The sequence below is a fragment of the Streptomyces sp. NPDC001406 genome, assembly GCF_042895285.1.
GTDB lineage: Bacteria > Actinomycetota > Actinomycetes > Streptomycetales > Streptomycetaceae > Streptomyces.
On record NZ_JBIAWG010000018.1, the window covers coordinates 11,217 to 126,559 of the forward strand.

General features: G+C 69.7%; 101 protein-coding genes, 3 tRNA genes, 1 pseudogene and 1 riboswitch (1 of these 106 only partly in view). Of the genes and pseudogenes, 59 read left to right on the forward strand and 46 right to left on the reverse strand.

Translation table 11 applies throughout. The annotated features are described in order from the left end of the window. Positions 1-153: 153 nt before the first annotated feature. Both ACFY1J_RS35790 and ACFY1J_RS35795 read right to left on the reverse strand, forming a co-directional pair. Positions 154-240: transfer RNA gene (locus ACFY1J_RS35790), tRNA-Ser, on the reverse strand. 63 nt (positions 241-303) lie between these two features. Further along, positions 304-1,803 carry a S1C family serine protease gene (locus ACFY1J_RS35795; protein ID WP_390708415.1) on the reverse strand — a complete coding sequence of 500 codons (1,500 nt, stop codon included), beginning with the start codon at positions 1,801-1,803 and terminating at the stop codon, positions 304-306. A gap of 288 nt (positions 1,804-2,091) precedes the next feature. Here ACFY1J_RS35795 and ACFY1J_RS35800 point away from each other — a divergent pair, with 288 nt between their 5' ends. The 3 genes from ACFY1J_RS35800 (at position 2,092) to ACFY1J_RS35810 (ending at position 4,847) form a co-directional block, all read left to right on the forward strand. Beyond that, positions 2,092-2,919 (forward strand): glycerophosphodiester phosphodiesterase, encoded by an 828-nt coding sequence (locus ACFY1J_RS35800; protein ID WP_390708414.1) that lies wholly within the window; start codon positions 2,092-2,094, stop codon positions 2,917-2,919. A gap of 208 nt (positions 2,920-3,127) precedes the next feature. After that, complete coding sequence (locus ACFY1J_RS35805) at positions 3,128-3,766, forward strand: ATP-binding protein (protein WP_390708559.1); 639 nt, start codon at positions 3,128-3,130, stop codon at positions 3,764-3,766. A 115-nt stretch (positions 3,767-3,881) separates the two neighbouring features. Continuing rightward, entirely contained in the window at positions 3,882-4,847 is a 966-nt protein-coding gene (locus ACFY1J_RS35810; protein WP_390708413.1) for a DUF5926 family protein, read from the forward strand. Between the two features lie 244 nt (positions 4,848-5,091). On the opposite strand, the gene ACFY1J_RS35815 is transcribed toward ACFY1J_RS35810, so the two are convergent. Next, the gene (locus ACFY1J_RS35815) at positions 5,092-5,646 is read right to left on the reverse strand and encodes a hypothetical protein (RefSeq protein WP_390708412.1); all 555 of its coding nucleotides are present in this window, start codon (positions 5,644-5,646) and stop codon (positions 5,092-5,094) included. Positions 5,647-5,702: 56 nt separating this feature from the next. After that, entirely contained in the window at positions 5,703-6,368 is a 666-nt protein-coding gene (locus tag ACFY1J_RS35820; RefSeq protein WP_390708411.1) for a bifunctional DNA primase/polymerase, read from the reverse strand. Between the two features lie 612 nt (positions 6,369-6,980). On the opposite strand from ACFY1J_RS35820, the gene ACFY1J_RS35825 reads away from it, so the two are divergent. From ACFY1J_RS35825 to ACFY1J_RS35840, 4 genes are all read left to right on the forward strand, one after another. Next, on the forward strand, positions 6,981-8,390 hold the full coding sequence (locus ACFY1J_RS35825; RefSeq protein WP_390708410.1) for a PP2C family protein-serine/threonine phosphatase: 1,410 nt from the start codon (positions 6,981-6,983) through the stop codon (positions 8,388-8,390). A gap of 773 nt (positions 8,391-9,163) precedes the next feature. Then, a complete protein-coding gene (locus ACFY1J_RS35830) occupies positions 9,164-10,630 on the forward strand; it encodes an aminopeptidase P family protein (RefSeq protein ID WP_390708409.1) in 1,467 nt (488 codons plus the stop codon). 127 nt (positions 10,631-10,757) lie between these two features. Continuing rightward, positions 10,758-12,134 (forward strand): PLP-dependent aminotransferase family protein, encoded by a 1,377-nt coding sequence (locus tag ACFY1J_RS35835; RefSeq protein WP_390708408.1) that lies wholly within the window; start codon positions 10,758-10,760, stop codon positions 12,132-12,134. Between the two features lie 67 nt (positions 12,135-12,201). Then, on the forward strand, positions 12,202-13,419 hold the full coding sequence (locus ACFY1J_RS35840) for an MFS transporter (protein WP_390732657.1): 1,218 nt from the start codon (positions 12,202-12,204) through the stop codon (positions 13,417-13,419). Here ACFY1J_RS35840 and ACFY1J_RS35845 read toward each other — a convergent pair. From ACFY1J_RS35845 to ACFY1J_RS35860, 4 genes are all read right to left on the reverse strand, one after another. Beyond that, positions 13,394-14,227, reverse strand: coding sequence for a triphosphoribosyl-dephospho-CoA synthase (locus ACFY1J_RS35845; protein ID WP_390708406.1), 834 nt, complete (start codon positions 14,225-14,227; stop codon positions 13,394-13,396). The two genes, ACFY1J_RS35840 and ACFY1J_RS35845, sit on opposite strands and share 26 nt — an antisense overlap. A 12-nt stretch (positions 14,228-14,239) precedes the next feature. Next, positions 14,240-15,181 (reverse strand): intradiol ring-cleavage dioxygenase, encoded by a 942-nt coding sequence (locus ACFY1J_RS35850; RefSeq protein WP_390732658.1) that lies wholly within the window; start codon positions 15,179-15,181, stop codon positions 14,240-14,242. Positions 15,182-15,280: 99 nt separating this feature from the next. Further along, positions 15,281-15,844: a GNAT family N-acetyltransferase gene (locus ACFY1J_RS35855; RefSeq protein WP_390708404.1), complete on the reverse strand. Its 564-nt coding sequence runs from the start codon at positions 15,842-15,844 to the stop codon at positions 15,281-15,283. Between the two features lie 38 nt (positions 15,845-15,882). After that, positions 15,883-16,329 (reverse strand): ATP-binding protein, encoded by a 447-nt coding sequence (locus tag ACFY1J_RS35860; protein WP_390708403.1) that lies wholly within the window; start codon positions 16,327-16,329, stop codon positions 15,883-15,885. 222 nt (positions 16,330-16,551) lie between these two features. Between ACFY1J_RS35860 and ACFY1J_RS35865 the strand changes: the two genes are divergently transcribed. The 9 genes from ACFY1J_RS35865 to ACFY1J_RS35905 all read left to right on the forward strand — a co-directional run bounded on the left by ACFY1J_RS35865 (position 16,552) and on the right by ACFY1J_RS35905 (position 26,303). Further along, positions 16,552-17,397 (forward strand): hypothetical protein, encoded by an 846-nt coding sequence (locus ACFY1J_RS35865; RefSeq protein WP_390732659.1) that lies wholly within the window; start codon positions 16,552-16,554, stop codon positions 17,395-17,397. Between the two features lie 133 nt (positions 17,398-17,530). Further along, positions 17,531-18,265, forward strand: a complete 735-nt coding sequence (locus tag ACFY1J_RS35870) for a YcnI family protein (protein ID WP_390708401.1) — start codon at positions 17,531-17,533, stop codon at positions 18,263-18,265. Positions 18,266-18,358: 93 nt separating this feature from the next. After that, on the forward strand, positions 18,359-19,012 hold the full coding sequence (locus tag ACFY1J_RS35875; protein ID WP_390708400.1) for an SCO family protein: 654 nt from the start codon (positions 18,359-18,361) through the stop codon (positions 19,010-19,012). Next, positions 19,009-19,461, forward strand: coding sequence for a copper chaperone PCu(A)C (locus tag ACFY1J_RS35880; RefSeq protein WP_390708399.1), 453 nt, complete (start codon positions 19,009-19,011; stop codon positions 19,459-19,461). The genes ACFY1J_RS35875 and ACFY1J_RS35880 overlap by 4 nt, the downstream gene beginning before the upstream one ends. A 13-nt stretch (positions 19,462-19,474) precedes the next feature. Beyond that, a complete protein-coding gene (locus ACFY1J_RS35885; RefSeq protein WP_390708398.1) occupies positions 19,475-21,376 on the forward strand; it encodes a copper resistance CopC/CopD family protein in 1,902 nt (633 codons plus the stop codon). Between the two features lie 8 nt (positions 21,377-21,384). Then, the gene (gene efeB, locus ACFY1J_RS35890) at positions 21,385-22,674 is read left to right on the forward strand and encodes an iron uptake transporter deferrochelatase/peroxidase subunit (protein WP_390708397.1); all 1,290 of its coding nucleotides are present in this window, start codon (positions 21,385-21,387) and stop codon (positions 22,672-22,674) included. 79 nt (positions 22,675-22,753) lie between these two features. Next, entirely contained in the window at positions 22,754-23,686 is a 933-nt protein-coding gene (pheA, locus tag ACFY1J_RS35895; protein ID WP_390708396.1) for a prephenate dehydratase, read from the forward strand. Positions 23,687-24,216: 530 nt separating this feature from the next. Next, positions 24,217-25,494: a serine--tRNA ligase gene (gene serS, locus ACFY1J_RS35900; protein WP_390708395.1), complete on the forward strand. Its 1,278-nt coding sequence runs from the start codon at positions 24,217-24,219 to the stop codon at positions 25,492-25,494. Further along, complete coding sequence (locus ACFY1J_RS35905; RefSeq protein ID WP_390708394.1) at positions 25,491-26,303, forward strand: HAD family hydrolase; 813 nt, start codon at positions 25,491-25,493, stop codon at positions 26,301-26,303. The genes serS and ACFY1J_RS35905 overlap by 4 nt, the downstream gene beginning before the upstream one ends. Positions 26,304-26,531: 228 nt before the next feature. Here the strand turns inward: ACFY1J_RS35905 and ACFY1J_RS35910 are convergent. The 6 genes from ACFY1J_RS35910 to ACFY1J_RS35935 all read right to left on the reverse strand — a co-directional run bounded on the left by ACFY1J_RS35910 (position 26,532) and on the right by ACFY1J_RS35935 (position 30,695). After that, positions 26,532-26,618 (reverse strand) — tRNA-Ser (locus tag ACFY1J_RS35910). Between the two features lie 261 nt (positions 26,619-26,879). Continuing rightward, complete coding sequence (locus ACFY1J_RS35915; protein WP_363299509.1) at positions 26,880-27,098, reverse strand: hypothetical protein; 219 nt, start codon at positions 27,096-27,098, stop codon at positions 26,880-26,882. 95 nt (positions 27,099-27,193) lie between these two features. Further along, positions 27,194-27,913, reverse strand: a complete 720-nt coding sequence (locus ACFY1J_RS35920) for an ABC transporter permease (RefSeq protein WP_390708393.1) — start codon at positions 27,911-27,913, stop codon at positions 27,194-27,196. A 10-nt stretch (positions 27,914-27,923) separates the two neighbouring features. Further along, positions 27,924-28,835 carry an ABC transporter ATP-binding protein gene (locus ACFY1J_RS35925; RefSeq protein WP_390708392.1) on the reverse strand — a complete coding sequence of 304 codons (912 nt, stop codon included), beginning with the start codon at positions 28,833-28,835 and terminating at the stop codon, positions 27,924-27,926. Continuing rightward, positions 28,832-29,740: an ABC transporter permease subunit gene (locus ACFY1J_RS35930; RefSeq protein WP_390708391.1), complete on the reverse strand. Its 909-nt coding sequence runs from the start codon at positions 29,738-29,740 to the stop codon at positions 28,832-28,834. Before ACFY1J_RS35930 ends, ACFY1J_RS35925 begins: the two co-directional genes overlap by 4 nt. Next, on the reverse strand, positions 29,730-30,695 hold the full coding sequence (locus ACFY1J_RS35935) for an ABC transporter ATP-binding protein (RefSeq protein ID WP_390732713.1): 966 nt from the start codon (positions 30,693-30,695) through the stop codon (positions 29,730-29,732). The genes ACFY1J_RS35930 and ACFY1J_RS35935 overlap by 11 nt, the downstream gene beginning before the upstream one ends. A 216-nt stretch (positions 30,696-30,911) precedes the next feature. Between ACFY1J_RS35935 and ACFY1J_RS35940 the strand changes: the two genes are divergently transcribed. The 6 genes from ACFY1J_RS35940 (at position 30,912) to ACFY1J_RS35965 (ending at position 37,353) form a co-directional block, all read left to right on the forward strand. Then, positions 30,912-31,754, forward strand: a complete 843-nt coding sequence (locus ACFY1J_RS35940) for a M24 family metallopeptidase (RefSeq protein WP_390708390.1) — start codon at positions 30,912-30,914, stop codon at positions 31,752-31,754. After that, positions 31,751-33,508 (forward strand): SDR family oxidoreductase, encoded by a 1,758-nt coding sequence (locus tag ACFY1J_RS35945; protein WP_390732660.1) that lies wholly within the window; start codon positions 31,751-31,753, stop codon positions 33,506-33,508. Before ACFY1J_RS35940 ends, ACFY1J_RS35945 begins: the two co-directional genes overlap by 4 nt. Before the next feature lie 201 nt (positions 33,509-33,709). Then, positions 33,710-34,657 carry a MerR family transcriptional regulator gene (locus ACFY1J_RS35950; protein WP_390732661.1) on the forward strand — a complete coding sequence of 316 codons (948 nt, stop codon included), beginning with the start codon at positions 33,710-33,712 and terminating at the stop codon, positions 34,655-34,657. A gap of 136 nt (positions 34,658-34,793) precedes the next feature. Then, on the forward strand, positions 34,794-35,375 hold the full coding sequence (locus ACFY1J_RS35955) for an RNA 2'-phosphotransferase (protein WP_390708557.1): 582 nt from the start codon (positions 34,794-34,796) through the stop codon (positions 35,373-35,375). 59 nt (positions 35,376-35,434) lie between these two features. Then, entirely contained in the window at positions 35,435-36,337 is a 903-nt protein-coding gene (locus tag ACFY1J_RS35960; protein WP_390708387.1) for an LLM class flavin-dependent oxidoreductase, read from the forward strand. Between the two features lie 89 nt (positions 36,338-36,426). Then, positions 36,427-37,353: an HAD-IIB family hydrolase gene (locus ACFY1J_RS35965; RefSeq protein ID WP_390708386.1), complete on the forward strand. Its 927-nt coding sequence runs from the start codon at positions 36,427-36,429 to the stop codon at positions 37,351-37,353. Between the two features lie 71 nt (positions 37,354-37,424). Here ACFY1J_RS35965 and cydD read toward each other — a convergent pair whose 3' ends face one another. The 3 genes from cydD to ACFY1J_RS35980 form a co-directional block, all read right to left on the reverse strand. Then, the gene (cydD, locus tag ACFY1J_RS35970; RefSeq protein WP_390708385.1) at positions 37,425-40,946 is read right to left on the reverse strand and encodes a thiol reductant ABC exporter subunit CydD; all 3,522 of its coding nucleotides are present in this window, start codon (positions 40,944-40,946) and stop codon (positions 37,425-37,427) included. 61 nt (positions 40,947-41,007) lie between these two features. Continuing rightward, positions 41,008-42,012 carry a cytochrome d ubiquinol oxidase subunit II gene (gene cydB / locus ACFY1J_RS35975; protein WP_390708384.1) on the reverse strand — a complete coding sequence of 335 codons (1,005 nt, stop codon included), beginning with the start codon at positions 42,010-42,012 and terminating at the stop codon, positions 41,008-41,010. Positions 42,013-42,030: 18 nt separating this feature from the next. Next, complete coding sequence (locus ACFY1J_RS35980; protein WP_390732662.1) at positions 42,031-43,539, reverse strand: cytochrome ubiquinol oxidase subunit I; 1,509 nt, start codon at positions 43,537-43,539, stop codon at positions 42,031-42,033. A gap of 237 nt (positions 43,540-43,776) precedes the next feature. Here ACFY1J_RS35980 and ACFY1J_RS35985 point away from each other — a divergent pair. Next, positions 43,777-43,980, forward strand: a pseudogene (locus ACFY1J_RS35985) (cyclophilin-like family protein); the annotation flags it as partial. 7 nt (positions 43,981-43,987) lie between these two features. On the opposite strand, the gene hisC reads toward ACFY1J_RS35985, so the two are convergent. Then, positions 43,988-45,067 (reverse strand): histidinol-phosphate transaminase, encoded by a 1,080-nt coding sequence (gene hisC / locus ACFY1J_RS35990; protein ID WP_390708382.1) that lies wholly within the window; start codon positions 45,065-45,067, stop codon positions 43,988-43,990. Positions 45,068-45,506: 439 nt separating this feature from the next. On the opposite strand from hisC, the gene ACFY1J_RS35995 reads away from it, so the two are divergent. The 3 genes from ACFY1J_RS35995 (at position 45,507) to ACFY1J_RS36005 (ending at position 49,186) form a co-directional block, all read left to right on the forward strand. Continuing rightward, a complete protein-coding gene (locus ACFY1J_RS35995; protein ID WP_390708381.1) occupies positions 45,507-46,619 on the forward strand; it encodes a LacI family DNA-binding transcriptional regulator in 1,113 nt (370 codons plus the stop codon). Between the two features lie 439 nt (positions 46,620-47,058). Then, entirely contained in the window at positions 47,059-48,135 is a 1,077-nt protein-coding gene (locus ACFY1J_RS36000; protein ID WP_363296097.1) for a metallophosphoesterase, read from the forward strand. Between the two features lie 181 nt (positions 48,136-48,316). Continuing rightward, the gene (locus ACFY1J_RS36005) at positions 48,317-49,186 is read left to right on the forward strand and encodes a hypothetical protein (RefSeq protein WP_390708380.1); all 870 of its coding nucleotides are present in this window, start codon (positions 48,317-48,319) and stop codon (positions 49,184-49,186) included. A gap of 61 nt (positions 49,187-49,247) precedes the next feature. On the opposite strand, the gene thiC is transcribed toward ACFY1J_RS36005, so the two are convergent. Then, positions 49,248-51,032 (reverse strand): phosphomethylpyrimidine synthase ThiC, encoded by a 1,785-nt coding sequence (gene thiC / locus ACFY1J_RS36010; protein WP_390708379.1) that lies wholly within the window; start codon positions 51,030-51,032, stop codon positions 49,248-49,250. Next, positions 51,025-51,205, reverse strand: a riboswitch (TPP riboswitch). (Overlaps the previous gene by 8 nt.) 71 nt (positions 51,206-51,276) lie before the next feature. Here thiC and ACFY1J_RS36015 point away from each other — a divergent pair. Continuing rightward, positions 51,277-52,755 (forward strand): YibE/F family protein, encoded by a 1,479-nt coding sequence (locus tag ACFY1J_RS36015; RefSeq protein ID WP_390708378.1) that lies wholly within the window; start codon positions 51,277-51,279, stop codon positions 52,753-52,755. A gap of 113 nt (positions 52,756-52,868) precedes the next feature. Here the strand turns inward: ACFY1J_RS36015 and ACFY1J_RS36020 are convergent, their stop codons facing one another. From ACFY1J_RS36020 to ACFY1J_RS36035, 4 genes are all read right to left on the reverse strand, one after another. Continuing rightward, a complete protein-coding gene (locus ACFY1J_RS36020) occupies positions 52,869-53,306 on the reverse strand; it encodes an SsgA family sporulation/cell division regulator (RefSeq protein WP_390708377.1) in 438 nt (145 codons plus the stop codon). A gap of 98 nt (positions 53,307-53,404) precedes the next feature. Next, positions 53,405-54,265 carry an IclR family transcriptional regulator gene (locus ACFY1J_RS36025; protein ID WP_390708376.1) on the reverse strand — a complete coding sequence of 287 codons (861 nt, stop codon included), beginning with the start codon at positions 54,263-54,265 and terminating at the stop codon, positions 53,405-53,407. A 196-nt stretch (positions 54,266-54,461) separates the two neighbouring features. After that, positions 54,462-54,674, reverse strand: coding sequence for a DUF5326 family protein (locus tag ACFY1J_RS36030; RefSeq protein WP_390708375.1), 213 nt, complete (start codon positions 54,672-54,674; stop codon positions 54,462-54,464). A gap of 134 nt (positions 54,675-54,808) precedes the next feature. Further along, positions 54,809-55,126, reverse strand: coding sequence for a cupin domain-containing protein (locus ACFY1J_RS36035; protein WP_363296105.1), 318 nt, complete (start codon positions 55,124-55,126; stop codon positions 54,809-54,811). Positions 55,127-55,185: 59 nt separating this feature from the next. On the opposite strand from ACFY1J_RS36035, the gene ACFY1J_RS36040 reads away from it, so the two are divergent. The 6 genes from ACFY1J_RS36040 to ACFY1J_RS36065 all read left to right on the forward strand — a co-directional run bounded on the left by ACFY1J_RS36040 (position 55,186) and on the right by ACFY1J_RS36065 (position 59,935). Next, positions 55,186-55,566 (forward strand): phage holin family protein, encoded by a 381-nt coding sequence (locus ACFY1J_RS36040; protein ID WP_390708374.1) that lies wholly within the window; start codon positions 55,186-55,188, stop codon positions 55,564-55,566. Between the two features lie 5 nt (positions 55,567-55,571). Next, positions 55,572-56,063 (forward strand): low molecular weight protein-tyrosine-phosphatase, encoded by a 492-nt coding sequence (locus tag ACFY1J_RS36045; protein ID WP_390708373.1) that lies wholly within the window; start codon positions 55,572-55,574, stop codon positions 56,061-56,063. Further along, entirely contained in the window at positions 56,060-57,208 is a 1,149-nt protein-coding gene (locus ACFY1J_RS36050; RefSeq protein ID WP_390708372.1) for a cystathionine gamma-lyase, read from the forward strand. The genes ACFY1J_RS36045 and ACFY1J_RS36050 overlap by 4 nt, the downstream gene beginning before the upstream one ends. Positions 57,209-57,435: 227 nt before the next feature. Then, positions 57,436-58,341 carry a LysR family transcriptional regulator gene (locus tag ACFY1J_RS36055; RefSeq protein ID WP_390708371.1) on the forward strand — a complete coding sequence of 302 codons (906 nt, stop codon included), beginning with the start codon at positions 57,436-57,438 and terminating at the stop codon, positions 58,339-58,341. A gap of 88 nt (positions 58,342-58,429) precedes the next feature. Beyond that, the gene (locus ACFY1J_RS36060; protein ID WP_363296110.1) at positions 58,430-58,912 is read left to right on the forward strand and encodes an NUDIX hydrolase; all 483 of its coding nucleotides are present in this window, start codon (positions 58,430-58,432) and stop codon (positions 58,910-58,912) included. Between the two features lie 156 nt (positions 58,913-59,068). Next, positions 59,069-59,935 carry a GNAT family N-acetyltransferase gene (locus ACFY1J_RS36065; protein ID WP_390708370.1) on the forward strand — a complete coding sequence of 289 codons (867 nt, stop codon included), beginning with the start codon at positions 59,069-59,071 and terminating at the stop codon, positions 59,933-59,935. 78 nt (positions 59,936-60,013) lie between these two features. Here ACFY1J_RS36065 and ACFY1J_RS36070 read toward each other — a convergent pair whose 3' ends face one another. Next, positions 60,014-60,433, reverse strand: coding sequence for a heme-binding protein (locus ACFY1J_RS36070; protein WP_390708369.1), 420 nt, complete (start codon positions 60,431-60,433; stop codon positions 60,014-60,016). A 96-nt stretch (positions 60,434-60,529) separates the two neighbouring features. Further along, complete coding sequence (locus ACFY1J_RS36075) at positions 60,530-61,738, reverse strand: MFS transporter (RefSeq protein ID WP_390732663.1); 1,209 nt, start codon at positions 61,736-61,738, stop codon at positions 60,530-60,532. Between the two features lie 145 nt (positions 61,739-61,883). On the opposite strand from ACFY1J_RS36075, the gene ACFY1J_RS36080 reads away from it, so the two are divergent. Further along, positions 61,884-62,342 carry a MarR family winged helix-turn-helix transcriptional regulator gene (locus tag ACFY1J_RS36080; protein WP_390732664.1) on the forward strand — a complete coding sequence of 153 codons (459 nt, stop codon included), beginning with the start codon at positions 61,884-61,886 and terminating at the stop codon, positions 62,340-62,342. Between the two features lie 9 nt (positions 62,343-62,351). Then, entirely contained in the window at positions 62,352-62,804 is a 453-nt protein-coding gene (locus ACFY1J_RS36085) for a GNAT family N-acetyltransferase (protein ID WP_390732665.1), read from the forward strand. An 81-nt stretch (positions 62,805-62,885) separates the two neighbouring features. On the opposite strand, the gene ACFY1J_RS36090 is transcribed toward ACFY1J_RS36085, so the two are convergent. Together ACFY1J_RS36090 and dnaB are read right to left on the reverse strand one after the other, a co-directional pair. Continuing rightward, entirely contained in the window at positions 62,886-64,271 is a 1,386-nt protein-coding gene (locus ACFY1J_RS36090) for a serine hydrolase domain-containing protein (RefSeq protein ID WP_390732666.1), read from the reverse strand. A 44-nt stretch (positions 64,272-64,315) separates the two neighbouring features. After that, positions 64,316-65,794, reverse strand: coding sequence for a replicative DNA helicase (dnaB, locus tag ACFY1J_RS36095; protein ID WP_390708364.1), 1,479 nt, complete (start codon positions 65,792-65,794; stop codon positions 64,316-64,318). A 459-nt stretch (positions 65,795-66,253) separates the two neighbouring features. On the opposite strand from dnaB, the gene ACFY1J_RS36100 reads away from it, so the two are divergent. Further along, positions 66,254-67,591, forward strand: a complete 1,338-nt coding sequence (locus ACFY1J_RS36100; protein ID WP_390732667.1) for an MATE family efflux transporter — start codon at positions 66,254-66,256, stop codon at positions 67,589-67,591. Between the two features lie 113 nt (positions 67,592-67,704). Here ACFY1J_RS36100 and rplI read toward each other — a convergent pair whose 3' ends face one another. From rplI to rpsF, 4 genes are all read right to left on the reverse strand, one after another. Beyond that, the gene (gene rplI / locus ACFY1J_RS36105) at positions 67,705-68,151 is read right to left on the reverse strand and encodes a 50S ribosomal protein L9 (RefSeq protein WP_263210579.1); all 447 of its coding nucleotides are present in this window, start codon (positions 68,149-68,151) and stop codon (positions 67,705-67,707) included. 18 nt (positions 68,152-68,169) lie between these two features. After that, positions 68,170-68,406 carry a 30S ribosomal protein S18 gene (gene rpsR, locus ACFY1J_RS36110; protein WP_003949403.1) on the reverse strand — a complete coding sequence of 79 codons (237 nt, stop codon included), beginning with the start codon at positions 68,404-68,406 and terminating at the stop codon, positions 68,170-68,172. Between the two features lie 57 nt (positions 68,407-68,463). Beyond that, complete coding sequence (locus ACFY1J_RS36115) at positions 68,464-69,057, reverse strand: single-stranded DNA-binding protein (protein WP_390732668.1); 594 nt, start codon at positions 69,055-69,057, stop codon at positions 68,464-68,466. 77 nt (positions 69,058-69,134) lie between these two features. Continuing rightward, on the reverse strand, positions 69,135-69,425 hold the full coding sequence (gene rpsF / locus ACFY1J_RS36120; RefSeq protein ID WP_003956532.1) for a 30S ribosomal protein S6: 291 nt from the start codon (positions 69,423-69,425) through the stop codon (positions 69,135-69,137). Between the two features lie 276 nt (positions 69,426-69,701). Between rpsF and ACFY1J_RS36125 the strand changes: the two genes are divergently transcribed. From ACFY1J_RS36125 to ACFY1J_RS36135, 3 genes are all read left to right on the forward strand, one after another. Beyond that, positions 69,702-70,019, forward strand: coding sequence for a hypothetical protein (locus tag ACFY1J_RS36125; protein WP_390708361.1), 318 nt, complete (start codon positions 69,702-69,704; stop codon positions 70,017-70,019). 181 nt (positions 70,020-70,200) lie between these two features. Then, positions 70,201-71,322, forward strand: a complete 1,122-nt coding sequence (gene femX / locus ACFY1J_RS36130) for a peptidoglycan bridge formation glycyltransferase FemX (RefSeq protein WP_390708360.1) — start codon at positions 70,201-70,203, stop codon at positions 71,320-71,322. 65 nt (positions 71,323-71,387) lie between these two features. Beyond that, positions 71,388-72,419 (forward strand): alanine racemase, encoded by a 1,032-nt coding sequence (locus ACFY1J_RS36135; protein WP_390708359.1) that lies wholly within the window; start codon positions 71,388-71,390, stop codon positions 72,417-72,419. A 100-nt stretch (positions 72,420-72,519) separates the two neighbouring features. Here ACFY1J_RS36135 and ACFY1J_RS36140 read toward each other — a convergent pair whose 3' ends face one another. Together ACFY1J_RS36140 and ACFY1J_RS36145 are read right to left on the reverse strand one after the other, a co-directional pair. After that, the gene (locus ACFY1J_RS36140) at positions 72,520-74,028 is read right to left on the reverse strand and encodes a glycosyltransferase family 87 protein (protein WP_390708358.1); all 1,509 of its coding nucleotides are present in this window, start codon (positions 74,026-74,028) and stop codon (positions 72,520-72,522) included. A 129-nt stretch (positions 74,029-74,157) separates the two neighbouring features. After that, positions 74,158-76,782 carry a transglycosylase domain-containing protein gene (locus ACFY1J_RS36145; protein ID WP_390732669.1) on the reverse strand — a complete coding sequence of 875 codons (2,625 nt, stop codon included), beginning with the start codon at positions 76,780-76,782 and terminating at the stop codon, positions 74,158-74,160. Positions 76,783-77,135: 353 nt separating this feature from the next. Here ACFY1J_RS36145 and ACFY1J_RS36150 point away from each other — a divergent pair, with 353 nt between their 5' ends. The 4 genes from ACFY1J_RS36150 (at position 77,136) to ACFY1J_RS36165 (ending at position 80,928) form a co-directional block, all read left to right on the forward strand. Next, positions 77,136-77,819: a helix-turn-helix transcriptional regulator gene (locus ACFY1J_RS36150; protein WP_363296125.1), complete on the forward strand. Its 684-nt coding sequence runs from the start codon at positions 77,136-77,138 to the stop codon at positions 77,817-77,819. A gap of 43 nt (positions 77,820-77,862) precedes the next feature. Then, the gene (locus tag ACFY1J_RS36155) at positions 77,863-78,945 is read left to right on the forward strand and encodes an inositol-3-phosphate synthase (protein WP_390708355.1); all 1,083 of its coding nucleotides are present in this window, start codon (positions 77,863-77,865) and stop codon (positions 78,943-78,945) included. 95 nt (positions 78,946-79,040) lie between these two features. After that, a complete protein-coding gene (locus tag ACFY1J_RS36160; protein ID WP_390708354.1) occupies positions 79,041-80,303 on the forward strand; it encodes an MFS transporter in 1,263 nt (420 codons plus the stop codon). Between the two features lie 325 nt (positions 80,304-80,628). Beyond that, a complete protein-coding gene (locus ACFY1J_RS36165; RefSeq protein ID WP_390708353.1) occupies positions 80,629-80,928 on the forward strand; it encodes a hypothetical protein in 300 nt (99 codons plus the stop codon). Positions 80,929-81,027: 99 nt separating this feature from the next. Here ACFY1J_RS36165 and ACFY1J_RS36170 read toward each other — a convergent pair whose 3' ends face one another. Further along, positions 81,028-82,470, reverse strand: a complete 1,443-nt coding sequence (locus ACFY1J_RS36170; RefSeq protein WP_390708352.1) for a CCA tRNA nucleotidyltransferase — start codon at positions 82,468-82,470, stop codon at positions 81,028-81,030. A 257-nt stretch (positions 82,471-82,727) separates the two neighbouring features. On the opposite strand from ACFY1J_RS36170, the gene ACFY1J_RS36175 reads away from it, so the two are divergent. From ACFY1J_RS36175 to trxA, 7 genes are all read left to right on the forward strand, one after another. Next, entirely contained in the window at positions 82,728-85,091 is a 2,364-nt protein-coding gene (locus tag ACFY1J_RS36175) for a DUF6049 family protein (protein WP_390708351.1), read from the forward strand. Between the two features lie 46 nt (positions 85,092-85,137). Then, the gene (gene murJ, locus ACFY1J_RS36180; protein ID WP_390708350.1) at positions 85,138-87,492 is read left to right on the forward strand and encodes a murein biosynthesis integral membrane protein MurJ; all 2,355 of its coding nucleotides are present in this window, start codon (positions 85,138-85,140) and stop codon (positions 87,490-87,492) included. 118 nt (positions 87,493-87,610) lie between these two features. Then, entirely contained in the window at positions 87,611-89,341 is a 1,731-nt protein-coding gene (locus ACFY1J_RS36185; protein ID WP_390708349.1) for a protein kinase family protein, read from the forward strand. Between the two features lie 26 nt (positions 89,342-89,367). After that, positions 89,368-90,093: an RNA polymerase sigma factor SigM gene (gene sigM, locus ACFY1J_RS36190; RefSeq protein ID WP_390708348.1), complete on the forward strand. Its 726-nt coding sequence runs from the start codon at positions 89,368-89,370 to the stop codon at positions 90,091-90,093. Next, positions 90,090-90,998 (forward strand): anti-sigma factor family protein, encoded by a 909-nt coding sequence (locus tag ACFY1J_RS36195; protein ID WP_390708347.1) that lies wholly within the window; start codon positions 90,090-90,092, stop codon positions 90,996-90,998. The genes sigM and ACFY1J_RS36195 overlap by 4 nt, the downstream gene beginning before the upstream one ends. A gap of 169 nt (positions 90,999-91,167) precedes the next feature. Next, positions 91,168-92,136 (forward strand): thioredoxin-disulfide reductase, encoded by a 969-nt coding sequence (gene trxB / locus ACFY1J_RS36200; RefSeq protein ID WP_390708346.1) that lies wholly within the window; start codon positions 91,168-91,170, stop codon positions 92,134-92,136. Between the two features lie 44 nt (positions 92,137-92,180). After that, positions 92,181-92,513: a thioredoxin gene (gene trxA, locus ACFY1J_RS36205; protein WP_363296136.1), complete on the forward strand. Its 333-nt coding sequence runs from the start codon at positions 92,181-92,183 to the stop codon at positions 92,511-92,513. A gap of 94 nt (positions 92,514-92,607) precedes the next feature. Here the strand turns inward: trxA and ACFY1J_RS36210 are convergent, their stop codons facing one another. From ACFY1J_RS36210 to rpmH, 9 genes are all read right to left on the reverse strand, one after another. Next, positions 92,608-93,225 carry a GNAT family N-acetyltransferase gene (locus ACFY1J_RS36210; RefSeq protein WP_390708345.1) on the reverse strand — a complete coding sequence of 206 codons (618 nt, stop codon included), beginning with the start codon at positions 93,223-93,225 and terminating at the stop codon, positions 92,608-92,610. 332 nt (positions 93,226-93,557) lie between these two features. After that, positions 93,558-94,658: a ParB/RepB/Spo0J family partition protein gene (locus tag ACFY1J_RS36215; protein WP_390708344.1), complete on the reverse strand. Its 1,101-nt coding sequence runs from the start codon at positions 94,656-94,658 to the stop codon at positions 93,558-93,560. Beyond that, the gene (locus ACFY1J_RS36220) at positions 94,655-95,728 is read right to left on the reverse strand and encodes a ParA family protein (RefSeq protein ID WP_390708556.1); all 1,074 of its coding nucleotides are present in this window, start codon (positions 95,726-95,728) and stop codon (positions 94,655-94,657) included. Before ACFY1J_RS36220 ends, ACFY1J_RS36215 begins: the two co-directional genes overlap by 4 nt. A 265-nt stretch (positions 95,729-95,993) precedes the next feature. Continuing rightward, positions 95,994-96,710, reverse strand: a complete 717-nt coding sequence (gene rsmG, locus ACFY1J_RS36225; RefSeq protein WP_390708343.1) for a 16S rRNA (guanine(527)-N(7))-methyltransferase RsmG — start codon at positions 96,708-96,710, stop codon at positions 95,994-95,996. 117 nt (positions 96,711-96,827) lie between these two features. After that, positions 96,828-97,340 (reverse strand): R3H domain-containing nucleic acid-binding protein, encoded by a 513-nt coding sequence (locus ACFY1J_RS36230; protein ID WP_079307551.1) that lies wholly within the window; start codon positions 97,338-97,340, stop codon positions 96,828-96,830. 15 nt (positions 97,341-97,355) lie between these two features. Continuing rightward, a complete protein-coding gene (gene yidC / locus ACFY1J_RS36235; RefSeq protein WP_390708342.1) occupies positions 97,356-98,615 on the reverse strand; it encodes a membrane protein insertase YidC in 1,260 nt (419 codons plus the stop codon). 3 nt (positions 98,616-98,618) lie between these two features. After that, on the reverse strand, positions 98,619-98,984 hold the full coding sequence (yidD, locus tag ACFY1J_RS36240) for a membrane protein insertion efficiency factor YidD (protein ID WP_263210605.1): 366 nt from the start codon (positions 98,982-98,984) through the stop codon (positions 98,619-98,621). Continuing rightward, positions 98,981-99,352, reverse strand: a complete 372-nt coding sequence (gene rnpA / locus ACFY1J_RS36245) for a ribonuclease P protein component (RefSeq protein WP_390708341.1) — start codon at positions 99,350-99,352, stop codon at positions 98,981-98,983. Before rnpA ends, yidD begins: the two co-directional genes overlap by 4 nt. A gap of 21 nt (positions 99,353-99,373) precedes the next feature. Then, on the reverse strand, positions 99,374-99,511 hold the full coding sequence (rpmH, locus tag ACFY1J_RS36250) for a 50S ribosomal protein L34 (RefSeq protein WP_003956500.1): 138 nt from the start codon (positions 99,509-99,511) through the stop codon (positions 99,374-99,376). Between the two features lie 396 nt (positions 99,512-99,907). Between rpmH and dnaA the strand changes: the two genes are divergently transcribed. The 9 genes from dnaA (at position 99,908) to ACFY1J_RS36295 (ending at position 112,716) form a co-directional block, all read left to right on the forward strand. Next, positions 99,908-101,869, forward strand: coding sequence for a chromosomal replication initiator protein DnaA (gene dnaA, locus ACFY1J_RS36255; RefSeq protein ID WP_390708340.1), 1,962 nt, complete (start codon positions 99,908-99,910; stop codon positions 101,867-101,869). A gap of 862 nt (positions 101,870-102,731) precedes the next feature. After that, positions 102,732-103,862, forward strand: coding sequence for a DNA polymerase III subunit beta (dnaN, locus tag ACFY1J_RS36260; RefSeq protein ID WP_390708339.1), 1,131 nt, complete (start codon positions 102,732-102,734; stop codon positions 103,860-103,862). A gap of 163 nt (positions 103,863-104,025) precedes the next feature. Then, complete coding sequence (gene gnd / locus ACFY1J_RS36265) at positions 104,026-104,901, forward strand: phosphogluconate dehydrogenase (NAD(+)-dependent, decarboxylating) (RefSeq protein WP_390708338.1); 876 nt, start codon at positions 104,026-104,028, stop codon at positions 104,899-104,901. A gap of 52 nt (positions 104,902-104,953) precedes the next feature. Beyond that, positions 104,954-106,075, forward strand: a complete 1,122-nt coding sequence (gene recF / locus ACFY1J_RS36270) for a DNA replication/repair protein RecF (RefSeq protein ID WP_390732670.1) — start codon at positions 104,954-104,956, stop codon at positions 106,073-106,075. Beyond that, entirely contained in the window at positions 106,072-106,614 is a 543-nt protein-coding gene (locus tag ACFY1J_RS36275; protein ID WP_390708336.1) for a DUF721 domain-containing protein, read from the forward strand. Before recF ends, ACFY1J_RS36275 begins: the two co-directional genes overlap by 4 nt. A 421-nt stretch (positions 106,615-107,035) precedes the next feature. Then, positions 107,036-109,075 (forward strand): DNA topoisomerase (ATP-hydrolyzing) subunit B, encoded by a 2,040-nt coding sequence (gyrB, locus tag ACFY1J_RS36280; RefSeq protein ID WP_390708335.1) that lies wholly within the window; start codon positions 107,036-107,038, stop codon positions 109,073-109,075. A gap of 42 nt (positions 109,076-109,117) precedes the next feature. Then, a complete protein-coding gene (gyrA, locus tag ACFY1J_RS36285; RefSeq protein WP_390708334.1) occupies positions 109,118-111,712 on the forward strand; it encodes a DNA gyrase subunit A in 2,595 nt (864 codons plus the stop codon). Positions 111,713-111,730: 18 nt separating this feature from the next. Further along, positions 111,731-112,531 carry a DUF3566 domain-containing protein gene (locus ACFY1J_RS36290; protein ID WP_390708333.1) on the forward strand — a complete coding sequence of 267 codons (801 nt, stop codon included), beginning with the start codon at positions 111,731-111,733 and terminating at the stop codon, positions 112,529-112,531. Positions 112,532-112,642: 111 nt separating this feature from the next. After that, positions 112,643-112,716, forward strand: a tRNA-Ile gene (locus ACFY1J_RS36295). 58 nt (positions 112,717-112,774) lie between these two features. On the opposite strand, the gene ACFY1J_RS36300 is transcribed toward ACFY1J_RS36295, so the two are convergent. The 3 genes in view from ACFY1J_RS36300 to repSA are tightly spaced (each overlapping or abutting the next) and all read right to left on the reverse strand, a layout consistent with a single transcriptional unit that may run on beyond the window. After that, positions 112,775-113,932, reverse strand: coding sequence for a tyrosine-type recombinase/integrase (locus ACFY1J_RS36300; RefSeq protein ID WP_390732671.1), 1,158 nt, complete (start codon positions 113,930-113,932; stop codon positions 112,775-112,777). Then, the gene (locus tag ACFY1J_RS36305) at positions 113,932-114,120 is read right to left on the reverse strand and encodes a helix-turn-helix domain-containing protein (protein WP_390732672.1); all 189 of its coding nucleotides are present in this window, start codon (positions 114,118-114,120) and stop codon (positions 113,932-113,934) included. The genes ACFY1J_RS36300 and ACFY1J_RS36305 overlap by 1 nt, the downstream gene beginning before the upstream one ends. Further along, positions 114,117-115,343: the 3' portion of a replication initiator protein RepSA gene (gene repSA / locus ACFY1J_RS36310; protein ID WP_390732673.1), read on the reverse strand. The gene runs 192 nt beyond the window's last position; only the last 1,227 of its 1,419 coding nucleotides appear in the window; the start codon falls outside the window, past its right edge — the gene reads right to left on this strand; it ends in the stop codon at positions 114,117-114,119. The genes ACFY1J_RS36305 and repSA overlap by 4 nt, the downstream gene beginning before the upstream one ends.

Here is a 115,343-nt window from a genome sequence, read left to right on the forward strand (position 1 = left end):
TTTTGTTTTTTTGCCCCCCCCCCGGGGGGGGGCCCCCCCGCCCACTACCCTTTAAATCTTCTTCCGCTCCCCCCCGGGGGGGGGGGGGGGGGCCCGGGGGGGGGGGGGGCCCCGGGCCCCCCCCCCCCGGCTCTCGGAGTCCTACACGTGCTGCGGAGGCGGTGGGATTTGAACCCACGGTGACATCGCTGCCACGACGGTTTTCAAGACCGTTCCCTTCGGCCGCTCGGGCACGCCTCCCCGCGTCGGCCGGGATCGGCGACGCGGGGACAAGAGTAACCGGTTGGCGCGGGCGCGTGCGGGTCAGTTGTCGCCCGCGCGGGAACCCAGGGTGAGTTGGACGGTGTGCTCCTGACCACCCCGCTTGTAGGTGATCGTGACCTTGTCGCCGGGCTCGTGCGTCCAGATCTCGCCGATCAGGGTCGGGCCGGAGTCGATCACCGAGTCGTCGAGCTTGGTGATGACGTCGCCGGGCTTGAGGCCCGCCTTGTCCGCGGGACCGCCCGACTCGACCGCCGCCGCGCCGCTGGCGCCCGTGTCGGTGATCTTCGCGCCCTCCGAGCCCTCCTCCAGGGAGACGGACGCGCCGATCTTGGCGTAGACCGGCTTGCCGGTCTTGATCAGTTGCTGGGCGACGTACTTGGCCTGGTTGATCGGGATGGCGAAGCCGAGGCCGATCGAACCGGACTGGCCGGAGCCGCCCAGACCGCCGCTGCTGCTGGACTGGATCGCGGAGTTGATGCCGATCACCGCGCCGGATGCGTCCAGCAGCGGACCGCCGGAGTTGCCCGGGTTGATCGAGGCGTCTGTCTGCAGGGCGCTCATGTAGGACGCCTTGCTGGTGGCGCTGCCGTCGCTGGAGGCGACCGGGCGGTTCTTGGCGCTGATGATGCCGGTCGTCACCGTGTTGGAGAGGCCGAAGGGCGCTCCGATGGCGATCGTCTCGTCGCCGACGGCCACCTTGTCGGAGTCGCCGAGGGCGAGCGGCTTGAGGTCGGACGGGGCGTTCTTGAGCTTGATGACGGCGACGTCGTAGCCCTGGGCGTGGCCGACGACCTCGGCGTCGTACTTCTTGCCGTTCGGGAACGTCGCGGTCAGCTTGCCACCGTCGACGGCGTCGGCCACCACGTGGTTGTTGGTGACGATGTGGCCCTGGGTGTCGAAGACGAACCCGGTGCCGGTGCCGCCCTCACCGCTGGTGGACTCGGCCTCGATGGTGACCGTGCTCGGCAGGGCCTTGGCGGCTACCGCCGCGATGGTGCCCGGCGAGCGCTTCACCTGCGCGGCACTGCTGTCCGAGGCGGAGACGGTGGTCGAGCCGGTGTCGTCGTTGTTCCTGGCCAGGGTGTACCCGAGGCCGCCGCCCAGGCCGCCCGCGACCAGCGCGGCCACCAGGACCGCGGCGACCATGCCGCCGCGCCCGTTGCGGGGCTTCGGCGCGGGCTGCTGGTACGACGAGCCCCAGCCGCCGGAACCCGCTCCGGCGCCGCCGTCCGCGTAGGACGGCGATGGGGGTCCCCCCTGCTCGAACGAAGCTGAGAGCTTGGGGGACGGGGGCGGGGGCGGCCAGGAGCCGTCCGGGGCGGGGCCGGGGCCCTGCGGCCCGTCGGACGGGCCGGCGGGGGCGTGCGCGGCCGGCGCGACGCCCTGCTCCGGGGCGCCCGGAGGTGTCGTCGGGAGTGGAGTGGTGGGTGCGCCCCCGTCGGCTGCGGCTGCCTGCGGGGAAGCAGCGGGAGATGCCACCGGCACGGGAGGTGCGGACGGGGCCGGGGGTACCGCGGTGCCCTCGTTCTCGGTGCTCACAGCTCTTCTCCTAGGTCCACGGCTGTTGTTCTCGGTCGCACTCGGTCACGCTCGTTCACGCTTGTCGACGGTCCGGCGCGATGCAGCTGTGCATGTGCTTTTGTCTGTCGTCAGCTTTTCCCACGGGCCGTCAGAGCACCATAAGCGGTGGCTGTGGGTATGGCGTCAACCTTTATATAGGACTTTTAGGATAAAAACTCCATTCCGCGGCGAGGTCCATGCGCCTGTTCGTCGCACGTACGCGCCCATGGCACCACGCGTACCCCGCGGTGGTGGCACCATGACGCGGTGACCCACGCACGACAGCACCACATTCAGGTCGTCGCCCACCGAGGAGCCTCCGAGGACGCCCCCGAGCACACCCTCGCCGCCTACCGGAAAGCGATCGAGGACGGTGCCGACGCCCTTGAATGCGACGTCCGGCTGACCGCGGACGGCCACCTCGTCTGCGTCCACGACCGGAGGGTCAACCGGACGTCCGACGGCCGCGGGGCCGTGTCGGCCCTGGAGCTGGCCGAACTCGCCGCCCTGGACTTCGGCTCCTGGAAGAAGCGCGAGACCTGGCGCGGTCGGGACGAGGAGCCCGACTGGGAGTACCGCCCGGAGGACCGCGCGGACACCTCCGTACTCACCCTGGAGCGGCTGCTGGAGCTGGTCGCGGACGCCGGGCGCCGGGTGGAGCTGGCCATCGAGACGAAGCACCCCACGCGCTGGGCGGGACAGGTCGAGGAGCGGCTGCTGCTGCTCCTGAAGCGGTTCGGGCTGGACGCCCCGCCCTCCGCGGCCAAGTCGCCGGTACGGGTCATGAGCTTCTCGGCCCGCTCGCTGCACCGGGTTCGGGCGGCCTCGCCGACCCTTCCGACGGTCTATCTGATGCAGTTCGTCTCGCCCCGGCTGCGCGACGGGCGGCTGCCCGCGGGCGTGCGGATCGCGGGTCCGTCCATCCGGATCGTGCGCAACCAGCCGGCCTACATCGAGCGGCTGAAGCGGGCCGGCCACCAGGTGCACGTGTGGACCGTGGACGAGCCCGAGGACGTCGACCTCTGTGTCGAGCTGGGCATCGACGCCGTCATCACCAACCGCCCGCGCGCGGTGCTGCGCCAGCTCCGCGGCTGATCCGCCGCTGACGCACGAGGCGTGCCCGGGCGGTGCGCGGAAGTAAAAGAGCCCTGGTGGAAGTCAAGAGCCCCGTAAGGACCGTTCCGCGGCTCTTGACCCGGCCGGTCCGCTGAAGCATCCTCCGTTCTCGGCCACACCAACGAAATCAAGCCACACCATTACAGGGAGTGCACCGGCGCGTTCGCTCCGTGTTCGAACGTTGCGAATACGTCACCGGACCTGGATTGGCCGGTTTCCGGTACAGGCCAATGGGGCATCCACACCGTGGCGTGGGGCAAAGGAGGTCTCGGGGGTGGCGTTGGTGGTGGCACAGGAGGTGCCCACGTCGTCGAGCATGGCCGTACCCCATGGCCCTGCGGGCGTGGGGGAAGCAAGACACCGGATGCGTGATCAGTTGCGCATGGGTGGCGTATCGGACTCGGTCATCGACGATGCCGTACTGATCCTTTCGGAACTTTTGAGCAATGCGTGCAAACACGGGCGCCCCTTGGGCGACGCCTCGGCCGGGGACGGCGATGTCCGGGCGGCATGGCGCGTGGACCCGCGCGGCCGGCTCGTCGTCGAGGTGACGGACGGTGGCGGCCCCACGCGTCCGGCTCCGGCCACTCCGTCGGTGACCGCGCACGGCGGCCGGGGGCTGAACATCATCACGGCGCTGGCCGACGACTGGGGCGTCAGGGACGACGCCCGGGGCGAGGTCACGGTGTGGGTCGTGGTCCACGAGGACGTGCACGACCCCGACGCGAGACACCGTCGCGACGATTTCGCTACGCGCGTCACGGCCCCCGTGGTCTCCGCGATGCCCGGCCTGGACTTCACGGACGCGTTCGACGACCTGGACTGAACCCGGCGGCGGTGGTCGCCATTCCGGCGCCTTCCCCAGGTCCCCGTCGGTGATGGCGCAAACGGCTAGGCTCCCGCCCGTACGAGACGAGAGCCGTAACCGGGAGACACCCACGATGGCCAAGAAGCGACCCCAGACCAAGGCCAAGCGCCCTCAGCTCACGGACGGTGAGATCCCGGTCGTCGGCGCCCGCGAGCCGTGCCCCTGCGGCAGCGGCCGGCGCTACAAGGCGTGCCACGGCCGGGCCGCCGCGCACGCCGCGACCGAGTTGGTGCACCGCCCCTTCGAGGGCCTGCCGGGCGAGGGCGACTGGGTGGCGCTGCGCGAGCTGGTCCCCGCCGCCACGGTCGAACTGCACCTGAAGGGCGGCCTCCCCGAGGGCGTCCCCTCGGTCACGCTCGCCACGGTGCTGCCGATGGCCTGGCCGGCGCTGCGCCGCGACGACGGCTCGGTCCTGCTGGGCCTGCAGAACGACACGGCGTCCGGTGACATCAGCCGCGATCTGGCCGACACCCTCCAGCGCGCCCTCACCGCCGAACCGGGCACGCCCGTCCAGGGCCGGCGGGCCCCGGCCGAAGGTCCGCGGCTGCAGGACCTGCTCGACCCCGAAGGCGCGTTCGAGCCAGTTGTGCACAGCGGCTTCGAGTTCTGGGTCCCGGACCCGGAGAACGCCACACCGGAGGTGTCCGCCTCCCTGGAGCGGGCCAACGCCGCGGCCATCCCCACGGCGAAGCTGACCGGTGTGGACGCCGCGTACTGGTGCGAGACCCCGGACAAGAACCACCTGCGCTGGGTCATGCCGCATCCCGAGGAGCAGCTTCTGGACGCTCTTGCCCGGCTGCACGCGGCGGGCCGCTCCGGCCTGGGCGAGGGCACCCGGCTGGTCGGTTCCTTCCGTGCCCACGGGCTCACCGTGCCGGTCTGGGACCTGCCGAGCGGTGTCACGGCCGACGACGTGGAGAAGCCGGCCGCCGAGTTCGCCGAGCGCCTCGCCGCCGCGCTGGCCTCGGAGGCGCCGCTCACCGCCGAAGAGCGCCGGGCACGCGGCGGCCTGACCAACCGGCAGGTCACGCTCAGCTGACATACGGGTCCACCGGGGGCGGCGGCTGACCGACCGGTCAGCCGCTGTCAGCCGGTCACGTCAGGTGACTCCTGTCACAACTCCCCGTCGGGACAGGCCAATCGGTGTCCGAATAGCCGAGATCGAATTTGCTAACCGCCGATCTCTTGTTACCGTTCCAATAGCCCGGTTGCTGGTGCATCCCCCGTCGCCAGCAACCGGGCCTTTCCATGCCCGGCGCCGGTGTACGGAACGCAGCCGTCCGTCAACTGCCGTCGGAGGCGGCGTAGTTGCTCCCCGAGCGCAGCAGCAGCGGCCCGCCCGAGCCGCGCTCCGCGAACTCCGCGACGGCCGTGTACGCGTCCAGGCCGCCCCGGGTGTGCTCCCTGGGGGTCTCACAGGTGGCGGGCTCGTCGTCGGCGCCCGCGGCGCAGCGGATCTGCATGGTGCGGTCGCCGGGCCCCATGAGGCTCAGCAGGGAGTCCAGTGCCTTGCCGGTGGCGTTGCGGTAGTAGGTGCGCGCCCAGGTGTCCTCGCCCTGGGTCAGGACACAGGTCTGCGCCTCGACACCGTCGGGGGAGGAGACTTCCAGGCCGCAGCGGGTGGCGGTGGCCAGGCCCAGGCCGAGCAGCCGCGGGGAACTGCCGGGGGCGGCGGAGGGAATCTTGGCGTCGTCGTCCGGAGAGGTCCGCACGGTGGCCCGAGCCCCGTCGGCCACCGGCCGCGCGGGGTCGCCCACCTGTCCCGCGGACGCCACGGTCAGCGGCAGTACGACCACGCAGGCCACGACGCCCGCGAGAGCGAGCAGACGAACGTTCATGTACCGGAAGATAACGACCGAGGGCGGGCGGCCGGTCCCGCGCGCGCCCGACACCCCTACAACTCGGGTGCGCTCACACCCGTACGAGTGAGGGCGTCGACCGCCACGTCCACCACGGCCTCCACGTCGGGCACCCAGGGCGAGGCCGAGCCGGGCAGCGGAGCACGCTCCCAGCGGATGGCGCCCAGGCCGGTCTCGGACGGGGGCAGCGCGAGATAGCCGCCCTCGCCGTGGAAGCGCAGGGAGCCGGGGACGAAGTCCTTGGCGTACAGCAGCTCGCCCAGTTGTTCCATGGAGTACGGCTTGACGAGCAGCGCCCAGCGCGTGGGCGAGGCGATCACCGGACCGAGGCGCATACCGCGCCGGTCGAGTGCGTCGAGGGCGCGAGAGGCCGCGAGGGCCGGCAGGCTGACCGCGCAGGGGGCCTTGCCGCCGGTGGCGAGGACGATGGGCGCGTTCGGCCGGTTGGTCCACCACCAGCGCACCATGCGCTCGTCGGTGGTGGCCGCGAGGAGGCCGGGGTCGAAGGGGTGCGCGCCCGGCACCGTGCACTCCGGGTCGGGGCACGCGCAGCGCGCCCGCCCCTGCGGGTCCGGAGCCACACCCGGGAGTACGGGCCACTGCCATTCCGTCGCGAAGGTCAGGGCCGACTTGAGCATCTCAGGCCTCCCGTCTTTCCGCTTGGACAGGAGCCTGCGTCGCCTTCCGAGGATCTCGCGCATGAGCGCTCGTTCCTTTCCGTTGCACCGCTGGCAACACCGTGGACCACATCACATCATGTGTCGATCACTTCACTGTGCGTACCTAATGGCGCATCACGCCCCCGCCCAGAGCGAGGGGAACCCCAAGGGGTCGAGCGTTGGCCGCGTTCACGTCCATACTGCGTCTATCAAAAGCACGGCCGCGGCGTGGGGTGGCGAAGTCTGGCGTTTTGCCGTTCCGGGTATTTCTCTCCGCCTCCGCCACGGGAGGATGGGGCACGGTCGTCGGTGGCTAAGACGCCCGGGTCCACCGCCAGGTTCCGGGCGGGTCCCCAACCACCCCTGGCCTTCTCCGAGTACGTACCCATCTCGACCGTCGTGACGCTCTGTGGAGCAAACCCAGTCGACCGCAATGAACCGATACCCGAGGCAGTTTTAAGCCAACTTTGCTTTTCCGCAAGGGGTCCGGAAGAAACCCACAAGAGGCCCACGGACACCAGGAATCCCGGCAGGACAATGCTGGACATCCCCTCACGAGTGCGTGTACATGTGGAGACACCGCCGGCGGCGCAGAATGACATGGGGGTTTGCGATGCTTTTGAGCAATACGCACCGGTCTGAAGGCCGGACACCATGAACGCCCCTCAGCATTCGAAAGTGGCCGGAATCGATTCAACGGTTCCCACGCCCGCACACACTGTCGCGCCCGCACCTCCCGTCCCGGGCACCGCCCCCGTCCCCGCGCCGAACTCCCCCGCGCCGGGCGCCCTTCTCCAGGACCGGCTGGCCGGCTGGGTCTCGGATCTCACGACCCTCCACGAACTCACCGAGCGCCTGGCCCGTACGGACTCACTCGACGGAGCGCTCCAGGAACTGCTGCGCGCCGGAGCCGCCCTCGTGGGCGCCCGGCGCGGTCTCGTCGTACTGGAACCGGCCGACGGCCTCGGCCCCGACACCACCATCGGCCTGGGCCTCGGCCGCGCCGATCTCGGCCACATCGAGACCGTGCCGCGCGGCGCGATGTCGTACGGCGAGCTTCTCGACACGGCCGCCGCACTCCCCGGCGCCGACGGCGAGATCGTCCACCCCGATCTGTTCGCCGAGGACGGCCTCGACCCCCGCCACCGCGAGGTGGCCGCCCGGCTCGGCTACGCCGCCAGCTACGCCCTGCCGCTGTCCACCGAGGCCGCCGGCCGCCTGGGCGCCGCCGTGTGGCTCTACGACGAGCCCGCCGAACCGCACGAGCGCCGGCGCCATCTCGCCGGCCTGTACGTCCGCTACGCCACCGAACACCTGGCCCGGCTGCTGGAGGTCGCGCGCACGCGCGCGTGCCTGGCCACCATCGCCGAGGAACTGCTGCCGTCCCGGCTGCCCCGGGTGGCCGGCGTCCAGCTCGCCGCCCGGCACCGCACCGGCCCGCGCGGCGGCGGCGACTGGTACGACGCGCTGCCGCTGCCCGACGCCGCGCTCGGCCTCGCGGTCGGCTCGGTGACCGGGTCGGGGCCCAGCGCGGTCGCCGCCATGGGCCGGCTGCGGGCGTCCCTGCGGGCGTACGCCGTGATGGAGGGCGAGGACCCGGTCGCGGTCCTGTCCGACCTGGAGCTGCTGCTGCGTCTGACCGAGCCGGCCCGCTCCGCCACCGCCCTGTTCGCCTACTGCGAACCCGCGCTGCGCAAGGTCACCCTGGCCGGCGCCGGCCACAGCCCGCCGCTGCTGATCGGCGAGCGGCGCACCGAGTTCGCGGAGACCTCCGTATCCGCGCCCCTGGGGATGCTCGCCTGCTGGGAGGCGCCCAGCGTGGAGTTCCAGGCCGAAGCAGGAGAGACGGTTCTGCTCTACACCGACGGGCTGCTGCACCGCACCGGAGACCCCACGGACCGCGCCTTCGCCCGGTTGCACGCGGCAGCCACGAGCGTGCCCCGCGCCCTGCGGCGCGACCCCGGTGCCATCGCCGACCACGTACTGCGCACGGTACTGCCGGACGGCCTGGACGCGGCGGACAGCGAGGAGGACATCGTCCTGCTGGCGGCCCGCTTCGACTGAGGGGGCGGAACGGTTCGCTGCGGCTGAGGGGGGCGGAACGGTTCGCTTCGACTGAGGGGGGCGGCACGGCTCGCGGCGGCTGAAGGGGCGGAACGGTTCGCTTCGGCCGGGCGGGGCAGCGCATCGCTTGGGCCGGACGCGGCAGCGCATCGCTTCGGCCGGCAGGGCAGCACGTCACTCGGGCCCGGCGGAGCAGCGCATCGCTTGGACCGAGCGCGGCGGCACAACGCTTCGGCCGGACGCGGCAGCACGTCCCTTCGGCCGACAGGGCAGCACGTCCCTTCAGCCCGGCGGAGCAGCGCATCGCTTGGACCGAGCAGGGCGGCACAACGCTTGAGCCGGACGCGGCAGCACATCGCTTCGGCCGAGCGCGGCAGCACGTCCCTTCGGCCGACAGGGCAGCACGTCACTCGGGCCCGGCGGAGCAGCGCATCGCTTGGACCGAGCGCGGCGGCACAACGCTTGAGCCGGACGCGGCAGCACATCGCTTCGGCCGAGCGGAGCAGCGCATCGCTTCGGCCGACAGGGCAGCACGTCACTCGGGCCCGGCGGAGCAGCACGTCGCTGCGGCCGACAGGGCGGCACGTCCCTTCAGCCCGGCGGAGCAGCACGTCGCTGCGGCCGAGCAGGACCCGCGTGGTTCGCATGCGTGGGCATAACAGCTCTTCCCGCCCAGGGCCACCCCGGTACGACCGTACGATGATGGGGGTCCCCCTGCTCGAGCGGAACCGAGATCGCCGAGGGTTCGGGGGGACCGTGCCGTATCGAGGAGGATGACCGTGGCCGACGAGCTCACTCCGGAGACCCCGGAAACTGAGTCCGAGGAGCCCATCAAGCAGCGGAAGAACGGCCTGTACCCGGGCGTCTCCGACGAGCTCGCCGAGAACATGAAGTCCGGCTGGGCCGACACCGAGCTGCGCGACCTCAAGCCGATCGCGCAGGCCGCGCACACCGCGCGCCGCCGCGCCGACCTGTCCGCCCGCTTCCCGGGTGAGCGCCTGGTGATCCCGGCGGGCAACCTGAAGACCCGCTCGAACGACACCGAGTACCCCTTCCGGTCGTCGGTCGAGTACGCCTACCTCACGGGCAACCAGACCGAGGACGGCGTCCTGGTCCTGGAACCCACCGCGGACGGCCACGAAGAAACGATCTACCTCCTGCCGCGCTCCGACCGTGAGAACGGTGAGTTCTGGCTCTCCGGCCAGGGCGAGCTGTGGGTCGGCCGCCGGCACTCGCTCACCGAGTCCGAGGCGCTCCTCGGCATCCCCGCCGCCGACGTGCGCGAGCTGGCCGGGAAGCTGAAGGAGGCCACCGGCCCGGTCCGCGTGGTGCGCGGCTACGACTCCGCGATCGAGGCGGCCCTCACCGACAAGGTCACCGCCGAGCGCGACGAGGAGCTGCGCGTCTTCCTCTCCGAGGCCCGGCTGACCAAGGACGAGTTCGAGATCGGCGAGCTGCAGAAGGCCGTCGACTCGACCGTGCGCGGCTTCGAGGACGTGGTGAAGGTCCTCGACAAGGCCGAGGCCACCTCCGAGCGCTACATCGAGGGCACCTTCTTCCTCCGCGCGCGGGTGGAGGGCAACGACGTCGGCTACGGCTCCATCTGCGCGTCCGGCCCGCACGCCTGCACCCTGCACTGGGTCCGCAACGACGGCCCGGTCCGCTCCGGCGACCTGCTCCTGCTGGACGCGGGCGTGGAGACGCACACCCTGTACACCGCGGACGTCACGCGGACGCTGCCGGTCAACGGCACGTACAGCGAGATCCAGAAGAAGATCTACGACGCCGTGTACGAGGCGCAGGAGGCCGGTATCGCGGCCGTGAAGCCGGGCGCCAAGTACCGCGACTTCCACGACGCCGCCCAGCGCGTGCTCGCCGAGAAGATCGTCGAGTGGGGCCTGGTCGAGGGCCCGGTCGAGCGCGTCCTGGAGCTCGGTCTGCAGCGCCGCTGGACCCTGCACGGCACCGGGCACATGCTCGGCATGGACGTCCACGACTGCGCGGCCGCGCGGACGGAGACGTACGTCGAGGGCGTGCTCGAACCCGGCATGGTGCTCACGGTCGAGCCCGGCCTGTACTTCCAGGCGGACGACCTGACCGTGCCGGAGGAGTACCGGGGCATCGGCGTCCGCATCGAGGACGACATCCTGGTCACCGAGGACGGCAACCGGAACCTCTCGGACGGCCTGCCGCGCCGGTCCGACGAGGTCGAGGCGTGGATGGCGGCGCTGAAGGGCTGAGCATCGCCGAAGCGCTGACCGCGGGGCTGAGCAAAGCCCTATAGTGCGGATCAACGACTGATACGACACTGATGGCCGGGTACCTGTGCGGTACCCGGCCATTCACGTGCCTAGGGGGAGGGTTCTCGTGGACGACTTCTGGTCCGGTGTCGGGGTGGATCTGCATCTGGAGCCCGATTCGGCGGACGGACGCCGGGTCGGGCTGGAGCGGGCGCTGCGCGACGCCGTGCGCGACGGGCGGCTGGCGCCCGGCACCCGGCTGCCGGCGACCCGGCGGCTCGCGTCCGAGCTGGGAATCTCGCGCGGCACGGCCAAGGCGGCGTACGACCAGCTGGTCGCCGAGGGATATCTGACGGCACGGCAGGGCTCGGGCACCCAGGTGGCCTCGCTGCCCTCCGTCGACGCCGGTACGCCGGAGGCGGCCGCACGCGCGCGTGCGCCCCGTTTCGATCTGCGGCCCGGCAGCCCGGACGTCGGGGCGTTCCCGGCGGCGGCCTGGCTGCGAGCGCTGCGCCGCGCCATCGCGACGGCACCCTCACTGGCGTACGACTACGGCGATCCGCGCGGCCGGATCGAACTGCGCACGGCGCTCTCGGGCTACCTGGGGCGGGCACGTGGGGTGATCGCCCCGCCGGAGCGGATCGTGATCACCTCCGGGTACGTACAGGGCCTCGCGCTCCTCACGCGCGTGCTGGACGGCGCCGCCGTCGCCATGGAGGACCCCGGGCTGCCCTTCCACCGGGAGGTGGTGCGGCGCAACGGCGGCCGGGTGGTGCCCGTACCCGTCGACGAACGCGGGGCCCGCGTGCAGGAGCTGGGCGACGCGGCCGCCGTGGTCGTCACGCCCGCCCACCAGTACCCGACCGGCGTGACCCTGCACCCGGAGCGGCGGCGGGCGCTCAGCGACTGGGCACGCGCGCGTGGGGGCCTGATCGTCGAGGACGACTACGACGGGGAGTTCCGCTACGACCGTCAGCCCGTCGGCGCGCTCCAGGGCATGGCACCGGGCCAGGTGGTGTACCTGGGCACCGCCTCCAAGACCCTGGGCCCCGCGCTGCGGCTGGGCTGGATGGTGCTGCCGCCCCACCTGGCCGACGCGGTCGCGGACGCCAAGCTGCACAGCGACCACCACACCGAGTCCATCGGCCAGTTGGCGCTCGCCGAGCTCATCGACAGCCACGCCTACGACCGCCACGTGCGCGCGTGCCGGCTCAGATACCGGCGCCGCAGGGACCAGCTCCTGGACCGGCTGGGCCCGCGCCGGAAGGTGCGCGGGATCGCGGCCGGGCTGCACGCCCTGGTGGAGGTCACGGACGAGACGGAGGTGCTCTCGCGCGCGGAGGCGGAGGGGCTCGCCCTCGGCCGCCTGGGGGACCACTGGCACACACCCGCCGCACCCGGCGAGGAACGGCAGCAGGGCCTGGTCGTCGGCTACGGCACGCCTCGGGAGCGGGTGTATCCGCAGGCGCTGGAGGTGCTGGCGAAGGTGCTGGTCGGGGCCTGAATTGGACCACCGAAGGGCCTTCACATTGGGCCTGTTGACGGGTCCAACGTGCTTCTAGTGTCGTCGTATGACGAACCGTCCGCAGCGCGTCCTGGCACTGGCCCAGTTGACCAACTCCATCGGCGACGGCGCCTACTACGTGACGTCGGCGCTGTACTTCACCCGTGTCGTGGGGCTCGCCCCCGCGCGCGTGGGGCTCGGGCTGACCGTCGGCTGGGCGGTCGGCTCGCTGGTGGGGGTGCCGCTGGGGCGGCTCGCGGACCGGCGCGGGGCGCGCGGGACGGCGGTGCTGCTGGCGCTGGCGACGGGGCTGGCGGTGGCGTCCTTCCTCGTCGTGCGCGGCTTCGTGCCGTTCGTCCTCGCCGCGTGCGCCTACGCCTCCGCGCAGTCGGGGCTGGCGGCGGCCCGGCAGGCGCTGCTGGCGGGGCTGGTGCCGGCCGGGGAGCGCACCGGGCTGCTGGCACGGCTGCAGTCGACGCTCAACGCCGGTCTGGCGGTGGGCGCGGGCATCGGCGGGCTCGCGCTGCACGCCGGGACGCGGGCGGCGTACCTGGCGGTGTTCGCGCTGGACACCGTGACGTTTCTGCTGTGCGCGGGGCTGCTGCTGCGGCTGCCCTCCGTGGTGCCCGGGGCCCCGCGGAAACGTGACGGCGGCGGCAAACCGGGGGTGCTGCGCGACCGCCCGTACGTCGTCGTCACCCTTCTCAACACGGTCCTGCTGCTGCGGATGCCGCTGCTCAGCCTGGGGCTGCCCCTGTGGATCGCCGAGCGGACGGCTGCGCCCGACTGGCTGGTGTCCGCGCTGTTCGTGCTCAACACGGGGGCCGTCATGGCCTTCCAGGTGCGCATGGCGCGCGGGGTCACGGGCCTCGCGTCGGCCGCGTGGGCGGTGCGGCGCTCGGGCTGGGTGATGCTGGCGGCGTGCGCGGTGTTCGCGCTGACGGCGGGGGCCTCCCCGTGGGTGGCCGCGGTCCTGCTGGTGACCGGGGCGGCGCTCCAGGTGGTGGCCGAGATGGGGCAGTCGGCCGGCTCCTGGCAGTTGTCGTTCGACCTGGCCCCGGCCGACCGCATCGGCGAGTACCAGGGCTTCTTCGGCACCGGCGTCACGGTGGCCCGCACCCTCGGCCCGCTGGTGCTGACCTCCCTGCTGGTGGAGTGGGGCACCCCGGGCTGGCTGCTGCTGGGCGGCGCGACGCTGGCGGCGTCGTACGCGATGGGGCCGGCGACGCGACGGGCCGCCGGCCGTGCCTCCGAGGAGATCACGCGGCCCGTGCTCGTGGGCTGACCGGCAGCGAGTCCAGGAACAGCGCCCCCGCGAGCAGCCCCGCGCTGCCGCGGGGGCTCCACGCGCGCGCGTGCAGGTCGGCGTCGAGAGCGGCCAGCGCCGCCGCGCCCGCCTCCGTCGCCGTACCGCCCGCCTCCAGGATGCCGCGGGCGCCCGCCTGGACCTGGCGCAGTCCGAACGGGCCCGCGGTGTGGAGCAGTTCGGTGTCCTGGAGGGTGGACATCACGGTGAACAGGGCGTCGAGGCGGGCCTGTGCCTCGGTGGCACCGGCCGAGCGGGCCGCCGCCAACGCCTCCAACGCCCGCCGTACGTGCGGGAATCCGGCCCTGGCCTCGCCCCGGGCGCCGGCCGCGCCGTACTTGGCCGAGACGGTGGATCCGCGCGACGGCCGGCGCGGGGCGCCGCGGTCGGTGAACGCGGCGATCCGCCGGGCGTTCGCGGCGACTTCCGAGGCCTTGGCCCCGGGGTCGAGGGCGGCCGCGGCGACCAGCAGGCCGAGCGCCCACAGGGCGCCCCGGTGGCCGCCGCCCGCCAGGGACACCGAGTGTTCGGTGCACCGCCCGATGGCGCCCAGTTCCGCCCGCAGCGCCTGGGTGGGGCGCCCGGCGCGGCGGGCGGAGGCGGCCATCGCCGCGAGGCCGGGCACGAGCGCCCTGGCCGACCAGCGCAGGGAACCGTGGTCCCGGCGGGTCGGACGGGCGTCGAGGTCGCGCGGGTCGGGCAGCCCCGGTTTCGGTGACAGTGCCAGCTCAGAGGTGAGCGCGTCCACGGCGGCCCGCGCCAGCGCGTCGTCCTCGCGGCTACTCATGGCTGCTCATGGCTACGATGACGCGGAGGCCGACGGGGAGGCACTGTCGCTGGGCGGGGCGCCCGTCGGGGCGTCACCGGGCGCACCGCTCGGGGGTGTGCCTCCGCCCCCGCTGCCCGCGCCGGTGTTCTCGGCGTCGGGGTCGATGCCCAGGGTGAGGAAGCCCTTGTAGCCCTTGGCCGTGTCGCTCTTGTGGACGGCCTTGAGGGTCAGCAGACCGCTGGTGACGCCGCCGCCGTCGTAGACCATGTCATTGGCGAGCGTGGTGTAGCTGCCGGAGTGCTTGGAGTAGGGCTCCAGGGCGAAGATCGCCTCGGCGACGTCGTCGTCGAAGAACAGCTGGCCGGTGTGGTTGACCTTGCCGCCCTCGTAGGTGCCGTCCTCCTTCTCGCCACCCGTGTGCACCTTGACGTGGATGTGGCAGGTGCGCGGGGTGTACCAGCCCGGGAAGATCGTTTCGAACTTCACGACCCCGTTGGCGTTGGCGATCTGATAGCCGCGCAGATAGGTGTTGTCGTTCGCGCTGTCGCCCTCCTCGCTCTCGGCCGGGGCCGAGCCACCCGGGTTGGCCGTGGTGTAGCCGGAGTAGTAGCCCCAGGCGTCGCAGTGCCAGATCTCGACGGCGGCGCCGGGGACCGGGGTGCAGCCGTCGGTGGCGTCCACGACGGTCAGGCGCAGCGTCAGCGGTACGCCGCTCTTGCCCTCGGTGATGTCCCTGCGCACCAGGGCACCATCGAGGTAGTAGGGGCCCTCCGTGACGCTCGTCATCAGCTGCGTGCAGGTGCCGCCGGTCGACGTCGCCGAGGCCGTGGCGGTCGTCTCGGCGTCCGTGGCCGTGTCGGCGAAGGCCGATTGGTAACCGGCGGCCGCGAGGCCGCCAGCCGCGACCGTGCCCCCGGTCACCGCGAGGGCGCGGCGCCGGGTGAGGGATGTGTTTCGGTGATTGCCCGTCATGGCCGAGCAAGCTAGGAAGGCCGCTTGTCAAGCACATGGGCAAGAGCTTTCAAAGGGCTGTGAAAGCCCGGGAATCCGGGGTCGGCCGGAACACCTCGGTCAGACGGCCGGATCCGCATCGTGCAGGATCCGCTGGAAGAGATGGCAGTCCCGCCATTCCCCATTGATATGCAAATAACTCGGGGCCATGCCGATCGAATCGAAACCGCATTTCTTCAGGACGCGCTGTGAACCCGTGTTCTCGATAAGCGTGGACGCCTCGATCCGATGCAGTCCGACCGTGTCCCGCGCGATACGGCACACCTGCTCCACGGCACTGCTGGCCAGCCCCCGGTTCTGCTGGTCGGCGGCGACCCAGTAACCCAGATAGGCGCTGCAGAAGGGGCCCATCGAGATGCCGGACAGCGTGATCGCCCCCACGATCCGCCCGCCGCCCGACTCAAGGACCCAGGGCACCAGACCGCCCTCCGCGAACTGCCGCAGCAGCTCCTCCAGACGCTCCGTCTGACCCTCGACCGTGAAGAAGGAGTCCGGTCTGCACGGCTCCCACGGTTCGAGATGTTTGCGGTTCTCGACGTATGCGGAACAAAGCGCCGAAGCATCGTCCTGAGCGAGCAGCCGTAGCCGTACTCCCTCGAATATTTCCTCGGTTTCGATATTCATGCGCGCACCTTAGCGCGGCCGTTATGTCTGCGCAGCAGTCATGCCGTAAGCAGAGAAGGATCTTTCTTCCACTTGAGCATCTTGTCGAAGCTCACCACCGTCCCTCCCCGGCCCGGCTTGTCGCCGATGTGGACGTGATCGGCGAGTTCCCTGATCAAGAACAGTCCGCGGCCGTGCTCGGCGTCCACGCGCGGCGGGCGCGGAGCATGGGCGCGGGCGAACCCCGGCCCGGAGTCGGCCACTTCGATCCGGCACTTCTCGCCGTCCAGGTAGGCGGTCACCCGGTACGCCTCCGACGAGCCGCCGCGCGACGCGTCCCCGCCGTGCTCGACGGCGTTCGCGCAAGCCTCGCCCAGGGCGACGGACAGGTCGTAGGACACATCGGGGTCGACGCCCGCGGTCTCCATCGTGCCGAGCAGCAACCGGCGGGCGAGCGGCACGCTCGCGGCCTCGCGGCGCAGATGGAGTGACCACCAGATGCTCATGCTCCAGCCTCCAGGCCGCGGCTCGACATACCGTTACCTATTGCCGCCAATCCCCGGGTGTAAGCACCCCGTCCGCGTGACCCCGCCCATACGGACGATGCGCGCGGGCAGGAATCGGTGTATGAGGGGACGGCTCACGGCAGAGCGTGACCTTCCGGTCGAACGGAACCTTGTGGACCTGACGTCGGGCAACGGCGAGTCCAGTGCGATGATGAGGCCGCCATGACTGCCCCCCACCAGCGCACGGCGCGCTCCGGAAACCGACTCCGGATCCTGCGGGCCGCGGTGTTCGCCGCGGTCTGTGTCGTGCTGGCCGCGGCCGGGCACACCTTGGCCTCCTGCGCCACCGTTCCGCTGTGGACGCTGGGCGCGGGCTTCCTCGGCGCCCTCGTGCTCGTGGCACCGCTCGCCGGACGCGAGCGCTCACTGCCGGGAATCGTCACGCTGCTCGCCCTCGGCCAGACCGTGCTGCACACGCTGTTCGGGCTGGGCCAGCACGGTACGGCGACCATGTCGTCCGGCGCGATGTCGTCCGGCGCCATGTCGATGGGCTCCATGGCCGGGATGAACGACGCCACGCTGGTCGAGCGGGCCGCGCGGCTCGTGTGCGGCACCGGCGTCGCGGCGATCACCCCGGCCCACGCCTACCGCATCCTCTCCCAGGCGCACCTGCTCACCGGCTCCGGCACGGACATGAGCGCCATGCACCACGCGGCGGACGCCACCGGCTCCTCGGAGTCGCTGCTGCCGTCCCTGCCGATGCTGCTCGGTCACGTGCTCGCCGCGGTGGCCGTCGGCTGGCTGCTGCGCCGCGGCGACCTGGCCGTGCTGCGTCTGCTGGAGCTGTCGGCGCAGGGAGTCGCCGAGGGGGCGCTCGTACGCTCCCTGCGCGGGGCGATCGCCCTGGTGCGTGCCCTGTGCGCCGGGCTTCCGGCCGCTCCCGAGGCGGGCCCGCGACAGCCACGCACCGCCGGGGACGAACCACCCGCACCCCACACCACCGCACTCCAGCACTCGGTGATCCGGCGCGGCCCGCCCGCGGCCGCCGCACTCGTCCTCGCTGCCTGACGCGACGCGACCACACCACTCCACCCGGACCGGGACGGAGGGGCCGGCCGCCGTCGTGCGGCACGCGCGCGTGCACTTCGTGCGCGCCCCCCTTCTTTCACCGGAACTCACACAGAGTGGAGTGCTCCACACCATGAAGGTTTCCCGTCTCGCCACCGCCGCTGCCGTCGCGGGCTCGGCCGTCCTCGCCCTCTCCGCGCCCGCCTTCGCGCATGTCTCCGTGCAGCCCGAGGGCACCGCGGCCAAGGGCGGCTACGCGGTCGTCGACTTCAAGGTCCCCAACGAGCGCGACAACGCCTCGACCACCAAGGTCGAGGTCAACTTCCCGGCGGACCACCCGCTGGCCTCCGTGATGCCGCAGCCGGTCGCCGGCTGGACGGTGGAGGTCACCAAGTCCAAGCTGGACAAGCCGCTGGAGATGCACGGCAAGAAGATCGACGAGGCCGTCACCAAGGTCATCTGGACCGCCGACGGCAAGGGCATCGAACCCGGCTACTTCCAGAAGTTCCCGCTCTCCCTGGGCACGCTGCCCGAGGACACCGACGAACTCGTCTTCAAGGCGGTCCAGACGTACTCCAACAAGGAGGTCGTGCGCTGGATCGAGGTGCAGCAGGACGGCCAGGAGGAGCCCGAGAACCCGGCCCCCGTCCTCACCCTGTCCGCCGCATCCGCCGATGAGCACGGACACGGCTCCATGACCGCCGAGGACGCCTCCGACAAGAAGACCGAGACCGCGGCCGCGACGGACTCCGGCTCCTCCGGCGGCAGCGACACCACCGCACGCGTACTCGGCGTGGCGGGCATCGTCGTCGGCGCGGCGGGAGTCGCGTACGGCGTGCTCGCCGGGCGCCGCCGGTCCGCCGCCTGAGCCCCGCCGCCCGCACCGCGCACAGGGGGTCGTGCGACTCTTGCGTACGACCCCCGGTGCGCTCCGGAGCTCTCATATCTGGGACATTTTTCTATGCGCAAGAAGACGTTCGCCGCGGCCGCGCTGCTCGCCGCCGCCACCCTGACCCTCTCCGCCTGCGGCAGCGGTGACGACGGCAAGTCGCCCATCGCCGTGGTCTCCGAGGAGTCCGGCTCGGCCAAGGCCGCCACCCTCCTCGACAAGCCGTTCGAGAAGCCGGACCTGGTCCTCACCGACACACACGGCAAGAAGTACGACCTCCGCAAGGAGACCGAGGGCCGGCCGACGCTGGTCTACTTCGGCTACACGCACTGCCCCGACATCTGCCCGCTGACCATGAACAACGTCGCGGTCGCCAAGAAGTCGCTGACCAAGGCGGAGCAGGCCGAGCTGCGGGTCGTGTTCGTCACCACCGACCCGGCCCGCGACACGCCGTCCGAGCTCGGCAAGTGGCTCAAGGGCATCGACCCCGAGTTCATCGGCCTGACCGGCGACTTCGCCACCATCCAGGCCGGCGCCCGCTCCCTCGGCATCTCCATCGAGCCGACGAAGAAGGACAAGAACGGCAAGATCGTCTCCGTCCACGGCACCCAGGTCGTCGCCTTCTCGCCGAAGACCGACGGGGGTTACCTCCTCTACGGCGAGGACGCCACCGTCGACGACTACACCAAGGACCTGCCCAAGATCATCAAGGGAGCGAACCCGTGAGGCGTCTCGCCGTACCCGCCGCCGTGCTGGCGGGCGCGCTCGCCCTCGCGGGCTGCGGCGGATCCGACGACACGGCTGCCGAGTTGTCGGTCGGCGCCTCCTACATGCCCCAGCCGGTCTCCGCCGACATGGCCGCCGGCTTTCTGACGATAACGAACAAGGGCGCCGCGAAGGACGAGCTGACCTCCGTCACCAGCGACGTCGCGGGCCGGGTCACCATGCACGACACCGTGGGCGGCAGCATGCAGGAGGTCACCTCCTTCGCCGTCCCGGCACACGGCCGACTCGTGTTCAAGAGCGGTGGCAACCATCTGATGTTCGAGAAGCTGAACCGCAGGCCGAAGCAGGGCGACACGATCACGCTGAAGCTGAAGTTTGCCAAGTCCGGACCCCTCACCGTCGAGATGCCGGTGAAGTCCGCCACGTACAACCCGTCGACCGGACACTGAGGGAGGGACCACCTTGACCCGGACCATCGCCCCCCGCCTGCGGACCCTGGTGCTGCTGTTCCTGGCCGTCACCGGCGCGCTCCTCGCCGGGGCCGGTCCGGCCTCCGCGCACGCCGCGCTGACCGGCAGCGACCCCGCGCAGGGGGTGGTGGTCGACAAGGCCCCCGACCAGGTGTCGCTCACCTTCTCGGAGAAGGTGGCGATGAACGACGACTCGCTGCGCGTCCTCGACCCCAAGGGCAAACGGGTGGACGCCGGCAAGCCGTCCGACGTGAGCGGGACGACCTACGCCGTGCAGCTCAAGAGCGGTCTGGGCAACGGCACGTACACCGTCACCTACCAGGTCGTCTCCGCGGACAGCCACCCCGTCGCCGGTGCCTACACCTTCTCCGTGGGCGCCCCGTCCCTGACCACCGTCTCCGTCTCCGACCAGACGGCGGGCGGCGGAGTCGTGGGCTGGCTGTACGGGTTCGGGCGGTACGTGTCGTATGCCGGCTACATCGTGCTCGTCGGCGGCGGCGCCTTCGTGCTCGCCTGCTGGCAGCGCGGCTCCGGGGTGCGGGCGCTGCAGCGGCTCGTCGTCGGCGGCTGGCTCGCGCTCACCTCGGCCACCCTGTGGCTGCTGCTCCTGCGTGGCTCCTACACCACCTCGGGGAAGTTCGGCGACGTCTTCGACCTGAGCCTGCTCGGCCAGGTGCTGCAGACCAAGACCGGCGCCGCACTGGTCTCCCGGCTGCTGCTGCTCGCCGCGGCCGCGCTGTTCATCGCGGTGCTCTTCGGAACGTATGACAAGCGGGAGGACGAGGAGAAGCGCGACCTGCGGTTCGGGCTCGCCATCGGCGGGACCGTGGTCGCCGCCGGGCTGGCGGCGAGCTGGGCGATGGCCGAGCACGCCTCGACCGGGCTCCAGCCGGGCATCGCCATGCCCGTCGACGTGCTCCATCTGCTGGCGGTCGCCGCCTGGCTGGGCGGACTCGTCGCCCTGCTCGTCGCGCTCCACCGGGCGCCCGCCGACACACCCGTCGAGGCCGCCGCCGTACACCGCTTCTCCCGCCTCGCCTTCGGGTCCGTGGCCGCGCTGGTCGCCACCGGCATCTACCAGTCCTGGCGCCAGCTCGGCTCCTGGTCCGCGTTCACCGACACCCGGTACGGACAACTGCTGCTCGTCAAGATCGGGCTTGTCCTGCTGCTCGTCGGCATCGCGTGGATCTCGCGGCGCTGGACGGCACGGCTCTCGGACACCGCGAACTCCACATTCACCACGGAGCAGGCCGAGGCGGAGCTGCCCGCCAAGGAGCACATCACGGCACCGGCCGCGGCCGGTGACTCCGAGCGGGCCGCCCAGCTCTCCCGGCAGCGGGCCGCCGTGGACGCCACCCGGCAGAAGCGGCTGCGCGAGGCCGACCCCAACCGCTTCGGCCTGCGCCGCTCGGTGTTCGCGGAGGCGGGCGTGGCGGTCGTCCTGCTCGCCGTCACCACCGTGCTGACCCAGACCGAGCCGGGACGCACCGAGCAGGAGGCCAAGGCCGCCACGTCGTCGTCCTCCTCGTCGTCCTCGTCGTCCTCGACCTCCGGGGCGCTGACCCTGGACATGCCGTTCGACACCGGCGGCAAGGACGGCAAGGGCGTCGTACGACTCGACCTCGACCCCGCGCGCGTGGGCGGCAACGAGATGCACGTCTACGTACAGCGGCCCAACGGCCGGGCCTTCGACATCCCCGAGGTGAAGGTCGCCTTCACCCTGGAGGCCAAGAAGATCGGGCCCCTTCCCGTGACCCCCGACCACATCGCCACCGGGCACTGGGCGGCGGACGGGGTGCAGATCCCCATGGCCGGCGAATGGAAGATCGCCGTGACCGTGCGGACCTCCGACATCGACCAGACGTCCGTCTCCAAGAACGCGCAGATCGGCTGAACCGCACCATGACCGACCAGTCCACCTCATCCGAAGCGATCGCCCCCGAAGGGGCCGTCCCGGAGAACGGCGACCCCCAAGAGGGGATATCGCGGCGGAAGCTGCTCGGCACCGCCGGTGCGACCGGGCTTGTGCTCGGTGCGGCGGGCGGGGCCGTGGGGTACGCGGCCGCCCCTGCCCAGGCCACCCCGCTGACCTCGGTGGGCTCCGGCCGGGCGATGTTTCACGGGAAACATCAGCCCGGCATCACCGAGGGCCTCCAGGCCCGGGGCCACCTCGTCGCCTTCGACCTCGCGGCGGGCGCGGGCCGCAAGGAGGCGGCCGCCCTGCTGCGCCGCTGGTCGACGACGGCCGAGCGGCTGATGGCGGGCGAGGCCGCCGCGCACGACGACACGGACGTGGCCCGCGACGCCGGCCCGTCCTCGCTGACGATCACCTTCGGCTTCGGCAACAGCTTCTTCGCCAGCACCGGACTGGACAAGCAGCGCCCGGTCTCCCTCGATCCGCTGCCCGACTTCTCCTCCGACCACCTCGACAGGGCGCGCAGCAATGGCGACCTGTGGGTGCAGATCGGCGCCGACGACGCCCTGGTCGCCTTCCATGCCCTGCGCGCGATCCAGAAGGAGGCGGGCGGCGCGGCCCGCATCCGCTGGCAGATGAACGGCTTCAACCGCACCCCGGGCGCCACCGCCCACCCGATGACGGCCCGCAATCTGATGGGCCAGATCGACGGCACCCGCAATCCGAAGCCGGCGGACGCCGACTTCGACAAGCGGATCTTCGTCCCGGCGTCCGGCTCGAACGACCCGGCCTGGATGGCGAACGGCTCCTATGCCGTCGTACGCCGTATCCGCATGCTCCTCGACGACTGGGAGAAGCTCTCGGTCAAGGCCCAGGAGGGCGTCATCGGGCGCCGCAAGTCCGACGGGGCGCCACTGTCCGGGGGCACCGAGACGACCGCGATGGACCTGGAGAAGGCCGACGCCCACGGCAACTACGTCGTTCCGGGCAATGCGCACGCCCGGATCACGCGGCCCGACCAGAACGGGGGCGCGGCCATGCTGCGGCGCCCGTTCTCGTACCACGACGGCTTCGACGCGGACGGGGTGCCCGACGCGGGGCTGCTCTTCGTGTGCTGGCAGGCGGATCCGCTGCGTGGCTTCGTGCCGGTACAGCGCAAGCTCGACCGGGGCGACGCGCTGTCGAAGTACATCCGCCACGAGTCGAGCGGTCTGTTCGCCGTGCCGGGCGGGGCGGCGCGCGGAGAGTACGTGGGCCAGCGGCTGCTGGAGGGCTGAGCGCGCCCCGGTTCACTCAGGGGAGGGGCTGCCGTGAGACACGTGAGCCCCGTTTCCCCGAGGCCATTAGGGTGAGGACATGCCAGCGAGCTATGCGTATCTCGGCCCCGAGGGCACCTTCACGGAAGTGGCCCTGCGCACACTTCCGGAGGCGGCGACCCGGGAGCTGATCCCCTACGTTTCGGTGCAGTCCGCTCTCGACGCCGTGCGCGCCGGTGAGGCCGAGGCCGCGTTCGTGCCGATCGAGAACTCGGTCGAGGGCGGCATCACGACCACCCTCGACGAGCTGGTCGCGGGCGCGCCGCTGATGATCTACCGCGAGGTGCTGCTGTCGATCACCTTCGCGCTGCTGGTCCGGCCCGACACCAAGCTGTCCGAGATCAAGACGGTCACCGCCCATCCGGCCGCCCAGCCGCAGGTCCGCAACTGGCTCAGAAGCAACCTCCCGGACGCCGTCTGGGAGTCGGCCGCCTCGAACGCCGACGGCGCCCGGCTGGTCCAGGAGGGCCGGTACGACGCCGCCTTCGCCGGTGAGTTCGCGGCCGCCCGGTACGGTCTGGTGCCCCTGGAGACCGGGATCCACGACGCGGAGAACGCGCAGACCAGGTTCGTCCTGGTGGGCCGGCCGGCTCGGCCCGCGGCGCCGAGCGGCGCGGACAAGACCTCCGTCGTGCTGTGGCAGCGCGACGACCACCCCGGTGGGCTGCGCGACCTCCTCGGCGAGTTCGGCACCCGGGGCATCAACTTGATGCTGCTGCAGTCCCGGCCCACCGGCGCCGGTATCGGCAACTACTGCTTCTGCATCGACGCCGAGGGCCATATCTCCGACCGCAGGATGGCCGAGGCCCTGATGGGGCTGAAGCGGATCTGTCTGCAGGTGCGGTTCCTCGGCTCGTACCCGCGCGCCGACATCAAGCCCGACGATGTCCGGCCCACGCTGCCGGGGACCTCGGACGAGGAGTTCGTCACGGCGGCGGACTGGGTGGCGCGGTGCCAGGACGGCCGTTTCTAGCCAGTCCTACCTGCATACCTTCGTTGTCCACAGGAGTTATCCACAGGCGCTCTTCTCGACCTGGGGACAAGTCGACAACGAAGTGCCACTCAGTCGACAAATCGCCCTGCGGCTCCCAGATGGGTCCACCGGCGCACAGGTCACCCTTCGTCCACTCGTTTCCTTTGGTTCATCTTTTGGGGCGACCAATTTCCACCCGAAAGTAGGTGTCAGGGCGGTTTGGGTGGGGAATTCTTCGACCCGTCGAACACTTCCGGAGTGATCCATTCCGAAATCCACAGACCTTCCGCACAGCCTGTGGATAACTCTTCCCGGAGTGTGGACCCCTGTGGACAACCGGGCTTCCAAATCCCGTTCTCCACAAGGGAATCGAGTCAACACGACGCCTGCCGTTTGCCCCGTCCCAGGGAGTGAGACACTTTTCCTTGACACGCTCGGCAATTCGCCCATAACGGAACGTAAGCCGCGAATCGGAACCCGTTGGAATAGTGATTCGTGAGCGGCAACCCGGCACCGGTAGCCTTGAGCCCGTGATTGACCTTCGCCTGCTCCGTGAGGACCCCGACCGTGTGCGCGCGTCCCAGCGCGCCCGTGGAGAGGACGTCGCGCTCGTCGACGCCCTCCTGTCTGCCGACGAGCGGCGCAGGTCGTCCGGCGTCCGCTTCGACGAACTGCGCGCCGAGCAGAAGCAGCTCGGCAAGCTCATCCCCAAGGCCCCCGTGGACGAGAAGGCCGAGCTGCTCAAGCGTGCCGAGCAGCTCAAGGCCGACGTCAAGGCCGCCGACGCCGAGCGCGACGCGGCCGACGCCGAGACCCAGGAGCTCGTGCTCAGGCTCGGCAACCTCGTCCACCCCGACGTGCCCGTCGGCGGCGAGGAGGACTTCGTCACGCGGGAGACGCACGGCACCATCCGCGACTTCGGCGCCGAGGGTTTCGAGCCCAAGGACCACCTGGAGCTCGGCCAGCTGCTCGGCGCGATCGACGTCGAGCGCGGCGCCAAGGTCTCCGGCTCGCGCTTCTACTTCCTCACCGGTGTCGGCGCCCTGCTGGAGCTGGCCCTGGTGAACGCGGCGATCGCCCAGGCGACGGCCGCGGGCTTCACACCGATGCTGACCCCGGCCCTCGTCCGCCCCCAGTCCATGGCGGGCACCGGCTTCCTCGGCCAGGCGGCCCAGGACGTCTACCACCTCGACAAGGACGACCTCTACCTGGTCGGCACGTCCGAGGTGCCGCTGGCGGCCTACCACATGGACGAGATCATCGACGCGGACCGCCTCCCGCTGCGCTACGCCGGCTTCTCGCCGTGCTTCCGCCGCGAGGCCGGCTCGCACGGCAAGGACACCAAGGGCATCTTCCGCGTCCACCAGTTCGACAAGGTCGAGATGTTCTCCTACGTCACTCCCGAGGAGTCGCAGGAGGAGCACAAGCGCCTGCTGGAGTGGGAGAAGCAGTGGCTGACCTCGCTGGAGCTGCCGTTCCGCGTCATCGACGTCGCCACCGGTGACCTGGGCGCCTCGGCCTCCCGCAAGTTCGACTGCGAGGCGTGGATCCCGACGCAGGGCAAGTACCGCGAGCTGACCTCGACCTCGGACTGCACCGAGTTCCAGTCCCGCCGCCTGTCGATCCGCGTCCGCGAGGGCAAGCAGGTCCGCCCGCTGGCGACGCTGAACGGCACGCTGTGCGCCGTACCGCGCACGATCGTGGCGATCCTGGAGAACCACCAGCAGGCCGACGGCTCCGTCCGCGTCCCCGAGGTGCTGCGCCCGTACCTGGGCGGCCGGGAGGTCCTGGAGCCGGTGGCCAAGTGAGCGGCGCCTTCCCGTACGGGCTGGTCGCCACCGATCTCGACGGAACGCTCCTGCGCTCCGACGAATCGATCTCACAGCGCACCCGTGACGCGCTCGCCGCGGCCACCGCGGCGGGCGCGGCGCACATCGTGGTCACGGGCCGCGCGGTCCCCTGGACCCGGCACATCCTCGACGACCTCGGATACCAGGGCCTCGCCGTCTGTGGACAGGGCGCGCAGGTGTACGACGCCGGCGAGCACCGGCTGCTGACCTCCGTCACCCTGGACCGTCGGCTGGCGGGGGTGGCCCTGGCCAAGATCGAGGCCGAGGTGGGTCCGCTGTTCCTGGCGGCGAGCCAGGACGGCCTCGACGGCGAGGTGCTGGCCGGCCCCGGGTACGCGGTCACCGGAAGGCTCCCGGCGACGCCGTTCACGGACGTGTCCGACCTCTGGGCCGCGCCACTGAACAAGATCTACATACAGCACCCCACCCTCTCGGACGACGAGCTGGCCGAGGCGTCCCGCCGGGCCGCGGGCGGCTTCGTCACGGTCGCCCTGGCGGGCGAGGGCATCGTGGAGCTTCTGCCGCTCGGCCTGTCCAAGGCGACGGGCCTCTCCCTGGCGGCCCGCCGCCTGGGCCTGAAGGCCACCGACACGATCGCCTTCGGCGACATGCCCAACGACATCCCGATGTTCACCTGGTCATCCCGCGGCGTGGCCATGGCCAACGCCCACGAGGAACTGAGGGCAGTGGCGAACGAGGTGACGTCCTCCAACGAGGAGGACGGCATCGCGCTGGTACTGGAGAGGCTTCTCGCCGACGGCAGCTGAGTGCAACTGCTGTGGACAGTCATTCCGACCGCCGTGGACGATCGTTCCCGACCGCTGTGGGCAATCGTTCCGCAGGGCGATGGGGGTTCCCCCGCTCAAGCGAAGCCGAGAGTGGGGGAGGGTGGGCACAGCCTGCAGCACCGGGTGCCTTCTTGACGTACCCGGGCCCTGAAATCCTTGACGCACCCGAGCCCTGAATTCCGGCCAAGTCCCAGTGACAACGTCTCGCGGAGGATGCACGGATCGAACGTGCGCGGGCCTCTCGACCCGACCATGGCTTAGCAAGCCAGTGCCTTACCACTCGGCCAATCCTCCGGGTGGGCGGCCCACGCGAGAGCGACATCGCGTGCTCGAAGCGGCCGCCCCGGGCAGTCCGCGGCTCCACGGAGAGGTAATGGCTACTCCGGAGTCCGCTGCGAACTGCCCTGTCGGGAGCTGGGCGTACTGCCGTGCATGGGCATCGCCCGGCTCCTCTCCCAGATCGTGACGCCGGGTCCGTCCCGGCGGGTGGGGCACAACCACTCTGCCCCGCCCCCGAGTTGGGCGCCACTGAATTAACCGGTGCGCACCACCGCCCTACCGGCGGCGCCACCTGCGCCGACGTGACTTGCTGAAGAACCACCCCGCGGGCGGCTCGTCGGAGCGCCACGGCTGCGGCTCCGGCGACTCGGCACGCCAGCGGGCGGCGAGCATCCGGGCACGGGCGGACGGCTCGGACGTCTCCGCGGACCGTATGAAGTCCTCGTCCAGGACGACCCCGTCCCACTCGTCGTACGGCAGCGCCTCGTCAGCCATTCCCGTGCCTCCCAGCAGTGCATCCCCCGGATCCAATGTGCCCGGACGGGGGTGAAGCCCCCGTCAAGGCCGATGTGCCTGCTCCTGGCCGGCGCCTACTCCTCGCCCGCCAGCGTCAGCGAGCGCAGCTTCTGTCCCGCGTACCAGGTGGCCAGCACGGTGACCGAGACCAGCAGCACCGTGCCGGTCGTCAGGCTGACGTCCGAGGTGACCAGGTCACCGCCGGTGACCTTGTGGGCGACCGCCAGCGCCCACTGCTGGACGCTGAGCGTGCGGGCACCCGAGACGAGGGAGCCGAACAGGGCCTCCCAGACGAGGGCGTAGACGAGCCCGAAGATCACCGCGTGCCGCGACACCGTGCCCAGGAGCAGGAACAGGGCCGCGTAGGCGATGGAGGCGACCAGGGCCGCGACCGTGTAGGCGATGGCGATCTGCTGGCCGTTGCCGTTGAGGATGAAGCCCGCGATCAGGGTCGGCACCGCGGAGAACACCATGGTCACGGCGATCGCCACGATCAGCTTGGTGAAGATGATCGTGGGCCGCTTGATCGGCTTGGACAGCAGATACACCACGGAACCGTCGTCGATCTCCGGGCCGATCGCGCCGGTGCCCGCGATGACGCCGATGATCGGCACCATCGTGGCGAGCGCCAGGCCGCCCAGCAGGTCGGCCGCGGTCTGGTCGTCGGCGCCGGCCAGGCCGCGCACCACCACGGAGATCGCGATCAGCAGCATCGGCAGCGCGCCGAGGATGAGAGCCCGGCGACGGCCGAGCAGGGCCCGGTAGGTGAGCCGGGCGACTGTGGGGTCGTACATCTTCGGCCTCCTACGCCGCGACCAGATATGAGAAGACGGACTCGAGGGACTCGTCGGACGGCGAGACCGTGAGCAGCCGGATGCCGTGGTCCCGGGCGACCTTCGGCAGCAGGGTCGTGAAGCGTCCGAAGTCGACGGCCTGGATGCGCAGCGCACCTTCGGTGAGGTCGACCTCGATGCCGGACGTCGACGGGTCGGCGATCAGCGCGGCCGCGAGGGCGCGGTCGTCGCTGGAGCGGACCAGGTAGCGGTGCGGGCGGTCGGTCATCAGGCGGCGGATCCTGCGGAAGTCGCCGCTGGCCGCGTGCCGTCCCGCGACCACGACCTCGATGTGCCAGGCGAGCTGCTCGACCTCTTCGAGGATGTGGGACGAGAACAGCACGGTGCGGCCCTCGTCGCCCATCCGCCGGAGCAGCTCCATGAGCTGCATGCGCTGGCGCGGGTCCATGCCGTTGAACGGCTCGTCGAGCAGCAGCAGCGAGGGGTCGTGGACCAGCGCGGAGGCCATCTTCACGCGCTGCCGCATGCCCTTGGAGTACGTGGCGATCTTCCGGTCCTGCGCGTACTCCATCTCGACCGTGGCCAGGGCCCGTTGGGCGGCCTTGTCGCCCAGGCCGTGCAACTCGGCGTTGGCGACGACGAATTCGCGGCCGGTGAGGAAGTCGTACATCGCCTCGCGCTCGGGGACGATGCCGATGTGCTTGTAGATGGCCTCGTTGCGCCAGGTCGGCTGCCCGTCGAGGGTGACCGTGCCGGTGGAGGGAGCGAGAAAGCCGCCCATCATGTTGATGAGGGTGGACTTCCCGGCGCCGTTGGGGCCGAGGAGGCCCGTGACTCCGGGGCCGATGGTCATGGTGATGTCGTTGACGGCGACCACGTTGCCGAACCAGCGGGAGACGTGGTCGATGGAGAGCGTGGTCACAGTCCCACCTTCTTGTAGCGGCGCAGCAGAAGGCCGTAGCTCGCGGCGATCAGGCCGAGGACGACGAGCAGGTACACCGCGCCCTGGGCGTGGGAGGGTCCGTCACCGCCCGGGAAGGTGTTGGTGCCGCCGAGGAGGGCGGTGCTCAGGCCGCCGATCAGGGTGACCGGCGAGAACAGGCCGATCCACGGGATGGCGCTGGTGCTGCCCTGGGAGTCGGCGATGGCCTGAAGGGTGGAGACCGCGCCGTAGGAGATGGTCAGTACGGCGATCACGGCGGCGATACCGAAGCCGCGGCGCGGGGTGATCGACGCGATGACCAGGCCGATGCCGGCGAACAGCAGGGACAGCAGGGCCACCGAGACCAGTCCCTGGCCGAACCCCTTGGTCTGGTGGGCGAAGTCCATCTTGGACAGCAGGGCGCCCACGTACAGCACGAGCAGCGGGGCGCCGGTGAGGATGAACATCGCCGAGGCCAGGGCCGCGAACTTGGCCTGGACGTAGTCGGCGGTCTCGATGGGCCGCGAGAAGTACAGCGGGATGGTCTTGAAGCGCAGGTCGCGGGAGACGGCCTGGGGTGCCTGCGAGGCGACGTACAGGCTGATGACGGCCTGCATGATGATCGCGTACCGGGTGTAGGGCACCGGCAGGTCGTGCGCCTTGGTGGCGACGGCGACGGCGACCATGATGGCCGCCGGCACGCACATCACCGCGAACAGCAGCATCGGCAGCACCTTGGACTTCACCGAGCGGCCGAGGCCGTAGGAGCCGCGCAGGGTCTGCGAGTAGAGGGACAGGCGGGCGTAGGCGCGGCCCAGGCGCGGGCCGTCGTAGCCGCGGTAGCCGATGTCGTGGATTCGGGACTGGTCACCCGCGGGGGTGGCCAGGGGCTGCTCAACCGCCATGGACGGCCGCCTCCTTCCGCTGCTCGTCGCTGCTGGTGAACACCTCGGAGATGTGGTGTCGGCGCTGCTCCATGCGCACCAGGCCGAGGCCGAGGTCGGCGACGACGTCACGGACGAGGTCGTACGTCTCGTCGCCCTGGGCGGTGAGCAGCAGGATGTGGCCGGCGCCGGGCAGGCCGCCGCCCTCGTTGTCGGTCTCCACCCCGCGCGCGTGGAGCGCGTCGCGCACCGCGCGGGTGCCGTCGGGGTGTTCGTCGCTGTCGGTGACCTCGATCGCGAGGGTGGTCGTGGTCTGGGTGAAGTCCGTGGTGGAGCTGGAGCGCAGCAGCTTGCCGCCGTCGACGACGACCACGTGGTCGCAGGTGCGCTCCAGCTCGCCGAGCAGGTGCGAGGTGACCAGGACCGAGATGCCGAAGTCGGTGTGGATGCGGCGGATCAGGCCGAGCATGTCGTCGCGGCCGACCGGGTCGAGGCCGTTGGTCGGCTCGTCGAGGAAGACCAGCTGCGGGTCGTGCACCAGGGCCTGGGCCAGCTTCACCCGCTGCTTCATGCCGGTCGAGTAGCCGCCGATGGGGCGGTAGCGCTCCTCGTACAGACCGACGTGGCGCAGGGTGTCCGCGGTGCGCTCGCGGGCGGCGGCCGGGGGCAGGCCGGACATGCGGGCCATGTGGACGACGAACTCGGTGGCCGAGACGTCGGGCGGCAGGCAGTCGTGCTCCGGCATGTAGCCGACCCGCTCGCGGATGGCGGCGCCCTTTGTGGCGACGTCGAGGCCGAGCACTTCGGCGCGGCCCTCGGTGGCGGGGGACAGACCCAGCAGGATCTTGATCAGTGTGGACTTGCCGGCTCCATTGGCACCCACGAGCCCCGTCACACCGGGTCCCACGTCCACGGAGAGCCGGTCAAGCGCGGTCACCCGGGGGAACCGCTTGCTCAGGCTTTCGGTCGCGATCACAGTCACGTCGTCGACGGTAGTGATGCGCGCCACGCAAGTCGTCAGACCGCAGAGCCGTCTTGGCGTCAGACTCCAGTCGTACGGGGCCCTAGGGGATGCCCTTCCTGAGAGTTATCCACAGCTCATGATCCCGCCTATTGACGCCGCCTCTAACAACTGTCACATTCACCAGTGTCAAGTTACGGACGCGTACCGCAGTCGACGGGACGGGGCGGCATGACGACGGCAGTGAACAGCGAACTCCCCGTGGAGCTGCGGGGATTCAGACGGGTCCAACGCCTCGCGTACGAGTGCGCCGAGGCGGTGGCGGCACAGCTGGAGCCCGGGGTGACCGAGCGCGAGGCCGCGCGCATGCAGCGCGAGTGGCTGCGCGAGCGGGGCGTGCGGGACTGGTTCCACCTGCCCTTCGCCTGGTTCGGGGACCGGACGGCGTTCGTGAACTTCCGCGTGCCGCTCCAGTTCTTCCCGACCAACCGGCGCCTGGCGCCCGGGATGCCGTTCATCCTGGACATGGCCCCGGTGTACGAGGGATACACGGCGGACATCGGCTACTCGGGCTCGCTCGGCCTCAACCCGGTGCAGGACCGGCTGATGGCCGACCTGAAGGCGCACCGTGAGCTGATCCTGCGCGAGGTGCGCGAGCGGCGCCCGCTGCGCGAGATCTACGAGCACGTGGACCGCCTCATGGTCCGCCAGGGCTACGCGAACCGGCATCGCGCGTACCCCTTCGGGGTGATCGCGCACAAGGTGGACCGGGTGCGGCAGCGCCGCTGGTCGCCGCACCTGTTCGGATTCGGCACCCAGTCCCTGAAGGGCCTGGCGGCCGACGCGCTGCACGGCCACCGCGAGGGCTGGTCGCCCCTGTGGTCGCCGTACCGCTTCTCCGACCACCCGCCGCAGCCGGGCCTGTGGGCGGTCGAACCCCATCTCGGCTTCCGGGGTACGGGCGCGAAGTTCGAGGAGATCCTGGTCGTCACCGACTCCCGGGACCCCGAACAGAGCGCCTTCTGGCTGGACGACGATCTGCCGCACGTGCGGCGCTGGGCGGAGGACGAGTGACGACGCTGAAGGGCGCACGGGAGCGCCGGGTGCGGACGGGCGGGGTCGAGCTGTGCGTGGCGGAGCTCGGGGACCCGGCACAGCCGACGGTGGTCCTGGTGCACGGCTACCCGGACAGCAAGGAGGTCTGGTCGGAGGTCGCCGTCCGCCTCGCCGACCGCTTCCACGTGGTGCTCTACGACGTCCGGGGCCACGGCCGGTCGACGGCACCGAAGCCGCTGCGCGGCGGCTTCACGCTGGCGAAGCTCACCGACGACTTCCTGGCGGTCGTGGACGCGGTCAGCCCGGACCGGCCGGTGCACCTGGTGGGCCACGACTGGGGTTCGGTGCAGTCGTGGGAGTTCGTCACGGTCAAGCGCACCGAGGGGCGCATCGCCTCGTTCACCTCGATGTCCGGCCCGTCCCTCGACCACTTCGGTCACTGGATCAACGCGCGCGTGAAGCGCCCGACACCCCGCCGGGTGGGCCAGCTCCTGGGCCAGGGCGCCAAGTCCTGGTACGTGTACCTCCTGCACACGCCCGCCCTGCCCGAACTGGCCTGGCGCGGCCCCCTCGGCAAGCGCTGGCCGAAGATCCTGGAGCGGATCGAGAAGGTCCCCGGCGGCGACTACCCGACGTCCTCGCTGCCCACGGACGCCGCGAACGGCGCCTGGCTGTACCGGGACAACGTACGCTCCCGCCTGCTCAGGCCACGCCCGGACCCGTACGCGCACGCGCCCGTGCAGCTCATCACGCCCCTGGGGGACGCGTTCCTCTCCGAGAAGCTGTACGACGAACTGGAGCGGTGGGCTCCGCAGTCGACCCGGCGGACGCTGCCGGCCAAGCACTGGGTACCGCGCACCCGCCCCGATCAACTGGCCGCCTGGATCGACGAGTTCGTCACCGGGGTCGAGGGCGGCCGCCCCGAGGCGAAGCCCTCCGGACGCCACTCCGCACGGTTCAGCGGCCGGCTCGTGCTGGTCACCGGCGCCGGCAGCGGGATCGGGCGGGCGACGGCGTTCGCGTTCGCGGAGGCCGGCGCGCGCGTGGTGGCCGTCGACCGGGACGCGGAGTCCGCCGCCCGCACCGCGGAGCTGTCCCGGCTGCTCGGCGCGCCCAAGGCCTGGGCGCAGACCGTCGACGTCTCCGACGAGCAGGCCATGGAGAAGCTCGCCGAGAAGGTCGCCGACGAGTACGGCGTGGTGGACGTGCTGGTCAACAACGCCGGGATCGGGCTGTCGGGCTCCTTCTTCACCACGACGCCGGACGACTGGCGCAAGGTCCTGGACGTCAACCTGTGGGGTGTCATCCACGGCTGCCGTCTCTTCGGCGGACAGATGGCCGAGCGGGGCCAGGGCGGCCACATCGTCAACATCGCGTCGGCCGCCGCGTACCAGCCCTCCAAGGCGCTGCCCGCCTACAGCACCTCCAAGGCGGCCGTCCTGATGCTGTCCGAGTGCCTGCGCGCCGAACTCGCCGGCCAGGACATCGGCGTGACGGCGATCTGCCCCGGCTTCGTCAACACCAACATCACCTCCACCGCACGCTTCACCGGAGTGGACGCGCAGGAGGAACGCCGCCGCCAGAAGCGGACGGCGCGCCTGTACGGGATGCGCAACTACCCACCGGAGAAGGTCGCGGAGGCGATCCTGCGAGCGGTGACCCGCAACGAGGCGGTGGTACCGGTGACTCCGGAGGCCCGCGGCGCACACCTCATGTCCCGTTTCATGCCGGGGGCGTTGAGAGCGATCGCAAGGGTGGAGCCGCGAGTGTGAGACGGCAGCCTGCATAGCTGCGGGCAGTCGTGCCTCCCCCAAGCTCTGCGAGCAGGGGGACCCCCAGGCGGCACGGGTGGGCGGTGGGGGTCCCCCCTGCTCGAACGTAGTTGAGAGCTTGGGGGAGGCACCCCGCAAGCGCGGGCGAGCGAACCCACCCACCCGGGCACCAGCACCGGGCACCCCACCAAGGAACCCCACATGACCGACCCCCCGGCCAGCTCCGCGTACCGCATCGAAGACCTGGCCCACCACACCGGCACCACGGTGCGAACCATCCGCGCCTACCAGGACCGCGGCCTGCTCCCCCGCCCCGAACGCCGGGGCAGGGCCAACGTCTACTCCGACGTCCACGTCACCCGCCTCCGCCAGATCGCCGACCTCCTCGACCGCGGCTACACCCTGGCCTCCATCAAGGAACTCCTGGAGGCCTGGGACACCGGCCGCGGCCTGGGCGGCGTCCTCGGCCTGGTCACCGAGGTCGAGGGCCCGTGGACCGACGAGGAGCCCTCCCGGGTCTCCCGCGCGGAGCTGGACGCCCGCTTCGGCGGCACCCCCGACGACGACGCCGTGGCCGAGGCGGTCGAACTCGGCGTGCTCGAACCCGTACCCGCAGACCCCGAATCGTTCCTCGTGCCGAGTCCTCAAGAGCTGGCCGTCGCGGTCGAGTTGCACACGGCCGGAGTACCGCTGTCCGCGATCACCGGCCACCTGCGGGAGTTGAGGGTCCAGGTCGAGCACATAGCCACCCGTTTCCTGGAGTTCACGACCGAGCACGTCTTCGCCCGCTACCTGGACGACCCGCACCGTCTCACCGACGACCGAGCGGCGGAGGCGGCCTCGCTCGTACGGCGTCTGCGCCCCCTGGCGCAGCAGACCGTGGACGCCGAACTCGCCCGCGCGATGCGCCTGTTCGCCACCCGTCATCTGCGCCGACAGCTGAGCGCGGGAGAGCCACGAAAACCGGTCGAGGAGAGCCGTCCCGTACCGATCCCGGCAGAGACGATCCAGGCTGTGGAGCGGCTGGTTGGTGCCGAACGGGCTGCCGAGTTCATCGCGCTGGCAGCCGAACGAGAGGTGCGCGCCCGGCTCTTGGACGACCTGATGACAAGTCACGTCTCCATGACGGATCTTGACGAAACTCCCTGAATCGCCCACCACTTGTCCACACCTTCGTCAATTACCCTGTGGATAACCGGACTTGGTTGTGGACCAAACCTCCGAGCAAAAATAACCTGCGTGATCCGCGTCTCTCCCGCACGCTGGTGGAGTGAGTGAAAGAGAGATGGACGAGAGGCGCACCGTGAAGGTGTCGAAGTACCTCTCGAAGCACCTGCGGCACCAGCCCGAACGGATCGGCCTGACGCTCGACGAGGGCGGCTGGGTCGAGATCGACACCCTGATCGCCGCGGCAGCCGCGCACGGATTCCGGTTCAGCCGCGCCGAGCTCGACCATGTGGTGGCCGCCAACGACAAGAAGCGGTTCGCCGTCGAGGGCACCCGGATCCGCGCCAGCCAGGGCCACAGCATCGAGGTCGACCTCGGACTGCCCCCGGCGACCCCGCCGCCGTACCTGTACCACGGGACCGTCGCCCGCAACCTGGAGTCGATCCGCGCGGCGGGCCTCAGGCCGATGAACAGGCACGACGTACACCTCTCGGCCGACCGCGAGACCGCGACCCGGGTCGGCGCCCGCCGCGGCCGCCCCGTCGTACTGACCGTCGACGCGGCCGCCATGCACCGCGCCGGCCATGTCTTCCACATCAGCGCGAACGGCGTGTGGCTGACCAAGGCCGTACCACCGGAGTACCTCCGCTTCGCCGAGCCGCACCGACCCCCCTTCCGCTCGGCCTCACCCCGTGGCTGAGCGGCCGCATACGGTGACCGTTTCGGCCCTGGTCGCGGGCTCCCCTTAGGCTCGAACGCATGAGTCTGCGTCTGAGCACCGTGATCCTCCCGTACCGCCGCTGGCACGAAGGCGGCCGTTCGGCCTGGACGCGTGCCGAGCAGCTCGGCTTCCACACCGCCTACACCTACGACCACCTGACCTGGCGCAGCTTCCGCGACGGTCCGTGGTTCGGCGCCATACCGACGCTGACCGCCGCCGCGGCCGCCACCGACCACCTCCGCCTGGGCACGCTGGTGACCTCGCCGAACTTCCGGCACCCGGTGACCCTCGCCAAGGAGCTGATCTCGCTCGACGACATCTCCGGCGGCCGGATCACACTGGGCATCGGCGCGGGCGGCACCGGCTTCGACGCCACGGCGCTCGGCCAGGACCCGTGGAGCCCGCGCGAGCGCGCGGACCGCCTCGCCGAGTTCGTGCCGCTGCTGGACCGGCTGCTCACCGAGGACTCGGTGTCGTACGAGGGCGACTTCTACTCGGCGCTCGAGGCATACAACATCCCGGGCTGTGTGCAGCGCCCCCGGCTGCCCTTCGCGGTGGCCGCCACCGGCCCCCGCGGGCTGAAGCTCGCCGCGCGGTACGGGCAGGCGTGGGTGACCACCGGCGACCCCAAGCTGTACGAGAACGGCACTCCGGAGGAGTCGGTCCGGGCGCTGCGCGGCCAGACCGAGAAGCTGGCCGACGCCTGCGCCGCGCTCGGACGGGACGTGACCGGCCTCGACAAGATCCTGCTCACCGGCTTCACCCCGGACCGCGGCCGCCCGCTGGAGTCCCTGGACGCGTTCGTGGACTTCGCGGGCCGGCATCAGGAACTGGGCTTCACCGAGATCGTGCTCCACTGGCCCATCCCCGACTCGGACTTCGCCGCGGACGAGAAGGTCTTCGAGCAGATCGCCATGGAGGCCCTGGCGCAACTGGACTGACCCGGCCCGGTGCCACCCGGCCACATCGCCGTCGGCCACACGTCATCTGTGTCTCATCTGTGCGGGCTCTCGCACGGCCGTGCTGGCATATGCGCGAGAATGACCCGGTGACCTCAGCCACCGGAACGCCCGAGACCCCGGCCTCCCCCAAGCTCTCGACCGCGCTCGAGCAGGCAGGCAGCCCCGTCGTCCCGCCGCGGTTGATCGCCACCGACCTCGACGGCACCCTGCTGCGTGACGACAAGTCGGTCTCCCCGCGTACGGTCGCCGCGCTGGCCGCCGCCGAGGAAGCGGGCATCGAGGTCTTCTTCGTAACCGGCCGCCCGGCCCGCTGGATGGACGTGGTCAGCGACCACGTCCACGGCCACGGCCTGGCGATCTGCGGCAACGGCGCCGCCGTCGTCGACCTGCACGGCGGCCCCGGCACCCACCGGTTCGTGAAGGTGCGCGAACTGGCCCGGCAGAACGCCCTCGACGCCGTACGCCTGCTGCGCGACGCGGCGCCCGGCACGGTGTACGCGGTCGAGCAGACGTACGGCTTCCACCAGGAACCGGCCTATCCGAAGCTGCACATGGAGATACCGGACAGCCTGGCGCCGGCCGAGGAGCTCCTGGCACCCGACGGCCCGGGTGCCGCCGAGCCGGTGCTCAAGATCCTCGCCTATCACCCGGATCTCGACCCCGACGCGTTCCTCACCCTCGCCCGCCTCGCCGTCGGCGACCGTGCGAACGCCACCCGCTCCAGCCCCAGCGCCCTGCTGGAGCTCAGCGGCTCCGGCGTCTCCAAGGCCAGCACCCTCGCCCTGTGCTGCGCCGAGCGCGGCATCTCGCACGAGGAGGTCGTCGCCTTCGGGGACATGCCCAACGACGTGGAGATGCTGACCTGGGCGGGTCAGTCGTACGCGATGGGCAACGCGCACCCGGACGTGCTGGCCGCGGCGTCGGGCCGGACGGTCGCCAACAACGAGGACGGCGTGGCCGTCGTCATCGAGCAGTTGCTGACGGCCCGGGCGTAGCCTCACCGGACCGCGGGCGGGCTCGCCCGTACGGCGGGACCGCGTCAGCGCACGCCGCCCGGCAGACCTCGTCAGCGCACTCCAACCGGCAGCTCCGCCTCGGCCTCCCGCTCCACCATGGTGCGCAACGGCCCGTCCACGGCGGCCAGTTCGGCGTACGGTCCGTGCTGCACCACACGTCCCTCGTCCAGCACGATCACCTCGTCCACCGCGTCGAGTCCGGCGAGACGGTGGGTGATGAGCAGCGTCGTACGGCCCTCGGTGGCGGCCAGCAGATCGGCGGTGAGCGCGTCGGCGGTGGGCAGATCCAGGTGCTCGGCGGGCTCGTCGAGCACGAGGACCGGGAAGTCGGCGAGCAGCGCGCGGGCGAGCGCCAGCCGCTGCCGCTGTCCGCCGGACAGCCGCGCGCCGTGCTCGCCGACGAGCGTGTCGAGCCCGTCGGGCAGCCCGTCCGCCCAGTCGAGCAGCCGGGCCCGCGCCAGCGCGTCCCGCAGCTCCGCCTCGGTCGCGTCCTTCTTCGCGAGCAGCAGGTTCTCGCGGACGGAGCTGTCGAAGAGGTGCGCGTCCTGGGCGCACAGTCCGACGAGCCGCCGTACGTCGTCGCCGTCCAGCGCGTATGCGTCCACACCGGCCAGCGTGTAGGAGCCCGCGCTCGGGTCGAGGAACCGCAGCAGCACCTGGGCGAGGGTCGTCTTGCCGGACCCGGACGGCCCGACCACGGCGACCCGGCGCCCTTCCTCCAGTGTCAGGTCGAGCCCGGTGAGCGCCTGCCGGTGCTGCCCGGAGTACCGGGCGGCCAGCCCCTTCACCACGACCGGGAACGGTGACGCGGGCGCCTGCCGCGGCCGCTCCGGCTCCCGTACGGGCTCGGGGGCGTCCAGGATCTCGTACACGCGCTCCGCGCTCCGGCGCACCCGCTGCCGGTACCGCACGGCCACCGGCAGTCCGAGCACGGCCTCGAAGGCGGCCAGCGGAATGAGGACGACCACGGCCATCGCCACCCCGTCCAGCCGTCCCCCGGCGACCGCCTGGGCACCCAGCAGGGCGGTGGCCGCCACGGTCAGTCCGGAGATCAGCGCGGTGAGTCCGTCGCCGAGCGCGGTGGCGGTGGCGGCGCGCGAGGCGATCCGGGTGAGGGTGCCGTCGGCCCGCCGGGCCGCGTCGGTACGGGCGGGCAGCGCGCCGGCGACCGTCAGCTCGGCGGTGCCGGTGAGCAGGTCGGTCACTCGCGTCGCGAGGTCTCCCCGGGCGGGCGCCAGCCGTCGCTCGGCGCGCCGCGCCACGGCGCCGGTCAGCAGCGGTACGCCGATCCCGGCCGCGAGCAGTCCCGCCGCGAGCGCGGCTCCGGCCCCGGGCACCAGCCAGGCGGTGAACGCCACGGATCCGGCGGACACGGCCACCGCGACCCCCGCGGGCAGCAGCCAGCGCAGCCAGTAGTCCTGCAGCGCGTCCACGTCGGCGACGAGCCGGGACAGCAGGTCGCCCCTGCGGGCCGTACGGAGCCCGGCGGGCGCCAGCCGCTCCAGCCGCCGGTACACGGCGACCCGGGTGTCGGCCAGCATCCGCAGCACGGCGTCGTGCGACACCAGCCGCTCCGCGTACCGGAACACGGCCCGCCCGATCCCGAAGGCCCGGGTCGCCGTCACGGCCACCATCAGATACAGCACGGGCGGCTGTTGCGAGGCACGCGAGATGAGCCACCCGGAGGTGGCCATCAGCCCGACGGCACAGCCGAGCGCCAGACTCCCGAGCAGCAGCGCGAGGGCGAGGCGTCCGCGCCGGGGGCCGGCGAGAGCGCGGACACGGGCGAGGACCCGCCCCTTGGACTTCGTGGGGGCCGCTTCGGACCCGTCCTCGGCAGGACCGCCAGCCGGCACCTCCTCGACGGAGCGCGCTTCCTGCGCCCCGGCAACGGCGGAAGTGGGGGAGGCGGTGGCCGCGGTGGCGGAGGACTCGGCCGCCTCCAGCCGCACCACGCGGTCGGCGACACCGAGCAACGCCGGTCGGTGCACGACCAGCAGGACGGTCCGCCCCACCGCCAGCCGTCGCACCGCCGTCACGACCTCGGCCTCGGTCGCCCCGTCGAGCGCGGCTGTCGGCTCGTCCAGTAGCAGTACGGGCCGGTCGGCGAGGAACGCCCGGGCCAGCGCGAGCCGTTGCCGCTGCCCGGCGGAGAGCCCGGCCCCGTCCTCGCCGAGCACGGTCCCGGCCCCCTGGGGCAACGCGTCCACGAACTCCAGGGCCCCCGCGTCGCGCAGCGCCCGCCGTACGGCCTCGTCGTCCGCGTCGGGACGCGCCAGCCGTACGTTCTCCGTGATCGTCCCGGCGTACAGGTGCGGCCGCTGCGGCACCCAGGCGATGCGCGAGCGCCACTGCTCCAGGTCGACGTCGGCCAGACCGGCTCCCCCGATCCGCACCCGGCCCTCACTGGGCCGTACGAACCCGAGCAGGACGTTCAGCAGCGTCGACTTGCCCGCACCACTCGGCCCGACCAGGGCGACGGTCTCTCCGGGTTCGACGGCGAAGGAGACATCCGTCACGGCATCCGTGGACCGCCCGGGATACCGGACCGTCACGCCCTCGAAGGCGAGCGCTCCCGAGGGCACCGGCCCGTTCCCGGACTCGGGTACCGGTGTCTCCAGCACGGCGAAGATCTCCTCGGCGGCGGCAAGTCCCTCCGCCGCCGCGTGGTACTGCGCCCCCACCTGGCGCAGCGGCAGATACGCCTCGGGCGCCAGCACCAGGATGAGCAGCCCGGTGTACAGGTCCATGTCGCCGTGGACGAGCCGCATGCCGATCGTCACCGCGACCAGCGCGACCGACAGCGTCGCGAGCAGCTCCAGCGCGAAGGAGGAGAGGAAGGCGATCCGCAGGGTCCGCATGGTCGCCTGGCGGTACTCACCGGTGATACGGCGGATGGAGTCGGCCTGCGCCTTGGCACGCCCGAAGACCTTCAGGGTGGGCAGCCCCGCGACGACGTCCAGGAAGTGCCCCGAGAGCCGGGACAGCAGCCGCCACTGACGGTCCATCCGGGACTGGGTGGCCCAGCCGATCAGCGCCATGAAGAGGGGGATGAGCGGCAGGGTGCCGACGATGATCGCCGCCGACATCCAGTCCTCGGTGACGATCCGTGCCAGCACCGCGGCCGGTACGACCACCGCGAGCCCCAGCTGCGGCAGATAGCGCGAGAAGTAGTCGTCGAGGGCGTCGACACCACGCGTGGCGAGGGTGACCAGGGAACCGGTCCGCTGTCCGCTCAGCCACCCGGGGCCCAGTGCCGCGGCGCGCTCCAGGAGCCGTCCGCGCAGCTCGGACTTGACTGCCGCGCTCGCCCGGTGCGCGGCGAGCTCGGTGAGCCAGGAGACCAGCGCACGGCCGCCGGCGACGACCACCAACAACACCAGGGCGGTGCGCAGTTCACTCGCCGACCGGCCGTGCTGGAAGGCACCGACCACCACTTCGGCGATGAGCATGGCCTGGGCGATGACGAGTCCGGCGCCGAGGGCGCCCAGGGCGACGACTGCCACCAGGAAAAGTCGCGTGGCGCGGGCGTAGCGCAGAAGACGCGGATCGATTGGTTTCACGTGAAACATGCCCTTCGGCCCGAGGAGGGGTGTTTCACGTGAAACGTGATGAACACCCCTCCTGCCAGACTCAGTGTGCGGGTTCGGCGATGTGCTGCGTGCCGATCCGCTTGCGGAACACCCAGTACGTCCAGCCCTGGTAGAGCAGCACGATCGGCGTGGCGATCCCTGCGCACCAGGTCATGATCTTCAGGGTGTACGGGCTCGACGAGGCATTGGTGACCGTGAGGCTCCAGTCACCGTTGAGCGAGGAGGGCATGACGTTCGGGAAGAGCGACAGGAAGAGCATCGCCACGGCGGCCACGATCGTGACGCCGGACAGGGCGAACGACCATCCCTCGCGGCCCGCCTGGTTGGCCACCAGGGCGGCGACCAGTGCGACGACCGCCACGATCATGGCTGCCAGGCTCTTGCCGTCACCGCTGTCGACCTGCGTCCACAGCAGAAAGATCACTGCCAGCACGGCCGTGACGAGGCCGACCCTCAGCGCGAGCTTCCGTGCCCGCTCCCGGATGTCCCCGACCGTCTTGAGCGCGGTGAACACCGCACCGTGGAAGGTGAACAGCGTCAGCGTCACCAGGCCGCCGAGAAGCGCGTACGGGTTCAGCAGATCCCACACGCTGCCGACGTACTCGGCATGCTCGTCGATCTTCACGCCCCGCACGATGTTGCCGAAGGCCACACCCCACAGGAGGGCGGGGATCAGCGAGCTCCAGAAGATCGCGTTCTCCCAGTTGCGCTGCCAGTTCTCCTCGGGCCGCTTCGCCCGGTACTCGAAGGCGACACCCCGGACGATCAGGCTGACCAGGATGACCAGCAGCGGCAGATAGAAGCCGGAGAAGAGCGTGGCGTACCACTCGGGGAAGGCGGCGAAGGTCGCGCCGCCGGCCGTGAGCAGCCACACCTCGTTACCGTCCCAGACAGGGCCGATGGTGTTGATCAGCACCCGCTTCTCGGCCCGGTTCCGGGCAAGAAGCTTGGTGAGGATGCCGACCCCGAAGTCAAAACCCTCCAGGAAGAAGTAGCCGATCCACAGGACGGCGATCAGGACGAACCAGACGTCGTGAAGTTCCATGACTGCAGCTCCCTCGGCCTAGTACGAGAAGGCCATCGGCTTGTCGGCGTCACGGACCTCGCCGCCGATCTTCGTGGGCGGGTTGAGGTCGGCCTCGGTGAGCTCGGGCGGGCCGGACTTGACGTACTTCACCAGCAGCTTGACCTCGATCACGGCGAGGATCGCGTACAGCAGGGTGAAGACGGTCATCGAGGTGAGGACCTCGGCCTGGGAGACGCCGGGGGAGACCGCGTGGCGGGTCTGCAGGACGCCGTAGACGACCCAGGGCTGGCGGCCCATCTCGGTGAAGATCCAGCCCCAGGAGTTGGCGATCAGCGGGAAGGCCAGGGTCCAGATCGCGATGCGCCAGGACCAGGTGGTGAGCTTCGGGCCGAACGCCTTGTTCTTGAACAGGACCAGATGCGGCACTTCGTCATCGCTCACCCGCAGGTGCTGCGGCAGCATGAACCTCTTCCGGGTCAGCCAGAGTCCGGCCAGACCGATGGCGAAGGACGCCATGCCGAAGCCGATCATCCAGCGGAAGGACCAGAAGGTGACGGGGATGTTCGGCCGGTAATCACCGGGCCCGAACTTCTGCTGCTCGGCCTTGTTGACGTCGTTGATGCCGGGCACATAGGAGTTGAAGTCGTCGTTCGCGAGGAAGGACAGCACGCCCGGAACCTCTATCGCGACCGTGTTGTGGCCCTTCTCCACATCTCCGTACGCGAAGATCGAGAACGGTGCGGAGTCCTGGCCGTCCCACAGGGCCTCGGCGGCGGCCATCTTCATCGGCTGCTGCTTGAACATGACCTTGCCGAGGGTGTCGCCGCTGACCGCGGTGAGCAGACCGGCGATGACCACGGTGATCAGACCGAGCCGCAGCGAGGTCTTCATCTCCGTGATGTGCTTCTTGCGGGACAGGTGGTAGGCGGCGATGCCGACCATGAAGGCGCCGCCGGTCAGGAAGGCCGCGGCGAGCGTGTGGAAGGCCTGGGCAAGCGCGGTGTTCTGGGTCAGGACGTGCCAGAAGTCGGTGAGCTCGGCACGCCCCTTCGCCTTGTTGATCCGGTAGCCGACGGGGTGCTGCATCCATGAGTTCGCCGCGAGGATGAAGTACGCCGACAGGAACGTGCCGATCGAGACCATCCAGATGCAGGCCAGATGGATCTTCTTTGGCAGCTTGTCCCAGCCGAAGATCCACAGACCTATGAAGGTGGACTCGAAGAAGAAGGCGATCAGGGCCTCGAAGGCGAGCGGTGCGCCGAAAATGTCGCCGACGAAGCGTGAGTAGTCGGACCAGTTCATGCCGAACTGGAACTCCTGCACGATGCCGGTGACGACGCCCATCGCGATGTTGATCAGGAAAAGCTTGCCCCAGAACTTAGTCGCTCTGAGGTACTTCTCCTTTTCCGTGCGCACCCACGCCGTCTGCAGGCCGGCCGTGAGGGCCGCCAGCGAGATCGTCAAGGGCACGAACAGGAAGTGGTAGACGGTGGTGATGCCGAACTGCCAACGCGCCAGTGTCTCCGGCGCCAAAGCCAAGTCCACGTCGACAATCTCCTTACATGCCGTGGTCAAGCGGCAGTTTGCCCCTTATGTCACACACAACGGCGGAGCAACCGGGACACGCTTGTGAACGCGTTCACATTCACAAGCAATTATGACGCATGACCGTTCGATGTCGGAGGGGCGGGGGGTCCTAAGCGCAATCCGGCGGACCTGGCCGAAAAGGGCCGGTGGGCCCATGGCGCATGGGGGCTTCCCCTGCTCACGGTGACGCTTGATGGCGTCTGCGTTCCACGTGAAACGGACGCCCACCGAATCGTGGCGCCCGGCACGGTCGCGTTCTGGCCGGAGGGCGAGGCTGTCGCCCTCCCCTACGGCCCCACACCGGGCTCGCGAGGCGACGAGTGCCGCCTCGCGAGCCCGTGCAACGTCCCGGGCCGCCTCGACGGCGACCCGGGCAGCGTGGAGCTCATGGACGAGTAAGGCCTCCTCAGAGCTCCTTGCGGAACGCCTCCGCCACCTTCACGAAGATGTCGTTCGCCTCGTGCTCCCCGACCGTCACCCGCACACCCTCGCCGGGGAACGGCCGGACCACGACGCCGTGCTGTTCACAGGCAGCCGCGAAGGCGGCCGTGTCCTCTCCCAGCCGCAGCCAGACGAAGTTGGCCTGGGTCTCGGGCACCGTCCAGCCCTGGGCGCGCAGCGCGTCGAGCACACGCTGACGCTCGCACACCAGCGAACCGACCCGGCCGAGCAGTTCGTCCTCGGCACGCAGCGAGGCGATCGCCGCCTCCTGTGCAAGCTGGCTCACACCGAACGGCACGGCCGTCTTGCGCAGCGCCGCCGCCACCGGCTCATGCGCGATCGCGAACCCGACGCGCAGCCCGGCGAGTCCATAGGCCTTCGAGAAGGTACGCAGAACACAGACGTTCGGCCGGCTGCGGTAGAGCTCCGCGCCGTCCGGCACCTCCGGGTCGCGGATGAACTCCCGGTAGGCCTCGTCCAGCACCACCAGGACATCGCGGGGCACCCGGTCCAGGAACCGCTCCAGCTCGGCCCGCCGTACGACCGTGCCCGTCGGGTTGTTGGGGTTGCAGACGAAAATCAGCCGGGTCCGGTCGGTGATCGCGTCCGCCATCGCGTCCAGGTCGTGCACATCGCCCGGCGTGAGCGGCACCCGCACCGATCGCGCGCCGCTGATCTGCGTGATGATCGGGTACGCCTCGAAGGACCGCCAGGCGTAGATGACCTCGTCGCCGGGGCCGCTGGTGGCCTGGATCAGCTGCTGGGCGACGCCGACCGAGCCGGTGCCGGTGGCCAGATGGGAGAGCGGGACGTCGAAGCGCTCCGACAGCTCGTCCATCAGCCCGCCGCACGCCATGTCCGGGTAGCGGTTGAAGTTCGCGGCGGCCGCGGTCACCGACTCCATGACCCCGGACAGCGGAGGGTAGGGGTTCTCGTTGGAGGACAGCTTGTAGGCGACCGGGCCGTCGGCCGCGGCGGGCTTTCCCGGCTTGTAGGTGGGGATACCCTCCAGCTCGGCGCGCAGCCTCGGGCTCGTCTCGCTCACCGCAGTCCTCCTCGCGACCCCCGGCGGACCGTCCGCGCCGCCGGCTTCCAATACTGCTCACCTTATGAGGATTCGGCGCTCCTGCGTACAGGTGCGGAGCGACGGGAAACAGTGAGGCGCAAACCACATCAGCCCCACCCGCATCAGGGGCATCACCGCATGAAGATGTACGAAACGGGGGGCGCGTCGCACATATATCTACGCGCCGGTGGCTCACGCCGTGGCGCGCATCGCTCGTGAAGGTGAGTTGAGACCTCTTCGAAACATCGGGCCCTTGGCAGGCCCATGCGCGCCGACAAGTCACGTCCTGCCATTGGATCGTTCAACTGACTTTCTTTCTAAGGCAGTTGATCCCTTATGACCATGCAGAAACGTGCCTGTCAACGCGTGCATATGCGTCCGCACTACCCCACCGCCTGAGCCCTACTATCGGCTCGCCATGACAGCAGCAGGGAAGCACCAGGTGAGCCGCGCGGAAACCTCACGTCGAGGCAGTCGGCCGGGTCGAGCAGGCATCAGAGACGTCGCCGCCGCCGCCGGGGTCTCCATCACGACCGTGTCCGACGCCCTCAACGGCAAGGGCCGGCTCCCGGACGCCACCCGGCGCCATGTCCGCGAGGTCGCCGACCGGCTGGGGTACCGCCCCTCGGCCGCCGCCCGCACACTCCGTACCGGCAAGTCGGGGCTCATCGGCCTGACCGTGACGACGTACGGGGATGAACCTTTCACCTTCACCGAGTTCGCGTACTTCGCCGAAATGGCCCGCGCCGCGACCTCGGCCGCACTCGCCCGCGGCTACGCCCTGGTGATCCTGCCCGCGACCTCGCGCCACGACGTGTGGTCGAACGTCGCCCTGGACGGCACGGTCGTCATCGACCCCTCCGACCAGGACCCGGTGGTCAGCGAGCTGGTCCGGCAGGGCCTGCCGGTCGTCTCCGACGGCCGCCCGGCCGGTTCGCTCCCGGTCACGGCATGGGTCGACAACGATCACGAGGCCGCCGTACTCGGCATCCTCGACCATCTCGCCGACGCGGGCGCCCGCCGGATCGGCCTGCTCACGGGGACGACGACGGACACGTACACCCATCTGTCGACCACCGCGTATCTGCACTGGTGCGAACGGGTCGGCCAGGACCCGGTGTACGAGGCCTACCCGGCGCACGACCCGTGTGCCGGCGCCGTCGCCGCCGACCGGCTGCTGGCCCGCCCCGACCGCCCCGACGCCGTCTACGGCCTCTTCGACCCCAACGGCACCGACCTGCTGGCCGCCGCCCGCCGCTACGGCCTGCGCGTCCCGGACGATCTGCTGCTGGTGTGCTGCAGCGAGTCCACGGTGTACGCCAACACCGAGCCGCCCATCACCACGCTCTCCCTGAAGCCCCGGCGCATCGGCACGGCCGTGGTCCAGCTCCTCATCGACGCCATCGAGGGAGTCGAGTCCGAGTACCCGGTCGAGCAGGTGATACCGACCGAACTGATCGTGCGCACATCGTCCCAGCGCCGTTCGCCGCGTACGACGGTCAGCCCGCCGCGGGTGCCGGAGGAGAAATAGCACCACTGGGCCGATGGGCCGGGCTCGTGGAAGCCCGGCCGGACCTTCGGAAGGGGCAGCGGCAACGGGGGCCGACGGTCACGAGTGCATCACACCTTCGGGGCCCGGCTCGACAGCCGCCCGCGGGGACTCATCGGCTCGACGGCAGCCGTCGTCCGCATCACAACAGCGGGTCGCCGGGGTGCGACAGCGGGTCGTCAGCCTGACGCCAGGAGGTCGTCCGCTCGGTGCCAGGGGTTCTTCAGGCGGCCAACGGAAGGTGAAAGCCCTGCCCAAACGGGGCGAAAGCCGCGTTGAACTGGAGTCTTGCTCCGATTCACCACCCCTGGGTCATCACATGGCGCGATCCGCATTCCTATGATGGGCCCACGACACCGCGGGCCGCTGCGACCAGGCAGTCCGAACCGGTGCAGATGCGGCGCGATGGTGGAGGGGTCTGATGACTCAGGGGGCCGGTCAGGGACCCGAAGTGGAGCGGACGGCGACGTTGCGCGACTTCCGGGTACCCGGGTACGTCCATGAGACCGGTCCGTATGCCCACAGCACCCACCCCGGCAACACCGTCGCCCCCGTGGACGAGGGCTACCCGGAGGGGTACACACCGACCCAGCGCGACCTGCCCGTCATCAACCGGGGCGACACGCTCCAGGTGCCCGTCGAACCGGCGGCCGCACCGGCCCCGCGCCAGACCACCGGCACGGGCCCGCTGTATGTCGTCGGGGACGTGCACGGCTATCTAGACGACCTGATCGCCGCCCTCCGGGAGAAGGGCCTGATCGACTCGGCCGGCCAGTGGTGCGCGGGCACCGCCCGGCTGTGGTTCCTCGGTGACTTCACCGACCGCGGCCCGGACGGCATCGGCGTCATCGACCTGGTGATGCGGCTGTCCGCCGAGGCCGCCGCGGCCGGCGGCTACTGCAAGGCGCTCATGGGCAACCACGAACTCCTGCTGCTCGGCGCCAAGCGGTTCGGCGACACCCCCGTCAACTCCGGCGCGGGCACCGCCACCTTCCAGGCGGCCTGGCTGCTCAACGGCGGCCAGAAGACCGACATGGACCGCCTCCAGGACCACCATCTGCAGTGGATGGCCCGCCTCGACGCCGTCGAGGAGGTCGACGGCTATCTGCTCGTCCACTCCGACACCACCGCCTACCTGGACTACGGCGACTCGATCGAGGCGGTCAACGACACCGTCCGCGAGACGCTCACGCGCAACGACGCGGACGAATGCTGGGACCTGTTCCGCAAGTTCACCAAGCGCTTCTCCTTCCGCGACGAGGGCGGCGCCGACGCCGTACGCTCCCTCCTCGATACGTACGGCGGTACGCGCATCGTTCACGGTCACAGCCCCATTCCGTACCTGCTGGGCGAGGTCGGGTCGGAGGACGGCGAGGAGGATGCCGGTCCCGTGGTCGAAGGACCGCACGTCTACGCCGAAGGCCTGGCCATCGCCATGGACGGCGGTGTGACCATGGCCGGAAAGCTGCTGGTCCAGCAACTTCCCCTGGATAACTGAGCGTTCCACGGGCAGGCGTCCCCCGACGGCGTACATGCAGGCCAGCACCCAATTTCTGGCAACCCCCTGTCACCGCGTGCCGTCGCGGCTCTACCATCGGCTTATCCGTAGCAGGCTCCCCTCCGTTTCTGCCCGACGGCTCGCCGGCGTGCGAGCCCCAAGCCCTACGGAGCATCGGGGGATGCACATGAACAGCGTTCCGCAGCACCTGCACAGCGAGGACCGCCAGGAATACGAGCGGATCCTCGATGAGGCGCTGCGCTCCGCACCACACCGCCCGGAACTGGCCGCTGTGGGACAGCGGCTGAACACCGAACAGCTGCGCACCATGGCGCTGAACGCCACCACACTCATCACGGCGGCCGCGGCGACCGAGTACCAGCACTATGTGAAGGTCCGCGAGGAACTGCGCCAACCGGCGCCGTCCACCCCGTCGTCCAGCGGTGAATCCGGCTCCGGTGAGCCGGGCGTCGCGGGCGCGATGGGGCTCGCCACCACCCTCGGCGAGGCCGCCGAGACCACCGGCGCGGGCGCCGTCGCCGTCGTCGCGGTCCTCGCCCCCGTCCTCGCCGGAACCGCCGCGGCGATATTCCTGCTGGTCGGCTACATACTGAAGATGCTGGACCCCGAGCCGGCATTCGCTCAGACCATGCTGACGGCGGGATGGGTGTTCGGCGCCATGACCGCGGCCGCGATCCTCGTCGCCGCGGTCGGGCTGCTGCTCACCGCCCTGCGCAACAGCCCCTCGCTGGACGCCGGAGCCTACGGCGAGGCGAACGGAGAGGTGGCCCGGGCCAGGGAAGCCTGGCGAGAAGCCCTGCTGGAGCGCGGCTTCCTCCCCTTCCTGCAGGAAGCCCTCGCCAACCCCGGCACGACCGCACTGCACCGCACGACCCCGCCGGCGCCGACCAGCCGCATGCCGCGCCTCGGCTACGACCGCCCGGGCTTCAGCAGCCCCGACGACGGCGGCACCCCGGGCCCACGCCCGAGCTTCACCAGCCCGGACTACACGAGCCCGGACTTCGGAGGCCCGGAACACCAGCCGGAATAGCCCCGGCCTGCGCCCCGGGTGGGGCGCAAGCCGGGCAACCGGCAACGGAGTAACCGCCGGATCAGTCGGCGATCGGCAGATACACCCGATTACCCGCGGCCGCGAACTCCTTCGACTTCTGAGCCATGCCCTCCTCGATCTCCACCCGGCTGCCACCGTGTTCACGGCGGATGTCCTGGGAGATCTTCATCGAGCAGAACTTCGGCCCGCACATCGAGCAGAAGTGAGCGGTCTTGGCCGGCTCCGCCGGCAGGGTCTCGTCGTGGAACTCCCGTGCCGTGTCCGGGTCCAGGGCGAGGTTGAACTGGTCCTCCCACCGGAACTCGAAGCGCGCGTCGGACAGCGCGTCGTCCCACTCCTGCGCACCGGGGTGCCCCTTGGCGAGGTCGGCTGCGTGGGCGGCGATCTTGTAGGTGATGACGCCGGTCTTGACGTCGTCACGGTTGGGCAGGCCCAAGTGCTCCTTGGGCGTGACATAGCAGAGCATGGCCGTGCCCCACCAGGCGATCATCGCGGCACCGATGCCGGAGGTGATGTGGTCGTACGCCGGCGCGACGTCCGTCGTCAGCGGGCCGAGCGTATAGAACGGAGCTTCATCGCAGATCTCCTGCTGAAGGTCGATGTTCTCCTTGATCTTGTGCATCGGGACGTGTCCCGGCCCCTCGATCATGGTCTGAACATCAAAACGCTTGGCGATCCGGTTGAGTTCCCCGAGCGTTCGCAGTTCCGCGAACTGCGCCTCGTCGTTGGCGTCGGCGATCGAGCCCGGCCGAAGGCCGTCGCCCAGCGAGTACGTGACGTCGTAGGCGGCGAGGATCTCGCAGAGTTCCTCGAAGTTCTCGTACAGGAACGACTCCTTGTGGTGCGCGAGGCACCAGGCCGCCATGATCGAGCCGCCGCGCGAGACGATGCCGGTCTTGCGGTTCGCGGTGAGCGGGACGTACGGCAGGCGGACGCCCGCGTGGACCGTCATGTAGTCCACGCCCTGCTCGGCCTGCTCGATGACCGTGTCCTTGTAGATCTCCCAGGTCAGCTCCTCGGCCCTGCCGTCGACCTTCTCCAGGGCCTGATAGAGCGGCACCGTGCCGATGGGGACGGGGGAGTTGCGCAGCACCCACTCGCGGGTGGTGTGGATGTTGCGGCCCGTGGACAGGTCCATGACCGTGTCGGCGCCCCAGCGGGTCGCCCAGGTCATCTTCTCGACCTCCTCCTCGATGGAGGATGTCACCGCGGAGTTGCCGATGTTGGCGTTGACCTTCACCAGGAACCGCTTGCCGATGATCATCGGCTCGATCTCCGGGTGGTTGACGTTGGCGGGCAGCACGGCCCGGCCTGCCGCGATCTCCTCACGGACGACCTCGGGAGCAACGTTCTCCCGGACGGCCACGAACTCCATCTCCGGCGTGATCTCGCCCCGGCGCGCATACGCGAGCTGGGTGACCGCCGTGCCGGCACGGCCGCGGCGCGGCAGACGCGGACGTCCGGGGAAGACCGCGTCGAGGTTGCGCAGACCGCCGCGGGGAGAAGTGTGCTTGACCCCGTCGTCCTCGGGACGGACGGGACGGCCCGCGTACTCCTCCGTGTCACCACGAGCGATGATCCAGTTCTCCCGCAGCGGCGGTAGGCCCCTGCGGACGTCTGTCTCGACGAGTGGATCGGTGTACGGGCCGGAGGTGTCGTACAGCGTGACCGACTGCCCGTTGGTGAGGTGCACCTGGCGAACCGGCACACGTACATCGGAGCGTGAGCCCTCGACATACCCCTTGTGCCAGCCGATGGACTTCCCGGCCTCACCCTGGGCAGGGTTCTGCATGGAGGCAGGCGTGCGTGCGTCCTTGTTGGTCATGAGACCTACTCCCTACGCCGGCATTACCCGGTAACAGGTTCAGCGGTCGACGCAGCGGTTTCCGTCTCAGTCGGCGTTTCATGTGAAACATCACTCTGTTCCACGTGAAACATCGCGAATACGGAGGTCAGCGCCCTCTCAGCCCGGTGCTCCGAGCTCCCGCGTGTGCAAAGGTGCCTCCACGCTAGCGTCAATTCGGCCTCGGTGAACAGAGGGCCCCTACCGTTCTTGCGATGATCTGGCGGTGACCACGACACAGCAGTACCCCTACCCGCCGCCCGAGCCGCCGCGCCGACCCGGCCCCGGACAGCGCGGCGGACACGAGCACGAGGGCCACGGTGCCGGTGACGAGAACCACCACGGGCACGGCCATGGACAGACCCCAGGACACGGACACGGCTCCGGAAACGGCGGCGGCCACGGCCACTCGCACAGCCACAGCCATGGCCCCGCCGCGCCCGTCTCCCAGCATCTGCGCAAGGTCATCGCTGCGATCCTGATCCCCTTCACCGCGGCGGTCGTGGTCGGACTCGTCGTGCTCTGGCCCGGTGGAGCCCCGCCGCACCAGCGCACGGGAGTCGGCTTCGACCGGCAGACGCAGCAGGCCACGGTCACCAAGGTCGTCGAGCTGAGCTGCAAGTCGGTGAACGCCTCGGGGCAGACTCCGACGGGCGACACCTCCACCGCCGAGGGCAACTCCGCTCAGCAGGAGGCGAACGGCACCTGCAAGAAGGCGACGATCCAGGTCGACACCGGCAAGGACAAGGGCCGTACCTTCACGGAGATCGTGCAGCCGGACCAGTCACGACAGTTGCACGAGGGCGAGAAGGTCGTGGTCGCCTACGAGCCCTCGGCGCCCAAGGACCTGCAGTACTCGGTCACCGATGTGAACCGGAAGTTCCCGATGGCGCTGCTCGCCGGCATCTTCGCGCTCGCCGTCGTGGTGGTGGGCCGGTTGCGCGGTGTCATGGCGCTGGTCGCGCTGGCCGTCAGCTTCATGGTGCTGACCCTCTTCATCCTGCCCGCGATCCTGCAGGGCTCGAATCCACTGGTCGTGGCGGTGGTCGGGTCGAGCGCCATCATGCTGATCGCGCTCTATATGTGCCACGGCCTGTCGGCCCGCACCTCGGTCGCGGTGCTCGGCACGCTGGTGTCGCTCCTGCTGATCGGCATCCTGGGCTCGGAGTTCATCGACTGGGCCGCGCTGACGGGCAACACCGACGACAACACCGGTCTGATCCATGGCCTGTACCCGTCGATCGACATGAGCGGTCTGCTGCTGGCCGGCGTCATCATCGGTTCGCTCGGCGTCCTGGACGACGTGACCGTGACCCAGACCTCGGCCGTGTGGGAACTGCACGAGGCCAATCCGACGATGGGCTGGCGCGGGCTGTACCGGGCGGGCATCCGCATCGGCCGTGACCACATCGCATCCGTCGTCAACACGCTCGTACTCGCCTACGCCGGTGCCGCGCTGCCGCTGCTGCTGCTCTTCTCGATCGCGCAGAGCAGCGTGACGACCGTAGCCAACAGCGAACTGGTGGCGGAGGAGATAGTGCGCACCCTGGTGGGCTCGATCGGCCTGGTCGCCTCGGTGCCGGTCACCACGGCCCTGGCCGCCCTCGTGGTGTCGGCCGACCGGCCGGGACAGGGGGCGGGGAAGCCGGCCGAGGTCCAGTCGGCCGCGACGCGCGGCGGCCGGGGGCGGCGCCGCAAGAGGTGACGCTCCGGCAGAAACGGTGACCTATGAGGAGAACCGGTTCCCTATGAGGAGAAGCGTTACTGCAGTGCTCCGCACGTCACTGTGGGGCGCCTCGCCCTCCATGCCGTAGCGCGTCAGCCTGCGCTCTGCTCCTCGGCCAGGATACGGTTCAGGGCCTCGTCGAGATGAGCGTCGAAGTCCGCCAGCGCCCCCTCCTGGCCGAGCGGCACCAACTTGTCCGTGCGGTCGAGGAAGGCCACCAGCGGCGGCGCCGAGGACCGGAACACCGCCTGGTCGCCACCGACCTGAAGCCGGATCAGCACCTCTCCCAGCACGTCCGTGTCGGCAGGCGCGATGTGCACATCACCGTCCCCGCACGGCCGGCCCACGCCGTCGATCAGCAGCTCGCGCCCGAAAGCCCAGGTCACCGGGGCATCTCCGGGCAGATGGAAGGTCAGCCGCACGGCATAGGGGTCACAGGTCTCGTAACGCAACTCCACCGGAATGCGAAAGGAGAGCTCCTCGGACACGAGAAAGCTCATCATGACCTCTGCCTGTACGGACTCGCGCATCGCCTACCCCGTCTTATGACACCGACCGGCCGGATTGATTCCTTTGACGCTGGTCAAATCTTGCAGAAAGTACACGTGAGATCACAAGGAGTGAGTTTTCAGATACTGATAGAGATCGCCAGTGTCCCCAGATGCCGTCCGACCTCGGCCTGCAGTTGCCGGGCCGCGGGCAGCAGCCGGTCCGCCTGGTGGGCGGGCAGGGACAGGGCCATCGTGGCCGCCGTGGTGCCGACCGTGATCGGGATCGCCGCGCAGACCGTCCCCAGCGCGTACTCCTGCCGCTCCGTCACCGGCTCCATCCGGCGCATCCGGTCCAGCCGCCGCAGCAGGCTCTGACCGTCGCGCACGGTGTACGGGGTGAGGGGCTGCACCGGGTAGCGGTCCAGGTGGTCGCGGCGCGCGGCCTCGTCCATCTGGGACAGCAGACACTGCCCGATCGCGTGCGCGTGCCCGGTTTCGCGGAAGTCGGCCCACTCCTCGACCGCCGGGGTGCTCGGGGTGTCGGAGACGCACATGACCTCGATCTCGCCGTCCCGGTACATCGCGTAGTACACCGGTACACCGATGGAATCGCGCCATTGCGCGAGCACGGCCGAGACCGCGCTGCGACGTTTCTGCTCTGCCCCGCTGCTGCCCAGCCGCTCGGCCGCCTCACCGAGGAAGAACAGGCCCTTGTCACGGCGGAGATAGCCCTCGTGCACGAGGGTGCGCAACAGGTGGTAGGCCGTCGGGAGCGCCAGGCCGGTCTCGCGGGCCAGTTGCTTGGCGGGAGCGCCGTACTCGTGCTCGGCGACCGTTTCCAGCAGCCGCATCGCCCGTTGCACGGATCCGATGAGGGTCGCGGAGTGCGGCTGCTCGGGGACCGCCGCGGAGGTCGGCCGCTGCACGGGGGGTGTGGAGGAGCGCGGCTGTGCGGGTGGTGCGTGCGGTACTGCGGGTGCGGTGTCAGCCGTGGCCAAGGGTCACTCCCGAAGCGCGAGGGGGCAGCCCGTGCGGAGGAACACGGGTGGGGTGTACGCCGCCCGCGGGGCTGGGCCCCGCGTCGAATTCCGGACTTTAACGGCCCGCCACCGCTGTCAGACGGCCTGCCCGGAAAACTTCGCTCGCCCGAGGGAACAGGCGATTCCTGTTACCGCCACCCGTTTCCCACGGCCCTCACCAGTTGCTGCGCGACGAGGAACCCGAGATGAACTTCCGCACGACGTAGATCAGTCCGCCGACCAGAGCGACGAAGATCAGGACCTTGAAGAGCAGGTAGACCACGAATCCGACCACGCTGGCTATCAGCCCGCCGAACACGACCAGGGCGATGACCGGCACCGCGATCCACTTCACCCACCACGGCAGTCCCGCGAAGATCTCTCGCATTGCCCTCGTCCTTTGCAGTCTTGTGCGTTCTCGATGTCCTGCACTCGATGCTAGAGCCGCCAGGGGGTCCGGCGGGGGCCTCGCACCCCTTGTCCTCCCCTGACCGTTCCCCTAGGGAACCCTGAGGCCCGGGATCAGGCCTCAGGGGGAGAAAAGATCACCAGGACCCTGAGGTCCTCGCTGATGTGATGGAACTTGTGGGCCACCCCGGCCGGCACGTACACCACGCTGCCGCGCGCGACCTGGGTCGTCTCCATGCCCACCGTGATCGACGCACGGCCGCTCACGACGAAGTACACCTCGTCCTGGTTGTGGGGCTTCTGAGGGTCGTGCTCGCCCGCGTTGAGGGCGTAGAGACCGACCGACATGTTGCGCTCCCGCAGAAACTGGAGGTAGGCCCCCTCGTTGGCGGCGCGCTCCGCCTCCAGTTCGTCCAGCCGGAATGCCTTCATCGCACTTGTCCGCCCTTGCTCACTGCTCAGATCCGGTCACGTCTGCCACGATCAGACACATGAAGAATTTCGTAGTCAAGACGATCGCCAACGCCGGGGCCCTGGCGGTCGCCGTGTGGCTGCTCGACAAGATCACTCTGACCGGTGACAGCACGGGCAAGAAGGTCGGCACGCTGATAGTGGTCGCCCTGCTCTTCGGCCTGGTGAACTGGCTCGTCAAGCCCATCGTGAAGATCCTGACCTTCCCCCTGTTCATCCTGACCCTCGGCCTGATCACCCTGGTGGTCAACGCGCTGATGCTGATGCTGACCTCGTGGCTGAGCGGCAAGCTCGACCTGAGCTTCCACGTGGACGGCTTCTGGACCGCCGTCGTCGGCGGCCTGATCATCTCCATCGTCTCCTGGGCGCTGAACGTCGTCCTGCCCGACGGCAAGGACTGACCCCGATGGCGTACCGCGTCTGCTTCGTCTGCACCGGCAACATCTGTCGTTCCCCGATGGCCGAATCCGTCTTCCGCGCGCGCGTGGCGGAGGCGGACCTGGCGGACCTGGTCGAGATCGACAGCGCCGGCACCGGCGACTGGCACGAGGGCGACGGCGCGGACCCGCGCACCGTCTCCGTCCTGGAGGAACACGGCTACGACGCCGACCACACGGCCCGCCAGTTCCGGACCTCGTGGTTCTCGCGCATCGACCTCGTGATCGCCCTCGACGCCGGCCATCTCAAGGCGCTGCGCCGTCTGGCGCCCACGGAGGAGGACGCGCTCAAGGTGCGGCTGCTTCGTTCGTACGACCCCGCCGCAGGCGACGACCTCGATGTACCGGACCCGTACTACGGCGGTCCGGACGGCTTCGAGGAGTGTCTTGAGATGGTGGAGGCGGCGAGCACGGGTCTGCTCGCCGCGGTACGCGAGCAGGTGGAGGGACGGGCGGCATGAGCGATTCGGCGACGGACGACGGCCGTACGGGGGACGGCACGCGCGCGGTGCGGGCCGGGCTGCCCGAACCGGTCAAGCACGAACCGACCCTGCCCGGTCCGGTCTTCGCCGCGCACTTCCATCTGCCGGGTGAGGTGACGGGCCCGTACGCCTACGGCCGTGACGACAACCCGACGTGGACCCTGCTGGAGCGGGCCATCGGCGAGCTGGAGGCGCCCGGGCAGAACGCCGTCGAGACTCTTGTGTTCGCCTCCGGCATGGCCGCCATCTCCGCCGTGCTGTTCTCCCAGCTGCGCGCCGGGGACGCCGTGGTGCTGCCGAGCGACGGCTACCAGGTGCTGCCCATGGTGCGCGCCCAGCTGGAGGCGTACGGCATCGAGGTGCGTACCGCGCCGACCGGTGACGACGCCCAGCTGGAGGTTCTGGACGGGGCGAAGCTGCTGTGGATCGAGTCCCCGTCCAACCCGGGACTCGATGTGTGCGACATCCGGCGGCTCGCCGAGGCGGCACACGCGCGTGGCGCCCTGGTCGCCGTCGACAACACCCTTGCCACGCCGCTCGGGCAGCGGCCGCTGGAGCTGGGCGCCGACTTCTCCGTGGCGAGCGGCACCAAGCAGCTCACCGGGCACGGGGACATCCTCCTGGGGTATGTCGCCGGCCGCGATGCCGAGGCCATGGCCGCCGTGCGCCGCTGGCGCAAGATCGTCGGGGCGATCGCCGGGCCCATGGAGGCCTGGCTGGCGCACCGCTCCATCGCGACGCTCCAACTGCGCGCGGACCGGCAGAACGCCACCGCCCTCGCGCTCGCGCAGGCCCTGCGCGAGCGGCCCGAGGTGACCGGGCTGCGCTATCCCGGGCTGCCCGACGACCCTTCGTACAAGACCGCCTCGCGGCAGATGCGGCGCTATGGGTGCGTGGTGTCCTTCACGCTGCCCACGCGCGCGCGTGCCGAGCGTTTTCTCCAAGCACTGCGGCTCGTGGACGACGCGACGAGCTTCGGAGGGGTGCGGTCCACCGCCGAGCGGCGGCGGCGCTGGGGTGGGGATCCGGTGCCGGAGGGCTTCATCCGGCTGTCCGTCGGTGCCGAGGACGCCGACGATCTGGTGGCGGATGTGCTCCGGGCGCTCGACGCATCGGCCAACTGACCGGATCGCGGACGCCCGCCCGGGGTCCGGCTACGTACAACGGACGGTCCGAGCCTCCCCCCTCGTGGCTCGGACCGTCCCGGTTCTGCGCGCGAAGAACCGCGCGAACAAGGCTAGTTGACTCTGTGTCAGTGTCCAATCACTGTAGCGACAGAGACCTATCGACTTATTTATAGTTGGGCCCTGCCTGGGGGCCGGAGAAGGGCAGGGAAAGGGGAGGGCGTGCCATGGATCTGGCCTTGCTGCGCACTTTCGTGACCGTGCACCGGGCCGGCTCCTTCACCCGCGCCGCCGCCCTGCTCGGCCTCTCGCAGCCGGCCGTCACCTCACAGATCCGCACCCTGGAAAGACAGCTGGGCCGCCCACTGTTCCTGCGGCAGGCCCGCGGAGTGACTCCGACGACCATCGGCGACGAACTCGCCCACAAGGCCGCGCCGCACCTCGACGCCCTGGTGGAGATCACCGAGACGGGACTCGACGACGAGTCCTCGCTGCGCACCCTGCATCTTGCCGGTCCGCCCGAGTTCACCGCGGAGCGCGCACTGCCCGCCCTCACGGAGCTCACCGGCGAGGACGGCCAGGGTTTCGCGCTGCGCGCCTCCTTCGGGAACGCGGAGGAGACCCTGGAGGGGCTGGCCGCCGGACATCATGATCTGGCCATCAGTACGGCCCGTCCGCGCGGCGCGCTGCTCACGGCGACTGCGCTCTGCGACGAGGAGCATGTACTGGTCGCGGCCCCGCGCTGGGCCGAGCAGATCGGCTCCGGAGTGCTGCGCCGCAAGGGCGCGCCCGCCCTGGAGAACCTGCCCGTCGTCGAGGTCCATGAGTCGCTGCCCTTCGTCTCCCGCTACTGGGCCTCCGTCTTCGACTCCCGCCCGGCGGCCTCTGGCACCGTCATCGTCCCCGATCTGCGTGCTGTCCTCGCATGCACGATCGCGGGCGCGGGGCTCGCGGTGCTTCCCCGCTATCTGTGCACCGCCGCTCTCGACCTCGGGGAGGTCGTCGCACTCCACAATCCCGCGGTGCCGCCCCTGCGGACGTACTTCCTGGTGGTACGCACCGGCACACTCGCCATGCCCCATGTCGCGCGGGCGCACGAGTGGCTCCAGCGGGCGGCCACGGACTGGTGCTGAGCGTCCTCGGTGGGTGAATCACGCCATGCGATGGAGCGGTGGCAGTTTGTGATGTTTCACGTGGAACCAGCCGGGCCACATTTCCTCCATGACCGTCCGACCCGTGGTCAAGCGCACCGCCCGTGCCGTCCTCCTGGACGGCGACGACCTGATCCTGATCAAGCGCACCAAGCCCGGTGTCGATCCCTACTGGGTCACTCCCGGTGGCGGGGTCGAACCCGAGGACACGACCGTCGTCGATGCCCTGCACCGCGAGGTGTACGAGGAGCTCGGCGCCAAGATCACCGATGTGGTGCCCTGCTTCGTGGACACCGTGGAGCACATCGGTGAGGACGGCGGCGCGACCGGCGTGAAGGTGCAGCACTTCTTCGTCTGCCACCTGGAGTCCATGGACCCGGCCCTGCGCCATGGCCCCGAAGTGGAGGAGCCCGCCGGCGAGTACGAGATCGTCCGCGTGCCTTTCACCCGGGTCGGCATCGCCTCCGTCCATCTCGTCCCGCTGTCGCTACGGCACTATCTGGACGGCAACATCGAGGGCGTACGCGCCATGCACGCCCCCGACCTCGGCTGACCGTGTGCCCCGCATGCCAATCGGGTCCCCGACGTTTCACGTGAAACAACCCTCCTTGTCCACACGTTGTACGGATGGCCACGACGTGGCCAAAAGCACATGCGTCCCCCCGAATCAGGTGGACGTCAGGGGTGCCGGTCGGACAGCCTGACCTGCGTGCCGACTCCTTCCCTCGCCGCTCTGCCCATCCGTCGACTGACGCCTCGAGATCTCGGCGCCTGCGCCGACCTGTCGGAGAACCGGGGGTGGCCCCGTGAGGAACACAAGTGGGGATTCCTCCTCACGGCCGGGAAGGGCCACGGCATCGACGACCCCGACGGCGGCCTTGTCGCCGCCTACGTCGTCACGGAGTACGGCCCCCGGGAACGGCCGGATCTCGCCGCCATCGGCATGGTGCTCGTCGCCGAGAGACACGCCCGCCAGGGCGTCGGACGCCGGCTGATGCGCCACATCGTCTCGACGATGGGAACCACACCGCTGACGCTCCATGCGACGCCGTACGGCCGACCGCTCTACGAGGAGCTCGGCTTCAAGGTCGCCGGGCGGGCGGAGATGCTCCGGGGGCACTTCACGCCGGGCGGGCCGGAGCCTCGGGTCCTGACGCGCTCGGCCACCGCCGAGGACCTCGGCTCGATCCTCCGGCTCGACGAGGAGGTGTTCGGCGCCGATCGCACGCACATCATCACGCGCCTGCCCGCCTTCGCCGACCAGCTGCGTGTCGCCGAGGAGAACGGCCGGATCGTCGGATACACGGCCGCCTGGCCCAATATGGACACCCATGTCGTCGGTCCGCTGATCGCCCGCGACACGGAGACCGCGAAGGCTCTACTCGCCTCACTCGCCGCCCACACGGAGCGTCCGCTCCGCATCGACATCGATGCACGGCACGAGGAGCTGATGGCCTGGGCGCAGGAGCGCGGGCTGAAGTCCGTGTCGTCCAACGCCGTCATGACGTACGGCATCACGGAACTGCCCGGGGACTGGACCCGGCGCTTCGCTCCGGTGACGGTCGCGGCGGGCTGAGCAGCTCTCGTACGTACGGCGAAGGCCGGCTCCCGCCGTGTGGCGGGAGCCGGCCTTGCAGCTGGGTCATGCACGGGATCAGGCGAGCGTCTCCACGGCGGCGAGAGCGAAGCCGTGGTCCTGCTCCGGCGCACCGCCGCCGACGCCTATCGCACCGATCAGACGGCCGTCGCGGTGGACCGGGATACCGCCCGCGATGAACAGCAGCGGCCGGTCGAGCGCGGTGGGCAGCGTGTGGAACAGGCCGCCGGGCTGGACGGCGTCGACGAGGTCCGCGGTGGGGGCGTTCAGCTGGAGCGCCGTGTACGCCTTGCGGGTGCTGGTCTCCCCGGAGATCAGCACGGCCCGGTCGTCGCGCCGGAAGGCGAGCAGATGACCGCCCGCGTCCAGGACGGTGACGCTGACGGTGACTCCGGCGGCCTCCGCCGCGCGACGGACCTCGGTGATGAGGCTCTCGGCGTCGTGGGTGGTGAGCGGGGCGACGGCGGTGGTGCTCATGGGGTGTTTCTCCTTGGGGGTACTGCAGGGGTCGGGCCTTGGGGTACTGCAGGAGTCCGGGGGGCTGCGGGGGTCGGGCTCGGTGAGGGGTGTGGCTCAGTGGTGGACGGCCGTCCGCTCCGCGGCGGGTGCGCCACCCGCCACCACGGCGGAGGGCCCGCTGTCGCGGCGCTCCAGGGCCGCTGAGAAGACGGCGAGGACCAGGGCGGCTGCGGCAAGCGCGGCGCCGACCCAGTTGGGGGCGGTGTATCCGTAGCCCGCGGCGATCACCATGCCGCCGAGCCAGGCGGAGAGCGCGTTGCCGAGGTTGAAGGCGCCGATGTTCACGGCCGAGGCCAGGGTGGGTGCGCCGTGCGCCTGGTCGAGGACGCGCTTCTGCAGCGGCGGGACGGTCGCGAAGCCCAGCGCGCCGATGAGGGCGATGGTCACGGCTGCCGCGATCTTGTTGTGCGCGGTGAGCGTGAAGAGCGCGAGCACGACGGCCAGGGCGCCCAGGGAGACGTACAGCATGGGCATCAGCGCGCGGTCGGCGAACCTGCCGCCGACGAGATTGCCGCCGACCATGCCGAGGCCGAAGAGGACCAGCAGCCAGGTGACGGAGCCGTCGGCGAAGCCGGCGACATGGGTCATCATCGGCGCGATGTAGGTGATGGCCGCGAAGACTCCGCCGAAGCCGAGGACGGTCATCGCCATGGCGAGCAGGACCTGGGCGTTCTTGAAGGCGGCCAGTTCGTGGCGCAGGTGCACACCGTCCGGCTTGGGCAGCTCCGGGACCAGCCTGGCGATGCCGGCCAAGCCGACGACGCCGAGGGCGGCGACGATCCCGAAGGTCACGCGCCAGCCGACGTGCTGGCCGACGAGCGTGCCCAGCGGGACGCCGACGACGTTGGCGACCGTCAGGCCGGTGAACATCATCGCGATGGCTCCGGCCTTCTTGTCCGGGGCCACCAGTTCGGCCGCGACGACCGAGCCGATGCCGAAGAAGGCTCCGTGGGCGAGCGAGGCGATCACCCGTCCGATCAGCATGACGGCGAAGGCGGGGGCGAGGGCGGACACCAGGTTTCCGGCGATGAACAGGCCCATCAGCAGCATCAGCATCCGCTTGCGCGAGACCTTGGTGCCGAGCGCGGTCATCAGCGGAGCGCCGATCACCACACCGAGCGCATAGCCCGTGACGAGCAGGCCCGCGGTGGGGATGGAGACGCCGAAGTCACCCGCGACCTCGGGCAGCAGGCCCGTGATCACGAACTCGGTCGTTCCGATTCCGAAGGCCCCGATCGCGAGAGCCAGAAGCGCGAGAGGCATGTGGGGGTCCACCCTTCCCAGATGATTGCAGGAGCGCTTTGCGTGCATCCACAATAGTTGCAGACGCGGGCTATAGGCAACCGCGGACTGTCGCGGTGTTGCCCTATCCTGGGTTTCAGCCGCTCCGGGACGGAGGAGAACGCCAATGACAGCGACGGACCCCGCGCTCACCGCCCTCGCCCAGGGCTGGTGTGCCCTCTCCCTGCTGCACGGGAGGATCGAGGCGCACATCGAGCGGGCCCTGCAGGCGAAGCACGACCTGAGCGTGCGCGAGTACTCCCTGCTGGACGTGCTCAGCCGGCAGCACGACCGCGAAGGGGGGCATCTGCAGATGAAGCAGGTCGCCGACGCGGTCGTCCTCAGCCAGAGCGCCACCACTCGGCTCGTCACGCGTCTGGAGGACCGTGGCCTGCTCGAGCGCTATCTGTGCCCCACTGACCGCCGTGGCATCTACACGAACGTCACCGAAGCGGGCCTCAAGCTGCTCGAAGAGGCCCGTCCTACCAACGACGCCGCCCTGCGCGAGGCCCTCGACGAGGCGGCCGGGAACCCCGAACTCGCGCCGCTGGTACGGGTCGTCGAGTCGCTGAACGTGCCCGCATAGGGTGCGGGCATGGGAGACCTCGAAATACGCCCCGTCGTCGCCGCCGACATCCCGGCCGTCGTCGGCATGCTCGCCGACGACCCACTGGGCGCGCGGCGCGAGTCACCGGACGACCTGGCCCCGTATCTGACCGCGCTGGAGCGGCTCTCCGCCGACCCGAACCAGCGGGTGGTCGTGGCCGTGCGCGAGGGCCGCGTCATCGGCACGCTCCAGCTCACCCTCATTCCCGGGCTGTCCCGGCGCGGTGCCACCCGGTCGATCATCGAGGCCGTTCGCATCCACGCGGACGAGCGCGGCACCGGGCTGGGCACCCAGCTGATCCAGTGGGCGATCGACGAATCCCGTCACCAGGGCTGCCAGTTGGTGCAGCTGACCTCCGACGTCAGCCGCACCGACGCCCACCGCTTCTACGAGCGGCTCGGCTTCACGGCCTCACATGTGGGCTTCAAGCTCCAGCTCTGACGGACAGCTTCACGCTCCGGCTCCGAAACACAGGAGGCGGCCCGTTTCACGTGAAACGGGCCGCCTCCTGTACGGGACCGACTAGCCGATCCCGCGCCACCCCTCCGGATCCACGCCACCGGGCACCGGAGCCCCCTCCTCGTACGGCTGCCGCGTGAACACGAACGATCCGAGGTCGAGATGGCTCACCGCCCCGTCCGGGCGCCGTACGGGCCGCAGAAGCTCTCCGGCGTAGTAGCCCTCCAGGCCCGTCCAAGTGCCGTCACCGTTGGGCCGGAAGCGTGACCGGCGGCCGTTGCCCGACAGCGGCCCGAGCGAAATCAGCCCGTCGGCCGTCACCCGCAGGGCGAAGGCCTGTGTGCCCCAGTACCACTGGCCCGCCAGCTCCACCACGAACGGGTCGGCTTCGCGCAGCGGCCGCCACGGCCCCGGGATCCGTGGCTCGGCCTCGGCGACGATGCGGACGAGATCGGCGCCCACCGCGGACAGCACCGGGCCGGAGGTGCAGTTCGCCAGCACCACGGCCGCGACATCGTCCGCCACGCTGATGACAAGGTTCGCCAGGAAGCCCGGCAGCGAACCCGAGTGCCCCACCAACAGCCGCCCGTGGCGGTGCTGGATCTGCAGGCCGAGTCCGTAGGAGGCACCCTCCGCCACGTCCGCGGCCTCGGCCGGCGCGGCCGGCGTGCGCATCTCCCGTACGGATTCTGCGCTCAGCACCCGATCGTCCCCCGTGGCCAGGAAGGCGGCGAACCGCGCCAGGTCGCCGGAGGTGGACCAGAGTTGCCCGGCCGGAGCCATTCTCCCGAGATCCTCGGCGGGCTCTGGAAGCATCACATCGGCCCACGGATGCACGGCCCAGCCGCCCGCATGCGGCGCCTGGGGCTGCGCACTTGTCCGGCAAAGGCCCAGAGGTTCGAGGATCTCGCGGCGCAGGACGTCCTCCCAGGGAGCGCCCCTCAGCTCCTCCACCAGCGCGCCCAGCAGCGTGTAGCCGGGGTTCGAGTAGTGGTGGCGGCGGCCGACGGGGTGCAGGAGGGGTTGCTCGCCGAGTACGTCGGCGAGTTCAGGGCGCAGCGACCCTGGTGTGCGCTCCCACCACGGCCCGGGCGACTCCGCCGCCAGCCCGCCGGTGTGCGCGAGCAGTTCGGCGATGGTGGCCTCCCCCGCGCCGGTGCCCGGCAGATGCTTCTCCAGGGGGTCACCGAGGTCGAGGAGTCCCTCGTCGCGCAGCCGCAGCACGAGGACGGCGGTGAAGGTCTTGGTGATCGAGCCGATCCGGTACTGCACGTTCTCGTCCCGAGCGTGCCCGTCCACCGAGGTCCGCGCACCGTGCCACACGGCCCTGCCGTCCCTCACCACAGCCGCCACCAGTGACGGCGCCCGCCCTTCCGCCTGCGCCACGGCGATCCGGTGCAGCAGCGCTCGTCGCGTACCGGGGAGCAGCTCTTCCTGCGATGTCGTCATGAACCCAGTCCATCGGGTGCGGCGATGTGCGTCGAGTTCATTTCTCAGGTCTGTGCCATGTCCACGAACCGCGAGTAGTGGCCCTGGAAGGCCACCGTGATCGTCGCGGTCGGGCCGTTACGGTGCTTGGCGACGATCAGGTCGGCCTCGCCCGCGCGCGGGGACTCCTTCTCGTACGCGTCCTCGCGGTGCAGCAGGATGACCATGTCGGCGTCCTGCTCGATGGAGCCCGACTCACGCAGGTCGGAGACCATCGGCTTCTTGTCGGTGCGCTGTTCGGGGCCACGGTTCAGCTGGGAGAGCGCGATGACCGGGACCTCCAGCTCCTTGGCGAGCAGCTTGAGGTTACGGGACATGTCCGAGACCTCCTGCTGACGGCTCTCGGCCCGCTTGGAGCCGCCGGACTGCATCAGCTGGAGGTAGTCGATGACGACGAGCTTGAGGTCGTTGCGCTGCTTCAGACGGCGGCACTTGGCGCGGATCTCCATCATCGACAGATTCGGGGAGTCGTCGATGTAGAGGGGGGCCGCGGAGACGTCCGGCATACGGCGGGCCAGTCGCGTCCAGTCCTCGTCGGTCATGGTGCCCGAGCGCATGTGGTGCAGGGCGACCCTGGCCTCGGCGGACAGCAGACGCATCGCGATCTCGTTGCGGCCCATTTCGAGCGAGAAGATGACGCTCGGCAGATTGTGCTTGATCGAGGCGGCCCGGGCGAAGTCCAGCGCCAGCGTCGACTTACCCATGGCGGGACGCGCGGCGATGACGATCATCTGGCCCGGGTGCAGCCCGTTCGTCAAGGAGTCGAAGTCCGTGAAGCCCGTGGGCACACCGGTCATCTCACCGCTGCGGGAGCCGATCGCCTCGATCTCGTCGAGGGCGCCCTCCATGATGTCGCCGAGGGGCAGGTAGTCCTCGCTGGTGCGCTGCTCGGTGACGGCGTAGATCTCGGCCTGGGCGCGGTTGACGATCTCGTCTACGTCGTCGTCGGCCGCGTATCCCATCTGGGTGATGCGGGTGCCGGCCTCGACCAGGCGGCGCAGGACGGCCCGCTCGTGGACGATCTCCGCGTAGTACTCGGCGTTGGCCGCCGTCGGCACGGTCTGGACGAGCGTGTGCAGATACGAGGCGCCGCCGACCTTGTTGATCTCGCCGCGCTTGGTGAGCTCGGCGGCGATCGTGATGGGGTCGGCCGGCTCGCCCTTGGCGTAGACGTCGAGGATCGCGGTGTAGATCGTCTCGTGGGCGGGCTTGTAGAAGTCATGGCCCTTGAGGACCTCCACGACGTCCGCGATGGCGTCCTTGGACAGCAGCATGCCGCCGAGGACGGACTGCTCGGCGTCGAGATCCTGCGGCGGCACCCGCTCGAAGGCCGCGCCGCCGCCGTCCCATTCGCCGTTCTCCCGGCCCCGGTCGTGCTGCTCGTCACGGCTCCGGCCGCCGTCCCCGCGCCGACGGGAGGCGGGCAGACGATCACTGGGACCACTGTCGGCCCACGGGTCGTCCAAGGGCTCGGAAATACTCACCGAGCCACCTCCTCCCGTCCGCCCAGCGGACCTCGCCGTGCCCCTCATTTCTACGGCACGACACTGACAGTTGAGAGGCCCAACTCCGGTTCCGTCGCGTCGGATTTGTGACGTTTCCGAGGTCGGCGGACGGAGCGGGCGCCGGACCACGTTAGGCCCGTCGGCACCGTCAGCCAATCTGGTTATCCACAGGCCATGTGGACGACGGCCCGGATGCTGTGGAGAAACTGGCAAAACCTGTGCACGACCCGGTGGACAGCCCTGTGAACAAGCCCTCGCTCGCCCTAGGGAAATCGCTCTGACCTGCAACGTTGCCGTCCACCGGCTGTGCAGAAGAAAAACTTCCCCAGTCGGATCAAGATCGGTTCGAACGGTGCGCGAGCCTACGCGACGTCAGACGAGAGGTAAGGAGTGCAACTCACTTGCACCTCTTACCTGTGGACGATTAGATTAGTGCCCATGCCACTGGCTTCCGCGACCCCCAGGCCCACCCGACGGCAGCACGACCGCGAGATCGTCGCGCTGGCCGTCCCGGCCTTCGGCGCACTCGTCGCCGAGCCGCTGTTCGTCATGGCCGACAGCGCGATCGTCGGCCATCTCGGCACCGCCCAGCTCGCCGGACTCGGCGTGGCCTCGGCCCTCCTCACGACGGCTGTGAGCGTCTTCGTCTTCCTCGCCTACGCCACCACGGCCGCCGTCGCGCGCCGGGTCGGCGCGGGTGACCTCCAGGCGGCCATACGCCAGGGCATGGACGGCATCTGGCTGGCGCTCCTGCTGGGAGCCGCGGTCATCGCCACCGTCCTGCCCCTGGCCCCCGGTCTCGTGTCCCTCTTCGGCACCTCGCACACCGCCGCTCCCTATGCGACGACCTATCTGCGCATCTCGGCCCTGGGCATCCCGGCGATGCTGGTCGTGCTCGCCGCGACCGGCGTGCTGCGCGGCCTCCAGGACACCCGGACCCCGCTGTATGTCGCCGTCGCGGGCTTCGTCGCCAATGCCGTCCTCAACGTCGGACTCGTCTATGGCGTCGGCCTCGGTATCGCCGGCTCCGCCTGGGGCACCGTCATCGCCCAGTGCGGCATGGCGCTGGTCTATCTCGCCGTGGTGGTCCGGGGTGCCCGTAAGCACGGGGCGTCCCTGCGCCCCGACGCCACGGGCATCAGGGCCTCCGCACAGGCCGGCGCCCCCTTGCTCGTCCGGACGCTGTCGCTGCGGGCGATCCTCATGATCGCCACGGCCGTCGCGGCCCGCCTCGGTGACGCCGACATGGCCGCCCATCAGATCATTCTGTCCCTGTGGAGCCTGCTGGCCTTCGCTCTCGACGCCATAGCCATCGCGGGTCAGGCCATCATCGGGCGCTATCTCGGCGCGGACGACGCCCAGGGCGCCCGCGAGGCCTGCCGCCGCATGGTCCAGTGGGGCATCGCCACCGGTGTCGTACTGGGCCTGCTCGTCGTGGCCGCCCGGCCCCTGTTCCTCCCGCTGTTCACCAGCGACTCCGTGGTGAAGGGCGCGGCGCTGCCCGCACTGCTGATGGTGGCCCTCTCCCAGCCCGTCTGCGGGATCGTCTTCGTCCTGGACGGCGTCCTGATGGGCGCCGGAGACGGGCCCTACCTGGCCTGGGCGATGGTGGTGACCTTGGCGGTGTTCACCCCGGTCGCGCTGCTCGTCCCCACGCTGGGCGGCGGCCTCACCGCACTCTGGGCAGCGATGACGCTCATGATGACGGTCAGGATGCTCACCCTCTGGCTGCGCGCCCGCTCGGGCCGCTGGATCGTGACGGGTGCGACGCGCTGACCGTTTCACGTGAAACACGCAGCGCCCGGCACGCAGCCGTACCGACACCGAACGCGAAGAGGGGCCGCCCCGTAGGAGGCGGCCCCTCTCAGCTGCTCAAGCCGAGCACAGCGTCACGCCGCGACGACCTCGATGCTGACCTTGGCGGCAACCTCGGGGTGCAGACGCACGGACGTCTCGTGGGCGCCCAGGGTCTTGATCGGCGCGCCGAGCTCGATGCGGCGCTTGTCGACCTCGGGGCCACCGGAAGCCTTGATCGCGGAAGCGATGTCGGCCGGGGTGACGGAACCGAAGAGACGACCGGCGTCGCCGGAGCGGACGGCCAGGCGGACCTTGACACCTTCGAGCTGGGCCTTCACAGCGTTGGCCTGCTCGATGGTCTGGATCTCGTGGATCTTGCGGGCGCGGCGGATCTGCGCCACGTCCTGCTCGCCACCCTTGGTCCAGCGGATAGCGAACTTCCGCGGGATCAGGTAGTTGCGAGCGTAACCGTCCTTGACGTCGACGACGTCGCCGGCGGCGCCGAGGCCGGAGACCTCGTGGGTGAGGATGATCTTCATGTGTCGGTCACCCTTCCCTTATCGCGCGGTGGACGTGTAGGGCAGCAGCGCCATCTCACGGCTGTTCTTGACGGCCGTGGCGACGTCACGCTGGTGCTGCGTGCAGTTGCCGGTCACGCGGCGGGCACGGATCTTGCCGCGGTCGGAAATGAACTTCCGCAGCATGTTCGTGTCCTTGTAGTCCACGTACGTGACCTTGTCCTTGCAGAAAGCGCAGACCTTCTTCTTCGGCTTGCGCACAGGCGGCTTCGCCATGGTGTTTCTCCTGTGTGATCAAGAAGTTTGGGTACGACCCGCCCTCGGTCCGAAGACCTAGAAGGGGGGCTCGTCCGAGTAGCCGCCGCCACCGCCGCCGCCGCCGGAGTTTCCACCCCAGCCGCCGCCACCCTGGTTGCCACCGGCGGGAGCGCCGGTCGCCCACGGGTCGTCGGCAGGAGCGCCGCCGCCCTGCTGGCCGCCACCGGGGCCTCCGCCCCAGCCGCCGCCACCCTGGCCGCCACCGCCACCGCCGCCGTAACCGCCCTGGCCACCGCGAGCGCCACCGGCGGTCTTGGTGACCTTGGCCGTGGCGTTGCGCAGGCTGGCGCCGACTTCCTCGACGTCCAGCTCGTAGACCGTGCGCTTGACGCCCTCACGGTCCTCGTAGGACCGCTGCTTCAGCCGGCCCTGCACGATGACGCGCATGCCTCGCTGGAGCGACTCGGCGACGTTCTCCGCCGCCTGACGCCAGACCGAGCAGGTCAGAAAGAGGCTTTCGCCGTCCTTCCACTCGTTGGTCTGACGGTCGAAGGTGCGGGGAGTGGACGCGACGCGGAACTTCGCGACCGCCGCACCGGACGGGGTGAAGCGCAGCTCGGGGTCGTCGACAAGATTGCCGACGACCGTGATGACGGTCTCGCCTGCCATGGGGAACCTCTCGGCGGGTTTGCTCTGGCTGCTTGGTTGCTGCTACTCGAATTCCGAGATCAGCTGAGCGGGGTGGCTCAGTGGGTCTCGGGGCGGAGGACCTTGGTCCGGAGGACCGACTCGTTCAGGTTCATCTGGCGGTCGAGCTCCTTGACGACCGCAGGCTCGGCCTGCAGGTCGATGACCGAGTAGATGCCCTCGGGCTTCTTCTTGATCTCGTACGCGAGACGACGACGGCCCCAGGTGTCGACCTTCTCCACCTTGCCGTTGCCCTCACGGACGACGGAGAGGAAGTTCTCGATCAGGGGGGCGACAGCGCGCTCCTCCAGATCGGGGTCGAGGATGACCATCACCTCGTAGTGACGCATGTGGAACCCACCTCCTTTGGACTCAGCGGCCACGGTCGTTCCGTGGCAGGAGGGTTGTGATGCGTACGCAACAGTGTCTGTCAGTAAAACAGCCGCCACTGACAATCGGAGGCTCCCGCCGGGAGCCTCCGCGGTGGCCTGGGCAGACACCGGTGCAGACGGTACAGAGTACCCGCACACCGGCTTCCGGTTGAAATCCGGCCGGGGGGACCGCCAATCTGTACACGTCGGGTGTGTATGGCGCTACGATGCGCCGCCTTCCGCAGGAGGTGCCCCATGGCACAACAGGCATTGCGACCCAACACCGCCGGATCCTTCCTCGCGACGGACGGCAAACCTCATCCCCTCCAGGACGCGCTGACCTTGGTGACGCTGGTCCTGGGTGTGACGTCCTTCGTCACGGCGATGTTCGACAACCTCCACCTGATCAGCTCCTGGACGGGCCTGGTGGGGATCTTCACCGGCGCATACGGGCAGTGGATCTCGGAGACCACACGCGAGCGCCTCGGTCTGATCCTGGGTCTCGGTGCCTCGGCCGTCGGTTTCTACCTGGGAATGGCGCACGGCGGACTGTTCGGCGGGCTCAGCGGATGACCGTCCGGACACCGTGCCTCGAACATCCGTAGAACACCGCTGACCGCCTCGGCGCGCGACAGGCCGGGGCGAAGGACCCGTACGCCCAGTCGGGGCGCCCGCACGGCGCAGTAGGCTTCGGCGCGAGAGCCGGAGCCCCTGTACCCATGGGGAGACACACCAGCCCGAGGAGCGCCCCGACATGAGCCTGACCCTGAGGACCATCAGCCGCGAACAGCATCTGGCATACATCCAGAGCCTGCCGGCGGCGAGCCACATGCAGGTCCCGGCCTGGGCCGATGTCAAGGCGGAGTGGCGGTCCGAGAGCCTCGGCTGGTTCGACGGCCGCACCGGCGAGATGGTCGGCGCGGGCCTGGTCCTCTACCGGCAGCTGCCCAAGATCAAGCGCTACCTCGCCTACCTTCCCGAGGGCCCGGTCATCAACTGGTTCGCGCCGAATCTGGACGACTGGATCCAGCCGATGCTGGCCCACCTCAAGCAGCAGGGCGCCTTCTCCGTGAAGATGGGCCCGCCGGTGATCATCCGGCGCTGGGAGGCCAACTCCATCAAGCAGGGCATCCAGGACCCGGACGTGAAGCGCCTGCGCGACATCGAGGCCGACTTCATCGAGCCGCGCGCCTTCGAGGTGGCCGACAAGCTGCGCCGTATGGGCTGGCAGCAGGGTGAGGACGGCGGGGCCGGCTTCGGCGACGTCCAGCCGCGTTACGTCTACCAGGTGCCGCTGGCCAACCGCTCCCTGGAAGAGGTCCACAAGAACTTCAACCAGCTGTGGCGCCGCAACATCAAGAAGGCCGAGAAGGCCGGCGTCGAGGTCGTCCAGGGTGGCTACCAGGACCTCGAGGAGTGGCAGCGGCTGTACGAGATCACGGCCGTGCGCGACCACTTCCGGCCCCGCCCGCTGTCGTACTTCCAGCGCATGTGGACGGCCCTCAACAGCGAGGACCCCAACCGCATGCGGCTGTACTTCGCCCGCCACAACGGCGTGAACCTCTCCGCGGCGACCATGCTGATCGTCGGTGGGCACGTCTGGTACTCCTACGGCGCCTCCGACAACATCGGCCGTGAGGTCCGGCCCTCGAACGCGATGCAGTGGCGGATGCTGCGCGACGCCTACGCGCTCGGCGCGACGGTCTACGACCTGCGCGGCATCTCCGACTCGCTGGACGAGACCGACCACCTCTTCGGCCTGATCCAGTTCAAGGTGGGCACCGGCGGGCAGGCCGCCGAGTACCTCGGCGAATGGGACTTCCCGCTGAACAAGCTGCTCCACAAGGCTCTCGACATCTACATGTCGCGTCGCTGACGTCCCGTTCGGTGCTTCCATACCTCTGACACACCGCAGCCACGAGAAAGGTTCCAGGTCCGGCCATGGCGCTCACGCTCTACGTCGACACCGCGCGCTGGCGTGCGCACCACAAGCACGTGCAGGAGCAGTTCCCGGGGCTCGTCCCGGTCTGCAAGGGCAACGGCTACGGCTTCGGGCACGAACGCCTGGCCGAGGAGGCCACGCGCCTGGGCTCGGACATCCTCGCCGTCGGCACGACGTACGAGGCCGCGCGCATGAAGGACTGGTTCGGCGGTGACCTGCTGGTGCTGACGCCGTACCGGCGGGGCGAGGAGCCCGTGCCGCTGCCCGACCGGGTCATCCGCTCGGTGTCGTCCATCGACGGCGTGTACGGCCTCGTGGGCGCCCGTGTGGTCATCGAGGTGATGTCCTCGATGAAGCGCCACGGCATCAGCGAGCAGGAGCTGCCCCAGCTGCACTCCGCCATCGAGAACGTCCGGCTGGAGGGCTTCGCCATCCATCTGCCGCTGGACCGCACCGACGGCTCGGACGCCGTCGAGGAGGTCATCGGCTGGATGGACCGGCTGCGCGCGGCCCGGCTGCCGCTGCACACGATGTTCGTCAGCCACCTCAAGGCCGACGAACTCGCCCGGCTCCAGCAGCAGTTCCCGCAGACCCGCTTCCGCGCCCGGATCGGCACGCGACTGTGGCTGGGGGACCACGAGGCCACCGAGTACCGCGGGGCGGTCCTGGACGTCACGCGCGTCGCCAAGGGGGACCGGTTCGGCTACCGCCAGCAGAAGGTGGCCTCCGACGGCTACCTGGTGGTCGTGGCGGGCGGTACGTCGCACGGGGTGGGCCTGGAGGCCCCGAAGGCGCTGCACGGCGTCATGCCGCGCGCCAAGGGCGTCGCACGGGCCGGCCTGGCGACCGTGAACCGGAACCTTTCTCCGTTCGTCTGGGGCGGCAAGCAGCGCTGGTTCGCCGAGCCGCCGCACATGCAGGTGTCGATCCTGTTCGTGCCGGCGGACGCGCCCGAGCCGAAGGTCGGTGAGGAACTGGTGGCCCATCTGCGGCACACCACCACGCAGTTCGACCGGCTCGTGGACCACTGAGCGGCCCACGAACAGCCGAAGGCCGTACACGGGAGTTCCGTGTACGGCCTTTTCCGTGCCCGCCGACGCCGTGTGACGTGGGCATCCGAGGCCTGTTCGCTCAGAGCGAACGGCTGGTCGGGGGTTCCGTCTCCGGGCTGCCCCACTCCACCTGGGGAGCGTCGAAATGGGCGGCGTGCCGCGGGGGATGGGCCGCCGGGCCGAGCACGAAGACGTCCGCCGCGCCGTCGAGCACGCCGCCCGAGGGGTCGTCGTCACCGGAGCGGCGCACCACGTCCCGCTCCGGCATGAGGATGTCCCGTACGACCACGGCACACAGATACAGCGTGCCCAGCAGGTGCACCGCGATCGCCCACTGGTATCCGTGGGTCGGCAGTCCCTTGTGGGCGTCTCCGCTGGTCGTGTACGCCAGGTACATCCAGATCCCGAGGAAGTACGCCACCTCGCACGCCTGCCAGATCAGGAAGTCCCGCCACTTCGGCCGGGCCAGTGCGGCCAGCGGCACCAGCCACAGCACGTACTGCGGCGAGTAGACCTTGTTGGTCAGGATGAAGGCCGCCACGATCAGGAAGGCGAGCTGGGCGAAGCGCGGGCGGCGCGGAGCGGTGAAGGTGAGCACCGCGATTCCCGCGCAGCACAGCAGCATCAGCAGGGTGGCGAGCGTGTTGACCGTGTCGGTGCTGGGTGGGCTGGTCGAGTTCTGGGCCCAGATCAGCCAGAAGGAGCCGAAGTCCACGCCCCGCTCCTGGCTGAATGTGTAGAACTTCGACCAGCCCTCGAAGGCGAACGCCATCACCGGAAGGTTCACGGCCAGCCAGGCGACCGTCGCACCGCCCAGGGCCGTGCCGAAGTCCCGCCATTTGCCCGCGCGCCAGCACAGCACGAGCAGCGCGCCGAGCAGCAGGACGGGATAGAGCTTGGCGGCCGTGGCGAGCCCCAGCAGGACGCCGAACGCGAGGGAGCGGCCCCGCGCCCACATCAGCATCGCCGCGGCCGTCAGAGCGACCGCCAGTAGGTCCCAGTTGATGGTGGCGGTGAGCGCGAAGGCGGGCGCCAGGGCGACCAGCAGGCCGTCCCAGGGGCGCCGCGCGTGCGTACGGCTCACACAGACGGCGATGACGGCGGCGCACACCATCAGCATCCCGGCGTTGACGAACCAGTACACCTGCTCCTGGTGCTGGAGGCTGCCGCTGCCGGGGGTGAGCCAGGCGGCCACCTCCATGAACACACCGGTCAGGACCGGGTACTCGAGGTACTCCATGTCGCCCTGGAGCTTGTCGAAGTACGGCACGAGCCCGTCGGCGAAGCCGCGCCCCTGGTAGAGGTGCGGGATGTCCGAGTAGCAGGCGTGCGTGTACTGCGAACTGGCGCCGAAGAACCAGGCGCCGTCGTAGCAGGGCGCCTTCTGGACCAGGCCGAGGGCGAACACGCCGATCGCCACCAGCACCACGACCCGCACCGGGGTCCACCAGGTCGTTCCGAGCAGGGCGTACCGCCCGATAGGGCCGCCGATCAGCTCACTGCCGGCCGCGGCGACCTCGTCCTCCCTGGTCGGCCGCACCAGATCGGGCTCGTGCACGCTCGTGGGCGTCGTTTCTGCACTGGGCATGGGGCACATCCTGCCGTACGTGTGTAGGAGTACGCCGAAGGCCGCCGCACCTCGTGAGGTACGGCGGCCCGTGTTTCACGTGAAACACCCACGGCGGGCAAAATGATCACCAACCGGTCGGTGCACCGACTAACCTGTCGATCCTCCGAAGAATCCTCCGTTGCCGTTGCCTCTGGTACTGCCGGTACTCGACGTATCCGTGGGAGTCGGCGATGAGGTCACCCCACCGTCTGTGCCACTGGTGGTCCCGCCATTGGTGTTGCCGCAGTTGAACTTGAACCTGCAGGTCTCGGTGGCGGAGGGAGACGGCAAGGTGGCCGTCTCGCTGGGCGTCTCACTCGGGGTTTCGCTCGGGGTCTCGCTCGGGGTGATGGTGACCGACGGGGTCGGGGAGGGAGCGCCCACCTCGTCCGCGATCTCACCGATCTTGACGGCCTCCGGGAAGCCGGGGTCGGACTTCCCCTTCAGCGCGGCCTTCATGTACTCGGTCCACACCGACGTCGGGATGTCACCACCGTGGATGGACGCGACACCGGCCGTGCCGTTCATGGAGAGCAGCTCGTGGTCCTTCGGGTTCTCGCGGAACATGGCGACCGACGTCGACAGCTGCTGGGTGTAGCCGACGAACCAGGCCGACTTGTTGCTGTCGGTGGTACCGGTCTTGCCCGCCGCCGTACGGCCCAGGGCCTTGGCGTTCTGACCCGTACCGTTCTGGATCACGTTCTCGAGGGTGTCCGTGACATTGTTCGCCACGTCCTCGGGGATCGCCGTCCTGCGCTTCGGCTTCGTGAAGTCGCCGAGCTCCTGCCCGTCCTTCTTGACCTTGGTGACCGAGTACGGGTCCGTGTGCGTCCCAGAGGCCGCGAAGGTCGCGTAGGCGTCGGCCATACGGATCGCGCTGGGAGTGGAGGTACCGAGCGCGAAGGACGGGTTGAGCGTGGCGAAGCTCTGGTCCAGGATGCCGGCCTTGTTGGCCACGTCCCTCACGTGCGACATGCCCACGTCCCAGCCGAGCTGCACGAACGGTGTGTTGATGGACTGCTCCATCGCCTTGCGCAGGGTGATGTAGCCCCAGGCGTGGTTGCTCTCGTTGTTCTGGTAGAAGACCGAGTTGTCCTTGTTCAGGACGAACGAGCCGTCCTCGTTCCTGACCTTGAGATGGTCGTCGCCGTTGTACTTGCTCAGCGGGGAGACCCCTTGCCCGTCCGTCTTGTACGTGCCGTACTGCATGGCCGCGGCGAGCACGAACGGCTTCCACGTCGAACCCACGGGGACACCCGAGGTGTCCGCGTTGTTGGTGAAGTGGTTGTTCTCGTAGCCCGCACCGCCGTACAGCGCGACGATCGCGCCGTCATTGGGCACCACCGAGGCCGCGCCGAACTGGACGTACTTGTCCTTCTCGCGCGTCTTCGGGTTCAGGCGCTGCTTCTCGATCTTCTTCACGGCCGCGCTCAGCGCGTTGACCTTGGTCTTGTCGAAGGTCGTGTAGATCTGGTAGCCGCCCTTGTCGAACTCCTGCTCAGAGATGTGGGAGTGCGCCAGGACGTACTTCTTCGCCGTGTCGGCCAGATAGCTGATCTGGCCGGTCATGCCCTTGGTCGCCTTGCGGCCCTGAGGCGTGGGGTACTCCTTGATCGCATCCTGGTACTGCTGGTCCGTGATGCGCTTGTCCTTGTGCATCTCGCCGAGAATCCAGCTCCAGCGTTCCTTGGAGCGCTTGAGGTTGGACTTGGCGTCCGCCGCGGGGTCGATGTCCGAGTTGCCGGCCGGGTCGTAGTACGTCGGGCCCTTGAGCAGCGCCGCGAGGAAGGCGCACTGACTCGGCTTGAGCTTGACCGCGTCCACGCCGAAGTACGTCTGAGCGGCGGCCTGGATGCCGTAGGCGCCACGGCCGTAGTACGAAGTGTTCAGGTAGCCCTGCAGGATCTGCGGCTTGGTGAGCTTGGTGCCCACCTTGATGGAGATGAACATCTCCTTGAACTTCCGGGACAGCGTCTGGTCCTGGCTCAGGTAGGTGTTCTTGACGAACTGCTGGGTGATCGTCGAGCCACCCTGCGTCTGACCGCCGCTGGCCATGTTGGCCAGGGCGCGGGCGATACCCATGGGGTCGACGCCCGAGTCCTGGTAGAAGCTCTTGTTCTCGGCCGAGATCACCGCCCACTGCATGGCCTCGGGGATCTGGTCGATCGTGACGTTCTGCCGGTTCGCGCCCGTGCCGGTGGCGACCATCTGCGAGCCGTCGGCCCAGTAGTAGACGTTGTTCTGGGACTTGGCCGCGTCGTTCTCACTGGGGATGGAGACCATCGCGTAGCCGACGCCGACCATGGCCACGAGGCTGCCGACGAAGCCGATGAACAGCCCGGTGACGAGCTTCCAGGAAGGCACCCAGCGGTGCCACCCGTCCTTGTCGTAGCGCGGGTAGTTGATGAACCGCTTGTTGTCGGGCGCGGCCGCGCGGCCTCTGCCGCGTCCTGGCCCGCCCGGGCCACCACGTCGGCCACCCGGACCCTCGTCGACCGCTCTGCGGCGGCCTCCCGTACTTCTCTGCGCCGCCCGACGGGCCTCGGCACGGCTGCCGTAGGGGCGCTCCTCGGCTCTGGCCCCATAGGCACCGGACCCATAGGAGTCGGAAGGGGACCCGGTGGCGCCTCGCGGTGCCGCACGGCGGCCGGAGGACGAGCCGGACTGGCCGCGTCGGGCCGCGGCACGTCCGCCTCCCTGCGGCGGCGGCGGTTTGCGACGGTGCTCGCTCATCGAACGACTACTCCTCGGGCAGGCGCACCCTTGCGCGCCTGGAAAAGGCGGCTGGTTTCCGGTCCCCCCGAAGTACGGATGTGGTCGGTTCTGCATTCACCCGTACTGCACCGAGGACATGGACGCTCCCCAGACGTCACTTGGTTCCCGGCGGTGTGCATGCCGCACAGACTACGCACCGCCAAAACCTGCTTTTACGGATGTTCATCACAAATCAGGCAACTTGCCTCCTGCGAATCGGTGATGTGATCCCGTTCACCGCCCCCCCTCTTGTCGCATGCGGAAGGCCGTTCTATCGTCGTGATGTATCGAGTCGATACATCAGCGAGAGATAAGGACGAGAGGAGGCGACGATGAGCCGGCGTTCCGGCATCCTCGAGTTCGCCGTACTCGGCCTGCTCCGCGAGTCTCCGATGCACGGCTACGAGCTGCGCAAACGACTCAACACGTCACTGGGTGTGTTCCGTGCGTTCAGCTACGGGACGCTCTATCCCTGCCTCAAGACGCTGGTCGCCAACGGCTGGTTGATCGAGGAGCCGGGCAGCACCCACGAGGACGCCCTGGCCGCTCCCCTCGCGGGACGCCGCGCCAAGATCGTCTATCGGTTGACGGCGGAAGGTAAGGAGCACTTCGAGGAGCTGCTCTCGCAGACCGGCCCCGACGCGTATGAGGACGAGCACTTCGCCGCCCGGTTCGCCTTCTTCGGGCAGACGTCACGCGACGTGCGCATGCGCGTACTGGAGGGCCGCCGCAGTCGGCTGGAGGAGCGCCTGGAGAAGATGCGCGCCTCGCTGGCCCGTACCCGGGAGCGACTCGACGACTACACGCTTGAGCTCCAGCGCCACGGGATGGAGTCCGTGGAGCGGGAAGTGCGCTGGCTGAACGAGCTCATCGAGAGCGAGCGGGCCGGGCGGGACCTCAGGGGTTCCGCGTCCGGGGGGCCCGCTCAGCAGGACACATCATTTGGAGCGACGGGCGGCCTGCCCCGTCCCGGGGACACCCCCGGGACGGATACGCCCGGCGACACCGCCACGTGAAGCCCACTCAGGGCCTCACTCGTACACACAGGGAGCAACCGGAATGGGTTCGGTCCGCGTAGCCATCGTCGGCGTGGGCAACTGCGCCGCGTCGCTGGTGCAGGGAGTCGAGTACTACAAGGACGCCGACCCGGCGTCGAAGGTCCCCGGCCTGATGCACGTGCAGTTCGGCGACTACCACGTCCGTGACGTGGAGTTCGTCGCCGCCTTCGACGTCGACGCGAAGAAGGTCGGCCTCGACCTCGCGGACGCCATCGGCGCCTCCGAGAACAACACCATCAAGATCTGCGACGTGCCCAACACCGGTGTCACCGTCCAGCGCGGCCACACCCTCGACGGTCTCGGCAAGTACTACCGCCTGACCATCGAGGAGTCCGAGGCCGAGCCGGTCGACGTCGTCCAGATCCTGAAGGACAAGCAGGTCGACGTCCTCGTCTGCTACCTGCCCGTCGGTTCCGAGGACGCGGCGAAGTTCTACGCCCAGTGCGCCATCGACGCCAAGGTCGCCTTCGTCAACGCCCTCCCGGTCTTCATCGCCGGCACCAAGGAGTGGGCGGACAAGTTCACCGAGGCGGGCGTCCCGATCGTCGGTGACGACATCAAGTCGCAGGTCGGCGCCACCATCACGCACCGCGTCATGGCGAAGCTGTTCGAGGACCGGGGTGTCATCCTGGACCGCACGATGCAGCTGAACGTCGGCGGCAACATGGACTTCAAGAACATGCTCGAGCGCGAGCGCCTGGAGTCCAAGAAGATCTCCAAGACGCAGGCCGTCACCTCCCAGATCCCCGACCGGGACCTCGGCGAGAAGAACGTCCACATCGGCCCGTCCGACTACGTCGCCTGGCTCGACGACCGCAAGTGGGCGTACGTCCGCCTCGAGGGTCGTGCCTTCGGTGACGTCCCGCTGAACCTGGAGTACAAGCTCGAGGTCTGGGACTCCCCGAACTCCGCGGGTGTCATCATCGACGCCCTGCGTGCCGCGAAGATCGCCAAGGACCGCGGCATCGGCGGCCCGATCCTCTCCGCGTCCTCGTACTTCATGAAGTCCCCGCCGGTCCAGTACTTCGACGACGAGGCCCGCGAGAACGTCGAGAAGTTCATCCGCGGCGACGTCGAGCGCTGAGACGGGCGCTCGTCCGAGAACGCTCCTGCCAGGGCTGTGAGGGTCCCCGGGTTTCCAGCCCCGGGGACCCTCCCGCATGTGTGAGGCTGTGCCCCATGCCCGTCGTTCGCGACCTGCGCGTCCTGCTCCGCTTCCGGAACTTCCGGCGCCTGCTCGCCGTACGCCTGCTCTCCCAGGGTGCCGACGGCGTCTATCAGGTCGCGCTCGCCACGTACGTCGTCTTCTCCCCGGAGAAACAGACCTCGGCCACCTCGATCGCCTCGGCGATGGCGGTGCTGCTGCTCCCGTACTCGCTCGTCGGCCCCTTCGCGGGCGTCCTGCTGGACCGCTGGCGGCGCCGTCAGGTCTTCGTGTACGGCAACCTGTTGCGCGCCGTGCTGGCGGCGGGCACGGCCGTCCTGATGGTCGTCCAGGTGCCGGACTGGCTGTTCTATGTCTCCGCGCTGTGCGTCACGGCCGTCAACCGCTTCGTTCTCGCCGGACTCTCCGCCTCCCTTCCGCGCGTGGTCGACACCGAGCGCCTGGTGATGGCCAACTCCGTCTCCCCGACCGCCGGAACGCTCGCCGCGACCGCGGGCGGCGGTCTCGCCTTCCTCGTACGGCTGGTGGTGTCGGACTCGGACGCCGCGGTGGTCCTGCTGGGCGCCACGCTGTATCTGTGCGCGTCCCTCGCCTCGCTGACCATGGCTCCCGGACTGCTCGGCCCCGACCGGAACCATGAACTTCCCCACCTGGGCACGGCGCTTGTGGGCACCGCACGGGAACTGCTGGCGGCCGTACGGCATCTGGCCGCGCCGCAGCGCCGGGAGGCGGTCTGGGCACTGCTCACGATGACGCTGATGCGGTTCTGCTACGGCGCCCTGCTGGTCATGGTGCTGATGCTGTGCCGGTACGCCCTCTCCTCCACCCCGGAGGCCGGACTCCGGCTGCTGGGGCTCGCGTTGGGGGTGTCCGGCGCCGGCTTCTTCGCGGCGGCCCTGGTGACGCCCTGGGCGGCCGGACGGCTGGGTCCCGGGCGCTGGATCGCCGTGTGCGCCGCGACGGCCGCCGTCCTGGAACCGGCTCTAGGCCTGCCCTTCGCCACCGGCCCCATGCTGGTCGCGGCCTTCGTCCTGGGCCTGACCACCCAGGGGGCGAAAATCGCCACGGACACGATCGTGCAGTCCTGCGTGGAGGACGGCTTCCGTGGCCGGATCTTCTCCGTTTACGACGTCCTGTTCAACGTCGCCTTCGTCGGCGCCGCCGGCGCAGCAGCCCTGATGCTTCCCCCGGACGGCCGGTCCGCGGTCCTGGTGGTCGCGGTCGCCGTTATCTACGGGGCAGTTGCTGCGGCTATGGCCCGCTTTGAACGCTGGTAAGTGTCACATCAATGACACAGAGGGGCCCTGGGTTACAGGGTTGTCAGTGGGAACCGCTAACTTACGTGGGTCTTACCTCGCGCCATGCGCACCCATGTTCCAGCCATGCGCACCCACGTTCTAGGGGGACCCCTAAGTGACTACTCCGCCGCCCCAGGGCCAGAACCCATTCGCACAGGGCCAGGCTCCGTACCCGCCTCAGGGCGGCCAACCGCAGCAGGGTCAGGCTCCGTACCCGCCTCAGCCCGGTGCCCCGTACGCTCCGGTTCCGCCGCAGCCCAAGCGCAAGATCGGCTTCCGCACGATCAGGACCATCGTCGTCATCGTGCTCGCACTCGGTGGCGCCATCTACGGCTACATATCCAGCCAGGACGACGCGAACACCGCGAAGGTCGGCGACTGCATGCATCGCGGCAGCACCAACGACACCAGCCCGGACCTTGAGGTCGTCGACTGCAAGTCGGCGAAGGCTGAGTACGTGGTGCTGGCCAAGGTCGAGGGCACGTACTCCGGCACCTCGGCTCAGATCACGTGCGAGACCAAGGCCAAGGACTTCAAGTACGTCTACACCGAGACGAAGAGCGGCAGCGACTTCCTGCTCTGCCTGAACGACTACAAGAAGTAAGGCAGACGTGAAGAGGGGCGGTGTTTCACGTGAAACACCGCCCCTTGGCGTATCTCGGTGGCGGCATGTTTCACGTGAAACATGCCGCCGTTTTCACGCTCAGCCCTGCTCGGCCCACCATTCCTTGAGTGCCGTCACCGCCGTGTCGTGCTCCATCGGGCCGTGTTCCAGTCGGAGCTCCAGCATGTGCTTGTAGGCCTTGCCCACCGTCGGGCCCGGTCCGACGCCCAGGATTTCCATGATCTGGTTGCCGTCGAGGTCCGGGCGGATCGCGTCGAGCTCCTCCTGCTCCTGGAGCTGGGCGATGCGCTCCTCCAGGCCGTTGTAGGCCCGGGACAGCGCGGCGGCCTTGCGCTTGTTGCGGGTGGTGCAGTCGGAGCGGGTCAGCTTGTGGAGCCGGTCGAGAAGCGGTCCCGCGTCGCGGACATAACGGCGGACCGCGGAGTCCGTCCACTCGCCGGTGCCATAGCCGTGGAAGCGCAGGTGGAGTTCGACCAGACGCGAAACGTCCTTCACCAGCTCGTTGGAGTACTTCAGCGCCGTCATGCGCTTCTTGGTCATCTTCGCCCCGACCACCTCGTGGTGGTGGAACGAGACCCGGCCGTCCTTCTCGAAGCGGCGCGTGCGCGGCTTGCCGATGTCGTGCAGCAGGGCGGCCAGGCGGAGGGTCAGGTCGGGACCGGCCTCCTCCAGAGCCATCGCCTGCTCCAGGACGATCAGCGTGTGCTCGTAGACGTCCTTGTGCCGATGGTGCTCGTCACGCTCCAGGCGCAGCGCAGGCAGCTCCGGCAGGACGTGGTCGGCCAGACCCGTGTCGACCAGAAGCGTGAGGCCCTTGCGCGGGTACGCGGACAGGACCAGCTTGTTCAGCTCGTCCCGGACCCGCTCCGCCGACACGATCTCAAGGCGGCCGGCCATGTCCTTCATCGCCGTGACGACCTCGGGGGCGACCTCGAAGTCAAGCTGGGCGGCGAAGCGCGCGGCACGCATCATCCGCAGCGGATCGTCCGAGAAGGAGTCCTCGGGCGTGCCCGGAGTGCGCAGCACCCGTGCCGCGAGGTCCTCGCGCCCGCCGTGCGGATCGATGAACTCCTTCTCCGGCAGCGCCACGGCCATCGCGTTGACCGTGAAGTCACGCCGGACGAGATCCTCCTCGATGGAGTCGCCGTACGACACTTCGGGCTTGCGCGAGGTCCGGTCGTACGCCTCCGACCGGTAGGTGGTCACCTCGATCTGGTAGCCATCCTTCTGCGCCCCCACCGTGCCGAAGGCGATCCCGACCTCCCATACGGCGTCCGCCCACGGCCGCACGATCTTCAGTACGTCCTCGGGGCGGGCATCGGTGGTGAAGTCCAGGTCGTTGCCGAGCCGGCCGAGCAGCGCATCGCGGACGGAGCCGCCGACCAGGGCGAGCGAGAACCCGGCCTCCTGGAAACGGCGGGCCAGGTCGTCGGCGACGGGGGCCACCCGCAGCAGCTCGCTCACCGCGCGCTGCTGCACCTGGTTCAGGGCAGTGGGAGTGTCTTCGTTGGCGTTCGGCACAACAAAAGAGGGTACGTGGCCCGGACGGCCGGGAGCGCCCCCATTAAACGCCCGCGAACATCTGCCGTTATAAGGGTCACAGGCCCCGCTCCCGCTACGTACATCCACTCTCCCTTTTATAAGGGGCATACAGGACATGTCACCCGGGTCCTCGATCTTGTGGAGCGGACCGCGGCACGTCGCCTCAGCGCACCTCGTTACCATGCGGGGACGCACATTCCGACGACCACTGACGACGACGAGGGACGGGCGAGCGCGTGGCCGAGGCGGCAGACTTCCAGGGGATGAGTCCCTCACCTGCCCGCCGGTGGCTGAGGCGTACCGGGGCACTGCTCGCCGGGGCGCCTCTGCTGGCCGGCCTGCTCCAGCTGCCCGCCGCGACGCCCGCCCGGGCCGCCTCCTCGGACGCGGTGTCCGTCTCACTGGACTCGCTCAGCCCCAGTGCCCCGACGGACGGGGACACGCTGACCGTCTCCGGCACGGTGACGAACAACGGCAAGCAGTCGGTCACCGGCGCCCACGTGGGCCTGCGCGTGGGGCCGGAGCTGACCATCCGCTCGGCCATCGACAGCGCCGCCGACCGGTCCGACAGCCTCCAGACCTCCGCCGGCTCCGAGATCGGCGGCAAGTACGTCGCGAAGTTCGCCAAGCTCCCCCCGCACGTCGCCCAGCACTTCAGCATCTCCGTACCGGTCGACAAGCTCGGCCTCGGCAAGGACGGTGTCTACGAGCTCGGTGTCTCGCTCTCCGGCCAGACCTCGGCGCAGCCCTGGGAGCAGGTACTCGGCATCCAGCGGACGTTCCTGCCGTGGCAGCCGGACGAGGCCGACACCAAGACGAGGACGACGTTCCTGTGGCCGCTGATCTCCACCGTCCACATGACGGCGAAGACGGGCGCCGGTGAACAGCAGACGCCGGTCTTCCTCAACGACGACCTGGCCAAGGACATCGCGCCGGGCGGCCGCCTGGCCCAGATGCTGGCCCTCGGCAAGGACCTCGACGTCACCTGGGTGATCGACCCCGATCTGCTGGCCTCCGTGGACGCGATGACGCGCAACTACCGGATCCAGGGCGACGACGGCGCCACCACGGCCGGCACGCACCAGGCGGTCGCCAAGCAGTGGCTCGCCGACCTGCAGAAGGCCGTGGCCGACAAGGAGGTCGTCGCGCTGCCCTTCGCGGACCCGGACCTGGCCTCCCTCGCCCACAACGGCACGAGCGTCACCGGCTCGCTCAGCCACCTCAAGGACGCCACGGACGTCGTCACGAACACGGTGGAGCCGATCCTCCATGTGAAGCCGACCACCGACTTCGCCTGGCCCGTGAACGGCGCCGTCGACCCGTCGATCATCAAGGTCGCCACCTCCGCGGGCGCCGACAAGGTGATCGCCCGCAGCGACAGCCTCCAAGAGACCGGCGGCCTGACCTACACGCCGTCCGCGGCCCGCCCGATCGGCGGCGGCACGACGGCGGTGGTCGCGGACTCACGGCTGTCCAGGGCGTTCGAGGGCGATCTGACGAAGGCGGACTCGGCCACGCTCGCCGTCCAGGAGTACCTGGCCCAGAGCCTGGCGCTGAACGTCCAGACGGACCGGCAGCGCAGCATCGTCGTCGCCCCGCAGCGCATGCCGTCCTCCAGCCAGGCGCAGGCGATGGCCCAGGCGATCGGGGCCCTCCAGGAGACGAACTGGGTCCAGACCCAGGACCTCGCCGACGCCGCCAAGGCCAAACCGGACCCGAGCGCCACCACGAGGATCCCGTCGACGTCCGCGTACCCCTCCTCGCTGCGCAAGCAGGAACTGCCGCGGTCGGCCTTCGAGCAGATCGCGCGCACACAGGACAAGCTCGACAACTTCCAGGTGATCCTCACCGACCAGTCCCGGGTCGCGACCCCCTTCGGGCGGGCCATAAACCGTGGGATGTCCACGTCGTGGCGAGGCCGGACCGTCGAGGCGGACCGCTTCCGGGCCGGCGTGGAGGCATGGCTCGACGAGCTCACCGACCAGGTCAAGCTGATCGACAAGTCCCCGACCAAGCTCTCCGGCCGCAGCGCCACCATCCCGGTGACCGTGCAGAACAACCTGGTGCAGGGCGTCGACCACCTGGTCCTGCGGCTGACCTCGACCAATCCCACCCGCCTCAAGATCGGCGGCGAGGCCTACCAGGAGCAGCGCGTCGCGGTGTCCGGCGGACACAGCCAGTCCGTGAAGTTCACCACGTCCGCCAACGCCAACGGCCAGGCGACCGTGATCGCCCAGCTGTACACCGAGGACGGCCAGGAGTACGGCAACGAGGTCAGCTTCGATGTGAAGGTCACCGAGGTCACGCCCACCGTGATGCTGGTCATCGGCGGGGGTGTCCTGCTGCTTGTCCTGGCGGGCTTCCGGATGTACACCCAGCGCAAGCGCGCGGCCGCCAAGGAGGCCGAGGAGGACGGCCCCGAGGACGCGGGGAAGGACACCGACGGTCCCGAGAACCCCGAAGGCCCTGAAGACCGTCTTCAGGAGGAGTCCGACGCCCGCTCCGGGGCAGACGACCCGGAGCAGCCGAGTGACCCGACACCGGACACCGCACCGGAAAGCGCCGACCCGTCCGGGACGGGTGAGAGAGTGGACCGTTGAGCGATGTCGTGGCCGGTGGGCCCGGGGACGATGAGGTGGGGTAACCATGAACGCGCCGTACGAGGGTGACCGTGGCCAGGCCGCGGCCGGCTCGGGCTACCCCGAGCCGCCGCCCGAGCCCGGCCAGGTGCCGCCGCAGCCCGCGGCGGACATGTACCTCCAGGACGCCTACGACCAGGACCCCTACCGGGCACAGGACCTCTCCGCCCAGGACCCGGTCGCCGAGGCGCTCTACGACCGCGCCTCGCACCCTCCGCCGCCCCCGGGCACGTACGAGCCGCAGCAGCCGCTGTACTCCCAGCCGGCCCAGTCCCCGTACGCCCCCGACCCCAACGTGTGGGCCCAGACCCCCGCGCCGGAGCCGGAGCGTCCGGCGCAGTACATGCCGTACGGCGACAACCCCCGCACGACCCAGTTCGTGGGCGTGGACGACCTCGTCACGCACTCCGGCGAGGAGCGCCACGAGCCGGACGCCTTCGCGCATCTCTTCCGGGACCAGCAGCAGGGCGGCGGGCATCCCGCCATGGGGACCCCGGCCGTTCCGGGCCCGGCTGCACCGGGCGTCGGCCCGGGCCCCATGGGGCAGTACGCGGCGACCCCGCAGCCCGCGGTCCCCCAGCACCCCGCCGCGCCGCAGCACCCCGCCGCCCCGTACGCCGCGGCCGCCCACCCCGCCGCGCCTCATGCGGCCGGGGCGCCCGCTCCGGCATCCGCCGGGACCGCCGCTCCCGACGCCGGCTCCGCCTCCGCCGCGCCTGCCGCGAAGAAGGGCGGGCGGGCCTCGGGCCTGCTGAAGTCCAGCGCCGTGATGGCGGCGGGCACGATGGTCTCCCGGCTCACCGGCTTCGTCCGCTCCGCGCTGATCGTCTCCGCCCTGGGCGTCGGCCTGCTCGGCGACACCTTCCAGGTCGCCTACCAGCTGCCGACGATGATCTACATCCTGACCGTCGGCGGCGGCCTCAACTCCGTCTTCGTGCCACAGCTCGTCCGCGCCATGAAGGAGGACGAGGACGGCGGCGAGGCGTACGCCAACCGCCTGCTGACGCTGGTGATGGTGGCGCTGGGCGCCCTCACGGCCCTCGCGATCGTGGCCGCCCCGGTCCTGATCCGGCTGCTGTCCGACTCGGTCGCCAGCGACCCGGCGGCCAACGAGGTCGGCGTCACCTTCGTCCGCTACTTCCTGCCCTCGATCTTCTTCATGGGCATCCACGTGGTGATGGGTCAGATCCTCAACGCCCGTGGGAAGTTCGGCGCGATGATGTGGACCCCGGTCCTCAACAACATCGTCATCATCGTCACGCTCGGCATGTTCATCTGGGTGTACGGCACCGCCGCCAACTCCGGGATGAAGGTCACGAGCATCCCGCCGGAGGGCCAGCGGCTGCTCGGCATCGGCGTGCTGCTCGGCCTCGTCGTCCAGGCCCTGGCGATGATCCCGTACCTGCGGGAGACCGGCTTCCGGCTGCGGCTGCGCTTCGACTGGCGGGGGCACGGCCTCGGCAAGGCGGCCACCCTCGCCAAGTGGACGATCCTGTTCGTCCTCGCCAACCAGGCGGGCGCGCTCGTCGTCTCCCAGCTGTCCACCGCGGCCGGCAAGGCCTCGCCCGTCGACGGCACCGGCTTCGCCGCCTACGCCAACGCACAGCTGATCTGGGGCCTGCCGCAGGCCATCATCACGGTCTCGCTGATGGCCGCCCTGCTGCCGCGCATCTCGCGCTCGGCCTCCGAGGACGACGCGGGCGCGGTCCGCGACGACATCTCGCAGGGTCTGCGGACGACCGCCGTGGCGATCGTGCCCATCGCGTTCGGCTTCCTGGCCCTCGGTATCCCGATGTGCACGCTGATCTTCGGCTCCTCGGGCACCAGCGAGGCCACCAACATGGGCTACATGCTGATGGCCTTCGGCCTCGGCCTGGTCCCGTACTCCGTGCAGTACGTCGTCCTGCGCGCCTTCTACGCCTACGAGGACACCCGCACGCCGTTCTACAACACGGTGATCGTGGCCGCGGTCAACGCGGGAGCCTCGGTGCTCTGTTACTTCCTCCTCCCGGCCCGCTGGGCGGTCATCGGCATGGCCGCCGCCTACGGCCTCGCCTACGCGATCGGCGTAGGGGTTGCCTGGAAGCGGCTGCAGAAGCGGCTGGGCGGCGATCTGGACGGCTCGCGCGTACTGCGGACGTACGCGCGTCTGTGCATCGCCTCGGTGCCGGCGGCGCTGCTCAGCGGCGCGGCCTGCTACGGGATCGGACACACCCTCGGCCAGGGCGTCGTCGGCTCGTTCGCCGCACTCCTGGCGGGCGGTGCCGTACTGCTCGGGATCTTTTTCGTCGCGGCCCGGCGTATGCGCATCGAGGAGCTCAACTCCCTCGTCGGCATGGTGCGCGGGCGTCTGGGGCGCTGAAGAGGGGGTACGCGCACAACCATCGTCCGCCGCCGTGTGTCGTGCATAGCGGCGGACTGTGGGCACAATTGGTTTCGGCGTCGGACAGCGTGCAACGGATGGGGAGGCAGGGACGACGGTGGCGGAACGGAGCACGGCTGCCGTCGACGTGGCAGACAACAGCGGTGACGAGCCGCTGACCGCCAAGGCGGACCAGTCCACGGCCGACGGGGTGGCCCAGAACCCGGAGCTGGACACGAACAGCAACGAGGCACAGGGGAGCGGCGGGACCGGTAGTGGTCCCGGGAAGGCGTCACCTTCCGAACTGCACAGCGGTCACAAACTCGCCAGGCGTTACCGCCTGGAGGAGTGCGTCACCCGTCTGGACGGATTCAGCAGCTGGCGAGCGGTCGACGAGAAACTCCGTCGCGCCGTCGGCGTCCATATCCTGCCCGCGGACCACACACGAGCCCGCTCGGTGCTGGCCGCGGCCCGTTCCTCCGCGCTGCTCGGCGATCCCCGCTTCGTCCAAGTCCTGGACGCGGTCGAGGAGAACGACCTCGTGTATGTCGTGCACGAGTGGCTGCCCGACGCCACGGAGCTGGGCACCCTGCTCTCCGCCGGGCCGTTGGAGCCGCATGACGCCTACCAGATGGCCAGCCAGGTGTCCTCGGCCATGGCGGCCGCCCACCGCGAGGGCCTCGCCCATCTGCGTCTCAACCCGAACGCCGTGCTGCGCGCATCCACCGGCCAGTGGCGCATCCGCGGGCTCGCCGTGAACGCCGCGCTGCGCGGCATCAGCTCCGACACCCCGCAGCGTACGGACACCGAGGCGATCGGTGCCCTGCTGTACGCGGCGCTGACCCAGCGGTGGCCGTACGAGAACGACGCATACGGCCTGTCCGGGCTGCCCAAGGACGTCGGCCTCATCGCACCCGACCAGGTGCGCGCAGGCGTCCACCGGGGCCTGTCCGAGCTTGCCATGCGCGCGCTCGCCAACGACGGTGCCACCGCCTCCCGGCACGAGTCCCCGTGCACCACGCCGGAGGAGCTGGTGAAGGCGATCGGCGAGATGCCCCGCATCCGCCCGCCGGAGCCCGCGTTCACCGCACCGCCCGAGTACCAGCGCACGACGTACCAGCAGGGCACGTACGGCCGTCCGGCCCCGCATCCCGGCGCCGGCCAGCCCCTCACCACGCCGCCGCCCCCGCTCCAGAGCCGCACCGGCAAGGCCCTGAAGTGGGCGGTCTCCGCCCTCCTCATCGCGGCCCTGGGCCTGGGCAGCTGGCAGCTCGCGGACGCCCTGATGGACCAGAGCGGCAAGTCCGAGGACACGCCGAGCTCACAGTCGACGGACGACGGCGACAAGGGCGGGAAGACCACCAAGCCCGCCGCCCCGATAAAGATCCAGGACAGCCGGGAGTTCGTCGCCGACGGCGGCGCCCAGCATCCCAACGACGTCGCCAAGACCTACGACGGCAGCACCTCGACCTTCTGGCGGACGAGGACCTTCACCGGCGGTCCCGAGATCGCGCCCTACAAGCCGGGCGTCGGCATCGTCTACGACCTCGGCTCCGTGAAGGAACTCTCCACGGCCGGCATCGGGCTTCGCTACTCTGGCGATCACACCACGGTCGAGCTGTACGCGGCCGACTCGCTGACGCCGCCGGCGTCGGCACTGGGGTCGATGGACAAGATCGGCAAGGTCACCACGACGGGCAACACCGCTACGGTCAAGTCGGCCAAGGCGGTGAAGACGCGGTACGTACTCGTCTGGCTGACCGCCGTACCGAACTCGGGTCCGGACCCCGAGACGTACGCCGACGCCGGCTTCAAGCAGGCCATCACCGAAGTGAAGTTCACAGGCTGACGTCTCACCGGAGGCGGAGGGGGCAGATGGCGGAAGGCGCCGGATACGACGGAGTGAGCGACCAGGACCTGCTCGCCCGCCATGTGGAAGGCGACCCCGATGCCTTCGGTGAGATCGTGCGGCGGCACCGGGACCGGCTCTGGGCGGTCGCGCTGCGGACGCTGGGGGACCGCGAGGAGGCCGCTGACGCGGTCCAGGACGCCCTGGTGTCCGCCTACCGAGCTGCGCATACCTTCCGGGGCCAGTCGGCCGTCACAACGTGGCTGCACCGGATCACCGTGAACGCCTGCCTGGACCGTGCCCGCAAGGCGGCCTCCCGGAAGACCGCTCCCGTCGACGACACCGAGCGTCTGGAGCAGCTCCTCGAGCCGCACGAATCGGCCTCGGCGCCGGCCGAGCGGAACGACCTGCACCGCCAGCTCCTCGAAGCCCTCGGCACACTTCCCCGCGAGCAGCGTGCGGCCCTCGTCCTGGTGGACATGCAGGGCTACCCCGTGGCGGAGGCGGCCCGCATTCTCGATGTGCCGACCGGAACGGTGAAAAGCCGCTGCGCTCGGGGTAGAGCAAGGCTGCTGCCGCTGCTCTCCCACCTCCGGCCGGAAAACGCCGCCGACGGGACAGAGCCGGACCCGGGACGGAACCGGGCGCCGGGGACATCCGTCCCACCGGCAGCGGGACCTCAGAACAGAGGTCCACACACCACAGGGCCGAGCGATTCAGCCGCAGTGAAGGGCGGAGGTGGGCGAGCGTGACTTCCACGACGGACACAACCGGGCACCCGGACGTCGCCGAGATCTCCGACCTCACCGAAGGCCTGCTCCCGCCCACACGGACCGCGGACGTACGGCGCCATCTGGACGAGTGCGAGCTGTGCACGGACGTCTTCACCTCGCTGGAAGAGATCCGGGGCCTCCTGGGCACGCTGCCGGGCCCGGTGCGGATGCCCGACGACGTCGCCGGGCGTATCGATGCCGCCCTCGCCGCGGAAGCCCTGCTGCAGGCCACCACGCCCGAGTCCGCGGACACACCGGTCCTGGTCTCCGCCTCCCCCGGTCTGTCGGACGAGGACGCCGAGTCGCCTGTTTCACGTGAAACATCGACCCCGGCGGACCGACCCGCCGGACGCCCCCACGCGGCGACCGGCCCGGGCCGCAAGGACCGCGGGCGTGGCCGGCGTCGCCGGACGGTCGTCCTGGGAGCCGTCTTCACCGCTGCCCTACTGGGGGCCGGGTCGCTCTTCCTGGAGTCACTGGGGAATGACCAGCCGACCACCGCGGCGCACGACACGTTCTCCAGCGGAAGCCTCAAGGGCCAGGTGACGGATCTGCTCACCACGAAGAAGGGCCTGCAGCCGGGCAGCCAAAAGCCCCGGCTGGGTATCGAGTCGGAGACCGACACGCCCGGCTCGACCGCCAAGACCCTCATCCAGCCGCAGGTCCCGGTCCCCGGCTGCGTGCGACAGGGCATCAACAACGCCGGCAATGTCCTGGGCGCCCAGAAGGGGACGTACGAGGGGACGGATGCCTACCTCGTCGTCCTGCCCGACGCAGGCGACAACACGCGAGTGACGGCGTACGTCGTCGACGCGACCTGTGTGAGCAAGGAGGCGGCCGCCCCGGGCAAGGTCCTCCTGACGCAGTCCTTCGCGCGTCCCTGAGCGACCGTTCTTCGTCTCGGCCCAGCGTGCTGAATCCCTGCCCGTGTGGCATCCCGTGTGCCCGGACACACCGGGAATGCGGGACCCTTAGGATCCGTTGGGTGGGGTGAGGGTTCCGAAAGGGCTCCCACCGGTCGACTGAGACAGACCAGAGACGAGGAATCAAGCCGTGAGCGACGTCCGTAACGTGATCATCATCGGCTCCGGGCCCGCCGGGTACACGGCGGCGCTCTACACCGCGCGCGCGTCGCTGAAGCCCCTGGTGTTCGAGGGTGCCGTCACCGCGGGCGGTGCGCTGATGAACACCACCGAGGTGGAGAACTTCCCCGGCTTCCGTGACGGGATCATGGGCCCCGACCTCATGGACAACATGCGCGCCCAGGCCGAGCGCTTCGGCGCCGAGCTCGTCCCGGACGACATCGTCTCCGTCGACCTGGCCGGTGAGATCAAGACCGTCACGGACACCGCGGGCACCGTCCACCGGGCCAAGGCCATCATCGTCACCACCGGCTCCCAGCACCGCAAGCTCGGCCTGCCCAACGAGGACGCCCTCTCCGGCCGCGGTGTCTCCTGGTGTGCCACCTGCGACGGGTTCTTCTTCAAGGACCAGGACATCGCAGTGATCGGCGGCGGTGACACCGCGATGGAGGAGGCCACCTTCCTCTCGCGCTTCGCCAAGTCCGTGACGATCGTCCACCGCCGGGACAGCCTGCGCGCCTCCAAGGCGATGCAGGAGCGTGCCTTCGCCGACCCGAAGATCAAGTTCGCCTGGCACAGCGAGGTCGCCGAGATCCAGGGCAACCAGAAGCTCTCCGGCCTCAAGCTCCGCAACGTCAAGACCGGCGAGCTCTCGGACCTGGCGGTGACGGGTCTGTTCATCGCGATCGGCCACGACCCGCGCACCGAGCTGTTCAAGGGCCAGCTGGACTTCGACGAGGAGGGCTACCTGAAGGTCGACTCGCCCTCCACCCGGACGAACCTGACGGGCGTCTTCGCCGCGGGTGACGTGGTCGACCACACCTACCGTCAGGCGATCACCGCGGCCGGCACCGGCTGCTCCGCCGCTCTCGACGCCGAGCGTTTCCTCGCCGCCCTCGCGGACAGCGAGAAGGCCGAGCCCGAGAAGACCTCCGCCTGATTCCCCTTCCCGCCCCACCGCACGATCAAGTTAAGGAGCCCGCCGTGGCCGGCACCCTGAAGAATGTGACCGACGACTCCTTCGAGCAGGACGTCCTCAAGAGCGACAAGCCCGTCCTGGTGGACTTCTGGGCCGCCTGGTGCGGACCGTGCCGCCAGATCGCGCCGTCCCTGGAGGCGATCGCCGCCGAGCACGGCGACAAGATCGAGATCGTCAAGCTCAACATCGACGAGAACCCGGCTACGGCCGCCAAGTACGGCGTCATGTCGATCCCGACCCTGAACGTCTACCAGAACGGCGAGGTCGCCAAGACGATCGTCGGTGCGAAGCCGAAGGCCGCGATCGTCCGCGACCTTGAGGACTTCATCGCCGAGTAGTCGGCAGGGCCGTCGAGGCGACGGCGGATGTTTCACGTGAAACACGAATGGGCCAACCCGGAAGGGCTGGCCCATTCGGCGTTTCCAGCGGCTCTCAGAGCGGCCGCAGCACGGGTTCCTTCTGTACGGCCCCGAGCAGCCGGTCGATGGCCAGCTCCACGTCTTCCTTCCACGAGAGCGTCGACCGCAGTTCCAGCCGCAGCCGCGGATGGGTGGGGTGCTGCCGGACCGTCTTGAAGCCCACGGCCAGAAGGTGGTCGGCGGGCAGGAGACAGGCCGGCTCTTTCCAGCGGGCGTCACCGAACGCCTCGATCGCCTTGAAGCCACGTCGCAGCAGATCCTTGGCAACCGTCTGGACCATCACTCTGCCGAGCCCCTGCCCCTGATAGCCGGGCAGGATGAAGCCGGTCATCAACTGCACCGCGTCCGGTGAGACAGGGCTCGTGGGGAACGCCGTGGAGCGGGGGACATAGGCGGGCGGAGCGTAGAGCACAAAGCCGACCGGTGCGTCGTCGACGTAGACCACGCGGCCGCAGGACCCCCAGTCCAGCAGGACAGCGGAGATCCAGGCCTCCTTCTCCAGAGCCGGAGTACCTGCCCTTACCGCGGCCTCACCGCTGACGGGGTCCAACTCCCAGAAGACACACGCGCGACAGCGCTGGGGAAGGTCCTGAAGGTTGTCCAGCGTGAGCGGTACGAGCCGACGCCCCATGAAGGCTGTTCCTCGCTTCCTTCGCCCGCGGCATCGCGAGCGGCTGTCAGAGCGCTGCGTTCCCTGAGCAGACTGCCGACGAATCCGCCGACCGCGCCCAAGCCCAGGCCCGCGCTCACCAGTCCGGTACGGCTCATCGTTCGCATGGCCCCCGTCTCCCACTCAGAGGTGCTGCCAGGTGGATGCGCCAAACCCGATCGCATCGTATCCACGATGCGATTGCATCGATACCGCCTGAAAGCAAAGAGCGGACCGTGTTCCGGTACACACCGGACACCATCCGCTCAACTGCCTGAATAAGCGAGCCCCGGCCAAGGAGGACCGCCCGGGGCTCAGTCCTCCGCCTCCTCGGACAGATCGTCCTGGCCGCCCCTCTGCAGGACCGGCCCCTCGCCCGGGGCGAGCGTGCCGAGGATCCGCTCAAGGTCTTCCATCGAGGCGAACTCGACGGTGATCTTGCCCTTCTTCTGGCCCAGGTCGACCTTCACCCGCGTCTCGAACCGGTCCGACAGACGCGTGGCGAGCTCGCTCAGTGCCGGGGAGACCAGGGCACCGGCACGCGGTCCCTTGGCACGCTGTGTCGTCTGGGGCCGCGATCCCATGAGGGTCACGATCTCCTCCACGGCCCGCACCGAGAGCCCCTCGGCCACGATCCGGTGGGCCAGGCGGTCCTGCTCCTCCGAGTCCTCGACGGACAGCAGTGCGCGGGCATGTCCGGCGGAGAGGACTCCGGCGGCGACCCGGCGCTGGACCGCGGGAGAAAGCTTCAGCAGACGCAAGGTGTTGGAGACCTGCGGACGAGAACGCCCGATGCGGTCCGCCAACTGGTCGTGCGTGCAGTTGAAGTCCTTCAGCAACTGGTCGTAGGCGGCGGCCTCTTCCAGCGGGTTCAGCTGGGCACGGTGCAGGTTCTCCAGCAGCGCGTCCAGGAGGAGCTTCTCGTCGTCGGTGGCCCGCACGATCGCCGGGATCGCTTCGAGGCCGGCCTCACGGCAGGCCCGCCAGCGCCGCTCACCCATGATGAGTTCATAGCGCGCGGGGCCGAGCTGCCGTACGACGACGGGCTGGAGAAGACCGACCTCCTTGATGGAGGTGACCAGCTCCTGCAGTGCATCCTCGTCGAAGACCTCACGCGGCTGGCGCGGGTTCGGCGTGATGGACTCAAGGGGGATCTCGGCGAAGTGGGCACCCACGGGAGGCGCGGGCGTCTCCGTGAAGCCGTTCATCGACGGCTCCTCGGTTTCATGTGAAACAGGCGGCAGCGTGGCCACCTTCGCCGCAGCCACTCCACGGTCGCTCGCCAGCACCGGAACCGCCGCGGGGGACGCGGGAACCGCACCACCCAACGCGGTCTGGGCCGGTGTCTTCTCCGTCGGGGCAGCGGGGATCAGTGCGCCGAGCCCACGGCCCAAACCCCTCCGTCGCTCGCTCACTGGATCCCCTCCACCATGCTCGGGTTGTTCTGGGCGCCGATGTGGGCCTGCGTCGGGTCATAGCTGACACCGACACCCTTCAGCGCGATTTCTCGGGCGGCCTCCAGATAGGAGAGGGCACCGCTCGATCCTGGATCGTAGGTCAGCACCGTCTGCCCATAACTGGGCGCCTCGGAGATACGGACCGACCGGGGAATGCTAGTGCGCAGCACCTCGTCACCAAAGTGGCTGCGCACCTCGTCGGCGACCTGGGAGGCAAGACGCGTCCGGCCGTCGTACATGGTGAGCAGGATCGTCGATACATGCAGGGCGGGGTTGAGGTGGCCCCGCACCAGGTCGACGTTGCGCAGCAGCTGCCCCAACCCCTCCAGCGCGTAGTACTCGCACTGGATCGGGATGAGGACCTCCTGGCCCGCGACCAGAGCATTGACCGTGAGCAGACCGAGAGAGGGCGGGCAGTCGATCAGGATGTAGTCCAGCGGCTGCTCGTATGCCTGGATCGCACGCTGCAGCCTGCTCTCCCGCGCCACTAGGGACACCAGCTCGATCTCCGCACCGGCGAGATCGATCGTGGCAGGGGCGCAGAAGAGACCCTCGACATCCGGGACCGGCTGTACGACATCCGCGAGAGGCTTGCTCTCGACCAGCACGTCATAGATGGAAGGAACATCGGCGTGATGGTCGATCCCCAGAGCCGTGGACGCATTGCCCTGTGGGTCGAGGTCGATCACCAGGACGCGGGCGCCATGCAGGGCCAGCGAAGCGGCAAGGTTGACGGTCGTCGTTGTCTTGCCCACACCGCCCTTCTGGTTGGCGACGACGACGACCCGGGTCTGCTCCGGTCGTGGCAGTCCTTCGCCGGCGCGGCCCAAAGCCTCCACCGCCAGCTGGGCAGCACGACCGATCGGAGTGTCGTCCATCGGAGGCGGTGTTTCACGTGAAACATCCGCTCCCATCGACTCGGTACGGGGACCGGGGACCGGATCGGTCATCGGTCCCGCGATGTTGGCGTCGGACCGCAAGGATTCACTCTCCTCGACTTCAGGCTCGCAATGAACAGAGCCTCCCATGTCTTCGGGGTCGCGAACCAGTGAGGCCTGTTGTTCTGTGGAGAAATCCACCTCTGTGGACAACTCCGATGCCTCTCCGAGTGAACCGAGAGGCTTGCGGTCGCGGGGTTCGGCCGCAGCGCGGCCGCGACTGATGATGCCGTGCAACAGTGAGCGACGTTTCACGTGAAACACGATGCACAGCGGCCGCGGCCGGGCCGTCACGACACTCCGGCATGCATGGGTCTGGCAGCTTGTGTGGAGTACGTCTCGTCCGCAGGACGGATCAGCGCCGTCGGCGTGCCCGCCCCGTACGGGCGGCCTTCGCCCGCTTCGCCGCGAACCGCACACCGCCGGGGCTCTCCCCGACCTCGACCCGCACGACCGTGGACAGCGGGTCCACGACGCCTTCACCCACGTGGAGCACGGACGTCTCCACGGCCCCGAGCTTGCTCAGCGCGGTGGCCGCGCTCTTGAGCTCCTCCTCGGCGGTGTCCCCCTTCAGGGCGAGCATCTCGCCGTACGGCCGCAGCAGCGGGATGCCCCAGGCGGCCAGCCGGTCCAGCGGAGCCACGGCCCGCGCCGTCACCACATGGACCGGCGGCAGCTTGCCCATGACCTCCTCGGCACGGCCACGCACGACGGTAACGTGATCCAGGCCCAGGAGCTCGACGACCTCGGTGAGGAAGGTCGTACGCCGCAGCAGCGGCTCCAGGAGCGTGATCTTCAGGTCCTCGCGGACGAGCGCCAGGGGAATGCCCGGCAGGCCCGCGCCCGAGCCGACGTCGCACACCGTCACCCCCTCGGGGACGACTTCCGAGAGCACCGCACAGTTCAGCAGGTGGCGCTCCCACAGACGGGGCACTTCCCGCGGGCCGATCAGACCACGCTGCACGCCCGCCTCGGCGAGCAGTTCCGCGTAGCGGACCGCATCGGCGAAGCGATGACCAAACACCTCCCGCGCCTGTTCGGGCGCAGGGGGGAGCTCCGCTGCCTCCGTCACGGGGACCGTCCTTCCGTACAGCGCCGGCGCACCGAGCGCCGACCACCAGAACTACCAGGCTGACAAAGTTCGGCCCCGTCTGCGCAACAGACGGGGCCGGTGGATTGTGGAGACCGATCAGGCGGGCAGCACGACGACGAAGCGCTGCGGCTCCTCGCCCTCCGACTCGCTGCGCAGTCCCGCGGCCTTGACCGCGTCGTGCACGACCTTGCGCTCGAACGGGGTCATCGGCTTGAGCTTCACGGGCTCGCCGGAGCTCTTGACCTCGGCGGCGGCCTTGGCACCCAGCTCGGAGAGCTCGGCCCGCTTCTTGGCTCGGTAGCCCGCGATGTCCAGCATCAGCCGGCTGCGGTCCCCGGTCTCCCGGTGCACGGCCAGTCGGGTCAGCTCCTGCAGAGCCTCCAGCACCTCGCCGTCACGGCCGACCAGCTTCTGCAGGTCGCGGCTGCCCGCGTCGCTGATGATCGACACAGCGGCGCGGTCGGCCTCGACGTCCATGTCGATGTCGCCGTCGAGATCGGCGATGTCCAGCAGACCCTCGAGGTAGTCCGCCGCGATCTCGCCCTCCTGCTCCAGGCGGGTCAGGGTGTCTGCACCCTCGGCAGCGGCGGAGGTGGTGCCTTCCGTCACGGGATGGACTCCTTCTTACTTCTTGGACGGGGACTTGGGCCGCTGCGGACCCTTGCGCTGACCGGACTGGGCCTTGCTGCGGTTCCCGGTGCCGGGCTTCGGGTCCTGCTTGGCGGCGGGCTTGGCGTCCTGCGGCTCGTCGGACTTCTCCAGCGAGGTGCTCGGCGTGGGGTCATCGGCCTGCTTCGCGCCGCCGGACTGCCGCTGAGCCTTCGTCTGGCGCTTGGGCTGCTGGCGCCGGGGAGCGGCGGTCGTGCCGTCCTCGGACACGGCGGCGGCCGGGCTCTCGCTCTTCACCACGGTGCCGTCGACCTCGGCGGCGAGGCCCGCCTTGCTCAAGGCGTTGATGAACTTGCGCTCGAACTCGTTGCGGTCACGGCCCTTGGCGACGATCGCCTTGACGATGGTCTTCTCGCTGCGGCGACGGGTCTTGCCGTGGCTCGTCACGTGCTTGGTCAGACGCTCCAGGTAGGCGGCCTGAGCCTTGGAACCCGGGGTCGGGTTGTTGTGGATGACGTACATCTGCTGGCCCATGGTCCACACGTTGGTGGTCAGCCAGTAGACGAGGACACCGACCGGGAAGTTGATGCCGAAGACGGCGAACATGACCGGGAAGACGTACATCAGCATCTTCTGCTGCTGCATGAACGGCGTCTTCACCGTCGTGTCGACGTTCTTCGTCATCAGCTGACGCTGCGTGTAGAACTGCGACGCCGACATCAGGACGATCATGATCGCGGTGACGACCCGGACGTCGGTGATGGAGGCACCGAGCGACTCCACCTTCGCCGCACCGTCCGTGAACTTCGCGGCCAGCGGAGCACCGAAGATGTGCGCCTTCTGCGCGCTCTCCAGGAGGCTCTGGTTGATGACACCGATGGTCTGGCCCGACGCGATGCCGTTGAGCACGTGGTACAGGGCGAAGAAGAACGGGGACTGCGCCAGGATGGGAAGGCACGAGGAGAGCGGGTTGGTGCCCGACTCCTTGTACAGCTTCATCATCTCTTCGGACTGACGCTGTTTGTCGTTCTTGTAGCGCTCCTGGATCTTCTTCATCTCGGGCTGGAGCGTCTGCATGGCCCGGGTCGCCTTGATCTGCTTCACGAACAGCGGGATCAGGCAGATGCGGATCAGGATCACCAGGGACACGATGGACAGGCCCCAGGCCCAGCCGGTGTCAGGGCCGAAGATGGCGCCGTACACCGTGTGGAACTGGACGATGACCCAGGAGACGGGTGTGGTGATGAAGCTGAAGAGGCTGGCAATCGTGTCCACTAATCATGCTCCTTGGGCATGGGACGAAGTCTCTGCGGCCGGGCTCGAAGGAGGCTCGGAAGGGAGCTTCCCGTCGATGGCCGGTTCGGCGGCGGAGGGCCCGCCCCTGCGTGCGCGCCAGGCGCCGCGCAGCATTTCGTGCCACCGCGGGCGCTTGCGCGGCGGAACATGGTCCACACCACCGAGCGACCACGGATTGCACCGGAGGATGCGCCAGGCGGTGAGTGCCGTCCCCTTGATCGCACCGTGCCGGTCGATGGCCGTGTAGCCGTAGTGAGAGCACGACGGGTAGTACTTGCACACCGGGCCGAGCAGCGGACTGATCGTCCATTGGTACAGCTTGATCAGGGCCAGCAGTGGGTACTTCATCGCGCGCCCCCTCCCAGCAGCCGTTGAAGGGCGGCATCCAGGTCTCGGGCCAGCTGTGCATGGTCTGCGTCACCCGCTCCGGGCAGCGCTCGTACGACTACCAGGCTACCGGGGGGAAACAGGGCGACTCGGTCACGCATCAGATGGCGAAGTCTGCGCTTCACTGTGTTGCGTACGACCGCGCCACCCACTGCCTTGCTCACGACGAAACCCGCACGCGTCGGGGGAGCGCTCTCCCCAGGCGCGTGCGGGTCCGTGGCACCGCTACGAAGGTGGACGACGAGAAGCGGGCGTCCAGCCCGACGACCCCGTCGTACCGCGGTCGCGAAGTCCTCGCGCCGCCTCAGCCGGTTCGCGGTGGGCAGCACGACGTCATGACCTGATCGGGATCAGGCGGACAGGCGGGCGCGACCCTTGCTACGGCGGGACGCGAGAATCGCGCGGCCGGCACGGGTGCGCATACGCAGCCGGAAGCCGTGGGTCTTCGCGCGACGACGGTTGTTCGGCTGGAAGGTGCGCTTGCTCACTCGGGGGCTCCAGTAAAAATCGGGTAGTTGCGGGGTGCCGTCCTGGCTGTCACCGTGCGCCCACGAGTAGCTCGCGTTACGCCCGAGTGCACCGCTTTCCGATCACCTTCAGTGACCTGTGCCCATCGGAGGCAGGCGGCAGCAGCCATCGACAACTCGACCTGGTTACGGTACGCGGGGCTGCGCCATCCGGTCAAACCAGGGGTCACCGAGAGACACTGTCCACAGGCTGGGGACAACAACTTGAACCGCACGGGCCGCGCTGACTACCGTGACTGAACTCCGATTCGTTCCTTTATCCCCGGCCGAGCGGGTTCCTCCCGCCCGCCCACCCGATCTGCATCCCGACCCGTCCTCGAACCACACGTTCGTGGGACCTGTGAGAGAGCGTGCCCTGTGGCTGACGTACCTGCCGATCTTGCCGCAGTGTGGCCACGAGTACTGGAGCAGCTCCTCGGTGAGGGCCGCGGTCAGGGTGTCGAGGCGAAGGACGAGCACTGGATCCGGCGCTGCCAGCCCCTCGCGCTGGTCGCGGACACCGCCCTGCTCGCCGTACCGAACGAATTCGCGAAGGGCGTACTCGAAGGCCGTCTCGCCCCGATCGTCAGCGAGACCCTGAGCCGCGAGTGCGGCCGCCCGATCCGCATCGCGATCACCGTCGACGACTCCGCGGGCGAGCCCCCGGCCCCGCCGGCGCCCCCCGCCCAGCCGCAGTCCCGCTACGAGGAGCCGGAGCTGCCCAGCGGGCACTACGACGGCTACGGCCGCCACCGCGGCGACCAGCGGCAGGCCGGCGACCAGGCGCCGCGCCCGGACCAGCTGCCGACCGCCCGCCCCGCCTATCCGTCCGAGTACCAGCGCCCCGAGCCCGGCGCCTGGCCGCGCCCCGCCCAGGACGAGTACAGCTGGCAGCAGCCGCGGCTCGGCTTCCCGGAGCGGGACCCCTATGCCTCGCCGTCCCAGGACCCCTACGGGCCACCGTCACGCGACTCCTACGGCCCGCCGGCGCAGGACTCCTACGGCTCACAGGACGCGTACGGCCCGGGCCAGGACGCCTACGGCCCGGCCAAGGACGCGTACGGCTCGCCGTCCCAGGACTACCGCCCGCAGTCGATGGAACGTCCTTCGTACGAGCAGCAGCGCTCCGACTACGACCCGTCGCGCGTCGACTACGACCAGCGCGACGCCGCCCGCCGCGACCTGCCCGAGCCGTCCGGCTCCGGTCAGGCGCACCGCGGCGGTCCGGGCGGCTCCGGGCGGCCGGCGACCGGTGCTCCCGGCCCGCTGGCCGCGCAGCCCGCGCCGGCGACCGGTCCGGGCGAGCCGACCGCACGGCTGAACCCGAAGTACCTCTTCGACACGTTCGTCATCGGCGCCTCGAACCGCTTCGCGCACGCGGCCGCGGTCGCCGTCGCCGAGGCGCCCGCGAAGGCGTACAACCCCCTGTTCATCTACGGGGAGTCGGGACTCGGCAAGACGCACCTGCTGCACGCGATCGGGCACTACGCGCGCAGCCTCTACCCGGGCACGCGCGTGCGCTATGTGAGCTCCGAGGAGTTCACCAACGAGTTCATCAACTCCATCCGCGACGGCAAGGGCGACAGTTTCCGCAAGCGCTACCGCGAGATGGACATCCTGCTCGTCGACGACATCCAGTTCCTGGCGGACAAGGAGTCGACGCAGGAGGAGTTCTTCCACACCTTCAACACGCTCCACAACGCGAACAAGCAGATCGTGCTGTCCTCCGACCGGCCGCCCAAGCAGCTGGTCACGCTGGAGGACCGGCTGCGGAACCGGTTCGAGTGGGGTCTGATCACCGACGTCCAGCCACCCGAGCTCGAGACTCGCATCGCGATCCTCCGCAAGAAGGCGGTGCAGGAGCAGCTGAACGCCCCGCCGGAGGTGCTGGAGTTCATCGCCTCCCGCATCTCGCGCAACATCCGCGAGCTGGAGGGCGCGCTGATCCGGGTCACCGCGTTCGCGTCGCTCAACCGGCAGCCGGTGGACCTGGGCCTGACGGAGATCGTCCTCAAGGACCTGATCCCGGGCGGCGAGGACTCGGCGCCGGAGATCACGGCGACGGCCATCATGGCGGCGACGGCCGACTACTTCGGCCTCACGGTCGAGGACCTGTGCGGCACCTCTCGCGGCCGCGCCCTGGTGACCGCGCGCCAGATCGCCATGTATCTGTGCCGTGAGCTCACCGACCTGTCGCTGCCGAAGATCGGCGCCCAGTTCGGCGGCCGCGACCACACGACCGTGATGCACGCCGACCGCAAGATCCGCGCGCTGATGGCCGAGCGGCGCTCCATCTACAACCAGGTCACCGAGCTGACCAACCGCATCAAGAACGGCTGACCGCCACACCCCTCATGCGCTGAAGGCGCCCTCGGGAGGACATCCGGGGGCGCCTTTCGTCGTTCCGCCCCGGCCTCGACCGTCACCCAGCAGCAACCCGATGTTCGATTACCAGCCGGGTTACGGCCGCTCTCCACAGATTCGGTGACTTTCTTCCGTCCACATCCTGGGGACTGTGGAGTTGTCCAGATCGTGTCCACAGCGGACCCTGTTGAAAGACCATCAGACCAGGTCACCTGGCTGTGGATTGGTGGACGAAGGATCTCCACAGACTGTGGACGAAGGAAAGATCCACAGGCTGTGCACGGAGTTGTCCACCGGCAGCCCACAGGCTGGGGCCGGTTGTCCCCAGCGATCCCCAGCTTCTCCACATGGCTGTCCACTGTTCGGCAACGCGGCGCACCCGATCACCGCGTCGAGTGAAAGGCGTCACATCAAGGTGCCGGATTGGGGTGTGGGAAACGTGGGTAAATCTGGGGACGCAGCTGGGGAGAACTGCCCTCGGGCTGTGGGCGGTGTGTGCAGAACTTCCTGTTCTCCACAGAGACGCCTGGTTGTCCACTGCCGTCACCCACAGGACCGGTGGACAAAATTTCCGCGCTGAGCTGGGCAAACGTGGTTATCCACGGTATCCACAGGCCCTACTACTACTCCCGACTAGAGAGAGTGCGGAATCCGTTTCGAAGCGGGGCCTGTGCACAACTCGCCGTTTCGAGCCCGGCTGCCCCTCGGCACGACTTGACCCCGACGGGCACCTACTGTCAGTGCCGTGCGTCAGACTGGTCCCCGGTGTTCTTCCCGTCGCAGTGGGCGGTGACACCGAGTCGTAGGGCTCAGTAGCAACAGCAGGAGGCGGCTTACGGTGAAGATCCGGGTGGAACGCGACGTACTCGCGGAGGCAGTGGCCTGGGCGGCACGCAGCCTTCCGGCCCGTCCGCCGGCGCCTGTCCTCGCCGGCCTTCTCCTGAAGGCCGAGGACGGCCAGCTGAGCCTGTCCAGCTTCGACTACGAGGTCTCCGCCCGGGTGTCCGTCGAGGCCGAGGTCGAGGAGGAGGGCACCGTCCTCGTCTCCGGCCGTCTGCTCGCCGACATCTCCCGCGCCCTCCCCAACCGGCCGGTGGAGATTTCCACAGACGGTGTACGGGCGACGGTGGTCTGCGGCTCCTCGCGCTTCACACTCCACACCCTGCCTGTGGAGGAGTACCCGTCCCTGCCCCAGATGCCGAACGCGACGGGCACGGTCCCCGGCGAGGTCTTCGCCTCCGCCGTCCAGCAGGTCGCCATCGCCGCGGGCCGCGACGACACGCTGCCCGTCCTCACCGGTGTGCGCATCGAGATCGAGGGCGACACGGTCACCCTGGCCTCCACCGACCGCTACCGCTTCGCGGTCCGTGAGTTCCTGTGGAAGCCGGAGAACCCGGACGCCTCGGCGGTCGCCCTGGTGCCCGCCAAGACGCTCCTGGACACCGCCAAGGCGCTCACCAGCGGCGACAGCGTGATCCTGGCGCTGTCCGGCTCGGGCGCGGGCGAGGGTCTGATCGGCTTCGAGGGTGCCGGACGCCGGACCACCACGCGCCTCCTGGAGGGCGACCTCCCGAAGTACCGCACGCTGTTCCCGACCGAGTTCAACAGCATCGCCGTGATCGAGACCGCCCCCTTCGTGGAGGCCGTCAAGCGCGTCGCCCTGGTCGCCGAGCGCAACACCCCGGTGCGGCTCAGCTTCGAGCAGGGCGTGCTCATCCTGGAGGCCGGCTCCAGCGACGACGCACAGGCTGTGGAAAGGGTCGACGCACAGCTGGACGGCGACGACATCTCGATCGCCTTCAACCCGACCTTCCTGCTCGACGGTCTGAGCGCCATCGACTCGCCGGTGGCCCAGCTGTCGTTCACGACGTCCACGAAGCCCGCGCTGCTCAGCGGCAAGCCGGCGGTGGACGCCGAGGCGGACGAGGCCTACAAGTACCTGATCATGCCGGTGCGCCTCAGCGGCTGAGCGGGCCGCGTTCCCACCGGTCACCGCCCCGTCGGACGAAGCCGCAGGTGAGGGCATACGTATGAGCGCGTATGCCCACAGATGTGCGTGAGCGTCCGGGTTTAGGCTCGGACGTGGGTACGAAGGTGCCCCACACGTCACACAGCAACCTAAGGATCAACTGATGGACCTCGGTCTCGTCGGCCTCGGCAAGATGGGCGGCAACATGCGCGAGCGGATCCGCCGCGCGGGCCACACCGTCATCGGATACGACCGCAACGCGGACCTCGCGGATGTCCACAGCCTGGAAGAGCTTGTGGGCAAGCTCCCCGGCCCGCGTGTGGTCTGGGTGATGGTCCCGGCCGGCAAGCCCACCCAGAGCACGATCGACCGGCTCGCCGAGCTCCTGGAGCCCGGCGACGTGGTCGTGGACGGCGGCAACTCCCGCTGGACGGACGACGAGCGGCACGCCGAGGAGCTGGCCGCCAAGGGCATCGGCTTCGTCGACTGCGGTGTCTCCGGCGGCGTCTGGGGCCTGGAGAACGGCTATGCGCTGATGTACGGCGGCGACGCCGAGAACGTCGCCAAGGTGCAGCCGGTCTTCGACGCGCTCCGGCCCGAGGGTGACTTCGGCGCGGTGCACGCGGGCAAGGTCGGCGCGGGCCACTTCGCGAAGATGGTCCACAACGGCATCGAGTACGCGATGATGCAGGCCTACGCCGAGGGCTGGGAGCTCCTGGAGAAGGTCGACTCCGTGACCGACGTCCGTGAGGTCTTCCGCTCCTGGCAGGAGGGCACGGTCATCCGCTCGTGGCTGCTCGACCTCGCGGTCAACGCCCTCGACGAGGACGAGCACCTGGACGAGCTGAAGGGTTATGCACAGGACTCCGGCGAGGGCCGGTGGACTGTGGAGGCCGCCATAGACAACGCGGTGCCGCTTCCCGCGATCACCGCCTCGCTGTTCGCGCGGTTCGCCTCCCGCCAGGAGGACTCGCCGCAGATGAAGATGATCGCCGCGCTGCGCAACCAGTTCGGCGGCCACGCCGTAGAGAAGAAGTAATCCACAGGGTCGCCCCGCGATCCACAACCTTGGGGGAGGTCGGCGAACGACCATGCACGTCACGCATCTGTCGCTGGCCGACTTCCGCTCGTACGCCCGGGTCGAGGTCCCGCTCGACCCGGGCGTCACCGCCTTCGTCGGCCCCAACGGGCAGGGGAAGACGAATCTCGTCGAGGCCATCGGCTATCTCGCCACCCTCGGCAGCCACCGGGTCGCCTCCGACGCCCCCCTGGTCCGCATGGGCGCCGACCGCGCGATCATCCGGGCGCAGGTCCGACAGGGCGAGCGGCAGCAGCTGGTCGAGCTCGAGCTGAACCCGGGCCGGGCCAACCGCGCCCGTATCAACAGGTCCTCGCAGGTCAGGCCGCGCGATGTGCTCGGGATCGTACGGACCGTGCTGTTCGCGCCCGAGGATCTCGCCCTGGTCAAGGGCGACCCCGGTGAGCGGCGGCGTTTCCTCGACGAGCTGATCACCGCCCGCTCCCCGCGCATGGCGGGCGTGCGCTCCGACTACGAGCGGGTCCTCAAGCAGCGCAACACGCTCCTGAAGTCGGCCGCGCTGGCCCGCCGGCACGGCGGCCGGTCCATGGACCTGTCCACGCTCGACGTGTGGGACCAGCATCTGGCGCGCGCGGGCGCCGAGCTGCTCGCCCAGCGCCTCGATCTGATCGCCGCGATCCATCCGCTGACCGACAAGGCGTACGAGCAGCTGGCCCCCGGCGGCGGTCCCGTCGCCCTGGAGTACAAGCCGTCCGCCCCCGGCGAGGCCCACACGCGCGAGGACCTCTGCGCCCAGCTGATGGAAGCCCTGGCCGAAGCCCGCAAGCAGGAGATCGAGCGGGGTGTGACGCTCGTGGGCCCCCACCGTGACGATGTGATTCTCAAACTCGGTCAGCTGCCCGCCAAGGGGTACGCATCCCACGGCGAGTCCTGGTCCTGTGCGCTGGCGCTGCGCCTGGCGTCGTACGACCTTCTGCGTGCGGAGGGCAATGAGCCGGTGCTGATCCTCGACGACGTGTTCGCCGAGCTGGACGCCCGGCGCCGGGAGCGGCTGGCCGAGCTGGTCGCGCCCGGTGAGCAGGTTCTGGTGACCGCCGCGGTCGACGACGACGTGCCGCACGTCCTGGCGGGGGCGCGGTACACCGTGGCCGAGGGGACGGTGGAGCGCGTATGAGCACCGACGAGCCCACCCCCCAGGGCCGCGGGAAGGCGCCCGAGCCCTCCGGAGTCGACCTGGCGCGCGTGGCGTTGCGCGCCGCCAAGGAGCAGGCACGCGCGCGTGGCGCCGCGGCGCAGGAGAGGAAGCAGGCGCGGCGCGGTGGCCTGCGCTCCGGCGCGCGCGCCGACGGCCGCGACCCGATGGCGCTCGGTGCCGCGATCAACCGGCTGATCAACGAGCGCGGCTGGGAGACACCGGCCGCGGTGGGCGGCGTCATGGGCCGCTGGCCGCAGATCGTCGGCGAGGACCTGGCCAAGCACTGCGTACCGCAGCGGTACGACGAGGACGAGCGCGTCCTGAGCGTGCAGTGCGACTCCACGGCGTGGGCGACCCAGCTGCGGCTGCTCGCCCCGACGCTGGTCGCCCGGCTCAACGAGGACCTCGGCCACGGCACGGTGAAGCTGATCAAGGTGAACGGCCCCGGCGGTCCCGTCCGCCGCTACGGCTCCTTGCGTGCCCCGGGGAGCACGGGCCCCGGTGACACCTACGGGTGACATACCTCACGTGGCGGTGCCGTGGTGCGGTCCGGTCGTACACCGGCGCGCCGTCTTGTCGTACAACCGCACGTGGTTGCGAATCCCGACCTGACCCCGGAGTAGCCAAGGGTTGACAGCCGGAAGCGCTGAGTGCCTCCGTGAGCCTCTTGGAGCCCCCTTCCGCATATCGGGACCCGGCCGAGACCGGTTCAGGGCGGCACATGGGGACTCAGGTACCGGCAAACCCCCATCACTGTCGGCGCTACCGGTAGACTGGAAGCCAATCCCGCCCCATTCGTGGGGACGTCCGGGAAAAGCTGAGCAACGCTGATCAAGGCTTACCACCGCAACATGCCGCAGCCGCTCCGGCAACCCTCCCCCAAAGGGGGCGCCCCCAGGAGCCCGGCTCGTGCTGTGCCAGTGCCAGAAAGGGCGCTTCGTGGCCGATTCCGGCAACCCCAACGAGAACATCCCGTCCACCGACGCCGGCGCGAACGGTGAGGTCACCGCCTCGTACGACGCCAGCGCCATCACCGTGCTCGAAGGGCTGGACGCGGTCCGCAAGCGACCCGGTATGTACATCGGCTCCACCGGTGAGCGCGGCCTGCACCACCTGGTGTACGAGGTCGTCGACAACTCGGTCGACGAGGCGCTGGCCGGTCATGCGGACACCATCGACGTGACGATCCTGGCCGACGGCGGTGTGCGGGTCGTCGACAACGGCCGTGGCATCCCGGTGGGCATCGTCCCCTCCGAGGGGAAGCCGGCCCTCGAGGTCGTCCTGACGGTGCTGCACGCGGGCGGCAAGTTCGGTGGCGGCGGCTACGCCGTCTCCGGCGGTCTGCACGGTGTCGGCGTCTCCGTCGTGAACGCCCTGTCCAGCAAGGTGTCGGTGGAGGTCAAGACCGACGGCCACCGCTTCACCCAGGACTACAAGATGGGTGTCCCGACGGCGCCGCTGGCCCAGCACGAGGAGACGGGCGAGCACGGCACGTCGGTCACCTTCTGGGCCGACCCGGACATCTTCGAGACCACCGAGTACTCCTTCGAGACGCTCTCGCGGCGCTTCCAGGAGATGGCGTTCCTCAACAAGGGCCTGACCATCAGGCTCACGGACGAGCGCGAGTCGGCGAAGGCCACGGCCGGCGCGGACGAGGCGGGTGCGGACGAGAAGGACGAGGTCAAGACCGTCACCTACCGCTATGAGGGCGGCATCGTCGACTTCGTGAAGTACCTCAACTCCCGCAAGGGAGACGTGGTGCACGCCACCGTCATCGACCTGGAGGCCGAGGACAGGGACAAGAGCCTGTCCCTCGAGGTCGCGATGCAGTGGAACAGCGGCTACAGCGAGGGTGTGTACTCCTTCGCGAACATCATCCACACCCACGAGGGCGGTACGCACGAAGAGGGTTTCCGTGCCGCGCTGACCTCGCTGATCAACAAGTACGCGCGCGACAAGAAGCTGCTGCGCGAGAAGGACGACAACCTCACCGGTGACGACATCCGTGAGGGTCTGACCGCGATCATCTCGGTGAAGCTGAGCGAGCCCCAGTTCGAGGGCCAGACCAAGACCAAGCTCGGCAACACGGAGGCGAAGACCTTCGTCCAGAAGGCGGTCTACGAGCACCTCAACGACTGGCTGGACCGCAACCCGAACGAGGCCGCGGACATCGTCCGCAAGGGCATCCAGGCGGCCACCGCGCGCGTGGCGGCCCGTAAGGCCCGCGACCTCACGCGGCGCAAGGGCCTGCTGGAGTCGGCGTCCCTGCCGGGCAAGCTCTCCGACTGCCAGTCGAACGACCCCACCAAGTGCGAGATCTTCATCGTCGAGGGCGACTCGGCCGGCGGCTCGGCCAAGTCCGGCCGCAACCCGCAGTACCAGGCGATCCTCCCGATCCGCGGCAAGATCCTCAACGTGGAGAAGGCGCGGATCGACAAGATCCTGCAGAACCAGGAGATCCAGGCGCTGATCTCGGCCTTCGGCACGGGCGTGCACGAGGACTTCGACATCGAGAAGCTCCGCTATCACAAGATCATCCTGATGGCGGACGCCGACGTCGACGGCCAGCACATCAACACCCTGCTGCTGACCTTCCTGTTCCGCTTCATGCGGCCGCTGGTCGAGGCCGGGCACGTGTTCCTGTCCCGTCCCCCGCTCTACAAGATCAAGTGGGGCCGGGACGAGGTCGAGTACGCGTACTCCGACCGTGAGCGCGACGCCCTGCTGGAGCTGGGCCGTCAGCGCGGCAAGCGCGTCCGGGAGGACTCGATCCAGCGCTTCAAGGGTCTCGGCGAGATGAACGCCGAGGAACTGCGCGTGACCACCATGGACATCGAGCACCGTGTCCTCGGCCAGGTCACCCTCGACGACGCCGCTCAGGCCGACGACCTGTTCTCGGTCCTCATGGGCGAGGACGTCGAGGCCCGCCGCGCCTTCATCCAGCGCAACGCCAAGGACGTCCGCTTCCTCGACATCTGAGTCGGTCTCAGCTGACCGCACCAGGAAGGATCTTCACCAGCAATGGCCGACGAGAACACTCCTGTCACCCCTGAAGAGAACGGCGAGGCGGTCGTCCGCGTCGAGCCCGTCGGGCTCGAGACGGAGATGCAGCGTTCGTACCTCGACTACGCGATGTCCGTCATCGTGTCCCGCGCGCTGCCCGACGTCCGTGACGGTCTCAAGCCCGTCCACCGCCGTGTCCTGTACGCCATGTACGACGGCGGCTACCGCCCCGAGCGTGGCTTCTACAAGTGCGCCCGCGTCGTCGGCGACGTCATGGGCAACTACCACCCGCACGGCGACAGCTCCATCTACGACGCGCTGGTCCGCCTCGCCCAGCCGTGGGCGATGCGCATGCCGCTCGTCGACTCCAACGGCAACTTCGGCTCCCCGGGCAACGACCCGGCGGCCGCCATGCGCTACACCGAGTGCAAGATGGCGCCGCTGTCGATGGAGATGGTCCGCGACATCGACGAGGAGACCGTCGACTTCACGGACAACTACGACGGCCGCTCCCAGGAGCCGACCGTCCTGCCCGCCCGCTTCCCGAACCTGCTGATCAACGGCTCGGCCGGGATCGCGGTCGGTATGGCGACCAACATCCCGCCGCACAACCTGCGCGAGGTCGCGGCCGGCGCCCAGTGGTGCCTGGAGAACCCGGAGGCCTCGCACGAGGAGCTCCTGGACGCGCTCGTCGAGCGCATCAAGGGCCCGGACTTCCCGACCGGCGCGCTCGTCGTCGGCCGCAAGGGCATCGAGGAGGCCTACCGCACGGGCCGCGGCTCGATCACCATGCGCGCGGTCGTCGAGGTCGAGGAGATCCAGAACCGCCAGTGCCTGGTGGTGACGGAGCTGCCGTACCAGGTGAACCCGGACAACCTGGCGCAGAAGATCGCCGACCTGGTGAAGGACGGCAAGATCGGCGGCATCGCCGACGTCCGTGACGAGACCTCCTCGCGCACGGGCCAGCGCCTGGTCATCGTCCTGAAGCGGGACGCGGTCGCCAAGGTGGTGCTGAACAACCTCTACAAGCACACCGACCTGCAGACGAACTTCGGCGCCAACATGCTGGCGCTGGTCGACGGCGTGCCGCGCACCCTCTCCCTGGACGCGTTCATCCGCCACTGGGTGACGCACCAGATCGAGGTCATCGTCCGCCGTACGCGCTTCAGGCTGCGCAAGGCCGAGGAGCGGGCGCACATCCTGCGCGGTCTGCTCAAGGCCCTGGACTCCATCGACGAGGTCATCGCCCTGATCCGGGGCAGTGAGACCGTCGAGGTCGCGCGCACGGGCCTGATGGCCCTCCTGGAGATCGACGAGATCCAGGCGAACGCCATCCTCGAGATGCAGCTGCGCCGACTGGCCGCCCTGGAGCGCCAGAAGATCGTCCAGGAGCACGACGAGCTCCAGGCGAAGATCAACGAGTACAACCAGATCCTCGCCTCCCCGGTCCGCCAGCGCGGCATCGTCAGCGAGGAGCTGGCCGCGATCGTCGAGAAGTTCGGCGAGGACCGCAAGACCATGCTGGTGCCCTACGACGGTGACATGTCCATCGAGGACCTGATCGCCGAGGAGGACATCGTCGTCACCGTCTCGCGCGGCGGTTACGTCAAGCGGACCAAGACGGACGACTACCGGGCGCAGAAGCGCGGCGGCAAGGGCGTACGCGGCACGAAGCTGAAGGAAGACGACATCGTCGACCACTTCTTCGTCTCGACCACGCACCACTGGCTGCTGTTCTTCACCAACAAGGGCCGGGTGTACCGGGCGAAGGCGTACGAGCTTCCGGACGCCGGCCGTGACGCGCGCGGGCAGCACGTCGCGAACCTGCTGGCCTTCCAGCCGGACGAGGCGATCGCCGAGATCCTCGCAATCCGTGACTACGAGGCGGCCCCGTACCTGGTGCTGGCCACCAAGGCGGGCCTGGTCAAGAAGACCCCGCTGAAGGACTACGACTCCCCGCGTTCGGGTGGTGTGATCGCCATCAACCTGCGGGAGCGGGAGGACGGATCCGACGACGAACTGATCGGGGCCGAGCTCGTTTCGGCCGATGACGATCTGCTGCTGATCAGCAAGAAGGCGCAGTCGATCAGGTTCACCGCTACGGACGAGTCGCTGCGGCCGATGGGCCGTGCCACCTCGGGTGTCAAGGGCATGAGTTTCCGCGAGGGCGATGAACTCTTGTCGATGAATGTTGTTCGACCCGGTACGTTCGTGTTCACTGCCACGGACGGCGGGTACGCGAAGCGGACCGTCGTCGACGAGTACCGCGTCCAGGGTCGCGGCGGCCTCGGCATCAAGGCCGCCAAGATCGTGGAGGACCGTGGATCGCTCGTCGGCGCGCTGGTGGTCGAGGAGACCGACGAGATCCTCGCCATCACGCTGTCCGGCGGTGTGATTCGTACGCGAGTCAACGAGGTCAGGGAGACGGGCCGTGACACCATGGGCGTCCAACTGATCAACCTGGGCAAGCGCGATGCCGTGGTCGGTATCGCTCGAAACGCCGAGGCGGGGCGCGAGGCGGAGGAGGTCGACGGCGAGGATGTCGTGGACGAGACCGCCGAGGGTGCCGCGGCCACCGGCACGGACGAGGGTGAGGCGCCCTCGGCCGAGTAGCACGAGGAGTGAGTCAGCGTGAGCGGAGCCACGGGCGCCGGTCCGGTCGGTAGCTCGACCGGGACCTCTGCCGGTAAGCACGACGACGGCGGCGGCCGTGGCTCCGCCACGAACGCGGGAACCCCGACGGACCCGCACACGACCAATCTCAAGCCGGTCAAGTCCTCCGGGACCGACTCGCACTCGCCCGACTCTCATGGATCCCAGGGGGGAACTGTGACGGACACCCGAGGCCCGCAGACCCAGCACTACGAGGCTGGAGCGGGCCCGGCCGCTCCGGGCGCCCAGCCCCCGGCCGCCGCCCCCGAGGCGCAGGCCGCTTCGCCGCTGCCCGGCGAGCGCCGGCAGCAGCAGCCCTCCGGGCCCTACCACCCGCCGCAGGCCTACCCGGCACAGGCTCCGGCGGGTGCCGTACGCCGGGCGCGCACCGGCGCGCGCACCACGCCCCGCACCCGCAAGGCGCGGCTGCGCGTGGCCAAGGCCGACCCGTGGTCGGTGATGAAGGTCAGCTTCCTGCTCTCCATCGCGCTGGGCATCTGCACGATCGTCGCGTCCGCCGTGCTGTGGATGGTCATGAACGCGATGGGCGTGTTCTCGACGGTCGGTGGCACCATCTCGGAGGCGACCGGCTCGAACGAGGCCAACGGCTTCGACCTGCAGGCCTTCCTGTCGCTCCCGCACGTCCTGATGTTCGCGACGATCATCGCGGTGATCGATGTCGTCCTCGCGACGGCCCTGGCCACCCTCGGCGCGTTCATCTACAACCTCTCCGCGGGCTTCGTCGGCGGTGTCGAACTGACGCTGGCCGAGGACGAGTGACCGGCGTACGAACGTTCGCTGACGGTCCTCCGACAACCGATTTTGGGACTGCCCCGGTCGTGCGCTAATCTTCAGGAGTCAGCGCGCGGGACACACACCGCAGAGCGCGGCGGGGCTATAGCTCAGTTGGTTAGAGCGCATCCCTGATAAGGATGAGGCCACAGGTTCAAATCCTGTTAGCCCCACATGCGAAAAGACCCCCAACCGATCATGGTTGGGGGTCTTTGACATCAACGGCTGACATCAACCCATGAGTGGATCTTCCAGGAGCTCAGCGAGCATCGCGACGGCTTCCCGCTCGCTGTCCCCCACCACGTGCGTGTAGACGTCCATGGTCATGCTGATCTGGCTGTGCCGAAGGATCGCCTGAGCGACCTTTGGGTGCACCTTCAGGAAGGCCAGCAGCGTGCCGCAGGTGTGCCGGGCGAGCCGGACCGTGATCCGGCGAACGCCAGCCCGTTTGACGAGGCGGTCGAAGGTGCGGGAGAAGCCCATCGGATCGATCATGCCGCCATGTGCGGAGGAGAAGATCAGGTCGTGGTCCGGCTCCTGGGTCCAGTGCTTACCAGCTATCTTCCGCTCCAGCTCCTGGAGCTCCCGGCGTTCCTCCAGGGCACGGGCGCAGAACTCCGGCAGGGGAAGCACGGCCTGTGACGACTCCGTCTTGAGGTCCTTGAGGACCAGGCCGACGGTCTTGACCCGCTGCACTTGCTTGACGGGGGTGAAGTGGCCGGCCTCGAAGTCGATGTCCTGCCAGCGCAAGCCGAGCACTTCGCTTCGCCGCAGACCGAGGACCAGGACGAGGACGCAGGCCGCGTAGAGGCGGTGAGCGCGGGCCGAGCGAAGGAACGCGATCGCTTCCCGAGGGCTCCACGCCGTGCCCTTGTCCTTGGTCACCTTGGGCATGTCGACCAGGAGGGCGACGTTACGCGTGACCAGCTCCTCGCGGACGGCCCGGTTGAGTGCATTGCGGAGGACGCGGAGCACCTCGAAGCGGGCGGAGGCCCCGACCCTCTCCCGCGCCAGCGCGGCCATGAAGGCGCGGATCTGTGCCGGGGTGAGCTTCACCAGCGGCTTCTTCCCAAGGTGAGGCACCAGGTAGAGCCTCACCTTGGACTCGTACTTGGCGTACGTGTTGTGTTCGCGTTCCGGAGCGACGATGTGCTCCAGCCAGTAGGCCAGCCACTCGCCGAGCGTCCAGGACCGCGACGGCCCCGGGATGCCGTTGCGCTCCTGGTCCTGCAGCTTGCCGAGCTTCTCGTTGGCTTCGTCCCAGGTTCGGCCGTAGACGTACTTACGCACCCGGTTGCCGTCCGTGTCGGTCACGTACGCAGCACCGTGATAGCGACCGTCGGACCGCTTGGTGATCGTGCCGCCGCCGTTGGGTCGACGCTTCGCCATCAGGCAGCCTTCCCGATCTGCCCGACGATGAAGTCACGGACCGCGTGATCCGGGATACGTCGGCATCCGTCGACCTTGATGGAGACGAGACGGTTGGTGCGGATCAGGTCGTAGACCTTGGTCCGGCCCACTTTGAGCCGCGTCATGACCTCGGGCACGGTCAACAGCTCAACAGGTGCGGTGGTCATGCTGCGGCTCCTTCCAGGGCCAGTTCGTCTTGCAGTGCTTCGCGTGCGGTCTCGCGGTTGAGTCGGATGTCTCGGGCGATCGTGGCGGCGAGCCAGGACTCCCCAGGGGTGTGGCCCTGTCCGGCGTAGGTCCAGTGGGCGAGCACGAGCGTGGAGCCCTCCGTGTCGTCGAGGTCTTCGGAGAGCCCGCGTTCGCGGCGTTCCTGCCGGGCGCGGTAGTCGGCGCGGACCTGGCGCAGGGCGCCGAGGGTGGTGGAGTAGCGGCGGGACTTGGTGGAGAAGTGGCCGCGGAAGCCGAGCATGTGAGCCCAGCGGGCGAGCAGCCGTTCCGGGTAGGCGTCGTCCAGGTCCCAACAGGCTTCGATCAGGCGCCGGGTGTGGGCGGGCAGCGGCAGCCGATCGAGTTCGGACAGTTCCCCGATGCGGTGGTCGACCGATCCGGTGGTCTCGGCCGCGTTGGTGGCGTACTTGGCCACGTAGGAGGCGACGGCCTGTTCGGTCAGTTCCTCCTGTCCGAGGGCGCCGATGGGCTGCACGTCGACCTGGGAGCCCCAGCGCAGGGTGCGGGCCGGGTGGTCGCCGGAGGCGGGGACCGGGACGGAGACGCGGGCGGCGGCCTTGATGGCGTCGTCCAGGAGGCGGACCGTGGCCCATGCTGGCGGGGCGGTGTCCGGGCCGTCCGGGCCGTCGAGTCGGACCACGGCGTGGAAGTGGACGGAGCCGCGCTTTTGGAACTCGGCGACCTTGCCGAAGGAGACCCGGCACACCTCCTTCAGCTCTGCCTGTGTCAGGCTCGCACGGGCGGCGATCTCCCGGCGCAGGTAGATGGTGAAGCGCCGCCACAGGTCCCCGGCGTAGTTGTTGAACAGCACGGCGCCCGCGTAGTCGTAGCGCTCCGGGTCCAGTGCCGTGCCCAGGGCCGGGTCATCCTCGGCGTGGGAGCTCCCGCAGCGGCAGCGCCGGGAGTCGGGCCGGTTGTGGACCGGGCCGAACGAGGGGGCGGTGAGGGTGGCGAAGACGCGGGGGTGATCCCGCACGGTGGCGGGGACGTCCTTGTGCTCGTCGCCGGTGATCCCGGCCCGGATCAGGTGGTACGTGTCGCCTGCGTAGGTCCAGGCGCAGGCCGGGCAGCGGGACGCACGGCGGTTGCCGCAGGCCAGCCGGAGCATGGCGCCCGGCTCGTTCGCGGTGCTGTACGAGTAGAGGACGTCCCCGGTCGCGCG

Excerpts from the sequence above, each read along its gene's own strand:
- ACFY1J_RS35950 (WP_390732661.1), top strand. The coding sequence starts at position 33,710 with ATGACCGACCCCCCGGCCAGCTCCGCGTACCGCATCGAAGACCTGGCC.
- ACFY1J_RS36040 (WP_390708374.1), top strand. The coding sequence starts at position 55,186 with ATGAAGAATTTCGTAGTCAAGACGATCGCCAACGCCGGGGCCCTGGCG.
- ACFY1J_RS36060 (WP_363296110.1), top strand. The coding sequence starts at position 58,430 with ATGACCGTCCGACCCGTGGTCAAGCGCACCGCCCGTGCCGTCCTCCTG.
- ACFY1J_RS36140 (WP_390708358.1), bottom strand. The coding sequence starts at position 74,028 with ATGCCCAGTGCAGAAACGACGCCCACGAGCGTGCACGAGCCCGATCTG.
- ACFY1J_RS36300 (WP_390732671.1), bottom strand. The coding sequence starts at position 113,932 with ATGGCGAAGCGTCGACCCAACGGCGGCGGCACGATCACCAAGCGGTCC.
- ACFY1J_RS35960 (WP_390708387.1), top strand. The coding sequence starts at position 35,435 with ATGAGTCTGCGTCTGAGCACCGTGATCCTCCCGTACCGCCGCTGGCAC.
- gyrA (WP_390708334.1), top strand. The coding sequence starts at position 109,118 with ATGGCCGACGAGAACACTCCTGTCACCCCTGAAGAGAACGGCGAGGCG.
- ACFY1J_RS35850 (WP_390732658.1), bottom strand. The coding sequence starts at position 15,181 with ATGACGGGCAATCACCGAAACACATCCCTCACCCGGCGCCGCGCCCTC.
- ACFY1J_RS35815 (WP_390708412.1), bottom strand. The coding sequence starts at position 5,646 with ATGAACGTTCGTCTGCTCGCTCTCGCGGGCGTCGTGGCCTGCGTGGTC.
- ACFY1J_RS35810 (WP_390708413.1), top strand. The coding sequence starts at position 3,882 with ATGGCCAAGAAGCGACCCCAGACCAAGGCCAAGCGCCCTCAGCTCACG.
- ACFY1J_RS35840 (WP_390732657.1), top strand. The coding sequence starts at position 12,202 with ATGACGAACCGTCCGCAGCGCGTCCTGGCACTGGCCCAGTTGACCAAC.
- thiC (WP_390708379.1), bottom strand. The coding sequence starts at position 51,032 with ATGACCAACAAGGACGCACGCACGCCTGCCTCCATGCAGAACCCTGCC.
- recF (WP_390732670.1), top strand. The coding sequence starts at position 104,954 with ATGCACGTCACGCATCTGTCGCTGGCCGACTTCCGCTCGTACGCCCGG.
- ACFY1J_RS35920 (WP_390708393.1), bottom strand. The coding sequence starts at position 27,913 with ATGTACGACCCCACAGTCGCCCGGCTCACCTACCGGGCCCTGCTCGGC.
- ACFY1J_RS35940 (WP_390708390.1), top strand. The coding sequence starts at position 30,912 with ATGACGACGGCAGTGAACAGCGAACTCCCCGTGGAGCTGCGGGGATTC.
- ACFY1J_RS36275 (WP_390708336.1), top strand. The coding sequence starts at position 106,072 with ATGAGCACCGACGAGCCCACCCCCCAGGGCCGCGGGAAGGCGCCCGAG.
- rpsR (WP_003949403.1), bottom strand. The coding sequence starts at position 68,406 with ATGGCGAAGCCGCCTGTGCGCAAGCCGAAGAAGAAGGTCTGCGCTTTC.
- ACFY1J_RS36035 (WP_363296105.1), bottom strand. The coding sequence starts at position 55,126 with ATGAAGGCATTCCGGCTGGACGAACTGGAGGCGGAGCGCGCCGCCAAC.
- ACFY1J_RS36135 (WP_390708359.1), top strand. The coding sequence starts at position 71,388 with ATGGCGCTCACGCTCTACGTCGACACCGCGCGCTGGCGTGCGCACCAC.
- ACFY1J_RS35845 (WP_390708406.1), bottom strand. The coding sequence starts at position 14,227 with ATGAGTAGCCGCGAGGACGACGCGCTGGCGCGGGCCGCCGTGGACGCG.
- femX (WP_390708360.1), top strand. The coding sequence starts at position 70,201 with ATGAGCCTGACCCTGAGGACCATCAGCCGCGAACAGCATCTGGCATAC.
- ACFY1J_RS36075 (WP_390732663.1), bottom strand. The coding sequence starts at position 61,738 with ATGCCTCTCGCGCTTCTGGCTCTCGCGATCGGGGCCTTCGGAATCGGA.
- ACFY1J_RS36220 (WP_390708556.1), bottom strand. The coding sequence starts at position 95,728 with ATGGGAGGCTCTGTTCATTGCGAGCCTGAAGTCGAGGAGAGTGAATCC.
- ACFY1J_RS36160 (WP_390708354.1), top strand. The coding sequence starts at position 79,041 with ATGCCCGTCGTTCGCGACCTGCGCGTCCTGCTCCGCTTCCGGAACTTC.
- ACFY1J_RS35995 (WP_390708381.1), top strand. The coding sequence starts at position 45,507 with ATGACAGCAGCAGGGAAGCACCAGGTGAGCCGCGCGGAAACCTCACGT.
- ACFY1J_RS36210 (WP_390708345.1), bottom strand. The coding sequence starts at position 93,225 with ATGGGGCGTCGGCTCGTACCGCTCACGCTGGACAACCTTCAGGACCTT.
- ACFY1J_RS35930 (WP_390708391.1), bottom strand. The coding sequence starts at position 29,740 with ATGGCGGTTGAGCAGCCCCTGGCCACCCCCGCGGGTGACCAGTCCCGA.
- ACFY1J_RS35830 (WP_390708409.1), top strand. The coding sequence starts at position 9,164 with ATGACCGTGGCCGACGAGCTCACTCCGGAGACCCCGGAAACTGAGTCC.
- rpsF (WP_003956532.1), bottom strand. The coding sequence starts at position 69,425 with ATGCGTCACTACGAGGTGATGGTCATCCTCGACCCCGATCTGGAGGAG.
- ACFY1J_RS35955 (WP_390708557.1), top strand. The coding sequence starts at position 34,794 with ATGGACGAGAGGCGCACCGTGAAGGTGTCGAAGTACCTCTCGAAGCAC.
- ACFY1J_RS36005 (WP_390708380.1), top strand. The coding sequence starts at position 48,317 with ATGCACATGAACAGCGTTCCGCAGCACCTGCACAGCGAGGACCGCCAG.
- ACFY1J_RS35875 (WP_390708400.1), top strand. The coding sequence starts at position 18,359 with ATGCGCAAGAAGACGTTCGCCGCGGCCGCGCTGCTCGCCGCCGCCACC.
- gnd (WP_390708338.1), top strand. The coding sequence starts at position 104,026 with ATGGACCTCGGTCTCGTCGGCCTCGGCAAGATGGGCGGCAACATGCGC.
- ACFY1J_RS36050 (WP_390708372.1), top strand. The coding sequence starts at position 56,060 with ATGAGCGATTCGGCGACGGACGACGGCCGTACGGGGGACGGCACGCGC.
- murJ (WP_390708350.1), top strand. The coding sequence starts at position 85,138 with ATGAACGCGCCGTACGAGGGTGACCGTGGCCAGGCCGCGGCCGGCTCG.
- ACFY1J_RS36055 (WP_390708371.1), top strand. The coding sequence starts at position 57,436 with ATGGATCTGGCCTTGCTGCGCACTTTCGTGACCGTGCACCGGGCCGGC.
- ACFY1J_RS35855 (WP_390708404.1), bottom strand. The coding sequence starts at position 15,844 with ATGAATATCGAAACCGAGGAAATATTCGAGGGAGTACGGCTACGGCTG.
- ACFY1J_RS36045 (WP_390708373.1), top strand. The coding sequence starts at position 55,572 with ATGGCGTACCGCGTCTGCTTCGTCTGCACCGGCAACATCTGTCGTTCC.
- ACFY1J_RS36100 (WP_390732667.1), top strand. The coding sequence starts at position 66,254 with ATGCCACTGGCTTCCGCGACCCCCAGGCCCACCCGACGGCAGCACGAC.
- ACFY1J_RS36305 (WP_390732672.1), bottom strand. The coding sequence starts at position 114,120 with ATGACCACCGCACCTGTTGAGCTGTTGACCGTGCCCGAGGTCATGACG.
- ACFY1J_RS35965 (WP_390708386.1), top strand. The coding sequence starts at position 36,427 with ATGCGCGAGAATGACCCGGTGACCTCAGCCACCGGAACGCCCGAGACC.
- yidD (WP_263210605.1), bottom strand. The coding sequence starts at position 98,984 with ATGAAGTACCCACTGCTGGCCCTGATCAAGCTGTACCAATGGACGATC.
- ACFY1J_RS36000 (WP_363296097.1), top strand. The coding sequence starts at position 47,059 with ATGACTCAGGGGGCCGGTCAGGGACCCGAAGTGGAGCGGACGGCGACG.
- sigM (WP_390708348.1), top strand. The coding sequence starts at position 89,368 with ATGGCGGAAGGCGCCGGATACGACGGAGTGAGCGACCAGGACCTGCTC.
- ACFY1J_RS36155 (WP_390708355.1), top strand. The coding sequence starts at position 77,863 with ATGGGTTCGGTCCGCGTAGCCATCGTCGGCGTGGGCAACTGCGCCGCG.
- ACFY1J_RS36090 (WP_390732666.1), bottom strand. The coding sequence starts at position 64,271 with ATGACGACATCGCAGGAAGAGCTGCTCCCCGGTACGCGACGAGCGCTG.
- ACFY1J_RS35860 (WP_390708403.1), bottom strand. The coding sequence starts at position 16,329 with ATGAGCATCTGGTGGTCACTCCATCTGCGCCGCGAGGCCGCGAGCGTG.
- ACFY1J_RS36030 (WP_390708375.1), bottom strand. The coding sequence starts at position 54,674 with ATGCGAGAGATCTTCGCGGGACTGCCGTGGTGGGTGAAGTGGATCGCG.
- cydB (WP_390708384.1), bottom strand. The coding sequence starts at position 42,012 with ATGGAACTTCACGACGTCTGGTTCGTCCTGATCGCCGTCCTGTGGATC.
- ACFY1J_RS36085 (WP_390732665.1), top strand. The coding sequence starts at position 62,352 with ATGGGAGACCTCGAAATACGCCCCGTCGTCGCCGCCGACATCCCGGCC.
- ACFY1J_RS35825 (WP_390708410.1), top strand. The coding sequence starts at position 6,981 with ATGAACGCCCCTCAGCATTCGAAAGTGGCCGGAATCGATTCAACGGTT.
- pheA (WP_390708396.1), top strand. The coding sequence starts at position 22,754 with ATGCCAGCGAGCTATGCGTATCTCGGCCCCGAGGGCACCTTCACGGAA.
- ACFY1J_RS35915 (WP_363299509.1), bottom strand. The coding sequence starts at position 27,098 with ATGGCTGACGAGGCGCTGCCGTACGACGAGTGGGACGGGGTCGTCCTG.
- efeB (WP_390708397.1), top strand. The coding sequence starts at position 21,385 with ATGACCGACCAGTCCACCTCATCCGAAGCGATCGCCCCCGAAGGGGCC.
- ACFY1J_RS36125 (WP_390708361.1), top strand. The coding sequence starts at position 69,702 with ATGGCACAACAGGCATTGCGACCCAACACCGCCGGATCCTTCCTCGCG.
- cydD (WP_390708385.1), bottom strand. The coding sequence starts at position 40,946 with ATGTTTCACGTGAAACCAATCGATCCGCGTCTTCTGCGCTACGCCCGC.
- rplI (WP_263210579.1), bottom strand. The coding sequence starts at position 68,151 with ATGAAGATCATCCTCACCCACGAGGTCTCCGGCCTCGGCGCCGCCGGC.
- ACFY1J_RS36145 (WP_390732669.1), bottom strand. The coding sequence starts at position 76,782 with ATGAGCGAGCACCGTCGCAAACCGCCGCCGCCGCAGGGAGGCGGACGT.
- ACFY1J_RS35820 (WP_390708411.1), bottom strand. The coding sequence starts at position 6,368 with ATGCGCGAGATCCTCGGAAGGCGACGCAGGCTCCTGTCCAAGCGGAAA.
- ACFY1J_RS36115 (WP_390732668.1), bottom strand. The coding sequence starts at position 69,057 with ATGGCAGGCGAGACCGTCATCACGGTCGTCGGCAATCTTGTCGACGAC.
- ACFY1J_RS36150 (WP_363296125.1), top strand. The coding sequence starts at position 77,136 with ATGAGCCGGCGTTCCGGCATCCTCGAGTTCGCCGTACTCGGCCTGCTC.
- ACFY1J_RS36080 (WP_390732664.1), top strand. The coding sequence starts at position 61,884 with ATGACAGCGACGGACCCCGCGCTCACCGCCCTCGCCCAGGGCTGGTGT.
- ACFY1J_RS35870 (WP_390708401.1), top strand. The coding sequence starts at position 17,531 with ATGAAGGTTTCCCGTCTCGCCACCGCCGCTGCCGTCGCGGGCTCGGCC.
- ACFY1J_RS35865 (WP_390732659.1), top strand. The coding sequence starts at position 16,552 with ATGACTGCCCCCCACCAGCGCACGGCGCGCTCCGGAAACCGACTCCGG.
- ACFY1J_RS36020 (WP_390708377.1), bottom strand. The coding sequence starts at position 53,306 with ATGCGCGAGTCCGTACAGGCAGAGGTCATGATGAGCTTTCTCGTGTCC.
- ACFY1J_RS36070 (WP_390708369.1), bottom strand. The coding sequence starts at position 60,433 with ATGAGCACCACCGCCGTCGCCCCGCTCACCACCCACGACGCCGAGAGC.